Source organism: Billgrantia antri, from assembly GCF_019430905.1.
In the GTDB taxonomy this organism is placed as follows: domain Bacteria; phylum Pseudomonadota; class Gammaproteobacteria; order Pseudomonadales; family Halomonadaceae; genus Halomonas; species Halomonas antri.
Window position 1 is genome coordinate 1 of sequence record NZ_JAHYCA010000009.1, and the last position, 111461, is coordinate 111461.

The window sequence follows — 111461 nt, forward strand, 5'->3', positions numbered from 1 at the left end:
TCTCGCAGAAGGGGTTCATGGCCATCTTGACGTTGGTGAGATCGACGTCGGAGTGATCCGCCTTGACGCGGATCTTGACGTTGTAGTCGATGACGCGTTTGACCGCGACGAGTACTTTCATGGGCTCTCTCCCGATTCACGTCCATCGGCCTGGCGGGCAGACCGAGCTGAATTTCCGCATAGCGGAGTCACATAGTAGTGAGGTCAAGCCTCGGGCACCTTACCAAGGCGCAAATAGGAACCAACCGGACAGCAGCGGAATGCAGGCCAACAGGAAACGTGCATTCCAACGGTAGCCGATGCGGGTCGAGGCGACACCGCTGAAGCGCGACAGGATTAGCATCGATGCCGTCATCGGCGAGGACATCAGCGCCAGCGCCCAACCCACCATCAGTGACGCACCGAGCAGCGCCGGCGTCAGGCCCGCGATGTCGAGCTCCGGCAACAGGCCGACCAGCAGGGTGACGGTAATGATGGGATTGACCCCGACCTGGGCCAGGCCCATCACCAGCAGCATCGCCAGCACGGCGCTGGCGGCGCCCAGCGGCGCAAAGAGAGTCGTGAGCGGACCGAGGCTTGTCACCGGCACCAGCGCAACGCATAGATGACCGAGATAGCCCGCGGCACCAAGCACGACGATCTCATTGGCACTCGGCGCCAGCAGCCAGGGCAACTGACGTCGCAGCGTGGCGAGCGCCGCCGGCACCCCCAGTTGGCCCAGGCGGCGGCGCTGCCAGGCGAGCCAGGCAAAGGCTCCCAATGGCGCCCCCAGCAGAGCGGCAATCGGCAAGCGCAAGCCCAAAACCCAAGCGAGCAGGAAGACCAGCGAGACGATGCCCAGCAGCAGCAGGCAGAACTGTCCCAGCGGGGCCAACGAGGGAGCCGGCTGTGCCGATGGCTGCGTAACGGGGTGCGGGCCGGTGACATGGTCGACACCCCAGCCGACCAGGAAGATGACCAGTGAGGCCCCGATCACATAGGGGGCCAGATCGAGCCAGCGCAGCTCGGGCAGATTGGAGAGCACGACCGCCACCCCGATCCCCATGGGCGAGATCAGCGGCGCCAGTGAGAAGCCGCGCAGCAAGGCCAGCAACATCCGCCGCTGGCGTGCCCGACGAACCCAGGCACGGCCCCGGGCCGCGGCAAGGGTATTGCTCTTTTCTATCATGCCGGCGAACAGGTTGAGCACGCCAATGTTCAGGATGATGCCGAACAGCGCCGAGCCGGTGGAGAGGATCGGATAGCGGCGGCCGGGAGGCTGCAATAACATCGCCCCACCGCAGCGACGGACCAGCCGTGAGCGATAGGCCGGCAGGCGCAGCAGGCTCAATGCCACCACGAAGGTGGCAAAGAAGGCAAAGCGCCCCGCCGCCTCGAACAACAACCGGCCCGGCGTCTCGGTGCGCCATAGCACGACCAAAGTCAACAAGCCGGCGACCAGCAGCAGCCCATACGCCATGGAGGAGAAGTTTCCCTTCAGGGTTATCAGGTAGCCCACCAGGGCGAACACGCCAAGCGCTTGCAACGGCGGGCTGCCGATGACGAGATGACACAGCGTGGTCAGCATGACCACCACCAGCAGGCCGGTACGCCACCGCATCCATGTCACTCGACCACTCCCTCCGGCGACTCGCTGCCGCTGCGGCGGCGAAAGGCGCCTTCGCCCATGGTGAGCAGTTCGAGATAGCCCATCGCCGACGGGTGCGGGAGCTCGCTCATGCATTGCCCTCGCGACTGGCCAGGTCGCGCAGACGACCCTTGAGGATCTTGCCGCTGGCCGTGGCCGGCAGTACGTCCATCAGTACCAGCTGTGTCGGGCGCTTGTACGGAGCCAGACGCTCGGCAATGAATTCGCGCAACGCCGCCTCGCTGACAGTCGAAGCGGGCTCGCACTGGATAAATGCCACGACTTCCTCGTTACCCTCTACCTGGCGACCCACCACCGCCGAGAGGGTGACATCGGGATGCTCGTTGATCACCGCCTCGACGTCGGGCGGATAGATATTGAAGCCGGAGCGGATGATCAGCTCCTTGCTACGGCCGACGATGTAGAGCTGATCGTCCTCGTCGAAGCGGGCGATGTCACCGGTATTGAGCCAGCCCTCCTCGGTGAGGCAGGCACGCGTGGCGGCCGGCTGGCGAAAGTAGCCTTTCATCACGTTGGGGCCGCGCACCCAGAGTTCACCGGCCCCCATATGGTTGGGCTCATTTTCACCGCCCTCATCCAGCGCTTCGAGGCGATACTCCAGCAGCGGCAGCACGCGCCCCACGGTATTGTTGTCGAAGCAGTCGTCGATGCGGGTCTGGCTGATGGTCGGGCTCGCCTCGGTGAGCCCGTAACCGTTGTGCAGCGTGAGACCGAACAATGCCTGCACGCGGCGCTTGAGATCGCCGTCGAGCGGCGAGCCGCCAGCGGAGATGTAGCGCAACTCGGGCGCCACGAGCGGGCGCCGTTCGCGTCGCAGAAATTCCAGGGTGCGTGCGAACATGGCCGGCACACCTTGAAGTACGGTGATGCGCTCCTGCTCCAATGCCTCGAGCATGGCGGCGGCTTCGAAGCGTGGCACGGTATAGAGGCAGGCTCCGTTATAGAGCGAGCCCATGCACACCGACGACAGGCCGAACACATGGGACATCGGCAGCACGCCATAGACTCGTTCGCCGGGTCCCAGGTGGCGCATGCCGCCCGAGAGCGATGCAATATAAAGGATGCCGCGGTGGGTCAGCATGACGCCCTTGGGTGTGCCGGTGGTGCCCGAGGTATAAATCATCGCCGCGACTTGATCGGCACCGCTGGCTGCCACCGGTTCAGGCTCCACCTCGACCTGCGCCGACAGCCTCAGCCGACCCAGAGAGGGGTGGTCATATATCTCGGCGCCATGCCGGAGCCCGTGCGCATCGGCGTCCGGTGATGCCTCGCTGGTATAAAACACCCGGCGCGGCTGGCAATTGTCGCGGATGGCATCGATCTCGGGGGCCGAGAGACGCGAGTTGACGATGGCCACCCAGACATTGCTTTCACTGGCCGCGAGCAGCAGTGCGACCAGCGCCCGACTGTTTTCGCTCACGGTCATGATGCGGTCCCCGGGTCGCACTCCCAAGGCGTCGAGCCACTCGGCTGCGGCACGGATCTCGCGACCCAGTTCGGCATAGCTCCAACGCACCTCACCGTCGACCAGCGCCGGCATGCCCGCCAGGCAGTCTGCGTTGTGCAGCACCCGGGAGCTCAGCCGCTCGGGCAGCTCGGCCACCAGCTCGCTTGCCAGGCGGCCGAAGATCGTCTCGTCCGGTGCCCGGCGCGTCAGCGAAAGCGTCATCAGCTCACCTCCCGCACCATGTTGCGGGCGATCACCAGTTGCTGGATCTGAGTGGTGCCCTCGTAAATGCGGAACAACCGTACGTCGCGGTAAAAGCGTTCCACCGCGTATTCCGCGATGTAGCCGGCACCACCGTGCACCTGTACCGCGCGGTCGGCGACGCGCCCCACCATTTCGGCGCAGAACAGCTTGCAGCACGACGCCAGCGTAGAGACGTTCTCGCCGGCATCCTTGCGCCGTGCAGCATCGAGCACCATGCAGCGGCCGGCATAGGCCTCGGTCTTGCTGTCGGCAAGCATGGCCTGGACCAACTGATGGTCGGCCAACGGCATGCCGAACTGCTTGCGTTCGATGGCGTAGTTCAGTGACTCCTCGACCAGGCGCTCGGCCACGCCCACGCAGACCGCCGAAATGTGCAGGCGCCCGCGGTCGAGGACCTTCATCGCAGTCTTGAAGCCCTGCCCTTCACGGCCGCCGATGATGTTTTCGGCTGGCACCCGACAGTCCTCGAAGATGATGTCGCAGGTGTGAGCTCCCTTCTGCCCCATTTTCTTGTCGGCAGGACCGCGCTTGAGACCCGGGGTGTCGCCCTCGACGATGAACGCCGTGATGCCACCGGCTCCCTTGTTGCTCGGGTCGGTTCGCGCCATCACGGTGAAGATGTCGGCCTCGGGGCCGTTGGTGATGAAACGCTTAGTGCCGTTGAGTACGTAGTGGTCGCCGTCGCGTACCGCCGTGGTGCGCAAGCTGGCGGCATCGGAGCCGGAGTCGGGCTCGGTGAGGCAGAAGGAACTGAGCAGCTCACCGGTGGCAAGGCGTGGCACGTACCGCGCTTTCTGTTCAGGCGTACCGTCGATCAGGATCCCCTGGGCACCGATGCCGTTGTTGGTGCCGAACACCGAACGGAAGGCCGGCGAGGTCTTGCCGATTTCCATCGCCACCAGTGCCTCCTCCTCCATTGTCAGCCCCAAGCCACCGAACTCCTCGGGTATCGACAGACCGAACAGGCCCATCTCCTTCATTTCCTCCAGCAGCTCGGGCGGAACGGCGTCCTCCTCCGCAAGGCGGGCCTCGTTGGGTATCAAGCGCTCGCGCACGAAGCGGGAAATGGTGTCGATGAGCTGATCGAGCAGTTCAGGATCGCGAATCATGGCATGTCCTCACGAAATAACCGGCTGATCTGGCCGAGAGGCCTTGAAATGTCAGGCTTCATCTGCCCATATTTCGCATAGCAGAATGAAGGACCACTTTTCATTGTCAGGCACTGTTGCATAGCCTAGGATGGCAGTCAATAAAACGAAATTATGTTTTGCTATGCGAAATTACAAATACCGCCAGAGAGGACCTCATCATGTCGCACGGCACCTCGCCGCCCCGCACTAGCTTCCACATACTCGGTATCGTCGGCACCGGCGCCATGGGGCGTGGCATCGCGCAGATTGCCGCCCAGGCCGGCTTGACCGTCTACCTTCACGATTTGCGCGCAGGTGCCGTCGACGAGGCGCGCGATTTCATCGCCGGCATGTGGCAGCGCGGCGTGCACAAGCAACGACTCAGTGAAGCCGATGCCGAGCGCTATCGGGCCAGCCTGAAGGAGGCTGCCTCGCTCACCGACTTGGCCGAGTGCGACATCGTCGTCGAAGCCATCGTCGAGAAACTCGAAGCCAAACAATCCCTGTTCACCGAACTCGAAAAGATTCTCGGCGACCAGGCTGTGCTGGCCACCAACACCTCGTCACTCTCAGTGACCGCCATCGCATCGGCGTGTCGCCGTCCTGAGCGCGTGATCGGCTTCCACTTCTTCAATCCCGTACCGCTAATGAAGATCGTCGAGGTCATCCCCGGGCTGCGCACCTCCGCTCACGTCGCCGATGATGTAGAGGCACTCGGCCGCGCCATGGGCCATTTCACCGCGCGCACCACCGATACGCCGGGCTTCTTGGTCAACCATGCCGGCCGCGCCTATGGCACCGAGGCGCTGCGTATCCTAGGTGAAAGCGTGGCCGACCCCGCCACCATCGACCGCATCATGGTCGACCAGGGCGGGTTTCGCATGGGGCCGTTCGCGCTGCTCGACCTTACCGGGCTCGACGTGTCCCATGCGGTGATGGAGTCGATCTATCACCAGTACTACGAGGAGCCGCGCTTCCGCCCGTCGCCGATTACCCGTCAGCGACTGACTGCCGGCCTGCTGGGGCGCAAGAGCGGCGAGGGTTTCTACCGTTACGTCGACGGCAAGCCTCAAGTCGACGAGACGCCCCTGCCGCCAGCGTCCGAACCGCGCCCGGTATGGGTCGCGGCGGATGAAGCGGAAGCACACCAGGCGCTCACCTCGCTGGTGAACAATGCCGGCTGGCCATTGGAAAGTGGCGCAGCGCCATCCTCCGAGGCCCTCTGCCTGGTTGCGCCATTGGGTGAGGATGCCAGCGCCTGCGCACTGCGGCTGGGCGTGCCGGCCGAACGCTGCGTTGCCGTGGATCTCCTGGCAGGCCTCGACAAGCGTCGCTCGTTGATGACCACGCCCGCCACCCGTGACGAGTACCGTGATGCCGCCATGACCCTGCTCGGTCACGACGGAACACCGGTCAGTGCCTTGCATGACAGCAATGGTTTCGTGTTGCAGCGGGTGGTGGCCTGCATTGTCAACGTCGGCAGCGAGATCGCCCAGCAGGGTGTGGCCGCCCCCCAAACCATCGACCGCGCCGTAGAACTGGGGCTGGGCTACCCCCATGGGCCATTGGCCATGGGTGACCATTACGGCAGCCGACGAATACTCGCCATTCTCGACAACATGCTGGCCGCCACCGGCGATCCGCGCTATCGCGCCAGTCCGTGGCTGCGTCGACGCGCTACTCTCGGCCTGCCGTTGACCAACGCCTGAGCCTTTCGCTCAACAGGAGATCATCATGCGAGACGCCTATATCTATGACGGACTACGCACGCCCTTCGGCCGCCATGGCGGCAGCCTGGCCGCGGTCCGCCCCGATGACCTGCTCGGTTACGTGCTCAAGGCCCTTGTGGAACGCAACGGCTTCGCGCCCGAGGCTTACGAAGAAGTCCTTGCCGGCTGCACCAACCAGGCGGGTGAAGACTCGCGCAACGTGGCGCGCCACGCGGGGCTGCTGGCTGGGTTGCCGGTCGAGGTGGCGGCGCAGACGGTCAACCGGCTGTGCGGTAGCGGCCTGGCGACTGTAATGGACGCCGCCCGCGCCACGCGCCTGGGCGAAGGCGAACTTTTCCTGGCCGGCGGCGTGGAGTCGATGTCCCGCGCACCCTATGTCCTGGGCAAGGCGGAGTCGCCCTTCGCCCGCAATCAGCCGTTGTTCGACACCGTGATCGGTTCGCGCTTCCCCAACCCCTGGATAGCCCGCGAGTACGGCAGCCACAGCATGCCGGAGACCGCCGACAACGTGGCCCACGACCTCGACATTGGCCGCGAGGCCGGCGACGCTTTCGCCGCCCGCTCCCAGGCGCGATACGCCGAAGCCCAGGCACGCGGGTTCTATGACGATGAACTGCTCGCCATCGAGGTGCCCCAGGGCCGCAAGCAGCCGCCGTTGAAGGTGGAACGCGACGAACACCCGCGTCCGGGTACCGACACCGACAAGCTGGCCCGGCTGGGGCCGCTGTTCGAAGGCGGCGTGGTCACCGCGGGCAACGCATCCGGACTCAACGACGGCGCGGCGGCGTTGATCGTCGGCAGCCGGGCAGCGGGTGAGCGCGCCGGCATCGCCCCGCGGGCGCGTATCGTGGCCAGCGCCGTGGCCGGCATACCGCCCCGGGTGATGGGTCTGGGTCCGGTCCCGGCCAGCCGCAAGGCGCTGGAGCGCGCGGGACTCTCGCTCGACCAGATGGACGTCATCGAAATCAACGAGGCGTTCGCCGTACAGGTACTGGGCTGTATCAAGCAGTTGGGCATCGACGCCGAGGACGAGCGCCTCAACGCCAACGGCGGCGCCATTGCCATCGGCCATCCGCTCGGCGCTTCCGGCGCGCGGCTGGCACTGACGGCGCTGCGCCAGTTGGAGGCCAAGGGCGGCCGCTACGCCCTGGTCACCATGTGCATCGGGGTCGGCCAAGGCATCGCCTGCATCATCGAGCGCCTGGACAGCTAGCCGACCTCGCACCTCGGGCCGTTGTCGCCAGCGGACCTGGCCCGGGGCGATATGCGATACTCCCCCTACGATCTCGCGACAGGGAAACTCATGAACAAACCAGCCCCAGTGGAAGACGAGCAGACCGCGCCGGCCAAGGACCGCAATTTCGTCACCGCCCTGGCCCGTGGCCTCGAGTTGCTGCGCGCCTTCGGCACCGGCGAGGAGTACCTGGGCAACGCCGAGCTGTCCAGCCGTACCGGCATACCGCGTCCAACCGTTTCACGCCTGACCTACACCCTGACCCAGCTAGGCTACCTGCGTCACAACACCCGATTGGAGAAATACCGCCTGGGGCCCGGGATCCTGGCACTGGGCTACCGTTTCCTGGCCAACCAGGGCATTCGCGAGATCGCTCGCCCCTTCATGCAGCAGTTCGCCGAGGCCACGGACTGCAACGTCAGCCTGGGGGCAGCCGACAAGAACGACATGGTCTACATCGAGAGCTGCCATGGCAGCGGCCCGTTGATCGTGCGCCTCGACGTGGGCTCGCGCTTGCCGATGGCGACCACGGCGATCGGCCGCGCCTGGCTCTGCGGCCTGCCGGAGTCGCGCCGCGAGGCAATCCTGGCCGAACTCGCAAGGGAGCACGGCAGCGATTGGCCAACGCTCGAGAAAGGCTTCAGGCGCAGCCAGGAGGAGTACGCCCGCTACGGCTTCTGCCTCTCGGAAGGCGACTGGCAGTCGCAGATCAGCGCCGTCGCCACGCCACTGATTCTCGAGGATGGGGCCGAAGTGATGGCGATCAACTGCGGCGGTGCCGCCCATCGCCTGAGTCATTCGATCATGGTCGACAACCTTGGCCCACGACTCAACGAAGTGGCCAGGCGCATCCTCGGTGAATTGCAGCACGGCAATGGCAGATAGGTCGTCGCTCGCTGTCGCCTACCGGTGTATGACGATATAGTGATGGCGAGATACCCTCATTTTCAGGGATAGACCACCCGCCATGCCCGACAACGTTTCCCGTCCCGGCAGGCTGGAGCAGGATGCTCATCGCCTGAGCGCCATCGGCGACTGGACGCTGCCGCACTATGCCAGTCTGCGTGACGCCGTGGCCAGGGTGCACGAGGCCGAATCGATCGACCTGGAGCGCCTCGGCGAGCTCGACACCTCCGGCGCCGCCCTGCTGGTCGACCTGCTGGGCCCCGACACCGTACGCGACGTCGACCGGTGGGCACCGAACCTGCCGGCCGAACGCCAGGCCTTGCTGAGGGCAGTGGCCGACGCCTCCCGCTCGCCCCTGTTCGCACCGCCCTCCCCGGGTGGCGGTCCATTGGCGGCCTTGGCCGCGCTGGGGCAAACCGTAGAGCGACTCGCCCGCCAACAGCGACAGCTCATTGCCTTCATCGGCCTCACGCTCAGCACGCTACTGGTCACGCTGCTCACACCCTGGCGCTGGCGAATCACTTCGCTGGTGGCCCATGTCGAGCAGACCGGACTCAACGCCATTCCCATCGTCGCCCTGCTGACCTTTCTCGTCGGTGCGGTGGTGGCGTTCCTGGGGGCCACGGTACTGCGCGACTTCGGCGCCACCATCTATACGGTCAACCTGGTGACCTACTCTTTCCTGCGCGAATTCGGCGTGCTGCTCGCCGCCATCCTGCTGGCAGGCCGTACCGCCAGTGCCTTTACCGCCCAGATCGGCTCGATGAAAGCCAACGAGGAGATCGACGCGTTGCGTGCCCAGGGGCTCGACCCCATCGAACTGCTGGTACTACCGCGGGTACTGGCGATGACGATCAGCCTGCCTATCCTGACCCTGGTCGGCATGCTCAGCGGCATGCTGGGCGGCGCCCTGGTCTGTGCCCTGGCGCTGGATATATCACCCACCCAGTTCCTCAACATCCTGCAGCGCGACATCCCGCTGCGGCATTTCCTGGTGGGCATGGTCAAGGCCCCGCTGTTCGCCTTCCTGGTCGCCGTGATCGGCTGCCTGGAGGGCTTCAAGGCCAAGGCCAGCGCCCAGTCGGTGGGTGAACACACCACCTCCAGCGTGGTGCAGTCGATCTTCATGGTGATCCTGCTCGATGCACTGGCCGCGCTGTACTTCATGGAGATGGGCTGGTGAGCGAGAGGGGCGAGGCTATCGTCGAGATCCGCGGGCTGGTCAATCGCTTTGGCCAGCATGTGGTGCATCACGGCCTGGACCTTGACATTCGCCGCGGCGAGATACTCGGCGTGGTCGGCGGCTCCGGTACCGGCAAGTCGGTACTACTGCGCAGTATCGTCGGCCTCAAGCGGCCCGACGGCGGCACCGTTCGCGTCTTCGGCGAGGAGCTCGAGCGCCTGTCTTCCGCCCGCCGGGCCCGGGTCGAACGCCGCTTCGGCGTGCTGTTCCAGCGCGGCGCCCTGTTCTCTTCGCTCAATCTGCAGGAGAATGTCGCCTTGCCGCTGATCGAACACGCCGGCCTGTCGCGGGCCGACGCCGAGCGCCTCGCCCGGGTCAAGCTGGCACTGGCCGGGCTGCCGCCAGACGCCGCACGGCTCAACCCGGCGGAGCTCTCCGGCGGCATGATCAAGCGCGCCGCGCTCGCCCGCGCCCTGGCCCTCGATCCCGAAGTGCTGTTTCTCGACGAGCCCACCGCCGGCCTCGACCCGATCGGTGCCGCCGCCTTCGACCGCCTGCTCCTGACGTTGCGCGACGCCCTGGGCTTCAGCGTCTTTCTGGTCACGCACGATCTCGATACGCTGTACTCGAGCTGCGACCGGGTGGCGGTCATCGCCGACAAGCGCATTCTCGTCGCCGCCCCCCTGGCTGAGGTGGAGGGCACCGACGACCCCTGGATTCGCGACTATTTCCACGGCCCCAGGGGCCGCGCCGCCAGCCAGGCGGCACGACACCATTCGTCACCCAACGGGGAGGAACGCTGATGGAGACCCGCGCGCACCATGTCGTGATCGGCCTGTTCGTCGTGCTGGCGGCCGTCGGCGGCCTGCTGTTCGCGCTTTGGCTCAACCAGAGCACGCGCGACCAGGCCTATACCCAATATGAAGTTCTCTTCAACCACGGAGTCAGCGGCCTGTCGGAAGGCAACGCCGTTGAGTACAGCGGCGTGCGGGTCGGTGATGTGGTCAACCTGCGCCTCGATTCCGCCGACCCTCGCAACGTACTGGCCCTGATCCGCGTGCAGAGCCAGGTCCCCATTCGCCAGGACACGCGCGCAAGGCTCGCCCTGGCCAATATCACCGGCAGCATGTCCATCCAGTTGCAGGGAGGAACGCCCGAGAGCCCGCTGCTGATCACCCGTGGAGACACGCCGCCGCGCATCACCGCCGACCAATCGCCACTCAGCGCCATGTTCAGCGACAGTGAGGAACTACTGGGCAACGTCAATCGCGTGCTGACGCGACTGGAAGACGTGCTGTCGGAGGAGAACGTGGCCAGCATCGAACGGACGCTGGCCAACCTGGAGCGCACCACGGCGCAGTTCGCGGCCCTCGGTGACGCTCCGGGCCGGCTGGCCGAGCGCATGCTCGAGGTTTCCGAGCAAGCCGCGCGCGCACTCGCCGAGTTACGTGCCCTGGCCGGTCGCACGGGGGGACTCGTCCAGGGGCAAGCGGAAGAAGTGCTGGGCAATGCCCGCCAGATCACCGGCAGCCTGGCCCGTGCGGCTCAAAGTCTCGAGTCACTGCTGGAGGACAACCAGGGCGCACTGGAAAGCGGCCTGCGTGGCGTGCAGGGTCTGGGGCCGGCCACGCTCGAATTGCGCAACACCCTCTCCTCGCTCAATCGTCTGGTGCGCCGCCTGGAGGAGAACCCACGCGACTTCCTGCTGGGACGCGATCGCATCGAGGAGTTCACACCATGACCCAGCGAGCCCTGTCGCTGCTGCTCCTGACGATGGCGTTTGCACTGCCCGGCTGCAACCTGGTCACGGAGCGCACGCCCGTCACGCTGTACGAGCTGCCCGCCCAGGCGCTCGACCCCGCTCCCGTGCAGAGCACGCAGAGTCGCGCGACCCTGCGCCTCGCCATGCCGCATGCCAGCGGCCTGCTCGACGGCTCGCGCATACTCGTCGTACCAGAGCCCAATCAGCCACGGGCCTACGAAGGCGCTCGCTGGGCCGATGACATGCCGCACCTGATTCGGAATCGCCTTCTCGATGCTTTTCTGGACGACGGTCGTATCACAAACCTGGTCCACGCGGAGAGCATGGTGTCGGCTGACCTGGAACTGCTCAGCGACCTGCGCTCCTTTCACAGCGAGTACCGCAACGACCTGCCCGAAGCCACCCTGCGCCTCGACGCCAGGCTGATCGATACCCGCTCACAGCGACTCGTGGCCACTCAGCGCTTCGTTCAGCGGCAGAATGCGAAAAGCGAAGCCATCCCCGACGTGGTCGATGCCTTCGGTATGGCCGCGGACAGGCTGGCTCGCGAACTGGTCGACTGGACCGCTACACAAATGGCGCACCGTTGAGCGACGCCCAGCGACTGCATCGAATATAGATACTTGGTATAAATGTCGCGCGGTTACCGGCAACGGTAGCGTTTGGTTATCATGCTCGGCAAATGCAAGGGAACAACGCCAATGACGATGGATACGCCACGCCAGAACCTGGGTATCAGCGCCTACAGCTGGCTCAAGCACGACATCATTCGCGGTGTGTTCCTACCCGGTGAGAAGCTGTTGATGAGCCGGCTCAAGGAGCGCTATGGGTTGGGTATCGGACCGCTGCGCGAAGCCCTCTCCCAACTGGTCGCCGAACGCCTGGTCGTGGCCATCAGCCAGCGTGGCTACCGGGTCGCCCCCATGTCGCTGGCCGAGCTCAACGACCTCTACGACGCCCGCGCCCAGCTCGAGGGACTGATGCTCAAGCTGGCCATCGAGCGCGGGGATGACGGCTGGGAAGCCGACATCCTGGCCAAGGCACACACCCTGTCGAAGGTGATGGAAGTAAACTCCCCCGACGAGCTGCTGGATGTCTGGGACACCCGCCACAAGGCCTTCCATACGGCGATCGTGAGCGGCTGCCGCTCGCCGCACCTGCTGCAGGTACGCGACAGCCTGTTCGATCAGGTCGAGCGCTACCGCCACCTGTGGCTGCGCGAAACGGTATTCTCCGAGGAAGCGCTGGAGCGCAAACGCCAGGAACACGCAGCGCTGGTCGAAGTGATACTCGAACGCCAGGCCGCACGCGCCGCCGACATGATGCGCGAACACCTGATGACGCCGGTGCCGATCATCACCGAGGTGATGACCCGTCGGGGTCTGGCCTGAAATTCGGCCATCGCGCCCTGCGTCACCAAGCTGTCATGCCTCTGCCCCAGAATGGGAGATGACACGCCGAACGCATCGGCTATGTTGAGAGTAAATCCAGCGCAACGGCCAGCTCGCACAGGGCCAGGGGGAGGTAAGCATGCCACATCTGCTGCGGTTTTCCCGCGACATCGAATCGCGCCTCGAGAGGCTCGCCCAGCGTACCGGGAAGAGCAAGGGAGAGCTGATCGAGCGCTGCCTTGCCGTGGGCATGCATGACCTGGAATCCCAGCTGTTGCTGGAGGAGGCCGTCAGCGCCCCGCTAACCATTGACGGTCCCGCGCTCGACCAATTGTTGCGTGAGAGCGGCCTGGGCGCCTGAGCGTCCCGCTTGAGCTGTATCAGTACAGTGACAACGGCTCAGCGGAACGCCTCCAGGCAACGGCGGTAGCAAGCCAACGCCCATTCACGGGAGGTTGCCATCAAGCGGACCTCCTTTCCAGGCAGGCACTGCGCCAGACGTGCTGCAGCCAACGGTGTCAGCGCCCCCAGGCGTGGGTAGCCACCAATGGTTTGACGATCGTTGAGCAATACGATGGGCTGACCGTCCGGCGGTACCTGTACGGCTCCCATGGGAATACCTTCGGATACCATACTCCCCTGCCGGCAGTTCAGCTCCGGCCCCAGCAGGCGCACCCCCATGCGGTCGGCACGGGTGTCGATGCGCCATGTCGCATTGAATGCACGGTAAAGGCTCGCCCCGGAGAATAGGCCGATCTGCGCACCGGGCACCAGCGCCAGTCGATTGCCGCGTAGCGTTATCCCCTGGGTCGGGTCGAACGGCAGACGACGTGCCCTCACCTGGCGCGGTGACCACTCCAGACTGTCGCCGCTGACCAGCGGACTGCCATCCCCGCGCTGTCCTCCCAACTGCTCTCGCGGCGTGGCACTGCGGCTGCCCAGCACGACCGGCGTGGCCAGCCCGCCGGGAATGGCCAGGTAGGCGCGCAGCCCGTCGCGGGGCTGGTGAAAGCTCAACCGCTGGCCGGCCACCACGGCAAAGGCCGCGCCCGGAGCGAGCGGTCGGTCGTCGAGCCGGGCATCGAGGTCCGCCCCCGTCAGCGCCAAGGTGGCATCCTGTTCCACCTCCAGCGTCAGGCCGCCGCCGAGCACGACCTCCAGCGCTGCGGCATCGAGGGCGTTGCCGAGCATCCAATTGGCCCAGCGAAAGGAGATCCAGTCGGCGGCGCCCCCCTGGGTAACGCCCAGATGACGCACACCGAACCGCCCACCATCCACCACCAGCGCCAGCGGACCCGCCTTCTCGACGCGCAGAAGCGTATGCGTTGCGTCACTCACGGGGCTGCCTCCAGTGGCGTGGCATCGCCACCCTGTCGTTCGAATTCCGAGCGCGAAATCGGCATGAAACGCACCCGGTCTCCCGGGAGCAGCAACGGGTCACCACGTCGTGCATGTTCGAACAGGGGCACGGCGGTGCGCCCAAGGATGTTCCAGCCGCCTGGGGACAGCAACGGGTATATCGCGGTCTGTCGATCGGCAATCCCAACGCTGCCGGCAGGCACTCGCCGCCGTGGGGTTTTCAGCCGCGGGGTGGCCAGGGCTTCCTCGACCATGCCCATGAAGCCGTATCCCGGAGCGAAGCCGAGGGCGAAGACGTGGTAGTCGCGGCCACAGTGGCACTGCACGACTTCCTCGACCGACAACCCGGCGTGCTCTGCCACTCGCACAAGCTCGGGGCCGACGCTGGGGTCGTACCAGACCGGAATTTCGTGGCGACGTCCCAGCCCGCCATCAGCCGGTTCCAGGTGTAAAAGCACGGCCTCGATTCGCGCCAGTGCCTCGTCGTGCGACAGGCGCAGGCAGTCGTAGTGCAGCATCAGAGTGGTGTATGAAGGCACCAGATCGATCAACAGGTCGCCAAAGGCCTCACGCAGCGCACTGTCGGCTGCCACGATCCACGGCATGTTCGCTTCGTCGATAGCCTCGAACAGGCGCACCATGAGCACGTCCATGGCTGTCAGTTCGATACGCGCCTGGAGCCTCATGCCGTTTCCAGCGCCTGGAAGGCATCCCGGATCGCGCGTACCGCAGCCACCGATTCGGGATTGTCGCCATGCACGCAGAGCGTGTCGCAGGGCAACTGCAGCAGCGTGCCATCGCTGGCCTCGAGTGGCTCGCTGCGCGCCAGGCTGACGGCCTGGGCCACGATGGTCGCCTGGTCGTGATGCACCGCTCCCGGCAGGCGGCGTGAGACGAGATGGCCCTTGGCGTCGTAGGCCCGGTCGGCAAAGGTCTCGAACCAGATTGCCACTCCCATCTCTTCCGCCAGCCGCCGGCTCGGCTCGGGATCGGCAGTCGCCATCAGCATCAGCGGCAGGCTGGGATCATAACTGCGCACCGCTCGCATCACCGCACGCAGCAGCTCGGCATCGCTCGCCATGTCGTTGTAGAGCGCGCCGTGCGGCTTGACGTAGTGAATGCTCGTGCCTTCCGCCTGGCATATTCCCGCGAGCGCACCGACCTGATACAGCACCAGGTCCTCGACCTCCTCGGGGGAGCAAGCCATGGAGCGCCGCCCGAAGCCCATCAGATCGGGATAGGCCGGGTGCGCGCCCACTCGTACGCGATGCTCGACCGCCAGCCGCACCGTACGGCGCATCACATGAGGGTCCGAAGCATGAAAGCCACAGGCGATGTTGGCGCAATCGACATAGGGCATCACTTCGCTGTCGAGCCCCAGCGAATAATTGCCGAAGCTCTCTCCCATGTCGCAATTGAGCAGGGGGACGGCCATGCGCTTCTCCTGAACATTAATGACGGTTGTTGTAGTGGAATTCACTATATGGAGGGGCGGTTTTCATCGCCAATCGTATTTTACGATACTGAATATCGGCAACACCTATCATATTGTTATTCAGTAGAAAAATGGTTGACGAGCCCTCTCTTGAGGATTATCTATGAAATAAAGCGAGACCATATAACGCCAACAAAAGGAGTCCCCCATGGCTGTGCAAGACCCTTTCCATCTAGCCGTTCAGGTACGTGATATCGACGAGGCGCGTCGCTTTTACGGAGAATTCCTCGGCTGCCCCGAAGGCCGCTCGTCGCAAAGCTGGGTCGATTTCGATCTCTACGGGCACCAGTTCGTCTGTCACCTCAACCCTGCCCTCCGGGACAATCCCGTTTCCAGCCACAAGAACCCCGTAGATGGGCATGGCGTCCCGGTGCCGCATTTCGGTGTCGTGCTGGAGATGGAGGCCTGGGAAGCACTGGCACAGAAGCTGCGCGACAATAACGTGGCGTTCGAGATCGAACCCTATATTCGCTTCAAGGGCGAACCCGGCGAGCAAGCCACCATGTTCTTCTACGATCCTTCCGGCAACGCCCTGGAATTCAAGGCATTCAAGAACCGCGAAGAACAACTGTTCAAGAAGGCTTGAGCCGGTATCGTCATGCTCGATTTCAAAGAGCTGGAAGCATTCGTCTGGGCCGTCAGGCTGGGCTCCTTCTGCAAGGCGGCAGACCGCCTGCACCTGACCCAGCCGACGATTTCCGAGCGCATCCTGCGCCTCGAGACGAGCGTCGGCGAAACCCTGCTGGAGCGCTCGGCGAGGCCCATCCAACCCACCATGCGCGGCCGCGAGTTCTTCGTGCATGCCGAAGGCATGCTGCGGCAGCGCGATGAGGCCCTGAGGCTGTTCGACGATAAGGAGACGTTCTCCGCACCGCTGCGACTCGGCGTGATCGAGACTATCGCGCACAGTTGGCTGCCAGATTTCATGCGCTGCCTGACCCAGCGCTATCCACAGCTCACCCTCGAACTAAGCGTCGACTACTCGCCGGCGCTCAATCGGCGCCTGGGGAAGAACGATCTCGACATCCTGCTGGCCATGAACGGCTATCTCGACCCCGAGCATATCGATCAGGTGCCATTGAGCCCCTACGAGATGGGCATGTTCGTCTCGCCGGATCATGTCGAGATGCTGGCCAGCTGCGGAGAAGAGTGGTTGACCCGCCTGCCCTTCATCTCCTTCGGCAAGAAGGCCAGGCCCTATGAGGAACTGCTGGCTTACCTGGCGATGCAGGGAGTGGAAGGGCCCCGCATCCATAGTGTGAGCACCTTGATGACCATCGTGCGCATGACCATGGAAGGGCTCGGCATCGGTGCCCTACCCGTCGCCACCGTGCTGGACGAGTGGCGCTGCGGCAAGCTGTACCGCATCGAGCTGCCGCTGCCGTTGCCGGAGATGCACTACGACGTGATCTGGCGCAGCGCCAATCACCCGCGTTTCTGTCGCAGCGTCGGGCTGCTGGCACAGCAGTGCGCCCAGCGCTACGCCCAGTCGCGTGTCGAAGCCATGACGCACAGCGATTTTTCCGGCCGTTGGGTGCGGCCAAGACGTCCCACCACACACCCACTGGCAACATGAAGGCAATCCGGTAAATCCAACAAGAGAGACAACCATGAACAAGTTCCTGTCCCGCTCCCTGCTGCTGGCGTCCGCCTGCAGCCTTTCCGCCACGGCTGCCGCTGCCGAATGGACCATGGCAACGCCTTATGGCGATGCCAGCTTCCACACCAGCAACGTAAAGCAGTTCGCCGAGGACGTCGCGGAAGCCACGGGAGGCGAGCTGACCATCAACGTCCACAGCGGCGGCTCGCTGGTGGCACATGGCGAAATCAAGCCATCGGTGCGCCGCGGCACCGTCGAGATCGGTGAGATCTTCCTTTCCACCCTGTCCAACGAGGATCCGATCTTCGAAGTCGATACCCTGCCGGGCGTGGCCGGCAGCTACGACGAAGCCTATCAGCTGTGGCAGAGCACCAAGCCGATCATCAGCGAGCTGTTCGCCAACCAGGGCATGATGCCGCTCTACGCCGTCGCTTGGCCGGCCCAAGGGATCTACACCGACTTCGAGCTCAACGACCCGGAGCAATTCAAGGGTCTGCGGGTACGCGCGCCCAACATCAACACTCAGCGCTTCGTCGACAACCTCGGCGGCAGTCCCACTGAAACCGAGGAATCGGACATCCCCACGGCCTTCAGCACCGGTCGAGTGGACGCCATGATCACTTCGAGCTCCACCGGTAACGCGATGACCGCGTGGGATTACGTCTCTCATTACACCGACGCCAACCTGTGGTTGCCCAAGAATATCGTCTTCGTCAATCAACGCGCCTTCGATCGGCTCGACGAGGCGACCCAGGATGCGCTGCTGGAAGCGGCGGCCCGTGCCGAGGAGCGCGGCTGGCAGATGAGCCGTGACGACAACCAGGCCAGCCTCGAGGCGTTGCAGGAGAACGGCATTACGGTCTCCGAGCCGAACGAGGACATAGCAGCCGCACTGCAAGAGGCCGGCGATCAGCTGTTCGCCGACTGGCAGGAGCGCGCCACCGAGCAATCCATGCAGGTTCTCGAGGAGTATCAGCAGCAGCGCGGCAACTGATCGCCGCACCTCCCGGCGTGGCGGGGGGAACTCCCCGCCACGCTAACTGCACTTCTCGAGGTCCAGACATGACGTTCAAATTCAACGCGCTTTACCGCCTGGGGGCCTGGGGTGCCGCTGCCTGCATGGTGGCGATTTGTGCCCTGGTAGCCCTCCAGGTCACTTTTCGCCTGGTCGATGCCTTGCTGGTGCTGGTCGGCATGCGCCGTCTTGGCTTCGGCATCACCGGACTCTCGGAGATCGCGGCCTACCTGCTGGTCGGTGCCACGTTTCTGGGCCTTGCCTACACCTTCGTGCACCACGCCCATATCCGCGTCACGCTGCTGCTGACACGCTTGCCAGCAGCGCCTCGCGCCTGGTTCGAGGTCTTCTGCCTGCTGGTGGCACTCATTCTCAGCGTGCTGCTCGGCTATGGGTTGATACAACTCATCCAGGAGAGCCGCGAGTTCAATGACGTCTCCTCGGGGTTCCTGTCGATTCCACTGTGGGTTCCCCAGACGGTGCTGGCCATCGGCGTCGCCCTGCTCTGCCTGGCGCTGGCCGAAGCCTTGGCCAGCACCTTGCGCATCGCCATTCGCGAGCCGCATCGCTTCCGCGAAACAACCGCCACCGATGACAGCGAAACCCACTGAGGCAGCGCCTCTCGCACACGGAGACACGTCACGTGTTGACACTTAGTCTGGCCACCATCGCGACGCTGGCGATTCTGCTCGGTAGTGGGGTATGGATCGCCTTTGCCCTGATCGGCACCGCCTGGATCGCCTTGAGCTTCTTCAGCCCGTTCGAACCGGGGCCGATACTCGCCTCCGACTTCTGGGGGGCCAGCTACGGCTGGGACCTGACCGCCCTGCCGATGTTCATCTGGATGGGCGAGATCCTGTTTCGCTCAGGACTTGCCGATAACATGTTCCGCGGCCTGTCACCCTGGCTCAACCGGATGCCCGGTCGTCTGCTGCACACCAATATCATCGGCAGCGGCATGTTCGCCGCCGTATGCGGCTCCTCGGCAGCCACCTGTGCCACGGTGGGCAAGATGACGCTGCCCGAGCTGGAACGTCGCGGCTACGATGCCAACATGGCCATCGGCACCCTGGCCAGCGCTTCCACGCTGGGCCTGCTCATTCCCCCCTCGATCGTGCTGATCGTCTACGGCGTCGTGACCGAGCAGTCGATCTCGCGGCTGTTCATGGCCGGCGTGGGACCGGGATTGATGATATTGGCGCTGTTCATGAGCTACCTCGTTCTCTGGTCTCTGCTGCGAGGCAATCGCCGTGGCCTCACCGGCCAGGACGAGTCCGGTTTGCCGTTGGCCAAGAAACTCCACCAGACGCTGGAACTGGTGCCCATCCTGCTGCTGATCGGCGGCATCATTGTATCGATCTACGGCGGGCTCGCCTCCCCCACCGAAGCAGCGGCGGTCGGCGTGGTGCTGTCGATCCTGATCGCCCGCTGGAACGGCAGCTTCGATGCCGCCATCTTCAGGGACTCGCTATTCGCTGCCGTGCGTACCGCCTGCATGATTGCCTTCATCATCGCCGCGGCATCCTTCCTGACCTCGGCCATGGGCTTCACCCAAGTGCCGATGCAACTGGCCAGTGCCATCGGTGAAATGGGCCTGTCCCCCCCCATGCTGCTGGTGGCCCTGACCCTGCTGCTGCTGGTGATGGGCTGTTTCCTTGATGGGATCTCGCTGATCCTGCTGGTCACGGCGATCATAATGCCGCTGGTGGAAGCTGCCGGCTTCGACCTGATCTGGTTCGGCATCTATCTCGTCATCGTAGTGGAAATGTCGCAGATCACCCCGCCGGTGGGCTTCAACCTGTTCGTCATCCAGGGGTTGACGGGCAAGGACATCGTGACCATCACCAAGGCCACGCTGCCCTTCTTCCTGCTCATGCTGGCAGCGATCGCCTTGATGCACGCCTTTCCCGAGATCGCCCTCTACCTGCCCCAGACCATGACCCGCTAGCTGACTGCCGTGCCCGACTAACGGGCGCGGCCATCGCGCAACTCCTCACGGGGATTGCGCGGATAGTAGCGCTCCGGCTGGTGCTCCTGGTGAGCGAAGAAACGCGTATCCTTGTAAGGCATCTTCATGAAGCCCGATACCCCCAGCCCCTCGATCAGCCCGACGGCATCGAGAATGTCGTCGAGCCGGTCGCGGAACTCCGCCTCACGGGAGGGATCGAGGAGGCGGTAGTAGCTGTGGATCTTGAGGTGCTGCGGCAGCGCCTCGAAGATGATCATGCCGGTGTGGTGGATCTCGTTGAGCGCCTCCAGCGAGGTAATGATCGGCTCCGGCAGGACCAGGAACTCCTCGGGATCGGGGCCATCCTCGAAGTAGCTGTGCAGCCGGCTGCGATCCTCCAGCTCCGGCACGGCACTGACCTCGTAGCGCAACCCCATGCCGGGCTCGATCACGAAGGGATGGGCGGGGCTCTCGCGATCCAGGTGCAGGGTGTCGCGGGCATTGAACAGGCAGCTCTTGAAGATGCCCTGGCGATAGATGGCCCGAGCCAGGTTGACCATGTTGTTGACCGCCGCTACGAAAGCCGGTTTAAGCGTGGTGTCGTGCAGGTTGAGCGAGGTGTCGATGTACACGCCTTCGCTTTCCCAGCGCACCGCGAGCCCGCCCACCACTGGGTACTTGCCAAGGCGGCTCACCGCCGCCAGAAAGGCCTTTTCGGTTTCGCCCATGCCCTGCATGAAGTTTTTGTAGTAGCGATCGAGCTGCACGTCGTTGACGTCGCTGAGCGTTTCGCGACCACCCTCCTCGCGCAGGAAGGCCTTGCGCGAGCTGTAGACCACGGTGTCGATCTCCCGCGTAGCGGGCCTGACCCAGGTCGGCACCAGCGGCGGTTCCGGCGTTTCCGGCAGGTCGATCATCACCAGCCGGGCCAGACGCGGCATCTCTCGTATGAAGTGATCCCCGGCCCGCATACGAACCCTTGGGTCCGGATCGAGCATACCGTCGAGCATGCGGGCAAACTCCATGGGCAACCCCAGGGAGGTGGCCGGGATGGCACGATGACCGAAGCGGCACGACTGCGCCGACGCCAGCGCATAGAGCGTGCCGGCGGTCCCCTGCTCGTCGAAGCGCGGCGACGACAGCGCCCCGTTCAACTGCTCCTCGCCGATGAAGTAGACATCGCCGAGGCGGGCATTGGTCTGCTGCAGATTGTCCGACATCAACTCCATGACGTTGGCGGCGACGAACTGCTGGTTGGCGTCGAGCTGGGCGAACACCGACGAGCCCCAATCGATCAGCGCAATCGCCTCGCGGCGGGCATCGAAGACCAGGTTGGAGGGCTTGATATCGCCATGCACGATGGGACGCCCCGCCGGCCCCGACTCCTGGCGCAAGCTGCGCAGGATGTCGGCGAGCTGATCGGCGATATGCACCACCAGACGCGGGGGAAGGCGTCCCTCATGCAGCGAGACCTCCTCCAGGTTGAGCCCCGGCGCCCGCTGCATCACCAGGATCGACTGATTGCGCACGCGCTGGTAGGCGATCAGGCGTGGCACACGGGGGTGGTCGACCTGCTCCAGCATGAACGCCTCCTCCTCGAGGCGGTCCTGCAGCTGCTGGGGCAGGTTGACCCGGGTGAACTTGAAGACGTACTCCTCGCCATGGGCGGTAATGCCGGCGAAGACGAAGCCGTAGGCGCCCTTGCCGATCAGCTCGATATCACGGTAACCCAATTGCTCGAGCTGGGCACGGCACAGCGCCACCCACTCCTTTAGCTTACGCGCGTCGTCGTGGCTGAGCAGATAGATCGACTGCTCTTCCGGGATGTAGAACTGCTGAAGCGGCGCCTGGGACATGTGGGATTGCCCATCGAAAGGGAGCCGTCCCGGGAAGGTCGCCCGGACGGCTCTACGGACTAGCCGAGATGCAGGAGCATGGTCTCGGGACTCTCGAGGTAGCCCTTCCAGGCATTGCAGAAGCGCGCAATGGTGCCGCCATCAATGACCCGGTGATCTCCCGCCCAGGTGACCGTCATGATCGCCCGCCGAACCACTTCGCCTTGATCGTCGAAGCGCGGTAGCCACTGGCTCTTGCCGATGGCGACGATGGCCAGCTCCGGCGCGTTGATGATCGGCGCCGCGTAGGTACCGCCAAAGGCACCGATATTTGAGATGCTGATGGTGCCACCCTTGAGGTCCTCCTGGGACACCCGGCCTTCGCGTGCGTCGGCGGTCAGGCGCTGGATCTCGCGTGCCACCTCGAGCACGCTGCGCCGCTCTACCTGCTTGACGTTGGGCACGATCAAGCCAGAGCGGCTGTCCACGGCCATGCCGACATTGACCGAAGGCAGGTAGTGGATCTCGGTGACCTCTGCGTTGAGACGGGCGTTGAGGATCGGCTCCTCGCGTACTGCCAGCGCCAGCGCCTTCATGAAGAACGGCATCAGTGTCAGGCGTACCTGCTGCCCCTCGGCCACCGGCTTGAGCCGCTCGCGCAACGCCAGCAGCTCGGTGACGTCGATCTCCTCGCCGTACTGGAAATGCGGGATGGTACTGGCCGACTCCACCATGCGTCGCGCCATCACCGCACGCACGCCGCGAATCGGCTCGACCCGCACCTCGCCCTCCTCCTGCCTGGGCTGCTCCATTGCCTGAAGGGATGCTTCGCTGCGGGCGGGTCGTGCCTGGTCCTGCTCGACCTGGCCGTGCTGCAGCGGTGCACCTTCCAGATAGCGCAGCACGTCTTCCTTGAGCACGCGGCCGTCCTTGCCCGAGCCTTCGATCGACTCGAGCGGCAGGCCATGCTCGCGCACCAGTCGTCGCACCGCAGGGCTCGCGGGGATGCGTCCATAGGGCCCACGGCCACCGCTGGCCGCAGGCGCGACGCTCTCCCTGCGCTCAGGCGTTTGAGCCACGCCGGTTTCGGTACCAGACGCCTGCGTAACAGTGCTCTCCTCGCCCCCTTCGGCAAGAGTCGGCACATAGGCGAATAGCGGGGCGTGCACTTTGGCGATGTCACCCTTGGGCACGTAGAGCTTACTTACCGTGCCCGCCTCGGGGGCGGTAATCTCCACCAACGCCTTGTCGGTCATCACGTCGACCAGCGGCTGGTCCTCCTCGATCGCCTCGCCTTCGGCCACGCGCCATTCGACCACCTCGCACTCGACGATGCCTTCGCCGATATCGGGCAGAATAAAATCCTTGGGCTTGGGGTCGGCCGCAGGGGTGGCAGCCGGCGACGAGGATGACGCCGCGGGCGGCGGCGCCTCCGCTGCGGGGCTGGCCAGTTCATCCTGCTCCCGTGCGGCAGGGCGCGGCGGCTCAACCTCATCGGCAGTGCCGCCCTCCTCGCCATGTGCCTGGTAGGCGAACAGCGGGGCGTGCACCTTGGCGACCTCGCCCTTGGCCACATATAGCCGGGTGACGCGCCCCGCCTCGGGGGCGGTGATCTCGACCAGCGCCTTGTCGGTCATGACCTCGACCACCGGCTGATCCTCGGCGATCTCATCGCCCTCACTCACACGCCATTCGACCACTTCGCACTCCACGATACCTTCGCCGATATCGGGCAGCATGAAATCGCTCATCGTTCTCTCCTGTCCTGATATCGGGCGTCAGTACGCCACGGATGTCTTGATCGCTTCGAAGATCTTGAGATGATCAGGCAGGTACTCCTTTTCCAGCGTCAGCGGGAAAGGCGTGTCCAGCCCGGTCACTCGCTCGATGGGCGACTCCAGGTACAGGAAGCAGCGCTCCTGGATGGTGGCGGCGATCTCGCTGGCGAATCCCCCGGTGCGTGGTGCCTCATGGGTGATCACCAGGCGGCCGGTCTTGAGCACCGACTCGGCCACGGTGTCCTCGTCCCACGGCAGGATGCTGCGCAGGTCGATCACCTCGCAGGAGATGCCCTCCTTCTCGGCCAGCTCCACGGCGCGGTCGATCACCTCCATCTGCGCGCCCCAACCGAGCACCGTGATGTCGCTGCCCTCCTTGGTCACTTCGGCCTCGCCGATGGGCAGCTGGTAGTCCTCCTCGGGCACTTCGCCTACCGATGCCCGATAAAGCCGCTTGGGCTCGAAGAAGATCACCGGATCGGGATCGCGAATCGCCGACAGCAGCAGTCCCTTGGCCTGATAGGGGTTGCGCGGCACCGCGATCTTGAGGCCAGGGGTGTGGGCGAAGTAGGCTTCCGGCGATTGGGAGTGATACAGCCCGCCCGAGATGCCACCGCCGTAAGGCGTGCGAATGGTAAGGCCGCCGACGTTGAACAGATCGCCGGAGCGGTAGCGGAACTTGGCCGTCTCGTTGACGATCTGGTCGAAGGCCGGAAAGATGTAGTCGGCGAACTGGATCTCGGCCACCGGCACCGAACCCTGGGCTGCCAGGCCATTGGCGAAGCCGATGATCCCTTGCTCCACCAGCGGCGTGTTGAAGCAGCGCTCACGGCCGTACTTTTCCTGCAGATGGCTGGTGGCACGGAAGACCCCACCGAAAACGCCTACGTCCTCACCAAAGCAGAGCACCTTGTCGTCCTCGGCCATGGCAATGTCCAGCGCATTGTTGATCGCCTGCAGCATGTTCATCTTGGGCATGTCAGGCTCCCCCCTGCTCGTCGCTGGCCTTGGTGTCTGCCCCCGCCGCCTTGACGTCGGGATCGAGCGATCGCGCCCCTCTGGGATAGGCATCGGGGTGCTTGCGGATGTGTGTCTTGAGGGTGTCGAGCTGACGCTGGAGCTGGGGTGTCACATCGGCATAAACGTCCGTGACCAGGCTCTCCAACGGCGGCGGCGGTCGCTTTTCGGCGCGCTTCATGGTTTCCAGCACCTCGCGGCGCAGGCTGTCCTGGAGTGCCTTTTCCTCTTCCTCGTTCCACCAGCCGCGGTCGATCAACCAGCGCTGCATGCGCAGAATCGGGTCTTTCTCGCGCCAGGCTTCCTCCTCCTTGCGCGAGCGGTAACCGGAGGGATCGTCCGACGACGAGTGTGCCGCCAGGCGATAGGTCATCGCCTCTATCAGCACTGGCTGGTTCATTTCCACAGCGATCTTGCGCGCATCCTGAGTGGCGCGATAGACCGCCAGCACGTCGTTACCGTCGACGCGAATCACGTGCATGCGATAGCCGAAGGCGCGCGGGGCGATGCCGTCAGCAGCGAACTGCTCACTGGCCGGCGTGGAGATCGCATAGCCGTTGTTGCGGCAGAAGAAGATCACCGGCACCTTGTGCACCGAAGCCATGTTCAGGGCGGCATGGAAATCCCCTTCCGATGCCGCTCCCTCGCCGAAGAAGGTAATCGTGCAGTGGCCTTCGCCGGCCAGCTTCTGGCCGTAGGCATAACCGGTAGCCTGGGGAATCTGGGTGGCCAGCGGCGAGGAGATGGTCATGTAGTGCAGCTTGCGCGACCCGTAGTGGATCGGCATCTGCCGCCCTTTGCCGTAGTCGAGTTCGTTGCCGAACAGCTGGTTCATGAACTCGTCGTAGCTGAAGCCACGATAGACCAGCGCCCCCTGTTCGCGGTACTGGGCCATGATCATATCGGCATCGTCCAGTGCTGCGGTGGCGCCAATGACCGCCGCCTCCTCGCCGGTGCACTGCATGTAGAAGGAGAGCCTACCCTGGCGCTGCGCCGCCATCATGCGCTCGTCGAGTACCCGCGTGACGAGCATGGCGCGGTAGATCCTGAGCGCCTTCTCCTCGTCGAGCTCTGGCGCTTCGGCGCCCTCGAACAAGGTGCCATCCTGCTGCAACAGGCGAAAGGTAGGTATGTGGAACTCGTCGCCGGTCATGAAGCCTGGCGAGTGGACGTCGTGTGTTGTTGTCATCTTCCTGGTCCTTGGGTAATGGCAGGAGGAAAACCGCCCCTCGTGAGGGCAGTGTTGTCTCTAATGTAGTCATCTGCCAGAGGGTCGCTCCAGCAAATCGCCAACGCTGGATAGGTTGACGTTAACGTAAGATGAAATTAAACGCACCTATTTTGCTGGTCAACTGCCGTTTTTACGACGAATGTCCTGTCTGCTGGAATACTAACGGAAAAACTCGCGCCCCTAGGCCTGGCTCGCAGGCTGGAGCCGCTCGAAAACGCTGTCCACGGTGATCGCCAGCAACCCGATCAGCAAGGCCCCCTGAACAATGTAGGCGGTATTGCCGTTGACGATGCCGGCGATGATCGGGTCGCCCAGATTGCTGGCACCCACGGTCGCTCCCAGCGCTGCGGTGGCAATGTTGACGGTTACCGAGGTACGAATCCCGGCGATGATCACGGGGGCAGCCAGCGGCAGCTCGACCTGGCGCAGCACCTCACCCGCGGTCATGCCCATGCCTCGAGCCGCCTCGTGAACGTCGGGATCGATGCCGTCGATGCCGGCCAGGGTATTGCGCACGATCGGTAGCAGGCCATAGAGCAGCAGCGCGACGACGATCGGCAGGGTACCGAAGCCCAGCGCCGGCACTGCCAGCGCCAGCACGGCAACGGGAGGGAAGGTCTGGCCGATGGAGGCGAGCTGCGAGACCAGCGGCAGGAAGTCTCTGCCGGCCGGGCGGGTAACGGCAATGGCGCCCCCTACGCCCAGCAATACCGCCAGCAGCGAGGCAACGCCCACCACCATGACGTGCTGGCCCAGCAACGCGAAGAATCCCGCCCGACGGTAAATCACTTCCCGCACGTCCGGCTCGACCAACCGAAACAGCCACTCCAGCTGCCCCATGCCGGCCGACAGCATCAGCAGCAGGATGAACCATGCCATCGGTACCAGCCAGCGGCGACTGGTGGGCACTGGGGCGACATGCCTGGCAAGGAGGGACCCCGGCTTCATGACGCCTTCGCCCCGAGCAGACGACGCAGCGACAGCTCGCCGATGGGAATATCCTCTTCGTCGACCACCGTCAGACGGTCCACCTGGTGCCATAGCATGACCGAGAGCGCCTGGCTCAACGACGCACCGTAGGCAATCCGCTCGCTGGCCAGAAGACGCGGCCCTAGCGGCAGCATGCGTTCGCCGACCTGAATCAGTGCGGCCTCCTTGAGTCCCCTGTCCATGCCGCCCAGCAGCGATTCGACGAAGGGGTTCACCGGATCGTGCAGCAGCGCGATGGGTTTGCCCTGCTGAACGATCCGGCCCTGATGCATCACCACCAGCCGATCGGCCAGTGCCAGCGCCTCGTCCATGTCATGGGTAACGAATACGATGGTCTTGTGCAGCCGCGCCTGGAGCTCGCGCAGCTCATGCTGCAACGTCTCACGCGTGATGGGATCCAGCGCGCCGAAGGGCTCGTCCATCAGCAGGATGTCCGGGTCGGCGGCCAGCGCCCGGGCCACGCCTACGCGCTGGGCCTGGCCTCCGGACAGCTGGCGTGGGTACTTGTCGGCGAACTCCGCCACCGGCAGCCCCAGCAACTGCATCAGTTCCTCGACCCGCTCGCGCACTCTGCCCTTGGGCCACTTGAGCAGGCGCGGCACCAGGCCGATGTTGCGCGCCACCGTCCAGTGGGGAAACAGCCCAGTACTCTGGATGACATAACCGATGCGACGCCGCAGCGCCACCTCATCGAAGCTGCGTACCGGCTGGCCGTCCAGGTGGATTTCGCCGCCATCATGCTCGATCAGTCGATTGATCATGCTCAGCGTGGTGGACTTGCCACAGCCCGAGGTTCCGACCAAGGCGCAGAGCTCACCCGTTTCCACCCGTAGCGAGATACCGTCGACGGCGACCTCGCTGCCGAACCGCTTGGTCACGTCGAAGAGTTCGATCATGCCGTTCCTCCCTGGCGCAGGCGTTCACTAAGAGATCCAAACAGCGCATCGGCGAACAACGCCATGACGATGATCGGCAGGGCACCGAGCAGCACCATATCCATCGCCGCCTGCCCCAGGCCCTGGAAGATGAAGGTACCGAGGCCACCGGCACCGATCAGAGCCGCCACTGCCGTTAATCCGATGGCCTGTACGGTGGTGATGCGAATGCCCTCTATCACGATCGGCAGCGCCAACGGCAGGCGTACTTGCAGGAATACCTGGCGACGACTCATGCCCATGCCTCGTGCCGATTCGATCACCGCAGGATCGACCTCCTCCAGCGCCACGTGGATGTTGCGCACCATGGGAAGCAGGCTGTAACCGAGAAGGGCGAGGAACGCCGGTGCCCAGCCAATGCCGCTGACGCCGATCGCCGCCAGCCAGTCGACATGCGTACCGAGCCAGGCGAGCGGTGCCAGCAGCAGACCGAACAATGCCAGACTGGGAATGGTCTGCAGGAAGTTGAGCACACCGAACCCCGCTCGCCGGATTCCGGCATGCCGGCGCATGGCCAAGGCCAATAGCGCGGCCAATACCAGACTGGCAGCCACCGCAGCACCCACCAGTACCAAATGCATGGTCAACGCACTCGTGAACTGGGCACTGCGCGCCTGGTATTCGCGCTGCAACGCCAATGGCTCCAACCACAATGCCAGCGACAACCACCAGCTCACGATCATCGGCAGCAACAGGCACCAACCCATGGAGCGCGACAGCGCAAGACGTGTACGCAGCTCGATCAGCACCAGCAGCAGCAGAAACAGCAGTAACCACAGGGAGGGTCCGATGCCGACACGCGCCTGAGGCATGGAGGGCTCCACCAAGACTGCCGTCGCTGCCGAGAGCCACAGCGGCAGCAGGGCCAGCAGCAGCACGGTGGTAGCCAGCGCCAGCTTCAGCCTCTGCTGATCCGGACGCCAGGCCAGCACCACCACGGCAAGCATCGGAGCCGTCAGCAGAAGAGCCGGCCAACCGCTCATGATCTCTAGCGCTGCGTAGGCTGAGCCAGGCACGATGCGGTTGGGCGCCACGCTCACCGCATCGAGGATCAGCCATGCTGCCAAGCAGGCCAGCATCAGACTCAACACGACCCAGTTGGGAGAGACCCTGCCCTCACCCACGCGTCAGTCCTGCAGCCCGGCCAAATATTCCTCGGCGACCTGGCTCGGGTCGAGCCCCTCCACCGCAACCCGGCCGTTGAGTTCCTGCAGCGTCTCGAGATCGAGTGACTGGAACAGCGGCTCGAGCAGCTCGGCGATCTGCGGGTAGCTATCGAGCACGTCCTGGCGCACCACCGGAGCCGGCTGATAGACCGGCTGTACCCCGAGTGTGTCCTCCAGCACCACCAGGTCGAGTGCCTTGAGGCCACCATCGGTGCCATAGGTCATGGCGGCGTTTACGCCGCTGGTCTGCTGAGCGGCGGCACGCATGGTCGCTGCGGTATTGCCACCGGACAGCACCAGCAGCTGATCGGCGCTAAGCTCGAAGCCATAGGCTTGCTGGAAGGCCGGCAGTGCCAATTCCGATTCGACGAATTCCGCGCTGGCGGCGAACTTGAATTCCCCTCCGTCATCGAGATATTCAGCGAGATCCTCGAGGGTCTCGAGGTCATGCTCACGGGCCAGGTCGCCGCGCACGCTCATGGCCCAGGTGTTGTTGGCCTGCGCCGGGGTCAGCCAGACCAGACCATTCTCGGCATCGCGCTCACGCACCGTCTCATAGGCCCGCTCGGCGTCGTGCCAGACATCGCTGTCGGTCATGTCGAAGAAGAAGGCACCGTTACCGGTGTATTCGGGATAGAGGTCGATTTCACCGCTCGTCAGCGCCTGGCGCACGATGTTCGTGGCGCCGAGCTGGAGTCGATTCTCGGTCTCGATGCCGCCCTGCTGCAGACGCTGAATGATCAACTGGCCAAGAACCGAGCCCTCGGTATCGATCTTCGAAGCGACCGTCACCGGTTCATTGGCCTGCGCGCCTGCGGCGAACAACAGGGAGCCGGCAGCCAGCGCCGCCAGACTGGACAAGGAGCGTTTCATATCACCACCATCCGTTGTGAATGTCAGTAGAGTATAAGGCGTGTACAGTTTGACTGTCAGACCCCGATCTCAACGCGGAGCCACACGCCCATCATGTCCGAGGACGATGCCGCCCTGCTCGCCCGCTGCCACCATCCGCTGGTACGCGATCTGGCCTGGATCGTGCTGGCGCCCGACCTGATCGCCACCCCCTGGCCGGGACGCCCCAGCCGGGCGGACCTGGGCCTGGAAGACAATGACCACCTGGGCACCTGGCTCGACGAACTCGAGTCCACTCCCCAGGGGCTGGAACGTCGCGTCGGCGATACCGTCGATGGCCGCATGGGGCATTACCACGAACGCCTGTGGCAGTTCCTGCTCGATACCGCTCCGGGAACCCGCCTGCTCGCCAGCAACCTGCGCATTCACCAGGGAAAGCGTACCTTGGGCGAGCTCGACCTGCTCTATCGCCGCCGCAACGATCCCACGCCGGTACATCTCGAAGTGGCAATCAAGTTCTACCTTGGCCTCCCCGAAGGTCCTGGCCCTGTGCGCGACCAGGCGCGCTGGATCGGCCCCGGCGGGGCGGACAGTCTGGCGACCAAGCGCAGCCACCTCGATCGACATCAGTTGCGCCTGACCGATCGCGCCGAAACCCGTCTAACGATCCGTCAGCATACCCAGCCACGCGACATCGGCCCGACTCAAGACGCTACCATTCGGCGCCAGCTGGCGATACCGGGTGTGCTGTTTTACCCTTGGCCGCTTTTCATGCCGGCCCCATACGAAGCGGCACCCGATCACCTGCGCGGCCACTGGCTGCACTGGCGCGACTGGCGACGCCTGCGCGACAGCCTGCATCGGGACACACGGGCGGCCTGGCTGACCAAACCCCACTGGTTGGCGTTACCGCGGGACGAAGCCTTTCTGCCCCTGCGACAAGTCGAGGCGCGCCTCGCCCAGCATTTTTCCCACCCGGCCGCACCGCTTCAAATTGCACTGCTCGACTCGTCAGCCGGCCGCCGCCTGAGGCGTCTCTTCGTCGTGGACGATGCCTGGCCGTTGCGGATTCCGCTGCCGCCTAGCGCACCTGCCTGAGGCCCAAGACGACTGCGCCCGGCCGAAGCCGGGCGCAGAGACCTTGAAAGCCCCGTTATGGCCTGGGCGACTCGAAGACCCAGCTCGTACCCTCGCGAGAGTCCTTGAGCACGATGCCCAGCGCCGCGAGTTCGTCGCGAATCGCATCGGCAGCGGCGAAGTCCTTGGCTTTCTTGGCCTCGGCCCGCTGAACGATGCGCGCCTCGATCTCCTGCTCGGTAAGCGGTAGTGCCGCCTGGCCGCCCTTGAGGAAACGGCTCGGTTCCTGACCGAACAGCCCCAGCACCCCGCCCAGACGCCGCAGTTCGGCGGCCAGCGACAGTGCCTCGTCGGGTGCTTCCGCCTTGGCACGGTTCAGCTCGCGAGCCAGCTCGAACAGCACCGAAAGTGCTTCCGCGGTGTTGAAATCGTCATCCATGGCGGCGGTAAAGCGCTCGGCGAAACGGCCGACGGTCTCACCCACCGCAACGCTCTGCGGGTCGAGCCCTTCGAGAGCGGTGTAGAAACGCTCCAGCGACTTGCGCGCTTCGGCCAGCGACTCGGGGGCATAGTTGATCGGGCTACGGTAGTGGCTGGCCACCAGCAGGTAGCGCACCACTTCCGGGTCGTGAACCTCGAGCACCTCGCGGATGGTGAAGAAATTGCCCAGTGACTTGGACATCTTCTCCTGGTTCACCCGCACGGCCCCGGCATGCATCCAAGTGTTGACGTAGGGCTTGCCGGTGGCCGCTTCGGACTGAGCGATCTCGTTCTCGTGATGCGGGAAGGTCAGGTCCGGTCCGCCACCGTGGATGTCGAAGGTATCGCCCAGGCAGCAGGTCGACATGGCCGAGCACTCGATGTGCCAGCCGGGGCGGCCCTCACCCCAAGGCGAGGACCAGCTCGCCTCGCCCGGCTTGGCGGCCTTCCACAGCACGAAGTCGAGCGGATCCTCCTTGTGCTCGTCGACCTCGACCCGGGCACCGGCGCGCATCTCGTCCGGGTTGCGGTTGTTGAGCTTGCCGTAGCCCTCGAACTTGCGCACACGATAATAGACGTCGCCGTTTTCAGCCGGATAGGCGTAGCCCTTGTCGATCAGGGTCTCGACCATGGCGATGATCTCGCCCACATGGCCCGTGGCACGCGGCTCATGGTCGGGACGCAGCACGCCCAGGCGCTTCTCGTCCTCGTGCATTGCATCGATCATGCGCTCGGTCAGCGCGGTGATGCTCTCGCCGTTCTCGTCGGCCCGCTTGAGAATCTTGTCGTCGATGTCGGTGATGTTGCGCACATAGGTGACGTCATAACCGCGCCAACGCAGGTAGCGGGTGATGACGTCGAAGGCCACCATCACCCGGGCATGGCCCAGGTGGCAGTAGTCGTAGACGGTCATGCCGCACACGTACATGTTCACCTTGCCCGGCTCGATCGGCGTGAACGTCTCCTTGCGCCGCGTCAGCGTATTGTAGATCTGCATGTCAGCCCTTCTTCTGTATCTTTGCCCAACTGTCCTTCAGCCCGACAGTGCGGTTGAACACCAGCTTGCCGTCGCGACAGGCGTGACGGTCGGCACAGAAGTAGCCCACGCGCTCGAACTGAAAGCGCGACTCGGGGGTGGCATCGGCCAGGCTCGGCTCGCCCATGGCCTGACAGACCTTGAGCGACTCGGGATTGAGGTGCTCGAGGAAGTCGGCGTCCTTGTCCTTGTCAGGCTGCTCGACAAGGAACAGGTTGTCATAGAGACGCACTTCCATAGGCACCGCATGGGTCGCGCTGACCCAGTGGATCACGCCCTTGACCTTGCGCCCTTCGGGGTTCTTGCCCAGGGTGTCGAAATCCACCGAGCAACGTAGCTCCTCGATACCACCGGCGGCGTCCTTGACCACTTCGTCGCAGCGAATCACGTAGGAATTGCGCAGGCGAACCTCCTTCCCCGGCGCCAGGCGGAAGAATTTCTTCGGCGGCTCCTCCATGAAATCGTCCTGGTCGATGTAGAGCTCGCGGGTGAACGGTACGCGGCGCACGGGCATGTCGTCACGGGCGGGGTGGCCCGGCACCTCGTACACCTCCTCGTGCTCTTCCGCCACGTTGGTCAACACCACCTTGACCGGGTTGAGCACGCTCATCGCGCGCGGCGCGTTGTCCTCTAGGTCCGAACGAATGGCATGGTAGAGCATGGCGATATCGACCAGGCCGCCGTCGGCCCGGGTCACGCCGATCATCTCGCAGAACTTGCGGATCGACGCCGGGGTATAGCCACGGCGGCGCATGCCCGAGATGGTCGGCATTCGCGGATCGTCCCAGCCGTCTACGATGCCCTCGTCCACCAGTAGCTTGAGCTTGCGCTTGGAGGTCAGGGTGTAATTCATGTTGAGCCGGGCGAACTCGATCTGGCGCGGTTTGGCCGGTACCGGCAGGTTGTCGAGGAACCACTCGTAGAGCGGCCGGTGATCCTCGAACTCCAGCGTGCAGATCGAGTGGGTCACCCCCTCGATGGCATCGGACTGGCCGTGGGCGAAATCATACGAAGGGTAGATCTTCCACTTGTCGCCGGTCTGATGATGGTGGGCATGACGAATGCGGTAGAGGATCGGGTCGCGCAGGTTGATGTTGGGCGAGGCCATGTCGATCTTGGCGCGCAGCACCTTCTCGCCTTCGTTGAACTCGCCGGCGCGCATGCGCTCGAGCAGGTCGAGGTTCTCCTCTACGCTGCGCTCGCGCCATGGGCTCGGGCGCCCCGGCTCGGTCAGGGTACCGCGGTACTCGCGCATTTCGTCGGGGGAGAGATCGTCGACGTAGGCCTTGCCCTCACGAACCAGATGCTGCGCCCAGGCATAGAGCTGTTCGAAGTAATCGGAGGCGTAGCGCACGGAACCGGCCCACTCGAAGCCGAGCCAGCTGACGTCCTCCTTGATGGCATCGATGTAGGCCTGCTCCTCCTTGGCCGGGTTGGTATCGTCGAAGCGCAGATGACAATCCCCACCGAACTGCTCGGCCAGACCGAAATTCAGGCAGATCGACTTGGCATGCCCCACGTGCAGGAAACCGTTCGGCTCCGGTGGAAAGCGGGTCACGACCTTGCCGGCACGGCCGGCATCGATCTCGTCACGGATCTGGTTGCGAATGAAATTCGGCGCACTGGCGTTTTCGCTGCTCATGTCGTTGCGGCAAACCTCTGGTTGGGTCGCGAATTCGGGAGGGGTCTCGGTTATCGATGGACCCGACGCGCTTCGCGCATCGATGCAAAACCGCTATTATAACGCCACGCCCATGCACGGCGCCAAGGCGCGCTCCTTCAGACAGGAAAACTTCGATGATCATTCTCGAGACCAGCTTCGGCGATATCACCATCGCCCTGAATCACGACCAGGCGCCCAAGACCGCGGCCAACTTCGAGCAATACGTTCGCGACGGGCACTACGACGGCACGCTTTTCCACCGAGTCATTCCCGGCTTCATGATCCAGGGCGGCGGCTTCGACCAGGACTTCAACCAGAAGCCCACCCGAGACCCCATCGAGAACGAAGCCGACAACGGTCTGAAAAACCTGACCGGCACCCTGGCCATGGCCCGCACCCAGGATCCGCACTCCGCCACCGCACAGTTCTTCATCAACGTGGCTGACAACGATTTCCTCAACCACAGCGGCAAGTCCATCCAGGGATGGGGCTACTGCGTGTTCGGTGAAGTGGTCGAGGGCATGGACGTGGTCGAGCGCATCACCGCCGTAGATACCACACGTCGCGGCATGCACGCCGACGTGCCCGCCGAGGATGTGCTGATCCAGCGCGCCTACGTCAAGGAAGAAGCCAGCGACAGCTGATTTCGCAGCCCCGCACGCCCGCATGCAGCGGGCGTTCGGCAGCTCGCTTCACCAAGCCTGGGACACGCCATGACCACCACCCTGCTGATCTCCGACCTGCACCTGCACCCCGGCGCTCCTGAGGTCACTGAAGGCTTTCTCGACTGGCTCGAGCGGCGCGCCCACGGCGTCGATGCACTCTATATCCTGGGTGACTTCTTCGAGGCCTGGATAGGCGACGATCTGCTCGACCATGCCGACCAGGACCCCACCGGCAATGCTGCACTGGCCATTCGCGTCGCCGGCGCACTTAGACAACTGGCCGACAAAGGCACGGCCATCTACCTGATGCACGGCAACCGCGACTTCCTGCTCGGCCATCGCTTTGCCGCGGCAGCCGGCGCCAAGCTGGTCACCGACCCGGCCGTACTGCGCTTCGCCGACCAGCCGGTCCTGCTCATGCACGGTGACAGCCTGTGCACACGCGATGAGGCCTACATGGCCTTTCGCGAACAGGCCCGCAATCCCGCCTGGCAAGAGCAGATACTCTCCATGCCGCTGGCCGATCGCCTCCAGTTGGCCGCTCAATTGCGCCAGCAGTCGGGCGAGGCCAATTCCAGCAAGGCCGAGGACATCATGGATGTCACCCCCACCGAGGTCGAGCGCGTCATGCGCGATCATGGCGTCACCACACTGATCCACGGCCACACTCACCGCCCCGCCGTACATGAGATGGAAGTCGAAGAGCAGCCCGCGCGACGCATCGTGTTGGGCGATTGGCAGCCCGGCAAGGGCTGGGAAGTCGAGATCGGTGCAGACGGTGATCCGGTACTGCGCGAAATCGCACTGTAACCCCACCATTTCAGCGCCATGCCGCATCCTTACGGCCCTGCCGGCGACACGCCTGCAGGGCCGTAAGAGTATCCTCCACGGACGGCATGAATTCCGACTCGGCGATCAGCTCCAGTCTCGAGTCCTTGCGCCAAGCGCTGGCGGCCAGACTTGCCGCGCCATCCCCACGATTGTAGAGCTTCCACCCCGCATCGGTATGCAACACCCCTTTCACCCTCAGCTGAGATGGCAGGCGATCCAGCACCTGCGTCAAACGGTCGAGATCGAACACGTCCTCACAGTGCCAGCGCCAGCTCAGGGTAAGGTAGCCTAGCGCCATGCCGCTCTCCTGCAGCGGCTGTCCGGGCTGTGGCGCGGCCGCATCGAAGCCATCCAGGACCACCACCTGCCGAGCCGAGTCGCGAAGGGCGTCATGGCCGCCGCTCACCCTGGGCCCCGCCTCCTTCCGATGTTGACCACTTTCCAGCAGCAGTGAAACCGGCAGCTCGCCATGGGCAATCTCGGCCACCCATTTCTTGGGTGGCCACATCGCATCCACGTGATGCCGAGCGCCAGCCAACTGTCCAGAAGTCGCCCGGTCGCTCATGGTCAATGCCACGGCATCGGCCATGGCCAACTGATCGCTGAACGTCTCGTGTTCTCGTGCACGGGAATCCTCGAGCCGCGCAGGATCGAGCAATGCCACGACATCGCGCAGCTCCAGAACGCCGATGAAAGCTTCTCCCTGCAGCACATCGAGCAAGCCTGCCGGGTGTCCCAGCCCGGACGGCTCGATAATCAGACGATCAGGCCGATGACGGTGCAGCAGGTTGACCAGAGTGGCCTGCAGAACGAAAGCCAGTTGGCAGCAGAGACACCCCCCCGGCAGCCCTTTGACCACCACGTCGTCCCGCACTTCGAACATGGCTTGATCGATACCGATCTGACCAAACTCGTTGATCACAACCACCCAGCGCTCATCTGCGGGCTTCTGCTCGATCAAGCGGTGAATCAGCGTACTCTTGCCACTGCCGAGGAAACCGGTAAACAAGTGGACGGGAATGGCTGCGAGAGGCGCTGTGCTCATGAGACATCCTGAAGGCTGAAATCGTGTCAAACCATTGTTATAGAGTAACAGAACCAGCGGCGGCCAACAGCATTTTCATGCTAGATAACGGTATAATAATAGACAGTAAAAGAGGGGGCTACGCCCCCTCCTTGTCACACTCCACCATTCCGAATCAGTAGCGCTCCACCTCGGCGGTCTCGCGCAAATGGCTGCGCAGCCCCTGGATGGCGGCTTGGGCGCGCAGCTGCTGCGCCATGCGTGCCACGAAGGCCTCGGTCTCCTCGTCGGGCTCACCGGCCGCCACGCTATCCAGCGCGATCAGCGTGACACGCTCACTATCGGCGGTATAACCGTAGACGGGCTCATCCCCGTCTGGACGAGGCAGGCGGAAAGCCGCCTGCAGCACGGCCCGCGGCACATTGCCCTGCTGACGAGTCGCCTTCTCGACCCGCTGCCAGTCGAGCTCGAGCGCCTCCCCGTCCTGCAGTCGCTCGGCCTGCTGCCTGGCCACCTCCAGCAGCGCGTCGCGCTGCTTGCGCCGCTCGACGGCAGCCATAACCTGGTCCCGCACTTCCGCGAGGGGCAGCACCGTCGCCTCGCGATGCTCGGCCACGCGCAGCACCATCCGCCGATCCTCGTCCAGCTCGATGACCTCGCTATTGAAGCCTTCGATCAGCACTTCCTCACCGAAAGCCGCACTCATTACGCCAGGCTCGGAAAGCACACCCTCGCCACCTTCACGTGATACCCAGTCGCTTTCGTGCAGCTCGAGTTCCTGGCTAGCAGCGACACTGGCAAGATCGTCGGCCGCGAAACTCTCATCGATCAACGCCTGGACCCGGCGATTGTATTCGTCACTCACCTGCTCCAGCGCTAGCTCGCGCTCGATCTCATCGCGCACCTCCTCGAGCGGAGCCTGATTCAACTCCGTCACTTTAATCAGGTGCAAGCCATTGTCGGTCTCCACTATGCCGGACACCTGGCCAGGCGAGAGCGCGAAAGCCGCTTCGTCGAAGGCATCGCCGAAGAAACCGCGGCTGACGACTCCCAGATCGCCCCCCTGTTCGGCCGTCGTGGGATCATCGGAATACTCGAGGGCGAGCTCGTCGAAAGACTCCCCCTCGGACAGTCGCTGGCGCACTTCCTCGAGGCGCGCCACGGCTTCGTCGCGGCTTCGCTCGTCGCCGAACGTCGCCATGATATGCGATACGCGACGATCAGCATCCCGCCCACGTTCTTCCCACGCCTGGCGAACCGCCTCCTCGTCGACCTCGACCTGCTCGGCCATCTCCTGCCGGTCGATGATCACGTACTCAAGGCGCACCTGCTCAGGACGCTGGAAGCTTTCGCGATTCTCCTCGTAATAAGCCTCGAGCTCCGCCTCGCTGACTTGCACGGGCTCGGCGAGATCCCCTGGGCCAAGGCTGTGATAGCGGAACGTCCGGACCTGGCGCTGCAGTGACGCCAGTCGCTCACGCTCGCTTTCGAGCGAGAAGTCGCTGATCACGAGCCCCTGCTGCAGTTGCTGGCGCTTGAGGTCGACACGCAGCGCAGAACGAAACGAGGTCGGCGTGAAGCCGGCACTCGCCAGACGGTTACGGAACAGATCGGTATCGAAGCGGCCACTCTGGTCCTGGAACTCAGGCAACGTCACGATCACTTGGTCGAGCTGCTCGTCGGAGAGATACAGCCCTCCATCCTCGGCAAAAGCGAGTAACAGGCGCTCACCTATCATTTCGTCGAGTACCTGGCCACGCAGGGCCCGCTCCTGCTCCGGCGGAACCTGGCCGGAACGGATCGCACGCTGCACTTCCATTTCCAGCTCCTGGCGGGTAATGCTCTGTCCATTGACCTTGGCGACCTCATCGCCTCCTCCACCGAACAGCCCCACGAGGGACTCGATGCCGAACAGTGCCATGGTGACCACCACGGCACCCACGATGATCTTGGCACCCCAGCTTCTGGAGCGATCACGAATACTTTGCAGCATGCAGGCCTCGGTTGCAGATTATTGGCTAGCTGTGGCGCCACATTATACGGTGACGGGCTGTTGCGGGCCATCACGACAGCCCTGCTCGCCCAATGCGGGAGCTACCATCGCGTGAAAAAAGAAGGCGCACCGCCGAAGCGATGCGCCTGATCGTTTGCTGCCGAGTTGCTTCGCCCGTACTCGGACCTTCGGCGCAAATAATCCGTTGACTCAGTTAACGGAGTCCTTGAGTGCCTTGCCAGCCTTGAACGTCGGCACCTTGGCTGCGCTGATCTGGATCGGCTGGCCTGTCTGCGGGTTGCGGCCGGTGCGGGCGGCACGCTCCTTCACCGAGAAAGTACCAAATCCGACGAGAGACACCGTATCACCTTTCTTGAGACTTTCGGAGACGGTGTCCACCATGGCATCCAGTGCACGAGACGCAGCGGCCTTAGGAATATCGGCAGACGCGGCGATGGCTTCGATCAGCTCGGATTTGTTCACACTTCACCCCTTGACTGTTTCGGAAAATGGCTCTAATCGGCGTGCCTTTCGCCCGGCAACTCGATCACAGCATGGCTGCCAGTTTATAGCAATGCTGCAAAAGAGGTGTCAAGCAACTGCGGCGCCAAACCGCGTCATACCCGGCTTCTGACCTCGGGCATGACGCGACAATTATGGTTAATGCGTACTGATCATGCTGGAGGAAGAAGCCGAATCTTCCGTTCGTGATTCTTCCCCACCATTGACGGTCCTTTCAGCAAGGGCCGATTCCAGCACTTCGTCGATCCAACGAACGGGCCGGACATCCAGCGCGTCCTTGATATTATCCGGTACCTCCTTGAGGTCCCGACGGTTCTCTTCCGGAATGAGCACAATCTTTATACCACCGCGCCGTGCCGCCAGCAATTTCTCCTTTAGACCACCGATCGGCATCACTTCACCGCGCAGATTCACTTCACCGGTCATCGCCAGGTCGCAACGTATCGGTCGGCCGGTATATGCCGACACCATGGCAGTGACCATGGCGATGCCTGCGCTGGGGCCATCCTTGGGTGTGGCGCCCTCCGGCACGTGGATATGCAGGTCTTCCTTCTCGAAACGCTCCGGGTCGATGCCAAGCGCCTCTGCTCGCGCACGCACTACGGTATGAGCCGCACTGACGGACTCCTTCATCACGTCGCCCAACGACCCCGTCTTGTTGATACGACCTTTGCCCGGCGTGACCACCGATTCGATATTGAGCAGCTCTCCACCCACCGATGTCCAGGCCAGGCCGGTGACGCGACCCACCTGGTCCTCCTTGTCGGCCAGCCCATAGCTGTAGCGACGCACGCCGGCATAGGCCTCAACTTCCGCAGCGGAAAGCAGCGCCGGCGCCTGCGCCCCCTTACCCGCGTACTCCAGCCGCTCGCGCAGAACCTTTCGGCACACCTTGGCGATCTGCCGCTCGAGTTCGCGCACCCCCGCCTCGCGCGTGTAGTAGCGAATCAGTTCGAGCAGCGACTCGTCGGAAAACGCCAGCTCCTCCTCCTTGAAACCGTTGGCGCTGAGCTGCTTCGGCACCAGGTAGCGCCGGGCGATGGCTAGCTTCTCGTCCTCGGTGTAGCCGGGTAGACGAATGACCTCCATGCGATCGAGCAAGGGCCCCGGAATGTTCATCGAGTTGGCGGTACAGATGAACATCACTTCCGAGAGATCGTAATCGAGCTCGAGATAGTGGTCGTTGAACTTGTCGTTCTGCTCCGGGTCGAGCACCTCCAGCAGCGCTGAGGCAGGGTCGCCTCGGTGATCCATGCCGATCTTGTCGACCTCATCGAGCAAAAACAGCGGGTTCTTGACCTCGGCCTTGCTCATACGTTGGATCAGCTTGCCCGGCAGCGAGCCGATGTAGGTTCGACGGTGCCCGCGGATCTCCGACTCGTCGCGCACGCCACCCAATGCCAGGCGCACGTACTTGCGATTTGTGGCACGGGCGATCGACTGGCCGAGCGAGGTCTTGCCCACCCCCGGGGGGCCCACCAGGCACAGCACGGGCCCCTTTAGCTTCTTGACCCGTTTCTGCACGGCGAGGTACTCGAGGATTCGCTCCTTCACCTCGTCGAGCCCGTAGTGATCCTCATCCAGCACCTTGTGCGCATGCACAAGATCGTGCCTGACCCGGGTGCGCTTCTTCCACGGCACCGAGACCAGCCAGTCCAGGTAAGAACGCACCACCGTGGCCTCGGCGGAACTTGGCGACATCATCTTGAGTTTGCCCAGCTCCTGCACGGCCTTGTCGCGCGCCTCCTTGGGCATGCCCGACGCTTCGATCGCTTTCTCGTACTTCTCGGCCTCGTTGGGCACGTTCTCGAGCTCGCCCATCTCCTTTTGGATGGCTTTCATCTGCTCGTTAAGGTAGTACTCGCGCTGCGACTTCTCCATCTGGTCCTTGACCCGGGAGCGGATGCGCTTCTCCACCTGCAGCAGGTCGATCTCCGACTCGATCAGCGCCATCAGGTGTTCGATACGTTCACGTACGCGATCCATCTCCAGGAGTTGCTGCTTGTCCTGGATCTTGAGCGAGAGGTGGGCGCAGATGGTATCGACCAGACGGCTCGGATCCTCGATGCCCGTCAACGAATTGAGAACTTCGTTGGGCACCTTCTTGGAGAGCTTGACGTACTGTTCGAACTGGTTGAGCAGTACGCGTACCAGCGCCTCCTGCTCGCGCTCGCTCAACGGCTCGCTGTCGCGCAGCACGGCCTCGGCCACGCTATGGCCATCGGTGTGATGGACTACACGCAGGTCAGCACGCGACATGCCTTCGATCAGTACCTTCACGGTGCCATCGGGCAGCTTGAGAAGCTGCATGATCTCGGCAACGGTACCAATGGTGAACAGATCGTCGGTACCGGGATCGTCCTGCCCGGCCTCGCGCTGAGCGACAAGCAATACGCGCTTGTCGGCGGCCATCGCCGCGTCGAGGGCCTGGATCGACTTCTCACGGCCGACGAACAGCGGGATCACCATCTGCGGATAAACGACAACGTCACGCAGTGGCAGTAGGGGCAGACTCAAGGTCTGAACGGCGTTCTGCTGCATCGCAGACGTTCCTCAAACAGAAAATCGGTGTGTACAGGGGGGATGGGGGCACGTCGCCACCATTGCAAGGGCCAGCGCTAGCAAACGTGAAAAGGGGCCGCCCGAGCGACCCCTCTTCCGTCTGGGCTTGGCAGCGAGGCCGCCAGGCCTCAGCCGTCAGTCCCGTCGACCCGCTGCTCCTGTTGCGAATAGATCAGCAACGGATCGCTTTCCCCGGCGATGACCGAGGCGTCGATGACCACCTTGGAAACCCCCTCCATGGAGGGAATTTCATACATGGTATCTAGCAGTACCGACTCGAGGATGGAGCGCAGCCCACGGGCACCGGTCTTGCGCGCCATCGCCTTGGCCGCCACCGCCCGCAGGGCGTCCTCGCGGAACTCGAGTTCCACGCCCTCCATGTCGAACAGGCGGGCGTACTGCTTGACCAACGAGTTCTTGGGCTCGGTGAGAATCTGGATCAACGCGTCCTCACTGAGCTCGGTCAGGGTAGCGATGACCGGCAGACGGCCAACGAACTCGGGGATCAGGCCGAACTTGACCAGATCCTCCGGCTCGACGTCAGCAAGCAGGTCGCCCACGCCCTTGGTCTCGTCCTTGCTCTTGACCACGGCACTGAAGCCGATACCACCCTTCTCGGCGCGATCGCGAATGACCTTGTCAAGGCCGGCAAAGGCGCCGCCAACGATGAACAGGATGTTACCGGTGTCCACCTGCAGGAACTCCTGCTGCGGATGCTTGCGACCACCCTGTGGCGGCACGGACGCCGTGGTGCCCTCGATGAGCTTGAGCAGAGCCTGCTGCACCCCCTCGCCCGACACGTCGCGAGTGATCGAAGGGTTGTCCGACTTGCGCGAGATCTTGTCGATCTCGTCGATATAGACGATGCCGCGCTGTGCCTTCTCTACATCGTAGTCACACTTCTGCAGCAGCTTCTGGATGATGTTCTCGACATCCTCGCCGACATAGCCCGCCTCGGTAAGGGTGGTGGCGTCGGCGATGGTGAACGGCACGTTGAGCAGGCGCGCCATGGTCTCGGCCAGCAGCGTCTTGCCGCTACCGGTGGGCCCGATCAGCAAGATATTCGACTTGCCGAGCTCCACGTCGTCGCCCTTGATGCCGGCACGAAGACGCTTGTAGTGGTTGTAGACCGCCACGGACAGCACCGTTTTGGCACGGTCCTGACCGATTACGTACTCATCCAGAGTGCGACGAATCTCGCGGGGAACGGGCAGACGCTCCTCATCGCTCTCGGCATCGGCATCGAGAACTTCCTCGCGAATGATGTCGTTGCACAGGTCGACACACTCGTCGCAGATATATACGGACGGGCCAGCAATCAGCTTGCGTACTTCATTCTGGTTCTTGCCGCAGAACGAGCAGTAAAGCAGCTTGCCGCCTTCATCCTTGCCTTTGCCGTCGGCCATTCGCGTACCTCTGTCACTTCGGCGGCCAGGTCGGCCGCCGCTAATCACGTAATTGAAGCGTGCCTGATTTCACGCTATCAGGATGTGGGCCGCTTATCCAGTACGGCATCGATCAGGCCGTACTCCACCGCCTGGGAACCGCTCATGAAGTTGTCACGATCGGTGTCCCGGGCGATCGTCTCGATATCCTGCCCGGTATGGTGGGCGAGGATGCGATTGAGCTTGTCACGAATCCCGAGAATCTCCCGGGTGTGGATCTCGATGTCCGACGCCTGGCCCTGGTAGCCGCCCAACGGCTGATGGATCATCATCCGCGAGTGGGGCAGCGAGTAGCGCTTGCCTGCAGCGCCGCCAGCCAGCAGCAGCGCCCCCATGCTGGCGGCCTGGCCGATGCAGACGGTGGAAACATCGGGCTTGATGAATTGCATGGTGTCGTAAATCGACATCCCGGCAGTCACGGCACCGCCCGGGGAATTGATGTAGAGGTGGATATCCTTGTCCGGGTTTTCGGACTCGAGGAAGAGCAGCTGCGCCACGATCAGGTTGGCCATATGATCCTCCACCGGCCCAACCAGGAAGATCACACGCTCCTTCAGCAGCCGGGAGTAGATATCGTAGGCCCGCTCGCCACGCGCGCTTTGCTCTACGACCATTGGCACAAGGCCGCCGGCATTACGGGTCTCGAACTCGTTGCTCATCAGTGTGATGTCCTTGCATCCGATGAATGGAAGCGCTTCCCCACCTGCCGATTCCACCTCGGAGACCGGCAGGTGAAGCTTCACGTCGCCGAATCAGCCGTTGGCTGCTTCCTCGGCTTCGCCCTGCTCGCCTTGCTGGGCAGCAGCCAGCGCCTGCTGGTAGCTCATCTCAACGTCCTTGACGCTGGCCTGTTCCAGCAGCTTGTCGACGGCCTTCTCTTCGAGGATAGCCGACTTGACCTGGGTCTTGAGCTGATCGTTGCCCATATAATAGTCAACGACCTGCTGGGGCTCCTGATACTGCTCGGCGAGTTCTTCGACCTTGGCGCGAATCTCGTCATCGCTGGCGTCGAGCTCATTGGCCTTGATCACCTCGGCCAGCAGCAGCCCTACCTGCACACGCCCCTTGGCCTGTTCGGCGAACAGCTCGTTCGGCAGCTGGGAGACATCGAAGTCCTCGCCCAGACCGAACTGCTGCGCCGCCTGGCGCTTGAGCGCATCGGTCTCCTGTTGCACCAGCGCCTGGGGCACGGGGATGTCGTTGGCCTTCTTCAACGCCTCGAGAACCTGCTGCTTGACGCGGTTATCGACGGCCTGCTTGGCCTCGCGCGTCATGTTCTTCTTGACTTCGGCGCGGAACTTCTCGAGATCACCGTCCTCGACGCCGAAGCGCTTGATGAACTCCTCGTCGACTTCGGGCAGGGCGCGTCCCTTGACTGCGTGGACCTTGACCTTGAAGGTGGCCTCCTGGCCCGCCAGATGCTCGGCCTGGTAGTCCTCAGGGAAAGTAACCCTGATCTCCTTCTCCTCGCCGGCTTTGGCACCGACCAACTGGTCTTCGAAGCCGGGAATGAAGTTACCGGACCCCAGCACCAGCTCGTGACCTTCGGCACTCCCCCCCTCGAACGGCTCGTCGCCGAGGAAGCCCTGGAAATCGATCTTGACCTGATCGCCCTCTTCGGCGGCGCGGTCGACCTCTTCCCAGGAAGCGTTCTGCTTGCGCAGGGTCTCGATCATCTCTTCGAGATCGGCATCGCTCACCTGCACCACTGGGCGCTCGACCTCGGTACCCTCGACCGAAGCCAGCTCGATCTCGGGGTAGACCTCGAGAGAAGCCACGAACTCCAGATCCTTACCCGCCTGATCGACCTTTGGCTCGATACTCGGAAAGCCTGCCGGATTGAGGTTCTGCTCCGTGATAGCGCGCACGTAGCGCTCACGCATCAGCTCGCCCACGACCTCGTCACGCACGCCGCGGCCATAACGCTGACGCACCACGGACATGGGTACCCGACCCTTGCGAAAACCATTGAGGCGAATGTTCTTCGCCGTGTCCTTGAGGCGGGCTTCGACGGCCTCGTCGACCTCGGCGGCCGGCACTTGGAACGTGACACGGCGCTCGATCTGGGAGGTCGTTTCGACGGAAACTTGCATGAATGGTCCTCTACCGACTGGGGGCGTTCTTGAAAAAGCGTGGAATGTAAAAGAGAGATTCTAAGAATCCCGCCCTACGCTGGCAAGCGTTACGCCCACAAGATGGGGGCTATTGGGCATTATTCAAGGCTGAGCGTGAGGGTGACGACAGCAAGACGCTGTCACATCGGGCATGCCTTTCCACCTCACGACGGCACCGACCGCGAGAAAAGGCACATCAGAGACGAGAGACACAAAGCCAAGGAGGCCGAATGCACGAAGCGCACACAGCATGGACAGGAAAACGCTAGAAAGTAATACAGGTGCAATGGGGTGGATGATGGGGATCGAACCCACGACCACCGGAGCCACAATCCGGGGCTCTACCACTGAGCTACATCCACCATTGCAGAGATGAACCATGCAGAAGTCGATTGGGGTGGATGATGGGGATCGAACCCACGACCACCGGAGCCACAATCCGGGGCTCTACCACTGAGCTACATCCACCATATCGACACTGCCGGCGAACAACGTGCTTCGAACTCAACTCACTAGCCGGAGGTCGCCATCCGCCAGGACTTACGCCAGACTGGCACGCCCAGCAGGACTCGAACCTGCAACCTACGGCTTAGAAGGCCGTTGCTCTATCCGGTTGAGCTATGGGCGCATTCTACGTTCCATGGCGTCTGACCGCAACCCCGTTTCGCCAATATCTCAGCATAAACAATAGGTTGTGGTCGGGGTGGAGGGATTCGAACCCCCGACATCCTGCTCCCAAAGCAGGCGCGCTACCAGACTGCGCTACACCCCGCCGGCCTTCGCACGGCCCACGATGCCCAAACGGGCCTCGCCGAGCGCTGCGTATTCTACGCGAGAATCGACCGCGGTCAATAGCTTCCTGACGGAGCGAGGCTTTTGCGCTTTGCCTCGCGGGCACGTCATGCGAAAATCGGCACCCTTCGCATTCCGTAGCCGGCCGCACGAGCGCCGCTCACTGTACACACCACGGGGGAGAGACGATGACCGCCCAACTCATCGATGGCAAGGCCATTGCCGCGCAGGTCCGCGAACAGGTTGCACGCCAGGTGGAGGCGCGTCGCACCGAGGGCAAGCGCATCCCTGGCCTCGCCGTCGTCCTGGTGGGCGAAGATCCGGCCTCTCACGTCTATGTCAGCAACAAGCACCGCGCCTGTGAGCAGGCAGGAATTCTATCCTTTCGGCACGCACTACCCAGCGATACCAGCCAACAGGCTCTCGAACAGCTGATCGACGAGCTCAATGCCGATTCCCGTATCGATGGCATCCTGCTCCAGCTCCCCTTGCCGGCCCACCTGGATTCTCGCCCCCTCCTCGAACGCATCCTGCCGCACAAGGACGTGGATGGCTTCCATCCGTACAATCTGGGCCGTCTGGCGCAGCGCCTCCCGGTGCTGCGTCCATGCACGCCCAAAGGTGTCATGACGCTGTTGCAGGCCCAGGGACTGAAGGTTCGGGGGCTGGATGCCACCGTGGTCGGCGCCTCCAATATCGTTGGCCGTCCCATGGCGCTGGAACTGATGCTGGCTGGCTGCACCACTACCGTGTGCCACCGCTTCACCCACGATCTGGAGGCACATGTTCGCCGCGCCGAACTGCTGGTGGTGGCAGTGGGCAACCCCGGACTGGTCAAGGGCGAGTGGGTACGCGAGGGCGCCATCGTCATCGACGTGGGAATCAACCGTGAGGAGGACGGACGGCTGGTGGGCGACGTGGAGTTCGGCCCGGCCGCGGAGCGCGCCTCCTGGATCACCCCGGTGCCGGGCGGAGTGGGACCGATGACCGTCGCTTCACTGCTGGAGAACACCCTCTATGCCGCCGAGCGGCATGACGCCATGGAAAAGGATGTAGCCACGCTCTGAACCGCACAGCCTGACAACGGGCTGTCGCTTCGCTAGAATGCGCCCTTCTTTTTTGCCACTGCCGCCAGGCCGCTCATGAGCGACATGGTGACCCGCAGCTCGACGGCGCCCGTCGCCACGTGACCGGAGACCGCAAGACAAGATGAAACGTATCGGCATCATTGGCGCCATGGCGCAAGAGGTGGCTTACCTCGCCTCCCTGCTGGAAGATCGCCGCACCCGCACACATGTCGGCTGCACCTTCCACCACGGCAAGCTGCATGGCGTCGACGTGGTAATCCTGCAGTCGGGCATAGGCAAGGTGAACGCCGCCATCGGCACCACCCTGCTGCTCGATGTCTACCAACCCGAGGCCATCATCAATACCGGCTCGGCCGGCGGCTTCGGCGAAGGTCTCGACATTGGCGACGTGGTGGTTTCCAGCGAGGTGCGCCATCATGACGTCGATGCCGTGGTGTTCGGCTACGAACACGGCCAGGTGCCGCAAATGCCGGCGGCCTACATGCCCGACAAACGCCTCGTCGCCCTGGCCCGTGAGTGTGTCGAAGCCCTCGGCGAAGTCCGAGTGGTCGAGGGGCTGATCGCCACCGGCGACGTCTTCATGGCATGCCCGGAGCTGGTCAGCAAGACACGCTCGCGATTCCCCACCATGCTCGCGGCCGAGATGGAGGCCGCCGCCATCGCCCAGACCTGCCACCTTTACGGCTGCCCTTTCGTGGTCATCCGCGCGCTCTCCGACATCGCCGGTGGCGGCGACAACCATCTCTCGTTCGAGCAGTTCCTGGAAAAGGCCGCTGCCCATTCGGCGCGCATGGTCGAGCGCATGATTGTACAACTCGCCCCGCAGGTGGAGCCCGAGCCCGCCATCGGCTGACTCCTGACAGGGTAGCGCCCCAGGGAACGCGTCAGGCAGCAATCTTCACTATTGTCCCCACACATTGCCGTGCCGCCATCCAAATTCCGAGAAAGGAAAGGCGGCAGCCAGCTGTAGTGGATCGCCCTGGTACTGGGCGACACCGGATCGCTCAGGCAGACTCACAATACAGGCATCGGCCGCAGCCCGATCCGCCACGGGCATGACGCTTTTGTTCGGTACGTCCGTGGTGCTGTAATAGTCGTGGAACTTGAATTGACCGCCAGTGATGCCGTCGGAGAAGCGCACCCAAAGGTTCGGGATTCGGTAGCAATCAGAAAGGATGAGCCCGTGCAGCGACGACGAGATGATCGAATCGCATTGATTGAGTTCGTCGATGAACGGCTCGGGCTGCTGCCTCACGTCGATCAGCTTGATGCCGGGTAGTTTGGCCATATAGCGGACGACCGGGTTGTCCTGGTCGACGTAATGGGGTACCAACCCGATTCGGAACTTTCGACCACTGCGAGAAGGCTGGTAGAGCAGGGGCACGATGAGCGCGGGGTCTCCGAGTACCGATGCGGATACGTCCGCCCCTCTCTCGGCCAGCAGCTCCTGGGTAAGCCGGCCTCTCAGTGCCACGAATCTGGCTTGCTCCAGGGCGTCGCGCCTCGGCAGCCACGCCGGATCGATGAGCCCGCTGCCCCACACCAGGCTGCGACTTCTCGCCTGGTGGATGATGCTTCCGACACCCAGCAGATGAACGACCGAGTTCGAGTGGACTCGGTAAGCTTCCTTCCCGGTGAGCCGGCGAACCAGAAAGGGGGTGATCGCATCCCCGACATTGAGCAACTTGTCGAAATACACGACCGGGATCTTTCCCTTGGCGACGGTCAGCAAGAGCGCAAGCTCGACAAAGCGCCGAGATACCCTACGTGCGCGCCTGGGAGTCCATTTTTTCATCCTGTATCGGTTCTCTGCGCAAGACTGACCACGGATGCCCGACGGCCGAACCGCCAGGCACCTTGATGGCAACTTTGGTGTACGAAGAGCGAGCGCATCCTACGCTCATTAACCATAGCTCACCCGGCAATGCTTGACTGGAATTTTAATGATGGAGCAGTCGTGGCACCGCGGAGCCAGCGTCACGAATCGAGCAGCCTCCACGACAGCGTCTCTCCTGCCTTCAGCGGCACGATGCGTTGGCCGTCGGCATAGGGCAGCGATGCCGGCAGCGTCCACTCCTCACGTACCAGGGTAATGGCGTCTGTGTTGCGTGGCAGGCCGTAGAAGTCCGGCCCGAAGTGGCTGGCGAACCCCTCGAGGCGATCCAGCGCCCCGGCTTGCTCAAACGCCATGGCATAGAGCTCGATCGCCGCTGGGGCGGTATAGGCCCCGGCGCATCCGCAGGCCGACTCCTTGTCACCCTGGGCATGTGGGGCGCTGTCGGTACCAAGGAAGAACTTGCCGCTGCCCGAGGTGGCGGCCGCCAGCAGCGCCTCACGATGCCTTTCTCGCTTGAGGATCGGCAAGCAGTAGTAGTGCGGGCGGATGCCGCCGACCAGCATGTGGTTGCGGTTGAACAGCAGGTGGTGGGCGGTGATCGTTGCCGCCACGTTGGCGGGTGCCCGGGCGACGAACTCAGCTGCATCGGCGGTCGTGATGTGCTCGAACACGACCTTGAGGGACGGGTGACGCTCGAGCAGCGGCTTCATCACGCGCTCGATGAAGACGGCTTCGCGATCGAAGATGTCGATCTCAGCATCAGTGACCTCGCCGTGGACCAGCAGCGGCAATCCCAGTCGCGCCATCGCGGCGATCGCGTCATCGCAGCGGGCCAGGTCGGTGACGCCCGAATCGGAGTTGGTGGTCGCACCGGCCGGATAGAGCTTGACCGCGTGGACCCGGCCACTGGCGACGGCACGCTCGATTTCGTCGGCCGGCGTCTTGTCCGTCAGGTAGAGCGTCATCAAGGGCTCGAAGGCCGAGCCTTCGGGGCGCGCCGCCAGGATCCGTTCACGGTAGCGCATCGCCTGCTCGGTGGTGGTAACCGGAGGCTTGAGGTTGGGCATGATGATCGCCCGCCCCATCTGCCTGGCAGTGGCGGGCACCACGGTCTCGAGCGCTTCTCCGTCACGCAGATGAAGATGCCAATCGTCGGGGCGAGTCAGGGTGATAGCGGTCACGGCATATCCTGTCGGTCAGCATGAATGTCGAGTCCCGATTATACCGATGAGAGTCGGACCAGCGTCGAGAAAGTTACCTCGACGGCAGCAACAGTCGCCGATTTGCCGTATCATCGACGCCGATTTTGCCGTGAGAGATACCAATGCCTCGGGTTCGCCACTACGCCGATATCGTCGCCATCCTGGCCGGATTGATGTGGATCGTCTTTTTCTGGTCGATCAGCATCTCGGCCAGGATGGATAGCGTAGAACCCACCCTGGCCGCCATGCTTGCCCTCGGCGCCATGATCCTGGTCAGCTTCATGCATCGCCCCTTTCGCATCCATCTGAGCCGCTACCACGTTCGCAAACGGCGCACCGAGATGTGGATGCACATCCTTGCCCTGCCCATGGCACTAGCACTGCTGTTCGGCGTACTCATCGAGACCCTGCTCGCCCCCATGAGCGGACAGCAGAAAATGCTGCTGTTCAACGTGCTCGCCAGCGCCGGCTGGGTGGTCTACGTGATGACCCTTGTGATCAAGTTCGTCCATCATCAGTGGCGCCGTCGGCGCCGACGCCGGCTCAGCAAGTGACGCCAGCCGACGCTGAAGCTATCGGAAGCGATCCGCGCGAAACGGCGACATGTCCACGGACGCTGGCTCTCCATCCATCATTTCCCCTATCAGTCGTCCCGTCACCGGCCCCAAGGTGAAGCCTTGATGACCGTGGCCGAACGCTAGCCACAGCCCCTTGTGCCGTGGTGCAGGCCCGATCACCGGCTTCATGTCGGCGAGACAGGGACGAGCCCCTTTCCAAGGCTCCGCCTCCAGACGCTCACCGAGCGCCGGGTAGAGTTCTCGCGCCCGGCCCTCGGCGGCATCCAGTTGACCACCGGAGGGGGGCGCATCGAGCCGAGCCAGCTCGGCCCCGGTCGTCAAGCGAATGCCGGCACGCATCGGCGCCAGGATGTAACCGATATCGGCATCGGCGATCCAGTGCCGCAGGCGCTGTCCCTGCGGCACTCCATAGTGCATGTGGTAGCCGCGCTTGACGAAGGTCGGCAGCCGGTAACCCAGTGCCCTGAGCCACTCCCCGGCCCAGGGCCCCAGCGCCACGACGACGTCATCAGCGTAGTGGTTGCCGTCATCCGTCTCGACACGCCAGCCTTGACCGTCCTGGCTCACTCGCCGGAGGGTCGCCTGCAGGAACTCGCCTCCCTGCTGCTGAAAGTTCGCGGCGTAGGCCGCTACCAGAGCACCGGGATCGGCCACACTCCATGAGTTGGTCCAGTGAATCGCCCCGGCCAGGCCCGTGCCCAACTGGGGCTCACTGCGAGCCAGGCTCCTGTCATCGAGAACGGCGTGAGTCACACCGAAACGGGAGGCGGCATCTTCCGCCTCGAACCGGCGGCGCTCGAGCTCGGCCTGACTGCGATGCACCTCCAGCCACCCCTCCTTGCCGATCAGGTCAGCCGCACCGGCCGCCTCGATCATGGGTGCGTGCTCCTCGGTGGCAAGCACGATCAGCGAAGCGTATTCGTCAGCGATGCGCTCATAATGGCGTGGCGAAGAGTACCGCCAGTAGTCGAACAACGGGCCAGCATAGGTCAACATGCCGCTCGCGCGATAACGGATGTCCACCCGACGGTTGGGCAGTGTGCTCAGCAACTTGCCGAATTCACGTGGAAACGGATACGGGCGCACTGCCTCGCGCTGGATCAGTCCGCCGTTGCCGTAGGAGGTCTCCCGCCCTGGCTGACGCCGGTCCACCAGCAGTACCGAACGGCCGCGACGGGCCAGATGCCAGGCGATGGAAACACCGACCATGCCGGCACCCAGAACAACGGTTTGACGAGACATGCCCCCCCTCCAATTGGCCAGACGCTCCCGGACGCGTGCCGGAACGAGCGCCTAGTCTAGCAGTGTGGCCAGGCCGCAGCCGTCTTGTTCCCTCATTTGATGCCACGGATCAAGACGACCTATTCGACACTGCCCTGGACTTGCAACTTGGCACGGATAAAGTCGGAGTGGCTGACGTGCAGCAGCTCGGCCAGACGCCGGATACGGTGCTCCTCCAGGTGATGAGACTCCCCGTCGGCATAGGCCAGCGACCACATCATGCGCACCAGCTCGCAGCGCTGCGCGTAGTCGTAATGCTGTTTGATGAGACTGACGAACTGGTAGTGATCGACTGAGGTCTCGATCTCCTCACGCGCCATGGCCATCAGCTCCTCGACTTCGCCATCGGCGAGGCCGAAATGCCGCTTGAGCATCTGACGCAGCGACGTGAGTTCCGCTTCGTCGGTGTGATAGTCGGCGCGCACCACCTCGCACAGCAGGGCGGCGGTGGCGCGCTCGAGTGTCGGGGCACTCCTTCCTCCCTCGGGTTCCGAGAGGGCCTGCTGGAAGAAGCGCTGAATGGTTGCAAGCATGTTCATCCCTTGGCCGTTTTACGCATCTGACCCGCCCGGACCGCAGGCGTTCCATGGCGACATGGCACCGCAGACAAGGCGTGCCGCGGCGCATCAGGCTTCTCCGATCCCCTTCACCACATAGTGCTGCGCCACGCCGATATGGTAATCGATCGCCTCGCGACAGCGCTCGGCGTCGCCGCTGGCCAGCGCATCGAGCAGCAGCCAGTGGCTGGTCGCGATGCTGTCGGGATCGGCATGGGTCTTGCCGATCAACGCGATGCAAAGACGCAGCTCATGAGTAATGTCGTCGAATGCCTTGAGCAGGCGTCGATTGCCGGTAAAAGCGATCAGCATGCGATGGAAGACGAGATCTTCCTCAATCTTGCGGCTCTCGCTGTCCTGCAATGCCACCTCGCACATGAGGTCGACCTGACGGCGCAGGGCCTGCGCCTTGTCAGTGTCATAGGTCTCGACCAGCCGAGCCAAGGCATGGCGCTCGAGGCACAGGCGCAGGTCGAATACATCATTGAGTTCGCTGGCGTCCAGCGCGCGTACGAAGAAGCCACGGCGGGGTTGCGACACCAGCAGTCCTCTGCTTTCGAGAAGCCGGGCCGCCTCGCGCACCGGCGCACGGCTGACGCCCAGATCCCGGGCCAGTTGCACTTCCGAAAGCCGCTCACCGGGCGCGAATTGCTGACTGATGATGGCCTGGGTGAGGAAATCGGCGACCTGCTCCACCAGATTGCGCTGCTGGATGACCATACCGCTACCGAACGCTTTCGAGGCTGTCATTCATCGGGCTCTTGCGGGTTGACTTCGTTAGAGTATGACGCAACGGTCGATTATGTCGACCGTCGATTGGCGACTGTCGACAGTTTGGAATCGCACTGCTATGGTCAAAGAGCTGATAGACGGCACCTATCCATCCAAGAACAAGTCGCCGAGACAACAAGAAGGAACCCGACAATGAGCAAGACGCCCTTTACCTTGGCCGTCGCGACTCTGGCCTTCACCTCCGCTATCGCTACCGCCGACGAGCCCAAGCGCGGCGGCGTCATCGACACCATCATCCAACCCGAGCCGCCCGGCCTGGTTCTGGGCATGGTGCAGAACGACCCCACCCGCAAGGTGGCCGGTAGCATCTACGAGGGCTTGCTGCGCTACTCTACCGACCTGGAGCCGATCCCCCAGCTGGCCGAGTCTTGGGAGGTCAGCGAGGATGGCTTGACGTATACCTTCCATCTTCGTGAGAACGTCAAGTGGCATGATGGCGAACCCTTCACAGCGGAAGACGTGGTTTTTTCGGCCGATGTCTTTCATCGTGAACTCAACCCCAGTGCCCGCGCCGTGCTGCAGCACGTCGAGAGCATCGAGGCCACCGACGACCACACCGTGGTCTTCACCCTGGCCGAGCCGTTCGGACCTTTCCTGATCTCGTTCGAGGCCGGCACCTTCACCATGGTGCCGAAGCACATCTACGAAGGCACCGACTTCCGCGACAACGAAGCCAATAACCACCCCATCGGGACCGGCCCGTTCGAGTTCGACAGCTGGGACCGTGGCACCGTGATCAAGCTGGTACGCAATGACGACTATTACGAGGAAGGCCTGCCCTACCTCGACGGCGTCAACTGGCACATCATCCCCGACGGGGCCTCCCGTGCGGTGGCCTTCGAGAACGGCACCGTCGACGTCCTGCCCAATGGCACGGTAGAGAACTTCGACATTCCGCGCCTCTCAGCGATGGAGAATGCCTGCATCACCGACGAGGGCAACGAGTACTTCAGCCCCTTCGCCATGCTGTGGATGAACAACCGCGAAGGCCCAACCGCCGATAAGCGCTTCCGTCAGGCGGTCATGTACGCCATGAACCGCGAGTTCGCTCGCGATGTGCTGTGGAACGGCATGGGCAAGGTCCCGCTTTCCGCATTCGGCTCCAACGCCAAGTTCCAGCACGAAGGGCTGGAACCCTACGACTACGACCCCGATCGCGCCCGCGAGCTGCTCGATGAAATGGGCTACGACGGCGAGGAAGTACGCCTATTGCCACTGCCCTACGGCGAGACCTGGACGCGCTGGGCCGAGGCCGTGCAGCAGAACCTGCGCGAAGTGGGCGTGAACGTCACCACGGTGGCGACCGACGTGGGCGGCTGGAACCAGCGCCTGGGCGATTGGGATTATGACCTGGCCTTCACCTATCTCTACCAGTACGGCGATCCGGCGCTGGGCATCACCCGCTCCTATCGCTCGGACAATATCGAGAAGGGCTCACCGTGGAACAACGTCGAGGGCTATGAGAACGAGCGCATCGACGAACTTTTCGACCAGGCGGCCACTGCCTACCCGGAATCCGCCCGCGAAGAGTACTACCACGAAGCCCAGGAGATCCTTCACGAGGACGTTCCCGTTGGCTGGCTGCTGGAACTCGGCTTCCCGACCATCTATCGCTGCGACGTGAAGAACCTGGTCACCTCCGGCGTCGGAATCAACGATGCCTTCCGGGACGCCTGGCTCGATCGCTGATCTTCCTGCGTGACAGGGGCGGCCTCCTGGCCGCCCTTCCCTTTCGACCCCAGAGGCTTGCTGCATGCTCTACGCCCGCTTGTTCGTGATGCGGCTGCTCAAGGCCGTCGTCGTCCTCTTCCTCATCGTCATCTTCAACTTCATCTTGATCCAGTTGGCGCCGGGGGATCCCGCCGCGATCATGGCCGGCGAAGCCGGCGCCACCGATGAAGAGTTCCTGCGCCAGTTGCGCGAGCGCTTCGGCCTCGACCAACCGATGTACGTTCAACTGTGGCGCTACGTATCGGGCATCGCCACGCTCGACTTCGGCTGGTCCTACCGCCAGGGGATGCCGGTGCTCGACCTGATTCTGGAGCGGCTGCCCGCCACTCTGCTGTTGACCGGTACCGCCTTCGTGCTATCGCTGGCTTTGGGCATCGTACTTGGCTCCATGGCCGCAGCCCGGGTCAAGAAGCCCTCGGGATCGCTGATCATGGCCCTGGCGCTGATCTTCTACGCCACCCCGCTGTTCTGGGTTGCCCTTATGGCCGTGGTACTGTTCTCGGTCTTTCTCGGCTGGCTGCCGGCTTACGGCATGTACACGGTGGGCGCCGGCCACACCGGCTTTGCCCTGGCTCTCGATGTAGCCAAGCATCTCATCCTACCGGCCACCACGCTGGCGTTGTTCTTCATGGCCATCTACACCCGCATGACGCGCGCCTCGATGCTCGAAGCAAGCCAGCAGGACTACGTCAAGACGGCCCGTGCCAAGGGACTTGCTCCCCGGGTGATCCAGCGTCGTCACGTGCTCAGGAACGCCCTCTTGCCAATCATTACCCTGGCCGGCCTACAAGCAGGCCAGATGGTGGGCGGCGCCATCCTCACCGAGACGGTGTTTGCCTGGCCCGGCATCGGCCGGCTGATGTTCGAGGCGCTGCAACAGCGCGACTACAACCTGCTGTTGGGAATCTTCTTCTTCTCCGCCGCCCTGGTGATCGTGTTCAACATCATCACCGATCTCGTCTATCGCCTGGCAGACCCTCGCATCAAGGAGGCGTCATGAGCTTCTTCGCCCGTTTTGCCCAGAACCGCGGCGCCCTGGTCGGCCTCGTCATTCTGCTCGCCATCGTGCTGATGGCGATTCTCGCGCCGCTGCTCTATCCCGAGTCGCCCTGGCGCATGGTACAGCGTCCCTTCCTCGCACCACTGGAGGCCGAGGGCTTCTGGCTGGGTACCGACACCATGGGACGCGACGTCGCCGCCGGGTTGATGCACGGCGCCTGGGTCTCGCTGCTGATCGGCCTGATCTCGACCTCGGTAGCCCTGCTGATCGGCGTGCCGCTGGGCGCCGTCGCCGGCTACTACGGCGGGCTGATCGACGACGCCCTGATGCGCTTCACCGAGTTCTTCCAGACCATCCCCAACTTCGCCCTGGCCATCGTGTTGGTGGCGATCATGCAACCGAGCGTGGCGTCCATCGTGCTGGCCATCGCCATCGTCAGTTGGCCGCCGGTCGCGCGCCTGGTGCGCGCCGAATTCATGTCGCTGCGCCATCGCGAGTACGTCGAGGCCGCACGCCTGGTCGGCCAGACCAACCGCACCATCATTCTCAAGCAGATCCTGCCCAATACGCTGTCGCCGATCATCGTGCTCGCCTCGCTGATGGTGGCCACGGCGATCCTGCTGGAATCAGCACTCTCGTTTCTGGGTCTTGGCGATCCCAACGTGATGTCGTGGGGCTACATGATCGGCGCCGCCCGCACGGTGATCCGGCAGGCCTGGTGGCTGAGTTTCTTCCCGGGGGTGGCAATCCTGCTCACGGTATTGGCGCTCAACCTGGTCGGCGAGGGGCTCGACGACGCCCTGAATCCCAAGCTCGCCCGCGAACGCTCATAGGAGAGGGACCATGAACGACAACACCCCGGTACTGAGCATTCGTGGCCTGACCCTGGCCCTGCCCCAGGGAGCCGACCGTGACTACGCGGTGGAAGACGTCAGCTATGACGTGGCGCGCGGTGAGATCATGTGCGTGGTGGGCGAATCCGGCTCCGGCAAGTCGATGGCGGCCAATGCCGTGATGGGCCTGCTGCCCAAGGGCGTACGCCCCACCGCCGGTGAAGTACTGTTCGACGGCCAGGACCTGCTCACGCTCTCCGAGAAGCAGCACCGCCAGCTGCGAGGCCTGCGCATCGGCATGATCTTTCAAGAGCCGATGACCGCGCTCAATCCGCTGATGCGGGTCGGCGCCCAAATTGCCGAAGTCTTCGAGGCCCACGGCAAGTACAGTGGCAGCGAACGCCAGGAGAAGGCACTGGCGCTGCTGGAAGAAGTCGGCATTCCGCAACCCGAGCGGGCCATTCGCGCTTACCCTTTCCAGCTCTCCGGCGGCCAGCGACAGCGGGTAATGATCGCCATGGCGCTGGCACTGGAGCCGGAGCTGCTGATCGCCGACGAGCCCACCACGGCTCTCGACGTCACCACTCAGGCACAGATCCTCGAGCTGATCCGCGACTTGCAGAAGCGCCGCGGCATGGCGGTGATGTTCATCACCCACGACTTCGGTGTCGTGGCCGAAGTCGCCACCCGCGTCTGTGTGATGCGTTTTGGCCAGATCGTCGAACTTGGCATGGCTGATGAGGTTCTCGATAATCCGCGCCACGACTATACCCGGGCCCTGCTCGAGGCGATACCGAGCAACCGGGTTCCCGAAGCGAGAGGCGGCGAGCGCCCCGCACCGTTGCTCGAAGTGCGCAACCTCAACAAGGTCTTCCGCTCACGCGGAGGCCTGTTCAAGCCGGCACGCGAAGTGCGAGCGCTGGACGACGTTTCCTTCACCCTCGCCCCCGGCGAGACGGTGGGCATCGTCGGCGAGTCCGGCTCGGGCAAGTCGACGCTCGGTCGCTGCGTGGTGCGACTCGAGCGGCCCGACAGCGGCACGCTCGCGCTGGCCGGCACCGACTTCTCCGCGCTGCGCGGCGACGTGCTACGCCGTGAACGACACCGTGTGCAGATGATCTTCCAGGACCCCTACGCCTCGCTCAATCCTCGCCATCGCGTCGGCTATGCCATCGCCCAGGGTCCCATGGCCAACGGCGTGCCAAAAGACAAGGCGATGCGTCAGGCCGAGGAACTGCTGGAGCTGGTGGGGCTCGGCGCCGTGGCCGTGGATCGCTTTCCCCACGAATTCTCCGGCGGCCAGCGCCAGCGTATCGGCATCGCCCGCGCCCTGGCGCTGAACCCGGAACTGATCGTCGCCGATGAGGCGGTGTCGGCGCTCGACGTGTCGATCCAGGCCCAGGTGCTGGAGCTACTCGAGGAGCTCAAGCAGAAACTCTCGCTCTCACTGTTGTTCATTACCCACGACCTGCGAGTCGCGGCCCAGATCTGCGACACCATCATCGTCATGCAGCAGGGGCGCATCGTCGAGCAGGGCACGGCACAGGAAGTCTTCCTCAACCCACGAGAGGCCTATACCAGGCAGCTTCTCGATGCCATTCCCGGCCGTGCGCACGAAGCGGCCATGGCCTGAAGACGCTCCTGGAGGACAAGCCTGACGCCCAGGAAAAGCACAAGGATATTTCATGCAAGCTCTACTAACGGACATCGCCGCCGTCGTCGGCTCAGGCAACGTACTCACCGGCGATGACGTGACCCAGCGCCGGGTCGACTGGATGAGCGGCGCGAGCTGTCACGCCGGGGCCATCGTGCGTCCCGGCAATACCGATGAGCTCGCCGCAGTGATGCGTTTGTGCCACGCCGCCCGCCAACCGGTGGTCACCCATGGCGGTCTCACCGGCCTGGTCCATGGTGGCGAGGCTGCCCCCGACGAGCTGGTCATCTCGCTCGAGCGAATGAACGCGATCGAATCGGTCGACCCGATCGGCAGCACCTTGACCGTGCAGGCCGGCACGCCCTTGCAGAAGGTGCAGGAAATCGCCGCCGAGCACGACCTGCTGTTCGCACTCGACCTCGGCGCGCGTGGCTCCTGTACCATCGGCGGCAACATTGCCACCAACGCTGGCGGCGTGAGAGTGATTCGCTACGGAATGATGCGCCAGCAGGTACTCGGTCTCGAGGCCGTGCTCGCCGACGGCAGCGTGGTCAGCTCGTTGAATCGCATGCTCAAGAACAACGCCGGCTACGACCTCAAGCAGCTATTCATCGGCAGCGAAGGCACGCTGGGCATCGTCACTCGTGCCGTTCTTCGCCTGCATCCCAGGATGAGCAGCGAGCGTACCGCCCTGGTGGCCTGCCCCGACTTCGCGGGGGTTTCAGGCCTACTGGCCCATCTGGGGCGGGAACTCGGCGGCAGCCTCGGCACCTTCGAGGTAATGTGGCGCAACCACTATGCGCTGCTCACCGAGGAGAGCGGCCGCAATACACCTCCCTTGCCACCTCACTGGCCCTATTACGCCATCGTGGAGTCGCTGGGCAACGACGACGCGGCCAATACGGCGCAGCTCAGCGCCGCCCTGGAGTCGGCCCTCGAGGCCGGCTTGATCGAGGATGCGGTGCTGGCCCAGTCCGATACCCAACGCCAGGGCATCTGGAACATCCGCGAGGATATCGAGGGGCTGATCCAGCACCTGGCCCCTCTCTTCACCTTCGACGTCAGCCTGCCCATTCCCGACATGCCCGGCTATGCCGCGGAACTCGAGCGGGCCGTGCAGCAGCGCTGGCCGCAAGGACGCATCGTGGTGTTCGGCCACTTGGGGGATGGCAACCTGCACGTCTCGGTCAGCGTCGGCGACGACGAGCCGGCAACCCGCCGCACCGTAGAGCGTATCGTCTACGAGCCGCTGGCCGAACTGGGCGGCTCGGTCTCTGCCGAGCATGGCATCGGCCTGGAGAAGCGCGATTACCTGACGCTGTCGCGCACGCCGGAGGAGCTCGCCCTGATGCGTACCCTCAAACGTGCACTGGATCCGTTGAACCTGCTCAACCGCGACAAGGTCCTGGCCCTGGAGGAGTGAACCCCGCATGCCGACCCAGGCGCCCTCCTCCGCCTCGACGCTTGCGCGTCGCGATCTCACCACGCTGCTGCTGATTGCGGCGATCGGGCTGTTCTGGGGCGGTAACTGGCCGGCGGTGCGCTTCAGCCTGATGGACATTCCGCCATTCAGCCTGCGCGCCATCGGCTTCAGCGCCGGTGCGCTGATGCTGCTGGGATGGGCGTGGCTGAAGCGCTGGCCGCTTGCCATCGTACCGGGAGAACGCCTCTGGCTGGTCGTGAGCGGGTTGTTCACCATCCTTGGCTTCAACCTGGGCACGGCGTTCGGCCAGCTGCACATGCCGACGTCCCAGGCCGCCATCGTCGCCTTCACCATGCCCTGCTGGGCGCTGCTGCTGGCCATCGGGCTGCTCGGTGAGCGGGTGACTCGACGCCAGTGGCTCGGCCTGGGGCTGGGCCAGGCAGGCCTGCTGGTACTGCTCGGCCCGGCTGCCTGGCAGGCCGGTTTCGAGGGTCTCGCCGGTCCCGCGTTCGTGCTCGCTGCCGCGCTCTCCTGGGCGTTGGGTACCGTGCTGATCAAGCGTCGCGGTGGCTGGCAGGGTCATCCCGTGGTCATCACGGGCTGGCAGTTCGCGCTCTGCGCCCTGCCCATGATCGTGCTGGCCGCCCTGCTCGAATCGCCGAGCAACCCCGCCAACTGGAGAACATCGACCTGGCTCGGCCTGGGATATCATCTGGTCTTTGCCATCTGCCTGGCGCAAATGCTGTGGTTTCGCAACGTCAACCGTCTCACCATCGGCCAGTCCACCATCAGCACCTTGATCATTCCGGTAGTCGGCGTTTCCAGTGCCGTGGTGCTGCTCGACGAGCCGCTCACGTTCAGGTTGCTGCTGGCTCTCGCACTGATCCTCTCGGCCGTCGCCATCGTCATGACCCAGCGCAAGCCACCGCCTTGAGCCAATAAGCAGCCTTGAGCCAATAAGCAGCCTTGAGCGAATGACAGCCTGCTGCGACGATCCCTTACACTGCTTCTCGAGTACTGGAGTCTTCCATGCCCCGTTTTCCCGACCACTTGACCGGCCCCGGCCCCAGCAACCCTTTTCCCGGCATCAAGGTGCTGGAACGGCGTATCGGCCGGGAGATTCCCCATCGCCTGGGCTCCAACGAGGGCCTCGACATGCCCCACCGGGCATTGCGCGAGCGCTTCGGCGACGCCATGGTGGAGCACGTCTACTGCTACGGCGACTCGGAAGCGCTCGGGGTACGCCAGCGGCTTGCCTCCCTTTATGGCTTGCCACTGGAAACCACCCTGGTGGATGCCGGCGCCGACAGCCTGATCGCCCTCGCGCTGCGCACAGTGGCCACGCCCGGTTGTACGGTGGTGAGCGCCAGCGGTACCTATCCCACCTTCGGCTACTTCGCTCAAGGCCAGGGCTGCCACCTCGTCGAACGCTCCTATCAAGAGGCTCCGGGCCTGCTCTCGCCCGACCTCGAGGCGCTGCTGGCCAGCGCCCACGAGCACAGGGCCCGGCTGGTCTACGTCGCCAACCCTGACAATCCCAGCGGACATCTTCACAGCGACGAGGAGATCCGCCGGCTGCGAGCAGAACTGCCCGACGACTGCTGGCTGCTGCTCGACGAGGCCTACCATGACTTTCGCGACGATGCCGATTCGCCGTTCAGTCGCGAAGTGCTGCCCGGGGTGATCCGGCTGCGCACGCTTTCCAAGGCCCATGGGCTGGCCGGCATGCGCATCGGCTATGCCATTGCCGAGCCGGAAACCTTGGCCATGATGATGAAGGTGCGCATTCACTACGCCGTATCCGCCCTGACGCTGGCCGTCGCCGAGACCGTGCTCGATCACCATAGCGAGGTGGAAGCACACATTCGTGACGTCAAGCAGCGCCGCCAACGCCTTGCCCGGCATTTTCACGACCTGGGTGCCGAGGTTCTGCCCAGTGCGACCAACTTCATCGCCATCCGCCTGCCCAGCGCGGAGCTGGCGGGACGACTCAACCAGGAGCTGCTCGAAGCCGGCCGTCTCATCGCCCGCCCCGCGCATCCGGATCTCGGCCACGTGCTGCGTATCACCGCCGTGGAGGACGCCCTGGTGCCCGGTCGCTTCGAGATACTCGAGCGGGCCATCATGAAGAACTCGGCTCAGCGCTGAATCTTGAGCCCGTGCTTTTTTAGCTTGCGCACCACGCTGGGCTGGCTGATCCCCAGCCGCTCGGCGATGGCATAGGTGCTCGCTAGCGTACGGCACATCTCCTCCAGCACGCTGCGTTCGGCACGGGCCAGATAGTCGTTCAGACCTTCGCCCTGCGTCAGTGTCGGAACGGCCGCCGAGGCCCAATCGGCCGGCGAAACAGCCACTGGGTCCGCCGTTTCGGCGCGGTTCGGCGAGTGAATCAGATCGCCCGGACTCGATAGCCAGGCACGTTCCAGCCAGTTTTCGAGCTCGCGCACGTTGCCCGGCCAGTCGCCGCCCATCAGCTCCGACCAGGTGCTGCCATGCAGCAGCTTGCGCTGGCCATAGCGCTGGTTGAGCCGCTCCAGGCACGCCTCGACCAGAGCCGGAATGTCCTCGCGACGCTCGCGCAGAGGCGGCAGGGTCACCGGAATGACGTTCAGTCGATAGTAGAGGTCTAGACGGAAGGCGCCGCGCTCCACGCGCCTGGCCAGGTCCTGGTTGGTGGCCACCACCAGGCGGAAGTCGACCCGCCGCGGGCGGGTGTCGCCCAGCCGGGTGACGCTGCCATCCTGGATCACCTTGAGCAGCTTGGTCTGCATCGGCAGCGGCAGCTCGCCAATCTCGTCGAGAAACAGCGTGCCGCCCTGCGCCTGCTCCAGCAGCCCGGCCTTGCCCTGTCGTGCCGCCCCGCTGAAGGCGCCCGGCTGATAGCCGAACATCTCCGACTCGAACAGGTTCTCCGGTATCGCTCCGCAGTTGACCTCGAGGAACGGCCCAGCGTGACGCCGGCTCCAGCGATGCAGCTGGCGGGCGAAGGCGGTCTTGCCCACGCCCGACTCGCCGAGCATCAATACCGTGGCATCCGACGGCGCCACGCGCTTGAGCAGCAGGGCCAGCTCCCGCATCACGTCGCTGCGCACCTGAAGTTCATCCAGCGCCGCTTCGAGTTGGCCATCCTCGGCATCGGCGCCGCCCTGGCTGCGCTTGAGATGCTCGCTAAAGCGCTTCTGCAGCAGGGCGTATTCGTCCTGCAGCAGCTGCAGGTCGGTGAGATCGCGGGAGCGGCTGACGATACGCACGAGCCTACCCTTGAGATACACCGGATGGGCCTCGGCGATGACACGCCTACCGGTACCGGTCACCTGCATCAGTTGCGCCGGCTTGCCGCTGCGGATCACCTCCAAGCTGATGGAGGGCTTGAGCACCCCCTCCGCCTCCAACCGCTGCACGGTACTGCCTATCAGGCGCTCCCGCGCCATGCCGTAGACCGCAGCCGCCCCTGGGCTGACGTCCAATACCAGGCCTTCACCGTTGACGATGAAGAAATGGTCGTTGGCCGTTTCGACGATGGTCCTGATCACTTCCTGGTCGATGTCGCTCATGCCTTGCCACCGATGCAAATATGAATCTTGATTCAATCATGCATCGCATGAGCGGCGCATGCGATTCAATCTTGCATCGCAGGCGGGAAAAAATCCCTTGATGGCGGGCCGCACGGGGTTGGCATGAAAGCTGCTACATGCAGCGGAGAGACGTGCAAAGACCCACCGTCACGCAAGGAGCCGACCATGCCCGACTTCAACCAGCCGCTCGGCGGCAACGAGATGCCGCGCTTCGGCGGCCCCGCCACCATGATGCGCCTGCCCACCCAACCTACCGCCGCAGGGCTCGACGTGGCCTTTATCGGCGTGCCGCTGGACATCGCCACCTCCAACCGCCCCGGCACGCGCCTGGGCCCGCGTCAGATCCGCGACGAGTCGCGCATGCTGCGCCCCTACAACATGGCCACCCGCGCCGCCCCCTTCGACAGCCTGCAGGTGGCCGACATCGGCGACGTGCCGATCAATACCTTCCATCTGCCCAAGACAGTGGACATCATCAGTGCCTTTTACGACGAAGTGCTCCGCCATGACTGCACGCCGCTGACGCTGGGCGGCGATCACCTGATCACGCTGCCGATCCTGCGCGCCATCGCCAAGAAGCATGGCCCGGTGGGGCTGATCCATATCGACGCCCATGCCGACGTCAACGAGCACATGTTCGGCGAACCCATCGCCCACGGCACGCCATTCCGCCGCGCCCAGGAGGAAGGGCTGCTGGCCCACGGCAAGGTAGTGCAAATCGGCCTGCGGGGGACCGGCTACGCCGCCGAGGACTTCGACTGGTGCCGCCAGCAGGGCTTCCGCGTGGTCACCGCCGAGGCGTGCTGGTATCGCTCGCTCGAGCCGCTGATGGCTGAAGTGCGCGAGCAGATAGGCAACACCCCGGTCTACGTCTCCTTCGATATCGACGGGCTCGACCCCTCCGTGGCCCCCGGTACCGGCACCGTCGAGATGGGCGGACTGACCTCGGCCCAGGGGCTTGAGATCGTGCGTGGGAGCGCCGGGCTCAACATCGTCGGCGGCGATCTGGTCGAGGTCTCGCCGCCCTACGACCCGAGCGGCAACACGGCGATGATGGGCGCCACCCTGCTCTACGAGATGCTTTGCGCCTTACCCGGCGTGAAGCGTCGCGACTGACAGAAGATAGCCGCGACTGACGCAAGGGTCGCGACTGTCATGACACCGCCTGACCTACAACGACAACCCAAAGGGAAATCCCATGTCTTCCACTGACACCACCCACCGTGACGTTGCCGCCCAGGCGCCTTTCGAACGCGGCAGCCTGCTGAAATTCCTGCTTCCCTCCGCGCTCGGTGTCGGCCTGTTCCTGATCCCGTTCCAGGTCGGCGACACCATCAACATCGGCATGGGCGTGATGGCTGACGGGCTCAAGGCGCTGCTCGACGGCGCCCTGCCGGCTATCGCCGTGGTCGTGCTGGTGCTCTCGGTCCTGGCCACCAGTTGGGTCAAGCTGGCCCGCCCGGGCTGGGCCGAGAGGGGCGTGCTGCACGACATGTTCCACGTCGGCCCGATGTGGTTCGGCATGCGCATTCTGGGCGCCGCCTTTGCCCTGATGACCTTCTTCCAGTTCGGCCCCGAGTTCGTCACCGCCTCGTTCACCGGCGGCGTGATGCTCAACGACCTGGCCCCGGTACTGTTGACCTTTTTCTTCTTCGCCGCCCTGCTGCTGCCGTTCCTGATCGAATTCGGCTTCATGGAGTTCATCGGCAGCCTGGTGCGAAAGCCCTTCCGAGCCATCTTCAACCTGCCCGGGCGCAGCGCCATCGACGCCACCGCTTCCTGGATGGGCTCCGGTACCGTCGGTGTGCTGATCACCACCCAGCAGTACGAGAAGGGCTATTACAACCGTCGCGAGGCGGCGGTGATCGCTACCAACTTCTCCATCGTCTCGATCGCCTTCAGCCTGCTGATCACCAGCTTCGTCGACCTCAATCACATGTTCGTGCCGTTCTACTTCACCGTGGTGGTAGCCGGACTGATCGCCGCGGTGATCGTGCCGCGCCTGCCGCCTCTGTCGCGCAAGCCGAATACCTACTATGAGCCGGTGGGCTGCCAGCTGGCCGAGAAGCGCACCGAGGAGATTGGCCTGCTGCGCTACAGCCTGACCCAGGCCGTACGCCGCGCCGAGCACGCACCCGGCCCCAGGGAGCTGGCGCGCAACGCGCTGTTCAACGTCGCCGACATTTTCCTGGCTCTGCTGCCGCTGGTGTTCGCCATCGGCACCGTGGCGCTGATCCTGGCCGAATTCACGCCGCTGTTCACCTGGCTCTCCTACCCCATGGTGCCGGTGCTCGAGCTGCTGCGCATTCCCGAGGCAGAAGCCGCCGCTCCGGCCACCCTGGTCGGCTTCGCCGACATGTTCCTGCCGGCGGTACTGGCGACCAACATCGAGAGCGAGCTGACCCGTTTCGTCATCGCCTGCCTGTCGCTGACCCAGTTGATCTACATGTCGGAGATCGGCGCGCTGCTGCTCAAGTCGAAGATCCCGCTCAAGCTGTGGGAGCTGGTGGCGATCTTCCTGCTGCGCACCGCCATCACGCTGCCGATCATCGCCTTCTTGGCCCACACACTCTTCTTCTAAGGTTCGCGAACACGCTGCTCATACCCAAGACAAAAGCAATAAACGAGGATCAAGCCATGAGCCAACAACCAGCCCTTTTCGGCCACGACACCCTATCCGCCTCGCAAGTTGAACGCAGCCTGGGCTTGCCCGGCACCTTCGCACTGTGGCTGGGTGCAAACGTGGTAGTCACCACCATCCTTACCGGCATGTTGCTGGTACCGGATCTGAGCTTCATGCACGCCATGTGGCTGGTGCTGCTGGGCTCAGCCATCGGCATCGTCCCGCTGGTACTGATCGGTGCGATGGGGCAGCGCACCGGCATGACGACCATGGTGCTGGCACGCGGCACCTTCGGGCGAGTCGGGGCAGGGTTTCCCGCCTGGGTCAACTTGCTGGCGCTGATCGCATGGAGCTGGATCCAAGCGCTGCTGGCCGGCATGAGCCTCGACTATGCCGTCTCGACGCTTACGGGCTACTCCAACGTGGCGCTGTTCACCGTACTATGCGAGCTTCTCGTCGTCGCCATCGCCCTGCGAGGCCACTTGGGTATCGAAAAGGCGGAAAAGGCAGCGGCGGTCCTGATGCTGGCGTTATCTGGCGTCGTACTCTTCGCCCTCAACCGGCATTATGACCTTCCCAGCATCACCGAGCTCGAGGCCACTGGCCTCATGGGAGCAGGGGTCGCCTTCGACATCGTAGTCGCCACCGCTTTCTCCTGGATACCTCTAGCCGCTGACTACAACCGCCATTGCCGTACGTTGAAAGCCGCCGTGATCGGCACCTGGGGTGGCTATGTGACCGCAACCCTGGTGGCCATGGGCCTGGGCGCCACCGTGTCTGCCTTGTCCGTCTCCATCGGTTTCCCGCAGACCTACGATCCCACCGCCCTACTAAGTGGCTTTGGCTTCGGCCTGCCGGCGGCCCTGGTGATCTTCTTCTCGGTCCTGACGACCAACGTCATGTGTGTCTACAGTGCCACGCTCTCTTTCATGAGCGTTCGGCCAGCCACGCCCTTCTGGAAGCCAGCCGCCATTATCGGCGCGGTTTCCGTCGTAGGGTCGCTTATTCCTGGCATACTCGACCAGTTCCAGACGTTTCTCCTGGTCATCGGCAGTGTATTCATCCCGGCTTTCTCACTGGTGATCGTCGACTACTATCTCATCGACCGTAGCCGCTACACGCCGGAATTGCTCATCGACTCCTGCCGTACCCTGCCGGCAGTGAACGTTATCGCCTTGTGCAGCTACGCTGCTGGGGCACTGCTGGCCTACTACTGGAACTGGGTAGAACCGCTGGAATATGGCGCGTCCCTACCCGTCTTCGCAATTACCGGTTCTCTTTATTACACCGCCAGCAAGGCGCTACCCCATCCCGCTGCGGCCTGACTTGATACCAAGGAGCACGCAATGCAATGTCTCGATTCCCAATTCATCGACAACCGCTGGGTATCATCGCGCGGTGAGCGCTACCTGTCGGTGATGAATCCTTACCGGGAGGAGACGATCGCCGAGGTCACCGCCGGCCATCCGGACGATGTCGACGATGCCGTAGCCGCGGCACGCCGTGCCCTGCCGGCCTGGCGGGCGCTATCCGGTGCCCATCGCGCCGTCTACCTGGAGGGTTTAGCCGAGGGCCTGAGCCGGCGCCGGGAGGAGCTGGCCAGGCTCTCCTCGACCAACAACGGCAAGGTGCTGGCCGAGGCCGGCATCGATCTCGATGATGCCATCGCCTGCTACCGCTACTACGCCGGCCAGGCCCAGGCCCTGGATGAACGCCAGGGCCGGCTCGTCGAGCTGGAGATGGATGGCGTCGAGGCGCGCTGCTATCACGATCCGGTGGGCGTGGTCGGGCTGATCACGCCGTGGAACTTCCCGCTGGTGACCAGCGCCTGGAAGCTTGCCCCGGCGTTGGCCGCGGGCTGCACGGTGGTGCTCAAGCCTTCCGAGGTGACCCCGCTGCCCGAGCGGGTCCTGGCCGAGATCGCTCAGGAGATAGATCTGCCCGCCGGCGTTTTCAACCTGCTGCTCGGTGACGGCGAGGGCATCGGCGCACCGCTGGCCGCCCACCCCGGCATCGACAAGGTCTCGTTCACCGGCAGCAACCGGGTCGGAGAAGCGGTGATGCACGCCGCCGCCGAGCGCAGCGCCGATATCTCACTGGAACTCGGCGGCAAGTCGCCGATCCTGGTGATGGAGGATGCCGACCCCGAACAGGCAGCCGACTGGGTCATGGCGGGCATCTACTTCAATGCCGGCCAGATCTGCTCTGCCACCTCGCGGCTGCTCGTCCATCAAGCCGTTGCCGACAGGCTGTACGACGCACTGGCCGAGCGAATCGACACTCTGGTGCTGGGCGATCCCCTGAATGAAGGAACCGACATGGGACCGCTGACCAGCGCCCGCCAGCGCGAGAACGTCCAGGCCTATCTCGCCGTCGCCGAGCAGGAGGGGCTCCGGGCGGTGCGCGACGCCAGCCATCGCACCTTGCCGCCGCAGGGCTATTTCGTCGCCCCCATCCTTTACCGCGACGTGCCGACTCAGAGTCGGCTATGGCGCGAGGAAATCTTCGGCCCGGTGCTCTGCGCACGTAGCATCGCCAACGAAGAGGAGGCGATCAAGCTGGCCAACGACAGCGACTACGGCCTGGCCGCCACGGTGGTAAGCGCCGACCGGGAGCGGGCTGCACGCATCGGCCGCGCTCTGCAGGCCGGCAGCGTCTGGCTCAACGGCGAGCAGTTGGTGCTGCCCGAAACCGGTTGGGGCGGCTTCAAGCGCAGCGGCATTGGTCGTGAGCTTGGGCCCTGGGGACTTTCCGCCTACCTGGCGGTCAAGCATCTCGTTGGCCCGGCCTGACATGGGAGAGTGCCCTTTCCACGCTGACATGCCGTAGAATCGGGCCGATGCCAGGTATCAAGGAGGACACCGATGATCCGCATCCGCCCCTACCAGTCGGGTGACTGGCCCGCCATGTGGGATTTCATTGCCCCGGTGCTGCACGCCGGTGACAGCTATGCCGTGCCGCGCGACATCGGTGAATCCGACGCCTACCGCATGTGGGTCGAGCTGCCGCGTGCCGTACGCGTGGCCGAAGACGCCCGCGGGCGCGTTCTCGGCACTTATTTCCTCAAGCCCAACCAGCCGGGCCCTGGCGACCACGTTTGCAACTGTGGCTATCTGGTGGCCGAGCAGGCCCGTGGCCAAGGCATCGCCAACAAGCTATGCGAGGACTCGCTGCGTGTGGCGCGTGAATTGGGTTTCACCGCCATGCAGTTCAACATGGTGGTCTCGACCAATGAAGTGGCGATCCGCCAGTGGCAGAAGCATGGCTTCGAGATCGTCGGTACCCTGCCCTGCGCTTTTCGCCATCCGCAGTGGGGATTGGTAGACGCCCACGTGATGTACCGCCTGCTGTGACATTTTCGATTCTGGCGCATGGGACTGATGCCCGGCCGGCTAGATCGTTAGTCTATTACTTGATAACGGTCTAACGATTGACCCTGTCGGGCTGCCTGGGGCATCCTCCCAACGGTTTGACCCGACAAAGGAAAATTAAAAATGAAGATGTTCGCACGCAGCACGCTGGCACTCGGTATCTCTGTCGCCCTGGTTTCCGCTGCCCAGGCCTCCGATTTCGAGGACATGGATCCCGTCACCCTGCGCCTGGCCCATGTGGTCAACGAGCAGGACGGTTTCCACATCGCCGCGGTCAAGTTCCAGGAACTGGTCGCCGAGCGCACCGACGGCGCCATTTCCATCGACATCTACCCCAATGCCTCGCTGGGCGATGAGCGCACCCTGCTCGAAGGCATGCAGATCGGTACCGTCGACATGGGCGTGATCACCAACGGCCCGGTGGCCAACTTCGTCGAGGAGATGGCGGTGTTCGAACTGCCGTTCCTGTTCCCCTCGCCGGAAGCCGCCTATGAAGTCCTCGACGGAGAGATCGGCCAGGAGCTGCTCGACAAGCTCTCCGACGTCAACCTCAAGGGCCTGGCCTACGCCGAGCGCGGTTTCCGCAACCTGACCAACAGCGAACGGGCGGTGCACAACCCCGACGACCTCGACGGCCTGCGCATCCGCGTGATGGAAAACCCCGTCTACACCGACACCTTCCGCGAGCTCGGCGCCAATGCCATCCCCATGGCCTGGACCGAGGCCCTGACAGCCATGCAGCAGGGCACCATCGATGGTCAGGAAAACCCGGTCAACGTCATTCATTCGTTCAAGCTCTACGAAACCCAGGACCACATGACGCTGTCGCGCCACACTTATGCGCCGGCCATCTTCGTCATGGGTATGCCGGCCTGGAACCAGCTGCCTGAAGCCGCCCAGGACGTGCTGGTCGAAGCGGCACAAGAGGCCGCCGAGCACGAGCGCCGCATGAACGCCGAGATGGAGGCCGACCAGCTCGACGAACTGCGTGCCGCCGGCATGGAGATCGTCGAGGACCCTGACCTCGAAGCCTTCCAGACCGCCGTGGATCCGGTCTACGAGAAGTACGGCGAGCAGTTCGGCGATTACCTCACCCGCATTCGCGAGGCCCTGCAATAAGTGAACGCTCCGCTGCACGCTCTCACGAGCCTGCTGCAGCGTAGTGAACGCGCCCTCGACGCCGTCATCCAGCCCATCGTATTCCTGGGCATGGCGGCGTTGATCGGCGTGATCACGCTGCAGATCGTCTCCCGCGTCTTCTTCACCGCGGTGGGCTGGACCGAGGAGGTGGCGCGCTTCCTGCTGATCTGGATCACCTTCCTCGGCGCCACTCTGGCATTCCAGCGCGGTCGCCACATTGCCGTGACCTTCGTCGTCGACGCCCTGCCCCCGCGCCTGGCCCAGTTGGCACGTATCGTCGCGGTACTGGTGGCACTGGGCTTCATGATCGCGCTGGTCGTGATCGGCTATCGCTACATGCAGGTGCAGAGCTTCCAGCGTTCAGCCTCGCTGCGGCTGTCGATGACCTACGTCTACGCCGTGATCCCCCTCGCCGCCGCCATCATGGCATGGTACGCCCTGGTCGACGTGATCGGGCTAATCGCCAAGGGCCCCTGGGCGGCCAGTACCGATAACGACGACACCGGGGACCCACCGCGATGACGGGGCTACTATTCCTCCTGTTTTTTATCTTCATGCTGGCAGGCGTGCCGATCGCGCTCGCCATCGGCGCCAGTACATTGCTAGCCCTAAACGCCCAGGGTGTGCCGCTGATGGTGGTGACCCAGCAGATGTTCCAGGGCATCAACTCCTTCGCCCTGGTGGCCGTACCGATGTTCATCCTGGCCGGCGACCTCATGGCCCAGGGTAAGGTGAGCGAGAAGCTGGTCGATTTCGCCGACTCGCTGTTCGGCTTTCTCAAGGGTGGCCTGTCCATCGTCTCGGTGGGTGCCGGCATGTTCTTTGCCGCCATTTCCGGCTCCGGTGCCGCCACTACCGCCGCCGTTGGCTCCAGCCTGGTGCCGGAACTCAGGCGCAAGGGCTACGATCCGGCCTCGGCAGCGAGCCTGATCGCCGCCAGCGGTACCATCGGCGTGGTGATACCCCCTTCGGTACCGATGATCATCTACGCCGTCATCGCCCAGCAGTCGGTATCGACGTTGTTCCTCAACGGCATTGTGCCGGGGGTCCTGATGGGGGTCGGGCTTGCCGTCATCGCCATCGTCCAGGCCTATCGGCGCAACTACCCGCGTGGCACCGCGCTGTCACCGGCGACGATCTGGCGCACCTTCAAGGCGGCGAGCTGGGGGCTGATGACCCCGGTGATCATCCTCGGCGGCATCTTTTCCGGCATTTTCACGCCAAGCGAGGCAGCCGTGGTGGCCGTCAACTACGCGCTGCTCGTCTCGCTGTTCGTCTACCGCGATCTTTCCTTGGCCGATGTCTATCGCATCCTGATCCGCTCGGCGATCACTACCGCGGTGATCATGCTGGTCATCGCCACTTCGGCGGTGCTGAGCTGGACGCTCTCCAGCTGGCAGGTCCCCGGCGCCATTGCCCAGGCGGTGCTGTCGCTATCGACCGATCCCTACGTGATCATGCTGTTGGTGGTGGCGGTGATCCTGCTCACCGGCGTGTTCATCGAAACCGCCAGCGCCCTGATCATCCTCACGCCGGTGCTGCTGCCGCTGGTAGGCCAGCTCGGCATAGACCCGATCCACTTCGGCATCATCATCGTGATGGGGCTGGCGATCGGTATGATCACGCCGCCGGTGGCCATCAATCTCTACGTCGCCTCATCGGTAACCCAGCTACCGCTGGAGCGGATCACTCGCGCCATCCTGCCTTACCTGCTGGGCCTGATCGCCGTGCTGCTGCTGGTGGTCTACGTGCCGATCCTGCTTGGCTGGTCGGGATGATGCCACTGCAATCACTTGACGACCCTGCGGTATGGCCTCACGCTGGCCGCTGAACCACCCATACGAAGGGATTCCACGTGACACTCATGCCGCGCCTCGCACCACCTCTTTGCCTAGCCCTTGGCCTCGCCGTGCTTGCTGGCTGCACCACCTACACCTATGAAGACGGCAACCGCGAGACCCTATGGGGCGTTCCCGCCGAGGAGGAAACCCGGCGCTACGAGGACGATCGCCAGGCCGAAGGCGTACGCTATCGCGTACCGGGCCAGGTCGACGAGACCCGCAGCGAAGCGGAGCAGTGACACCGCTCAGGCATGCAGGCGCAGCACCACGCTGAGGTTGTTGGCCGGCATTTCGATGGTCTGCTCGAGCATGAAGCCATGCGCCTGGGCCTCGGCCACGACGCTCTCCAGATCACGCACTCCCCAGCGCGGATCGCGCGACTTGAGGTCGGCATCGAAGGCGGCGTTGCTTGCTGCGGTATGGCGGCCGTCACGGCGGTACGGTCCGTATAGATAGAGCACCCCGCCCTCTCGCAGCCGCTGCGCCGAACGCGCCATCAGCGCTTCGGTCACTTCCCACGGCGAGATGTGCACGAGGTTGATGGCCACCACCGCGTCGAAGGGGCCGGCCGGCCAGATCCCGGCGACATCCAACGGCAAGGGCTCGAGCAGGTTGGCGAGGCCGGCATGTTCGCACCAGGCGGAAATCGAGTCGCGTGCCTCGGAATTCGGATCGCTGGGCTGCCACTCCCAGCCAGGCCTTGCCGCGGCAAAGTGCACCCCGTGTTCGCCGCTGCCGCTGGCCACTTCCAGAATCCGGGCCCGCTCGGGCAGGATCACGCTCAGGACATCGAGTATCGGCTGGCGATTGCGAGCCGCGGCTGGGCTCTTCATGCGGCGGCTCATGATGTCGGTCGGCCTCGCTGTTAATGGTCGGTTAATGAATACTAAGACGGCCCCGGTGGCGACCGGGGCCGGCATTTCATGCGTGATGACTCACGGGCGGCGAGTCATGGCTGGCGGCGACGCTGATGCTCTGCCGTCGAGCGAGCCTGACGACCACGAAAGCCGTCAATCATCTGCTTGCCCTTGCGCTTCAGCCTTGCGCGATTTTCCGGTTTGCGCAACCACCAAGCCGCTGCGGTACCGAGCAATTTTTTCATCCTGACCTCCTGTTGTCGGGCTGCTGACTCTCCCTGTATGGACCGCAGCACGGATCAGGTCAAGCGAAGCGGCACCCTGGCAGCCCGTTCAGGGGCCAGATCGTCATTCGCCAACCCCAGTATCCTTTGCCATGGTTAAGGAGTCTAACCGACCAAGGAGGAAATCATGACGCGAACGGCACGAGTCGAGCCGGTCAAGGAAGAGAATCGCGAAGCGTTTCTGGTAAGCGGTTGGCGAGTGCTCGACGTCACCGATCCCGACCTGCCACGCGAAGTCTCACGTCACGATAGCGAGCCGGAGGCCATCGAGGCCGCCCGGCAGTACGAGCACGAGACCTCGCTCGAGCCCGGGTCCCCGCCCGACGATACCCAGGACTACGATGCCGCAGATCCCCAAGGCGGCAAGGACCTTCCTTGAAGCCTTACCCAGCCTGAGACAGGCCCGGCAATGCCCAGTCGTGGCTGCCGGGCCGCTCTCAACGCTTGAACGGTTGGGCGCGTTGGTAGGTCAGACTGCGCCACAGCCACTCCAGCGGTCCGTACTGGAAATGGCGCATCCACAGCGGTGCCAGCCACAGCTGCAGCAGCCAGAGCGCCAGTACGATGACCAACTGTTCGCTGCGCTCTACCCGGCCGAACCAGCCCAGGCCATACCCCTGGAAGATCAGGCTGCACAGTACGCTCTGCAGGATGTACTGACTGAAAGCCGTCCGCCCTACCGCAGCCAGCTTGCGAGCGAGCCCGGGAAACCACGCCGCCTTGAGCGCCAGCATGACGCATGCCACCCAACCCAGACTGACCGGGACGCTGCCCCAGTGGTTGTACTGTGCGCCAAAAAACAGCGAATGCGGCCCCCAGTCGTTGGCGAAATTCCAGAAGATGCCATAGACGACCACGGGCAACCCCAGGATCAAGGCGGCAGCGAGCATGGCCATGTAGACACGCCTGTTGGCCTGGCCAGTCAGCACTCCAAGCCGGTACAGCGCCATGCCGATCAGCATCAGGCCCGCCGCCCGCCACAGCCCCCACACCAGCAGCGTGAAGGTCTGCATCTCGAAGGCCATCTCAGCGCGATAGGGGAGCTGCTCTAGCCAACCGCTGCGATGGCGCTCGATCTCGGCCTGCAGTTGTTCAGCGGGGGGATGCCATTCCACCTGAAGTGCGAGCCGCTCCGCCTCCGGCCACGCCGTCATCGTGCCGCCGAGCAAGAGGAATATCGCCGAGGCAACCGCCAGCAACGCCAGCCCCAGCATCAATTGAACGGCGGGCGATAGTCGACGACAGGGATACAGCAGCATGCCGCAGACGGCATAGGTAAAGAGGACGTCACCGTACCAGATCAGGTATGCATGAACGACACCGAAGAGCAGCAGCCAGCTCTGGCGGCGAAAATGCAAGGCCACTGCCGGGCGGCCCGCCGCCTCCGCACGCTCGGTGAACAGAACGATGCCGGCGCCAAACAGCATTGAGAACAACGCCATCATCTTCTGGTCGGCAAACAGGTGCGAGACCAGCCAGGCAACCAGATCGATTCCCTCCAGGCGCCCCCAGGCGGTCGGGTTCATGTAGGCGGCCTGGGGCATGGCGAACGCCTGCACGTTCATGATCAGGATCCCCAGCAGCGCCATGCCGCGCAGCATGTCGAGCGCCTCGATACGATCTCTCATCTTCGCGCTTGCTTCGAACCTCCGATTACGGCAGGCGCCACCTGAAGCCGTCGGACCGCGACCGGCTCTCGATCGTTTAGGCCGCAGTCCGCCATGCTCATGGTGTAGTGGGTTACCTATCGCCCGCCCCTGCCTGGCTGGCCATGGCTTCGTTGATGTAGGCCTCGCAACGTAAGTTGGCCGGACGATCCTTCAAGCCGGCCCAATACGCCTCGAATTCAGGGCGCTTCTCCAATGTACCGAACTGCATACCCCAACCGATATGCGAACCGACATACACGTCAGCGGCGGTAAAACTATTGCCTGCGATGTATTTGCGCCCCGCTATCGCCCTAGCGAGGGTATCGATGACAGCCTCATAGGAGCCGCAACCGAACTGCATCTCCTGCTCCGCGGTAAGCAAGAAACCGGCATGCTTGAGCGATAGGGCCATTTCCACCGGTCCGGCGGCGAAGAAAAGCCAGCGGTAGTAGTCGCCGCGCGCCTCGGGCGATGGCAGCAGCCCGGCCTCGGGGAAAGTCTCGGCGAGGTAGGCGCAGATCGCAGCGGCCTCGGTCACCACGGTATCGCCATGGCGGATCGCCGGCACCTTGCCCATTGGATTGACGGCCAGGTAAGCCGGCGATTTCATCGGCGGCCCGAACTCGAGCACCTCCATGCGATAGGGCCGGCCGATCTCCTCCAGCATCCAGTGCACGATGCCGGCCCGCGACATGGGATTGGTATAGAAAACGATATCTTGCTCCATGGGGTGCTGCTCCCTTCGGTTTGAGGTAGCGACAGCCTACCGCTCGACACTGACACATTCTGGCAGTAGCGTATCCAGCCACTCCTTCTCCAATACCGCTCGCGGCCTTGGGTAGCGTTCTTCCAACGAATCTCCCGCTTCGATTCGATCGGCACGAAAGCTGCGAAAGGCCCCTCTCAGCTCACACCAGGCTACGACGAGGCGAGTCGACTCGAAAAAAGCAATGGCGATGGGCCAGATCACGCGCGTAGAGCGCTCCCCTTTCTGGTCGCGATACTCGATGCGCAGCTTGCGCTCGCTGCGAATGGCATGACGCAGCACCTCGAGATCGACCACCTGGGGCTTGTCCCATCCTGGACCCACCAATAGCGCCGAGTCCTGCATCCTGTGTCGTAGTCCGCCCGGCAGCAGGGCGGCCACCTTGGCCAGGGCATCACCAGCCGCACGCGACAGGCCATCGTCCGCACGGCGCTCCACCCACCTGAGCCCCAAGGTCAAAGCCTCGAGCTCCTCTTCCGTGAACATCAGCGGTGGCAGCATCAAGCCGGGCCGGAGCAGGTAGCCCATGCCCGCCTCACCGTCGATTTCGGCGCCGATGGCGCGCAGCGAGGCGATGTCGCGATAGAGGGTACGCAGCGAGACCCCAAGCTCGCGGGCCAGCGCATTGCCGCTGACCGGGCGCCGATGGCGCCGCAGCACCTGCATTAGTTCAAGCAGCCGCGTGGTACGTGACATGCCGGACCTTCCCTGTTGAATCCATCGACACCGACGCCGCGCTACCGATCATGTCGCGCTCTCCATTGGCTGTCTCCTCACGCCAGGCCAGGTAGACTATGTATATACAAGCCGAAACAGGAAACCTATCCATGAGCAGCAACGCTCCGCTCTATTTGCAGATTCAGCAACACCTGCTGGAGAAGATCCAGAGCGGCGAGTGGTCGGCGCATCATCAGATTCCTCCCGAAGAGCAGTTGGCGCGAAACTTCGGCGTCAGCCGTATGACAGCCAACAAGGCAATTCGCGACCTCGTCCAACAGGGCTACCTGACACGCCAGCCAGGACTCGGCACCTTCGTCACGGACCGCAAGGTGGAATCGTCCCTGGTCGATGTCCACAACATTGCCGAGGAGGTGCGTGGGCGCGGCCATCTTTACAGCAATGACGTGCTGCTCGCCGAAGCCATTGCCGCCGACGACGAAGTGGCGCTGCGCCTGGGTGTCCGTCTCGGGACACGGGTCTACCATACCCGTATCGTGCATCGCGAGAACGGCGTGCCGATCCAGCTCGAAGAGCGCTTCGTCAACCCGCGCTGGGTACCCGACTACCTGGAAAATGACTTCCGCCAGCAAACTCCCAACGAGGTACTCGTAGCGGCATGCCCGATCACCGACATCGAGCACGTAGTCGAAGCCGTACTGGTCGACGACCTGACGGCCAAGCGACTCGAGACCGAAGCCACCCGCCCATGCCTCAGCATGACACGCCGCACCTGGTCCGGCGATCACCTGATCAGTTACGCCCGGCTGATTCACCCCGGCGAGCGCTATAAGCTCCGCTCGTCGTTGCGGCGCAGCTGAAGTCCCAGGTACTCACTTCATCGGTGTTCCGGGGGCCAGCCCTCGAGTCGTGGGCTGCCTCCAAGAGGCACGACGTGCGAATCGCGTTGAAACACCCGTTGCCATCCTATTTTTTTCATCCTACCGTCGCCTCGCAGCTGCAAGATATACTCACGACATAGTTCAGTGCTGGCCAGATATCGCCACGAACAATTAAGTATAGTGAGAAATCATGTGCCATGTTACGCCGACAAGTCGAATACGGGATACCTTCCCCGAAAACAACGACGAGACAAAGTAGGTCAACATGCCTGAAATGTCTCCTCTCCCAGCAGGGCAAGGTACTTCGATCGACGTCTACATACGTTCCATGGGCCGATACTATATCGGCATCGCCATCGTCATGACCCTGCTCATTGGCGCCACATACTTGACGGTCAAGATTGCCTTGGATCGCCATGCGGCCCAGCAGGAGATCAGCTCTCTGACCAGCCAGAAATTCATCCGCTTCCAGCAGCTTACACAGCAGACGCGGGCGCTAATGAGCGCATCCGCCGATCCAAGGCTACCAGAGCATATCGTGCAGCCGATGCTCCTCGACATACAGAGGGCGATAAACGACATTCGGCACCTGATGACACGACTACGGACGAAGCGCGGTCAGCTTGACAGCAATCTTCTGGAAAATATCAGCCGACAGAATCCGGCCTCAGAAGCCCTGTATATGGACCTTGATCGGCGACTAGAAGATTTTCTCTCCCGGGCCGAGCGAATCGTGACCGCCAGTCACGAAGAACGACAGCGTCGTTATACGTTCTGGGGACCGATTGATTTTGCCATATCGGCCGACAGTCTCCTGATGCGCCAGTTCAACAGCATCATTGAGCACGCCAACGATCGCAGTGAAGTCAGTATCGCTAATGCCGTTTCGATCAGTACAGCGCTCTTGCTCATGCTGGCCGTACTCTTCATTCTGGCCAGCGTGCTCCTGTTCTATCCGCTATTGATGAAGCTGCGCAACGAGCATAACCGCAAGATGGAGTTCGAGAAAAAGCTCACCCACCTTGCCCAAACGGATCCCCTCACCAGGCTCAAGAATCGCTCATATTTCAACAATGCACTAGGCAGACTACTTAATCGCTATCAGAAAAATGGAACTGGCTTCTCGATGCTGCTGGTCGACCTCGACAACTTCAAGTCGATCAACGATGGCTTCGGCCACCAGGCTGGAGATGCCACGCTCCTGCATGTCGCCAATGCCTTTCAGAGCGTCTTCGACGACAATGACATCATCGCCCGCATTGGGGGCGACGAGTTTGCCATCCTCCTCCCCGGCATCGACGATGAACTGCGCCTCAACGACCTGGCCGATCGGGCCATCAAGACGCTCTCGATGGATTTCCACTACGAGAACAACATCCTACGTACGTCGGCAAGCGCCGGAGGTGCGATCGTCCCCATCCATGCAACCGAGGACGCCGGACTCGTACGTGTCGCCGACCTGGCGCTATACGCTGCCAAAACCGGTAGTCAGCATGCTTATATCTTCGATGAAGAAACACTCGCCTACCGCCTCGAACAGAACGAACTCGCCGTCGCCCTCGTGAGCGCCGCCGACCGCGGCGAGTTTATCGTGCACTATCAACCCAAGGTTGACCTCGCTTCAGGCGAACACCTTGGCTTCGAAGCTCTCGTCCGTTGGGACCACCCCCTGCTCGGCCTGCTGGCGCCCGGCGCCTTCCTTCCTCTGATAGACGATCCACGCCAGATCGTCGCCATGAGCCAAGCCGTCATCCACGTGGTCTGTCACGACCTGAGAACGTGGAAGAACATGGCGTTTTCTCCCGGGCCGGTTGCCATCAACATGCCGGAGACACTTCTCATCAATGAAAGCGGATTCAATATGCTCGCTTCAGCCATGCGCCAGTACGGACTTGAGTGGCACGATCTGACAATCGAAGTGACGGAGGACGTCTTCATCAACCGCCATGCGGAGAAGATGCGAGCTGCCATGATGCGTTTTCGCGAACATGGCGTACTCGTTTCCCTCGACGACTTCGGCACAGGCTTCGCGTCGCTGCTGCACCTCCGCAACTTTCCCTGTGACGAACTCAAGATCGACCGCAGCTTCGTCGCTGATATCGGCCTCGACAAGCGCTCGGAGCAGATTATCCATGCCATCATCGATCTGTCCCGCAACCTGGGCAAGCGCTGTGTGGCGGAAGGCATCGAGACCCAGGCGCAGCGTGAATTCCTGCGAGAGGCAGGCTGCTCGATCGGTCAGGGATATTTCTTTGCCAGACCCATGTCATCGCTAGACGTCAAGGAGTCCTGGTTCAGGCAACCCAGGGCAGCAGCCAAGTGAGCGGGCGTAGCGAGGTAAAAGCATTGATGAAAGCGCTGTGCTCAAGTCTTTGTCTCGCAGCGGTGATGGCCACCGGCGCTCAAGGCAACGCCACCTCCACGGGCCTTCAGGTCGATGTCGTGCATTACTGGATATCGAATAGCGAATCAGCAGCGATAGACGTCTACCGGAATGCCTGGACCAGCGCCGGCAATCAATGGACGGACTTGCCCGTGGACGGTGAAGCCGCCCTGAAGCGTGTCGTCAGCGAACGCATCGCCAACGGTTATCCTCCTGCAGTGACGCAGTGGAATCTCGACGCCAGAGCCGTCGAGCTGCCGAGTTTCGGAGTCACTCAGGATATCGAGGCACTCGCTCAAAGAGATCACTGGCGCAAATTGCTGCCTGCTTTCGTGATCGATGTGATCAGCTACGGCGACAGAATATATTTTGCGCCATCGAACATTCATCTGGAAAATTGGCTCTGGACCAGTCAGACCATCTTCAATGAACTCGGGCTCGCTCCCCCCGAGACCTGGGACGAACTCTTTGCCACGGCCGAGCGAATCGAGGCTGCAGGCTACCCGGCCATCGCCATGGGATCGGCACCCTGGGAAGCCGCCTTGATCTTCCACAGTATCATGTATGACACCATGGGGGCTGAGGGGTATGCAGCCGTTTTCCATGGCGACAGGGATGCCGTACTCGCGCCGAGCATGCGAGAGGCACTCGACCGGTTGCGCCGCGTTTCTCGCTTCACCGAACCTGCAACTGCCCGAGCGGGCAGAACCTGGGCTGACGCCACCAGAATGATCGGGCGCGGCGAGGCCGGCATGCAGCTCATGGGCGACTGGGCCAAGGGAGAACTTGTTTCCCTTGGCTACACGGCAGGCCAGGACTTCGGCTGCAGCTTCATCCCCGGCACCTCTGCCACCCATTTCATGGCAATCGACGGCTTTGCCTTTCCGCTAACCGCTCGCGATGGGGCCGCCCATGCGCAACACACCTTTGCCCGCATGGTACTCGAACCGGACAACCAGCTCGCCTTCAGTCGACTGAAGGGATCACTGCCGGTAAGAACCGACATCGACCCTGCTGAGCTGGATCATTGCGGCCAGCTGGGCCTGCAGCGAATCCGGGACGAAGCACACCACGATGGCGTGCACTCGAGGGCAATGCCCTCCCATACCATGGCTGCCTGGATCAGCACGCTCAGCGAATTCTTCGATGATGCCACCATTTCCAGCCAAGTCGCCCAGCAGCGTCTGAGCAAGATCGTTACCGAAGGCTGACCCCGCCTCTGCACCTCGGGAACGACCCTTGCCTTCCTTGCAATCCACCACGATGGCGCCATCGTCTACCCCAGGCTCAGCGCCTGCACCAGATAACCCGCCGGTACTGCCAACATCAGGCTCAGCGCCACGCGGATGAACCACACCGCCACGATACGCCCCACCGTCAACGGAATGCTGGTGGCAAGGATGCAGGGAATGGAGGCGGAGAAGAACAGCACTGCAGAAACCGATACTACGCCGGCGGCGAAGCGAGCGACGAACTCGGCCTCACCCATCAGCAGCGCGGGCAGGAACATTTCCGCCAGCCCCGCCGCGGATGCCTGTGCCAATGCCATGCCATCCTCGAGTCCCCAGATCGCCACGAAGGGATAGAACAGCATACCCAGCCACTCGAACAGCGGCGTGTACTTGGCGACGAGTAATCCCAGCAGCCCTACCGACATGATCGACGGCAGGATGCCGATGGCCATCAGCAGCCCCTCGCGCACATTGAGTGCCACGCTGCGATGCAGCGACGGAGCCTGACTGGCAACATCCAACCCGGTACGCCAGGCGGTCTCCAGGCGCTTGCCCACGGGGGCTTCGGGCTCTCCATCGGCCTTGCTATCGTCCAGCCGCGAAAGCGGTGGCAGGCGCACGGTAATGGCGGTCACCAGGAAGGTGATGGCAAGTGTCAACCAGAAGTACAGGTTCCAGACGCTCATCAGGTCGAGCGTACGCGCCACGATGATCATGAAGGTCGCCGACACCGTGGAGAAACCGGTAGCGATGATGGCGGCCTCGCGCGCTGAGTACTGCCCCGCCTGGTAGACCCGATTGGTGATCAGCAGACCGATCGAGTAACTGCCGACGAACGATGCCACCGCATCGATGGCCGAGCGGCCCGGTGTACGCCAGATCGGGCGCATCACAGGCTGCAGCAATACACCGACGAGTTCCAGCAAGCCGTAGCCGATCAGCAGCGCGAGGAACACGGCGCCGATCGGCACGATCAGCCCGACGGGGATGACCAGCTTGTCGAACAGGAACGGCAGCATGTCCGGCTCGTGCAGCAGCGCAGGCCCCCATCCCGACAGAGCCATTAACGCCACGGCCACGCCAGCCAGCTTCAGCGCAGTGAAGATGCGCTCCGTCAAGCTGCGCCGCCAAGTGCCCTTCCACAGCGGATACGCCGCACCGGCCACGATCAGCGCCAGTGCATACCAGCCGGCAGCCTCGCCCAGCAGGCCTCGCGCTGCGGTGACCATGTGATCGAGCAGAATGGTCTGTCTGCCGCCCAGCGTGATGGGAACGAAGAAGATCAGAATACCCAGCAGGCTGGGCACGAAAAGCTTGGCCGCCGTAAGCCAGGTGCCATTGCCCGCATTGCGCGTGGCCGGTTCCGGTATCGCCATGGTGCTTACCTCTCGTTGTGATTGTCAGTGGCTCCGATTTCGAAGCCATCCCGGGGATGCCTATTTGTATATACATTACGATATCCCAGGTGTCACCGGTGGGCCACGAAGCATTGCTAATACCTTAGTCTAACGCGCCACTCGAGATAGAATGAGCCTCTTGGAGAGACACAAGAAAAAAACCTTTTTGAACAATGAACTGTTAATGATAAGAGCGATGCAGACCGAATGCGGATATCGGATCTCTCCGCACTCCCCTTGACGCTGGCGCAGCAACCGATTAAATGTATATACAATAGTCAGCATCTGCGACAGGAGGCACAATGCCCGCCAAGCTCCAACCACGACGCCTATGGCGTGACGTCACCCTCTTCGACGGACACGACACCCTGCCGGAACCGATGGCAGTAGTGGTCACGGGCGAATCGATCGAGCGCGTCATCCCCATGCGCCAACTGGACCGCGCCGACGCGGAGGCTTGTGAACTTTTCGGCCAGGGCGGCGTGCTGACACCGGGCCTGGTGGACTGCCATACCCACCTGGTGTTCGGCGGTTCGCGTGCCGAGGAGTTCGAGAGTCGTCTGGAAGGTGTCAGCTACGAGGCGATTGCCCGACAGGGTGGCGGAATCCTCAGCACCGTTCGTGCCACTCGGACCGCCAGTGAAGAAGCACTCTTCGACATGGCCCGCCCGCGCCTGGAGGCGCTGGTGCGTGACGGCATTACCACCGTCGAGATCAAGTCCGGCTACGGCCTCAGCATCGCCGACGAGTTGAAGATGTTGCGCGTGGCGCGCCGCCTCGGCGAAGAGCTGCCGGTGCGGGTGGTCACCACGCTGCTGGGCGCCCACGCCCTGCCGCCGGAGTTCAAGGACGACAGCGACGCCTACATCGACCTAGTGTGCCGCGAGATGATCCCCGCCGCCGCCGAGCAGGGCCTGGCCGATGCGGTGGACGTGTTCTGCGAGAAGATCGCCTTCTCCGTCGCCCAGTGCGAGCGCGTCTTCGAAGCCGCCGAAGCCCATGGCCTACCGATCAAGGCCCATGCCGAGCAGCTCTCCAACCTGGGCGGCAGCGCCATGGCGGCCCGCCACGGTGCGCTTTCCGCCGACCATATCGAGTACCTCGACGAGGCCGGCGTCGCCGCCCTGCGTGAGGCCGGCAGTGTCGCGGTGCTGCTGCCTGGCGCCTTCCATACCCTGCGCGAGACGCGGCTGCCGCCCATCGCCGCGCTGCGCGAAGCCGGCGTGCCCATGGCCATCGCCACCGATGCCAACCCAGGTAGCTCGCCGCTGTTCATGCCGACGCTGATGCTTAACTTCGCCTGTACCCTGTTCCGCCTGACGCCACGCGAGGCCCTGGCCGGCATGACCGCCAACGGCGCGCGTGCCCTCGGCCTGCATGGGCAATCGCTCGGGCGCATCGTCGAGGGTGCGCCGGCGGATCTGTGCCTGTGGGACGTAGAAACACCTGCCGAGCTGGCCTATGCCGTGCAGCCCGGCCGGCTGCGTCAGCGCATTTATCGGGGGGAACCTAGCCATGGCTGACACCGGCACCGACATGCATCTGGCCGACCCGGCCACCGACATGGCGCCCTGGGCCGGGCGCGAGGACCCGGAGCCCGACAGCCTTCGCTGGCATCAGGTCGTCACACCGCTCAAGCGCGGGACTGCCCCCGGCGTCGCCATGCTCGGCTTTGCCTGCGATGCCGGAGTGGCACGCAACCAAGGGCGTATCGGTGCCGCTGAAGGGCCGCGTGCCATTCGTCGCGCACTGGCGCCTATGGCCTGGCATCGACTCGCCCCCGCATACGACGCCGGGGATGTCAGCTGTCACGGTAACGAGGATCTGGAAGCGGCCCAGCAGCGCCTGGCCGAGCGGGTCGCCGCCCTGCTGTCGGAATCTCACCTGCCGCTGATTCTCGGCGGCGGTCATGAAGTTGCCTTCGGCAGTTGGTCGGGTCTGGCACGCCATCTCGACACTCGGGGCGAGGCCCGCCCGCGGGTCGGCATCATCAACCTCGATTCCCATTTTGACCTGCGCAGCCCCCTTCTCACTCCAGGCCAGCGCGGCTCCTCGGGCACGCCCTTCGCCCAGATCGCCGCCGAGTGCGACCGTCGTGGCTGGACTTTCCGCTACGCCTGCCTGGGCGTCAGTCGGGCCAGCAATACCCGCGCCCTGTTCGCCCGCGCGCGCGAACTCGGCGTGCTGGTACGCGAAGACCGCGAGTTCACGGCGCAGCACCTGGACGCCATCGTTCGCGACCTGCAGCGCTTCATGGCGCACTGCGACCACCTTTATCTGACGGTCGACCTCGACGTGCTGCCGGCTGCCGAGGCACCTGGCGTCAGCGCGCCCGCTGCCCGTGGCGTATCGCTGGCACTGCTCGAACCGCTGATCGAGGCGGTGCGCGACAGTGGCAAGCTGCGCCTGGCCGATATCGCCGAGCTCAACCCCGGTTTCGACATCGATGCCCGCACCGCCCGCGCGGCGGCGCGCCTGATCCACCAGCTCACGCTGGATTGCTGAAAACGACATGTAACGAGAGAAGACACGCTATGAACAGCCACTCCCCGATCGCCACTGATCCGCGCCACGATCCCAAGCGCCGCATCGCCGCCCCCACCGGCAGCGAACTCAGCTGCAAGAGCTGGCTCACCGAAGCCCCGCTGCGCATGCTGATGAACAACCTCCACCCCGACGTGGCCGAGCGCCCCGAGGAGCTGGTGGTCTACGGCGGTATCGGTCGCGCCGCCCGCGACTGGCAGTGCTACGACACCATCGTCGCGACGCTCAGGCGCCTCGAGGACAACCAGACCCTGCTGATCCAGTCGGGCAAGCCGGTGGGCGTGTTCGAGACCCACAAGGACGCCCCCCGGGTACTCATCGCCAACTCCAACCTGGTGCCGGCCTGGGCCACCTGGGAGCACTTCAACGAGCTGGATAAGAAAGGCCTGATGATGTACGGCCAGATGACCGCCGGCTCGTGGATCTACATCGGCTCCCAGGGCATCGTCCAGGGCACCTATGAAACCTTCGTCGAGGCCGGGCGCCAGCACTACGGTGGCGACCTCACCGGCCGCTGGATTCTCACCGCCGGCCTCGGCGGCATGGGCGGCGCCCAGCCGCTGGCGGCGAGCCTGGCCGGCGCCTGCTCGCTGAACATCGAGTGCCAGCAGTCGCGCCTCGACTTCCGCCTGCGCACCCGCTACCTGGACGAACAGGCCGACGACCTCGACGACGCCCTGGCGCGCCTCGAGCGCTACACCGCCGAGGGCAAGGCGGTCTCCATCGGCCTGTGCGGCAACGCCGCCGAGGTGCTGCCGGAGCTGGTCAGGCGCGGCGTCAAGCCGGACATGGTCACCGACCAGACCAGCGCCCACGACCCGCTGCACGGCTACCTGCCCGCCGGCTGGGGCTGGGACGAGTACGTCGAGCGCGGCAAGGCCGAGCCGGAAGCGGTGGTCAAGGCTGCCAAGCGCTCCATGGCGGTGCACGTGCAGGCCATGCTCGAGTTCCAGAAGATGGGCGTGCCCACCTTCGACTACGGCAACAACATTCGCCAGATGGCCAAGGAAGAGGGCGTGGCCAACGCCTTCGACTTCCCCGGCTTCGTGCCGGCCTACATCCGCCCGCTGTTCTGCCAGGGCATCGGCCCGTTCCGTTGGGCAGCGCTGTCCGGCGACCCCGAGGACATCTACAAGACCGATGCCAAGGTCAAGGAGCTGATTCCCGACGACCCGCATCTGCACCGCTGGCTCGACATGGCCCAGGAACGCATCGCCTTCCAGGGGCTGCCGGCGCGCATCTGCTGGGTCGGCCTCAAGGACCGCGCCCGCCTCGGCCAGGCCTTCAACGAGATGGTCGCCAACGGCGAGCTCAAGGCCCCCGTGGTCATCGGGCGCGACCACCTCGACTCCGGCTCGGTCGCGAGTCCCAACCGCGAGACCGAGGCGATGATGGACGGCTCCGACGCCGTCTCCGACTGGCCGCTGCTCAATGCCCTGCTCAACACCGCCGGTGGCGCCACCTGGGTATCGCTGCACCACGGCGGCGGCGTGGGCATGGGCTACTCCCAGCACGCCGGGGTGGTGATCGTCGCCGACGGCACCGACGACGCCCACGCCCGCCTCGGCCGGGTGCTGCGCAACGACCCGGGCACCGGGGTGATGCGCCACGCCGATGCCGGGTACGACATCGCCAAGCAGTGCGCCCGGGAGAATGGGTTGGATCTGCCGATGCTCGATAAGTAAAGGAGCCATTCATGACCCAACTCGACATTCAACCCGGCAAGATGACCCTGGCCCAGGCGCGCCAGGTGTTCGAGGCGCCGCTGCGCGTGACGCTGCCCGACAGCGCCGACGCCGCCATCGACCGCGCCGTCGATTGCGTCAATCGCGTAGTCGCCGAGGATCGCACCGTCTACGGCATCAACACCGGCTTCGGCCTGCTGGCCCAGACCCGCATCGACCACGACCACCTGGAGGATCTCCAGCGCTCGCTGGTGCTGTCCCACGCCACCGGGGTCGGCGAGCCCATGGAAGACGCCCTGGTGCGCCTGATCATGGTGCTCAAGGTCAACAGCCTGGCGCGGGGCTTCTCCGGCATCCGCCGCAAGGTGCTCGACGCCCTGCTAGCCCTGGTCAACAACGAGGTCTACCCGCACATTCCGCTCAAGGGCTCCGTCGGCGCTTCCGGGGACCTGGCGCCGCTGGCCCACATGAGCGTGGTACTGCTCGGAGAAGGCAAGGCACGCCATCGCGGCGAATGGATCACCGCCCGCCAAGCGCTCGAGATCGCCGGGCTCGAGCCGCTGAGTCTCGCACCCAAGGAGGGGCTGGCGTTGCTCAATGGCACCCAGGTCTCCACCGCCTACGCCCTCAAGGGGCTGTTTGAGGCCGAGGATCTGTACGCCGCTGCCACGGTATGCGGCGCGCTGACGGTGGAAGCCACGCTCAGCTCACGTGCGCCCTTCGACCCGCGCATTCACGCTGCCCGCGGTCAGCGCGGCCAGATCGACGCCGCCGCGGCCTATCGCCACCTGCTGGGTGAGCGCAGCGAGATCAGCGACTCCCACGCCCACTGCGACAAGGTGCAGGACCCCTACTCGCTGCGCTGCCAGCCCCAGGTGATGGGTGCGGTGCTGACCCAGATCCGCCAAGCCGCCGAGGTGCTGGCCGTCGAGGTGAATGCGGTATCGGACAACCCGCTGGTGTTCAGCGACGAAGGCGACATCCTCTCCGGCGGCAACTTCCACGCCGAGCCGGTGGCCATGGCCGCCGACAACCTGGCACTGGCGCTGGCCGAAATCGGCTCGCTCACCGAGCGCCGCGTCTCGCTGATGATGGACACCCACATGTCGCAGCTGCCGCCATTCCTGGTGGAGAACGGCGGCGTCAACTCGGGCTTCATGATCGCCCAGGTCACCGCCGCGGCATTGGCCAGCGAGAACAAGGCCCTGGCCCACCCGCACAGCGTCGACAGCCTGCCCACCTCGGCCAACCAGGAGGATCACGTCTCCATGGCGCCGGCGGCCGGCAAGCGGCTGTGGGAGATGGCCGACAACGTGCGCGGCATTCTCGCCATCGAATGGCTGGCCGGTTGTCAGGGGCTCGACTTCCGCCAAGGGCTTTCGACCACCGCAAGACTGGAACAGGCGCGTCGCGCCCTGCGCGAACAGGTGCCCTATTATGACCGTGATCGCTTCTTCGCCCCCGACATCGAGGCGGCCACCGCCCTACTCGCTTCTCGCGTGCTGAACCGCCTGGTGCCTATGCAGCTGCTGCCGAGCCACTGACCCGACGATTCACCTGAGGTAACATACGCTGCCCCGAAGCCATGCTTCGGGGCTTTCCGTCTGCCCTTGCGCGTCATTTCAATTTATCCGAATCCAAAGAGCCACGCATGAATGCCATCGTTCTGGCCATCCTGGTCATGGTCATCCTGAGCCTTGCCCGCGTCTCCGTCGTCTTTGCCCTGATCGCCGCCAGCCTGATCGGCGGCCTCGTCGCCGGGCTGCCACTGACCGAGATCCTCGATGCCTTCAATGAAGGCCTGGGCGGCGGCGCCACCATCGCCCTCTCCTATGCCGTACTGGGCGCCTTCGCCGTGGCCCTGTCACGCTCGGGCATCACCGAGCTGCTCGCCAATCGGGCCATTCGCGGCCTGCACCTGGACGACCAGCCCTCGAGCCGTCGCTGGGTTGCCTTCACCCTGCTCGGCGCCCTGCTGGCCGCCGCGGTCAGCTCGCAAAACCTGATCCCGGTGCATATCGCCTTCATCCCGGTGCTGGTGCCACCGCTGCTCAAGCTGATGAACCACTTGCAACTGGACCGTCGGGCCGCCGCCTGCGTGATCACCTTCGGCATCACCGCGCCCTACATGCTGCTGCCGGTGGGCTTCGGCTCGATCTTCCTCAATGACATTCTGCTCGCCAACCTCAACGAGAGCGGTGCCGAACTGGGCCTCGAGGTCACCCGTGGCATGGTGCCCATGGCCATGTTGATTCCCATCGGCGGCATGGCGCTGGGCCTCGTCGCGGCACTGCTGTGGAGCTATCGCCGCCCGCGTCAATATGAGGACCGCGACCTGGCCCATGGCGACGAGACCCCGGCCCAGGCCGCCCGACACCTGGCGCCTTGGCAGATGGCGGTGCTCGCCGCGGCACTGGTGGGCACCGTGGCGACCCAGTTGCTCTCCGGCTCCATGGTGCTCGGCGGGCTGTTCGGCTTCGCCCTGCTCTCGGTCAGCGGTGTATTCCGCTGGCACGAGCAGGACGGCATCTTCACCGAAGGCATGCGCATGATGGCGCAGGTGGGCTTCATCATGATCAGCGCGGCCGGCTTCGCCGGGGTGATGCAGGCAACCGGGGAAGTGGCCACGCTGGTGGAGGGCTCGGCGGAGCTGATCGGCGACAACAAGGGCCTGGCGGCACTGATCATGCTGCTCGTCGGCCTGTTCATCACCATGGGCATCGGTTCGTCGTTCTCCACCGTGCCGATCATCGCCTCGCTCTACGTGCCACTGGCACTCAGCTTCGGCTTCTCGCCCATGGCCACCATCGCCCTTGTGGGTACCGCCGCGGCGCTGGGCGACGCCGGCTCACCGGCGTCGGACTCGACCCTCGGCCCCACCGCCGGGCTCAACGCCGACGGCCAGCACGACCACATCTGGGACACCGTGGTGCCCACCTTCCTGCATTACAACGTGCCGCTGATCGTCTTCGGCTGGCTGGCGGCGATGGTGCTTTGATGGGGCTGTTGATAGAAGTCAGCCCAGGCCGCAGCAACTCTTGAACTTGCGCCCGCTGCCGCAGGGGCAAGGGTCGTTGCGGCCGGGCTTGAGGCGGGTGACGCCGGGTGTGCCATCCAGGTAGTACCAGCGCCCTGCCTCGCGCACGAAGCGCGAGTTCTCTTCCAGTACGCTCCAGCGCCGGCCTTCATGGAAGGTCGCGCGAAAGTGCACGCGGCCCCGCTCGCCATCCTGCCCATGATCCAGCACTTCCAAGCGCACCCAGCGCGTTCCGTCATCCAGATCCAGCGTCGCGGGACGAGTGCTCTCGTGCCAGGTACCGCGCAGATAGTCATGCAGACCCAGAGCGAAAGCGCTGTAGCGGGAGCGCATCAGCGCTTCCGGCGTGGGCGCCGGCTCACCGGCATGAAAGCGGCCGCAGCAGGCGGCCAGCGGCAATAGGCTACCACAAGGGCAGCGAGTCTCTCGAAGCGAGGTCATTGGTTCTCTCGTACAGAACGAGCCACCATCATAGCGCAGGCCGTCATCTCCTTGCTGCCACCTCGGCCCATTCGCAGCGCCACGTCCATATCCCGGCCCCGTACAGACTTGGCTCACGTTCCTTGCCCTGGATCACTGCAGCGCAGCATGGGAGTGTGATACATCTGGCGCTGTCCCTCTCACGTTCTCGGAGGTAAGGGAATGCCCGAACGTCCTGTCGCTGCCCGCACCGCCTGGCATGCGCTCAGCGAAGAAGAAGCCCTGCAGCGACTCGAATGCGACCGCAATGGTATCGATGAACAGCAGGCGGCATCACGCCTGGAGCGCTATGGCCCCAACCGGCTGCAACAGGCCAAGGGGCGCCCCTGGTGGCAGCGCATGCTGGCCCAGTTGAACAATTTGCTGATCGTGATTCTCATTGCCGCTGGTGTCGCCAGCCTGGCGCTGGGCCATCGTCTCGATGCGCTGGCTATCGCTGGCGTAGTGGCAATCATCGCACTGATCGGCTTCATCCAGGAAGGCAAGGCCGAGCGGGCCTTGGAGAGCATTCGCGAGCTGCTCTCGCCGCAGGCCCACGTATGGCGCGCCGGGCGACGCCAGACCATCCCCGCCGAGGCGTTGGTTCCCGGTGACATCGTACTGCTCGAGAGCGGCGACCGGGTCCCCGCCGATCTCCGCCTGCTGCAGGCCAATCGACTGCGTACCGAGGAGGCCGCCCTGACGGGAGAATCGGTTGCCGTCGACAAGCAGACCACGCCCGTCACCGCAGAGACCGACCTGGCCGAACGCAGTTGCATGGCCTACGCCAGCACCATCGTTGCCCAAGGCACTGCCCGGGGGGTGGTCGTGGCCACCGGCGTCGATACCGAAATCGGGCGTATTTCCGAGCTGCTGCGCAACGTGGAGAAACTCAAGACACCGCTCTTGCGTCAGCTCGACCGCGCCGGCCGCGTACTGGCCATCTTCATCATGGGGGCTGCCCTCGTCACGGCGGCCATCGGTGCGCTCGTCCATGGCCAGCCTGCCAGCCAGATGTTCATGGCGGCCGTCGGCCTCGCCGTGGCGGCCATTCCTGAAGGCCTGCCGGCCATCGTCACCATCGGTCTCTCCCTGGGCGTGCAGGCCATGGCCCGGCGCAACGCCATCATTCGGCGCCTGCCTGCCGTCGAGACGCTGGGATCGATCTCCACCATCTTTACCGACAAGACCGGCACCCTGACACGCAACGAGATGACCGCCCAGGCCATCTGGCTGCCCGAAGGCGAGATCGCCGTCACGGGCATCGGCTTCGCGCCGGAGGGAGATTTTCTGCCCGTACGCGATAACGCAGCCGCCGGCGACCCGCTGAACCTGGACAATCACCATGCCCTGCGCCATTTCCTCAAGGTCAGCGCCTTGTGCAACGACGCCGAGCTGTCCCGGGATGAGTCGGGACATTGGCACATCCTTGGCGATTCCACCGAAGGAGCGCTGGTCGTCGTCGCGGCCAAGGCCGGACTGGATGCCAGGGCGCTGCGTGATTGCCACGACCGGCACGATGCCATCCCCTTCGAGTCCGAGCGCAAATACATGGCCACCCTTCACGAGGTGGACGGCCAGCCCACGCTATTGGTGAAAGGGGCGCCCGACCGGCTGCTCGAGATGTGCCAGCGGGTGCGTACCGAAGCCGGCGATACGCCACTTGCACCCGACCTATGGGAGGCGCGGATCGAGGCCCTCTCGGCACGCGGACTGCGCGTGCTCGCGCTGGCCGAAAAGCCGATCCATGACGTCGCAGAACTTGACGAGCGCCATGCCGAGGAGGGCCTGGTTCTCCTGGGGCTGATCGGTTTGCTCGATCCCCCCAGGGAAGAGGCGATTCGTGCGGTCGAAAGGTGCCTGTCAGCCGGCATCCGCCCGATCATGGTCACGGGCGATCACGCCGTCACGGCGCTGGCCATCGCCCGGCAGCTAGGTTTTGCCAACACCGAGCGGGCCCTGACTGGCCGCGAGATCGAGGTTATGAGCGACACCGAGCTGGAAGCATGCATCGACGATGTCGACGTGTACGCCCGCGCCGCCCCCGAACACAAGCTACGACTGGTCAAGGCGATGCAGGCCCGCGGCGGCATCTGCGCGATGACCGGCGACGGCGTCAACGACGGCCCGGCCCTCAAGCGCGCCGATGTCGGCGTGGCCATGGGCATCCAGGGCACGGAGGCAGCCAAGGAAGCCGCCGAAATGGTACTGGCCGACGACAACTTCGCCACCATCGTCGGCGCCATCGAGGAGGGACGCAAGGTCTACGACAACATCCGCAAGACCGTCACCTTCCTGCTGCCCACCAACGGCGCCCAGGGCCTGGCGATCATGCTGGCCGTGCTGGCCGGCACCCTGCTGCCCATCACCCCGCTGCAGGCCCTGTGGGTCAACATGGTGGTCGCCGTGACCCTCGGCCTCGCACTGGCCTTCGAGCAAGGAGAGGAAAACCTGATGCGGAGGCGTCCTCGCGATCCCGCGGCCGCCCTGCTCGACCTGTTCCTGCTCTGGCGCGTGATCTTCGTCTCCCTGCTGCTGCTGATCGCCGTGTTCGGCATGTTCAGCTGGCTGCTTCAGCACGAAGGCGACGAGGCTGTCGCCCGCTCCGGTGCCGTCAACGTGCTGGTCATGGGAAGCGCGGCCTACCTGATCAATAGCCGCTTCTTGCTGCGTAGCAATCTCTCCCTGCAAGGGCTGTTCGGCAGTCGTCCTGTGTGGCTCGCCATCGGCCTGGTGCTGTCGTTGCAGGTCGCCTGGACCTACCTGCCCTTCATGCAGGCCCTGTTCGACAGCGCAGCTCTCGCCCCATGGCATTGGCTGCTGGTGTTCGGCTGCAGTATCGCGCTCTTTCTGGTCGTCGAGCTGGAAAAGCTTCTGCTGCGCAGGAGAAGGAACAACAGGCCACCGAAGCGCAACTCCGACAGCCCGCTCTCGCGAGATACCCTGCCCGGCGCACGCTGACACTACGCTACGTATCCTGTCTGCAGGTCCGTCCGGAGTATGCCTCCGCTGGATGATCAGGGGCGTGGCTTGGTTCGCGCGGTGGCTACGGCGGTCAACGGGTCCTCGGGCCAGGGGTGCTTGGGATAGCGGCCGCGCATCTCGCGGCGCACCTCGGGGTAGCCGTTGGCCCAGAAGCTGGCCAGATCCGCCGTGACCTGCAGCGGACGCCGCGCCGGCGACAGCAGGTGCAGCAGCACTGCCACACGGCCGTCGGCGATTCGCGGCGATTCCCGCCAGCCGAACACTTCCTGCAACTTGACCGCCAGCACCGGCGCCCGGCCCTCCAGGCACGGCATGTAGTCGAGGCGTATACGCGAACCGCTGGGCACTTCGAGACGCTCCGGGGCCAACGCATCGAGCCGGCTGCGTAGCGACCAGTCGAGGCTGTCGAGCAGGTAGCGCTCCAACGGCAGGCGCGACAGCGCATCGAGGCTTTTGATACCGTCGAGATGCGGTCCCAGCCAGGCTTCCAGCTCCTCCATCAGCGCTGGCAGCGACCAGTCGGGCCAGTCCTCCCGATCACGACCAGAGCCCAGCTCCCGGCGCAGCAGCGCCACCCGGCCTCGCAGCTGCTCGGCGCTGTCGTCGAATGGCAGCTCGCCACGGCGGCGCAGGGCCTCGAGCAGCGCCTCTCGCACCGCCTCCGGCGGCAGCGACGCAAGCGGCCGGCGTTCGAGCACCACCGCGCCCAGACCGCGCACTTGCTCGCCGATAAGGCGCCCCTGCTCCTCCGACCACTCCAGGCTCGCCCGCCACTCACCGGTTTCCGGAAACAGCGCCTCGAGCCGCGCCCGCTCGATGGCCACGCCGCGAAAGATTCGCGCACCGCTTGCCTGGCCGTCGAGATCGGCGGCCACCAGCAGCTCGGCATGGGCCAACGGATGTCGTTCCGGTAGCGTCGCCAGCCCGCCGGACGCCAGGCGGAAGCGTCCCGGCCCGGCATCGTGATGGATACGTTGCGCTACGCGGTCCGGATAAGCCAGGGCCAGCAGCTCCCCCAGCGGCGCCAAAGTCTCGACCTCCAGCCGCACGCCGCCAATTCGGGCCAGGCGCTGAGCCTCCCGCTGCCACTGACGGCGGGCGGCGGGCTGCGCCAGGCAGGCCTGGAGCGTGCGCTCCAGATCCTGCTCGTCGACGAGGTCGCGCCCTTCCAACGTTGCCACCAGGGCACAGGCCAGCGGCTCAGCGTCGAGCTCGCCGGCACGCGTCAGCATCGCCGCCAGACGAGGGTGGGTAGGCCAGCGCACGCAGGCCCGGCCCAGCTCGGTGAGCAGGAAGCCCTCGTCCATCAGGCCGAGTCGCTGCAACAGGCGACGCCCCGCGGCCAGCGCCCCGGCCGGTGGCGGGGTGATCCAGGCCAGCCCGGCCGGCTCGACGATGCCCCAGCGGGCCAGCTCGAAGGCCAGCGGAGCAAGATCGGCCTGCAGCATTTCGGGCTCGCCGTGGGCAGGTAGCGGCTGCTCCTCGGCCCACAGCCGCAGGCACAGCCCCGGCCCCTGGCGCCCGGCCCGGCCGCGGCGCTGGTCGGCGCTGGCACGATTGACGCGGCGGGTCTCAAGCCGGCTGAGCCCGCTGCGCGGCTGGAACACCGGCACCCGCTCCTGGCCGGCATCGATCACGATGCGTACGCCATCCACGGTGACACTGGACTCGGCGATGGCGGTAGCGAGCACCACGCGCCGGCGACCGTCGGGCTCGGGCTTCAACGCGCGGCGCTGCTCCTCCAGCGGCAGCCGCCCGTGCAGCTCGCGTATCGCCAGTTCGGGCTGGCGGCTCGCCAACTCGCGCGCCAGACGGCGGATCTCGGCCACACCGGGCAGAAACACCAGGGCATCGCCTTCGCTCATAGAGAGCGCTTCCACTACCGCCCCGGCCTGCTGGACTGCTGCGTCGTCGCGGGAACCCAAGCGAGAATTAGAACGAGAGCCGAGCGGACGATAGTGGGTCTGCACCGGAAAGCTGCGCCCCTGGCTCTCGATCAGCGGCGTCTCGCTGCCCAGCACGCCAAGCAGCGCCTCCACATCGAGGGTGGCCGACATCACCAGCAGGCGCAGGTCGTCACGCACCGACTGGGCATCCAGCGCCAGGGCCAGACCCAGGTCGGCCTCCAGGCTGCGCTCGTGAAACTCGTCGAAGACGATGCCGCTCACCCCTTCGAGCAGCGGGTCGTCCTGCAGCATCCGCGTGAGCACCCCCTGAGTCACCACTTCGAGCCGCGTGTCGGGCCCTACCCGGCTCTCGCCGCGCATGCGGTAGCCCACGGTCTGCCCTACCGGTTCGCCCAGGCTCTCCGCCATGAAGCCGGCAGCGAGGCGAGCGGCCACCCGCCGCGGTTCCAGCAGCAGCAGGCGGCCTTCACCATGCTCGCCCCGGCACCAGGCCTCGTTCAGCAATGCCAGCGGCACCCGAGTGGTCTTGCCCGCCCCGGGTTCTGCGACAAGCAGTGCGCGGTTATGGTCGACCAGCGCCTGGCGAATCGCCGGAAGCTGGGCGTCGATGGGCAGTTCGTCGCTTGGCGTCATCGAATTGTCATCTCGCTTCATATACGATTTGCCATATATTTCTGCCAAGTCACAGGACACCACATGACTCTTCGCATCGGCATCAACGGCTTCGGCCGCATCGGCCGCCTGGCGCTGCGCGCCGGCTGGACGAACCCGGATCTCGAGTTCGTGCGCATCAACGATCCGGGCGGCGATGCCGCCACCTTCGCCCACCTGCTGCAATTCGACTCGGTGCATGGCCAGTGGAACGGCGGCGGCGATGATATCACGTCGACCGAGGGAGCCATCGTGGTGGCCGGCAAGCGTATCGCCTTCAGCGCCAACCGCGAAATCGCCGATACCGACTGGTCCGACTGCGACGTGGTGATCGAGTGCTCGGGCAAGATGAAGACGAGCGCCAAGCTCCAGGGTTACCTGGACCAGGGCGTGAAGCGCGTGGTGGTCAGTGCCCCGGTGAAGGAGGAAGGCGTACTCAACGTAGTGATGGGGGTCAACGACCACCGCTTCGACCCGGCCAGCCACCGTATCGTCACCGCGGCGAGCTGCACCACCAACTGCCTGGCGCCGGTGGTCAAGGTGATTCATGAAAAGCTCGGCATCCGCCACGGCTCGATGACCACCATTCACGACATCACCAACACCCAGGTGATCCTGGATGCCCCCAGCTCTCCACAAAAGCCTGACCTACGCCGCTCCCGGGCATGCGGCATGAGCCTGATCCCGACCACCACCGGCTCGGCCAAGGCCATCACTGCCATCTTCCCTGAACTCGAGGGCAAGCTGAACGGCCACGCCGTGCGCGTACCGCTGGCCAACGCCTCACTCACAGACATGGTGTTCGAGGTGCAGCGCGAGACTACGGTCGAGGAGGTCAATGCACTGCTCAAGCAGGCCGCCGAGGGCGAGCTTGCCGGCATTCTGGGCTATGAAGAGCGCCCGCTGGTCTCCATCGACTATCGCTCCGATCCGCGCAGCTCCATCGTCGATGCCCTCTCCACCATGGTGGTGGCCGGTACCCAGGTGAAGCTCTATGCCTGGTATGACAACGAATACGGCTACGCCTGCCGCACCGTGGAGCTGGCCGCCAAGGTGGGGAAAGCCACCGGGGTCGAGAGCGCCACGGAATGATCGCCCGCGTTGCCGCCCTGCCCCGCGAGGTGCGCCAGTATCTGCTGGTCACCGGCAACTACTGGGGCTTCACGCTCACCGACGGCGCCCTGCGCATGCTGGTGGTGCTCTACTTCCACCAGCTCGGCTATTCGGCGCTGGAAGTGGCGCTGCTGTTCCTGTTCTACGAGTTCTTCGGCGTAGTGACCAACCTGGTGGGCGGCTGGCTGGGCGCGCGGCTGGGGCTCAACCGCACCATGAACCTGGGGCTGGGCCTGCAGATCGTCGCCCTGGCCATGCTGCTCCTTCCCACGACCTGGCTCACGGTGCCCTGGGTGATGGCGGCCCAGGCGCTCTCAGGCATCGCCAAGGACCTCAACAAGATGAGCGCCAAGAGCGCGATCAAGAGCCTGGTGCCGGCGGGCGATGAGGGACACACCTCGCTTTACCGCTGGGTGGCGCTGCTTACCGGTTCGAAGAATGCGCTCAAGGGGGTGGGCTTCTTTCTCGGCGGACTGCTGCTCACGCTGATCGGCTTCCAGGGGGCGATAATATCCATGGCGCTGATGCTCGTCGGCGTGCTCGGCCTCTCGCTTGCCCGCCTCGACGCCGACCTGGGCCGCGCCAAGGTCAAGCCGAAGTTTCGCGAGATTCTCTCCAAGAGCCGCGCGATCAACATCCTCTCCGCGGCGCGCATGTTCCTGTTCGGCGCCCGCGACGTGTGGTTCGTGGTGGCGCTGCCGGTGTTCCTCGCCACCCACTTCGGCTGGGACCATTGGCGAGTCGGCGGCTTCCTGGCGCTGTGGGTGATCGGCTACGGGGCGGTGCAGGCGGTGGCGCCACACATCACCGGGCGCACCGCGGGCCGCGGCGCCGCCATCGCCTGGGCCGCGGCGTTGGCGGCCCTGCCGGCATTGATCGCGCTTGGTCTCCAGTGGGAGTGGCAGCCACAAGCGGTGTTGCTGGGCGGGTTGTTGCTGTTCGGCGCGGTGTTCGCGGTGAACTCCAGCCTGCACAGCTTCCTGATCGTGCGCATGGCGCGCTCGGACGGAGTCTCGCTGGACGTGGGCTTCTACTACATGGCCAATGCCATGGGCCGGCTGATCGGCACCCTGCTCTCCGGTTGGCTCTACATGACCGGTGGCCTCAGCGCCACGCTGTGGGTGTCGAGCGCCATGCTGGTGGTGACAGTCGCAATCAGCCTGGCATTGCCGAGGCAGGCTTGACCCCGCACCCCTTGAGGATCACCCGGGTCAGGAACTGGGTGATGCGCTCGACGTCGTCATCGCTGATTTCGTCCTTGCCGGTGATGCCCAGCACCTGGGTCTCGAAGTCGGCGTAGTGCTGGGTCGCCGACCAGATCAGGAAGATCAGCCACACCGGATCGACCGGATCCATCAGGCCGCGCTCCTCCCACTGCTCGAAAACCCTGGCGCGGGTCTGAACCCACTCGCGCAGCTCGCCGCGCAGATAGTCCTGCAGAAAAGGCGCCCCACCGAGGATCTCGGCGGCGAACAGCCGCGAGCCCTCCGGATGGCGACGCGAGAGCTGCATCTTGCTGCGGATAAACGCCTCGAGCACCTCGGCGGGGTCGTCCTCCACGCTAATGTCGTCGAGCAGCGCGTTCCAGCGCGCCATCATGCGCTCCAGCAGGCGCACGTAGAGGCCGCGCTTGTTGCCCATGTAGTAGAGCACGTTGGACTTGGGCAGGCCCGCCGCCTCGGCGATGGCCTGCACGCTGGCGCCGCGATAGCCGTACTGGGCGAAGACCCGCTCGGCGGCCTCGAGGATCTCGCGCTCGTTGCGCTCGCGGGTGGCGCCATTGCTCTCGCCGCCCTGCCGCGCGGGCTGCAAGGTCTCGGATTCGGTCACGTCTGTCATCGACAGGCCCCTGCCCTGTGTAATGGGGAAAGCCATGAGAGTGCCCCAGCGCAGCGGTTCCTGCAAATGGACCATCGTGGGGGCCGGAACGCCGCGGCCGGCAGGCTGCCATATTGCCCCTTGCAAAGTGCGACAATCTGGCCCATGCTGAAGTCATCCTGACCATTTGGTCAACTCGTGGCGATACGGCCTAACACCGACATTCGCTGCGTGGCGACGGGTCAGCTATCACAACGTCAACAAGAGACAAGGCGATGATCGACTTCATGCTCAACGGGCAGCCGTACCGGAGCGAGGCCTCACCCGAGACCAGCGTGCTCGAGCTGCTGCGCGAGACGCTTGGCGTCACGGGAACCAAGGAGGGCTGCGCCTCGGGCGACTGCGGTGCGTGCACGGTCGCCATTGGCGAGCCCGGCCCCGACGGCGAGTTGCGCTACCACAGCGCCAACGCCTGCATCACCCCCGCCCACCAGCTCAATGGCCGCTATCTGGTCACCGTGGATGGCCTCGCCCAGGGCGACGCTCTGCATCCCGCCCAGGCGGCCATGGTGGCTTGCCATGGCAGCCAGTGCGGCTTCTGTACCCCGGGCATCGTCATGTCATTGTTTACCCTGCACGAGCAGCAACGCCAGGCACCGGCCCCGCTGACACCCCAGCGCCTGGAGGCCGCACTGGGCGGCAACCTGTGCCGCTGCACCGGTTATCGTCCGATCCGCGATGCCGCCATGAGCATGGAGTCTCATCCCGAGCATCGCCCGCTGTGGCTCGATGCTGCCGCACCTCGCGTGAGCGAGTCAGACAAGCCCAGCCTCGATCTCGACGCGGCCTTCCTGCAGCCGGCTACCCTCGCCGAGCTGAACGAGTGTCTCGAGCAGCACCCCAAGGCCCGCCTGGTGGCCGGTGGAACCGATCTGTGGTTGGAGTCGACCCAGCGCCTGGCGCGCTTCGAGCGCGTGATCGACGTGACCCGGGTCGCCGAGCTCAACGACATCGACGAGACCACGCTCGAAGACGGCCGTAGCGGCTGGTGGGTTGGCGCTGCCGTCAGCTATTCGCGTCTCGAGCCGCTGCTGGAAACGCACTACGACGCCTTCGCCCACCTGCTGCATCGCCTCGGCTCCCAGCAGGTACGCAACCGCGGCACCCTGGGTGGCAACGTCGCCAACGCCTCGCCCATCGGCGACACCCCGCCGGTGCTGCTGGCATTGGGTTCGCGCCTGCGCCTGGTCGGCCCCGAGGGTGAGCGTGAGCTGCCGCTGGACGAGTTCTTCCTCGACTACAAGCGCACCGCGCTGCGCGAGGGCGAAGCCATCCGCGCCATCTTCCTGCCGCGTCCTGCCGAGGGGCAAACTCTCAAGGTGTGGAAGCTGTCCAAGCGACGTGAGGATGACATTTCCGCCGTGCTGGGTGCTTTTGCCTGGCGGTTGGAGAATGGTGTGATGCGCGACGTGCGCCTCGCCTTCGGCGGCATGGCGGCGATCCCCAAGCGCGCGGCCAATGCCGAAGCCGCGCTCGAGGGACAGGCCCCTGATGCGGTCGCTTTCCGCGCCGCCCGCGAGGCCTTGGCCGAGGACTTCCAGCCCATGTCCGACGTGCGCGGCAGCGCCGAATACCGCCGGCTCTCCGCCGCCAACCTGCTCGAGCGCCTGCGCCTTGTGATCGCGCAGGCCGAGACCGACAGCCCCCGGGAGGTGATGCTCCATGCGTACGCTCACTAAGCTTTCTCTTTCCAAGGCGCCCAAAGCTGCGCCAGCGAGCATAGACGCCGACGACATGAGCACGGACTCCGCCGTGGCGCGCGAGGAACTCAGGGGCGAGATCAAGGGCTCCAGCCCGCTGGCACGCGACACCGTCACGCCGGGCACGCATCCGCACTCCCGCGCACACGAGAGCGCGGTCAAGCACGTTACCGGCCGCGCCGCCTACATCGACGACCTCAAGGCGCCGGCCGACACCCTGCATGTGGCGCTGGGCCTCTCCCCCGTCGCCCACGGCCGCCTGACGCGGCTCGACCTGGACAAGGTGCGCAGCATGCCGGGCGTGGTCGATGTCATCGGTTTCCATGACGTACCGGGCCATACCGACATCGGCCCCGTGTTCCCCGGCGACCCGATCTTCGTCGAGGAAGAGATCAGCTACGTCGGCCAGGTAATGTTCGCCGTAGCCGCCGAGAGTTATCGCGCCGCCCGCGAGGCGGTCAAGGCTGCAGTGGTCGAGATCGACGAGCAGCCGGCTTGCCTCGACCCGGTGGCCGCCGCCGAGCGCGGCGAATTCGTGCGCCCCACCCACGTGCAGCAGAGCGGCGACTGGGAGCAGGCACTGGCCAAGGCCGCCCACGTGGTCGAGGCCGAGCAGTTCGTCGGTGGCCAGGAGCACTTCTACCTGGAAGGCCAGGCGTGCCTGGTGCAGCCCACCGAAGACGAAGGCGTCATCGTCCACACCTCCAACCAGCACCCCAGCGAAACCCAGAAGCTGGTCGCCGAAGTGCTGGACATCCCCTTCCATGCCGTGACCGTGGAAGTGCGGCGCATGGGCGGCGGCTTCGGCGGCAAGGAAACCCAGGCCTCGCCCTGGGCCTGCATCGCCGCGCTGATTGCCCGGCGCACCGGTCGCAGCGCCCGCGTGCGCCTGCCGCGCGCCGATGACATGCGCGTCACCGGCAAGCGCCACCCGTTCCACAACCGCTACCGGCTGGGGGTGGATGAGCAGGGCGTGATCCAGGGCGGCGAGATCACCGTGATCGGCGACTGCGGCTACTCCCCCGACCTGTCGGATGCCATCGTCGACCGCGCCATGTTCCACAGCGACAACGCCTACTCACTGGGCGAAGCCCGCGTAACGGGCCATCGCGCGCGCACCCACACCGCCTCGAATACCGCCTTCCGCGGCTTCGGCGGCCCCCAGGGCATGATGGTGATCGAAGCGGCGATGGACGACATCGCCCGGCGCATCGGCGAGGATCCGCTCACGGTACGCAAGCGCAACTTCTATCGCCCCGGCCGCCAGATGACCCACTACGGCCAGCAGGTGGACCAGATCGGCCTGCTCAAGGAGCTGGTCGAGCAGCTCGAGACCAGCAGCGAGTACTGGGCACGGCGCCGCGCCATCACCGAGTTCAACGCCGAAAGCCCGATCGTCAAGCGCGGCCTGGCGCTGACGCCAGTGAAGTTCGGCATCTCCTTCACCGCCAAGCATCTCAACCAGGCCGGCGCGCTGCTGCACGTCTATACCGACGGCAGCGTGATGATCAACCATGGCGGCACCGAGATGGGCCAGGGCCTGCACACCAAGATCTGCCAGGTGGTGGCCCGCGAGCTGGGGCTCGATACCGACGAGGTGCGCATCACCGCCACGCGTACCGACAAGGTACCCAACACCTCGCCCACCGCGGCCTCGAGCGGCGCCGACCTCAACGGCCAGGCCGCCCGCGACGCCTGCGTGAGGCTCAAGCAACGCCTGTTCGACTTCGCCCACGAGCACCTCTACAAGGATCAGGGGCTCGATCGCGAGGACATGCGCCTGGAGGCCGGCCATCTGGTCGCCGGCTACGGCGAGAGCGAGCGCCGCATCCCCTGGGGCGAGCTGGTACAGTCCGCCTACCTGAACCGCATCTCGCTCTCCGAGAAGGGCTTCTACGCCACGCCGCTGATCCACTACGACCGCAACGTCGGCCAGGGCCGCCCCTTCTACTACTACGCCTTCGGCGCCGCCGTGGCGGAAGTCAGCGTCGACACCCTGACCGGCGAGTATCAGGTCGATCGGGTCGATATCCTGCACGACGTGGGCGACTCGCTGAACCCGGCCATCGACCTCGGCCAGGTGGAAGGCGGTTTCATCCAGGGCATGGGCTGGATGACCAGCGAAGAACTCAAGTGGAACGAGGCGGGACGGCTCATCTCCGACGGCCCCGCCACCTACAAGATCCCGACCTACGGCGATCTGCCGCCGGTGTTCAACGTCAAGCTGATAGAGGGCCACCCCAACTCCATGGCCAGCATCTACCGCTCCAAGGCGGTGGGCGAACCGCCCTTCATGCTCGGCATGGCGGTGTGGTCGGCGCTGCGCGATGCCCTGGCGAGCATGACTGACTACGCCGAGGCCCCGCGACTCGACACCCCGGCCACGCCGGAGCGGGTGCTGATGGCCGCCGAGGCCCTGCGTAGCCGCTATGATGCCGCGCAGGGAGCGGTGTGATGAACGCGCCGCGCCCGCAGGCCTGGCACGAGGCGCTGCACCGGCTGCAGAGCGAGGGGCTGCCCCATGCGCTGGCCACCGTGGTGACCAGCGCGGGCTCCACTCCACGCGAGCCCGGTGCGCGCATGGTGATCACCGAGGATGCCGTCTGCGACACCCTTGGCGGCGGCACCTTCGAATTCCAGGTGATCGATGCGGCCCGGGAAAAGCTTGCGCGCGGCGAGAGCGGCATGAGCCTCGAGGCCTTCGCCCTGGGCGGGCGCAGCGGCCAGTGCTGCGGCGGCTTCGTCAACGTGCTGCTGGAGGTGTTCCCCGGCAGCGCGGCGACGCTGGCCATCTTCGGCGCCGGCCATGTCGGCAACGAACTGGTGCGCCTGGCCGCCCCACTGCCCTGGCGGGTGCTGTGGCACGACAGCCGCGACGGCGCCTTTCCCGCCTGGGCTGAGGACCAGCCACGCCTGGCCTGCCGCCACGCCCCCGATCCGCAGGCCGCGGTGGCGGCCCTGCCTGCCGGCAGCCACGCGCTGGTGCTGACCCACGACCACGCCGAGGACCGCCAGCTCGTCGACGCCCTGCTCAAGCGCGGCGACATGGCCTCGATCGGCCTGATCGGCTCGAAAAGCAAGTGGGCCAGCTTCCGTTCGCGGCTCACCGATGCCGGCCACGACGCGGCGGCACTGGCTACGGTGCGCTGCCCCATCGGCACGGCTTGCGGCGGCACCGGTGGCGACAAGACGCCCTATGCCATCGCGCTGGCCGCCATGGCCGAGCTGCTGCCACTGGTGGGCACTGCCGAGCGTGCCGACCAGCGCGGGTTAGATCCGGCCAAGCTGCGCACCATGTTTGGCTAACCAAATACCGAAGGCGAGCCCCACTGATTCGCCTGAGGAGCGCCGATGGCAGGCTTGCCGCCGGAACAGCTCCGACAACCGCTGACACGAAAGAGCTCCTGACATCATGACGAACAACGAATCGCGCTTGATACGCGCCGAACTGCTTAGCTTCGATGCCGACCCCGGCGAGGGCGACAAACCCGCCGAGGGCAGCGTGCGTCACTATGCCGACGGCGCGCTGTGGCTGGAGAACGGCCGCATCAAGGCCATCGACGACTACGCGGCGTTGGCGCCACGCCTGCCCGAAGGCATCGAGGTGGTCGATCATCGCGGCAAGCTGGTGATGCCCGGCTTCATCGACAGCCACGTGCACTACGTGCAGCTGGAGATCATGGCCTCCTACGGTCGCCAGTTGCTCGACTGGCTGAACGAGTACACCTTCCCCGAGGAGTGCAGCTTCGCCCAGCGCGAGCGTGCCGACATCATCTCGAACGCCTTTCTCGACGAGATCCTACGGGTCGGCACCACCACCGCCCAGGTGTTCTGCTCGAGCCATCCCACCTCGGTAGAGGCTTTCTTCGGCGCCTGCCGCGAGCGCGACCTGCGCATGCTGGCCGGCAAGGTGCTGATGGATCGCAACGCCCCCGAGGCGCTTTGCGACGATACCCACGGCGGCATTCGCGACACCGAACGCCTGATCGGCGATTGGCACGGTACCGCGCGACTCGGCTATAGCCTGACCCCGCGCTTCGCCCCGACCTCCACCCGCGAGCAGCTCGACGCCACCGGCGGCCTGCTGCGCAACGACCCGAGCCTGTGGCTGCAGACCCACCTCTCCGAGAACCCCGGCGAACTCGACTGGGTGGCCGAGCTGTTCCCCGAGAGCCGTGACTATCTCGAGGTCTACGAGCAGTCCGGGCTGGTCGGCCCGCGCAGCACCTTCGCCCACGGCATCCACCTCGACCAGGAGATGCGTTGCAGGCTCGCCGAGCGCGGCGCCAACATCGCCTTCTGCCCCAGCTCCAATATGTTCCTCGGTAGCGGCCTGTTTGACCGCCTGGCGGCTCGCGAAGTCGGCCTCAACATCACCTACGCCAGCGACATCGGCGGCGGCACCGACCTCTCCGGCCTCGCCACGCTCAAAGCTGGCTACCAGGTAGGCCAACTGCGCGGCCAGCCGCTCACCGCCTGGCAGGGCCTCTACGGCCTCACCTTGGGCAACGCCAAGGCGCTCTCGCTGGACGACAAAATCGGCCGCCTCGCGACCGGCATGGAGGCCGACTTCGTCGTCATCGACCCCGACGGCACACCGCTGCTGGCACGTCGCCACGCCCGCTGCAAAACCCTCGGCGAGCGCCTCTTCGCGCTGATGATGCTCGGCGACGACCGCAGCATACTGGAGACCTGGGCCGGCGGACGCTGCCAGCACCAGCGCGACCAAGCCTGAAACAAAAATGGCGAGTGGCTCTCAGAATTCCTGAGAACCACTCGCCATGGGTGAAATACTCATTCTTCTGCGCACCCTTCCAAAACGGCTCCGCTGTCGAATCGAGCGACCAGCGAATCAACAGCAGAAGCGGTTAACGCGTCGGATTAGCCGCGGGGCAAGGCATCACGTTTTCTAGCAGTCCGTTTACGAAAGGGCTTCACCGAGACCAGCTCGAGCCGTCGACTGTTTGGCAGCCCGTTTTCGTACAGGATCGGGACGTGGCTGGCGATCCTGGGATGGACGAGATGCTGATATTCATCAACTAGTTCCAGCCGTTCCAGTTCGGACGCGAGCTTGCTGCTGTCGCGGAGCACGACGGGCCGCTCGCCGTCCGGTTCCAAGCCACAAGCCGCCCAAGTCGCGTGCCACTTACTCTGTGTCGCCTGACGCCAAGTTTTTGAGCGGCTGAAGCGAAGCGTAAGCCGTACCAGAGGCGATAACGGCGACAACAGCGCCTTGTAATATGAACGCGCCACCATCTACAACCCTAGCCTTGCCCTCTCTATTGCGGACTTGACCGCCGATAAAGCCTGAGGGCTATTCTTCCAGCAGGTAGTGCTGAGCATAGACGCCACTCTTTCAGCTATTTCCGTTGGCTCACAGCTTGCCAACGCCTCAAAAGAATCAATACCAATATCCTCAAAGCGTTTAATTACTGTAGACCCAACGCCTTTTACTTCAAGCAAAGCTGCTTTTTCTTGTACGTTAAATACCATATTTACATTCCTTGCACTACATAACGCCGAGATTATGGACAGCCTGCCCTATTCTTTTTTGCACAACAATGGAAATGAAGTGACCGCACATAAAATTGCTTATAGTAGGTTACCACTGCATCGACTGGTCAAACGCCGGACGCCCCTATTGCTGCGACGCCCAAGTATAATCCTAAAAAACCCAAAAGCCTTGCCCACCAAAGCACCAACCTTTTACAGGCCAAGTTTACGAGAAGCAAAAGCGAACTTATCATTCCAACAATTATGAAAATACTCACCCAAAAAGCTAAAAGCTCGCCACCGTAAAACGGCTCCTGATAGCCATCTGAAAAAAAAGACCAGAAATTTATATTGAGAAACTGAACCACAACTCCACCCAACCCTAAAAATAAGCCCGTCACTTCAATTTTTTGCCACATGGTTATTTTCATTTAAAGTTGCCGCCATTAGCGTCAGAAATGAAGTGCCAGCGACGCTTATGGCTTCCGGTGAATATATTGGTTAGAGGACATGGCACGATTAAGAAAGCCTACTGTATTTATTTTCCCTACAGAAACGAGGCTTAGACCACAGTTGTCGTGAGGAAATCGTGTTTTTACTGGCAAAGCCAAAAAAATGTTTAGCAACTCGCGAATCATGTGCCCGTGAGTCACTACGAGAATCTTAGATACAGGTTGAGCGAATATTAACTCTTTCGCTTCCAAGGCACGCCTCAGAAATGCACCGGCCTGTTCATTCTCCTTTGGGTGAAGATGACCGGAACTGTGTGGCATATAAATGGGATCTTCGTAGGAGATTGCGTTGTCAAGAACCAGTTGACCTTCCGCTAGACAGGGATGGGCCACAACGGGGAGCGACGCGGCTTGCGCGAAAGGCTCAACCGTGTCCAAAGCCCTAGCATAGGGAGAGCAAAGAATAGCCTCTATCTCCAATTCCATTAGGCCGTCGACAATCGCTTGGGCTTGCCTATGACCGTACTCTGTCAAAGCATCCTCACTCCCCGAAGCAAGTGAGCCAGCCCGGTTTGATTCTGTTTCAGCATGTCTCAACAGAAATATGTCCATATGTCTCATGCTCTAACGCCGCGCTCTGCGGCAAATTTGGAGCGCAGCAGAAAATTTGTCCGACAGCAGCGCCTTGTTAGCATTTGGCGTATCAGAAATCATCAAAATCATCATCTTCATCTGAAGAGTCGAAGTATTCTTCATCCATATCATCAAAATCGAAATGGTCTTCAATTCTATCATTTCTGTCAAAGAAGGCCTCTAAATCTATTCCTTCTTGCTCCCCTTCTTTGAATTCAAAAATAGGATGACACTTTAATGATTCATCGTAGAAAGACACATTCTCTTTCAGTAACTCACCAAAGAATTCGTCATTCACAATATAGTCATGATTTGCATTTTTTAGCCACCCTCTACGGCCTGCTTCATAGGAGAGCAGCCAGTCCGAACTATACAAGGCATCTTTATTTGAAAATTGCTTTAAATAGTCAACTCTTAAGTTAGTTTTTATGACCCCTGAGTGAAAAAGATCCAAAGATATGAGAGCACAAACTGAGCTGCTCATCCCCTCAATTTCTCTTACCACATCTCTTTTAAGGTTTAGACCAAGCTCTTTGCATATCCAAAGCAGCCAAGAGACCTCACTATGGTGATCTGAGATCGCGTGAACTTTGATTAGGTTGTTACAGAATCTTTCTATTGCCTTTAGATTTAACTTATAGCCGTGGTAGTGGTATGTAGAAAGAATATTTGCGATTACTTGCAGTGTATTGGGAAAGCTATACCCACATTTTAATAGATATGCTTCAAATACATCCCAGTTAGATATTTTTATGATATGGGAAGAGATCTGTTTTAGGCCATACTTTATTAAACTCTCATCTGAAAACCTACTTTCCAAAGAAAATAGAGCTTCGAAATAATTATGGACATCATCTCTTTGGGCTCGCTTTTCTGATGATATTGAAAGTTTTTTTAGGCTGTATTTCCATGACTCTTCAACCAACCCTTTAACTTCCATTATTCTTGTTTTAGAAGGGTTTATCTGAAGCTCAAAATTACTAATTGCCTTCGTTAGCTCTGCCAAGGCGATTTCGGCTTCTTTTCTTGTGTCAAAGAACAGGTAAAAGTCATCCACATACCTGAATCCACTAGGCCAACCGCCAAGAGCCTCCTTAATTTGGAGGTCAATAGCGACACCAATTATTTCTGCAATAATATGAGATGTATCTGGTCCTATTGGCAACCCTACTGTCTGTCAATCCTGTACCCCCATAGATCGACTATCTAGGATATTCCCAAAGTAAGTATCGTTTTTAGCCTTATTTTTCTTTGCTGCCGCTTTAGAATGCAGAGCCCATGGAATTGTATGCGTGTATACGCTTGGGAAAAAACCACTAATATCGGTTATTAGAACGTAGCGATATCCTGTAGATCTTGTAACTTTAGCCTCATAGAGTTCACTAAATTTACTTATTTTAATTGCTCGAATCTCTGGCTCAATTTGTGGGTGACTAAGAGAGATTTTACTCTTTTTATAGTGTTTTTGTATTTGAGGCCAAAATTTGTCAATTTCTTTAGACAACAGAAAGAAGCTTACTGGGTTAACTATACTCGTTACCCTACGATAATATGATGACCTAGCAACAGAGAATTTTTCAGCCCTCGTACTGGGCGCCTTCTTTGACTCCCATGCACCCATATATTTTTTGTATTTGAAGGCATAAGATTTAGAAGTAAACCCAGGAGGAAATTGAACAGGTAAAAACCCCTTCTCCAATAGTTCTTTTAGTTTATCCATATAGTCCTATTTTCTTCTAGGAATGCTAACGCCCGCATTTGCGGCTGGTTTGGTGCGCAGCGGAAAGCCAGTCCGACAACATGCGCTTGTTAGGCGAATATCTACCGTGTACAGGCAACGCTACTTCAGGCAACATTTTTTGTACTTAACCCCGCTTCCACATGGGCACATTTCATTGCGACCTATTTTTCTTCCTTTAACCACAGTACCAATGTTTATCTTTCTCTGTGGCTTAGGGGCATCAGCTAGAATCCTGTCAAGTTCATCCGACTGTTCCCATTCATAGAGTAGCTTCAAGCCAAATTTTAGCTTCTTGGTTTCTGGATCTATGCATATACCAAACCATTCCTTAGCTTTTTGGCTATACTTTCTTCTCTCTGCATGGCGCTCCAATTTAGGCCCAGCAACCTCTAAAGGGTCTGAATTACAGTGGACTGTCAGTCCAGTGGAGCCCGCTCCTATGGCAATCGTCAAATCATGACACTCATGGTCATTCAGCGCTAATTTTGCAATGTGGTCAATGCCCGTATTTAGCTGATTCACCGTATCTTCACTAAGAAGTAACAGCATAAACCCGAGGTCGATAGTTCCTGGATCTTCCTGTTTTTCAATTTGTGTTATTAATCTGCCAACAGTTGTATCTCTAAACTTTGTTAGAATTCCTTCGGGCGTTCTTTCTCCAGTGACTTTACAGCGCCTCACTAACATAGCCAGATCTAGATCGGCACAAATGTCGTCACCTAGGTGCATCATCGTATACTCATCATCAACCCAAAGATTTTGTTTTAGGTGATAAGAGAGTATTGTCAGCTCATGGGTAGATAGAACCTTGTCGTTATATTCGGTTCTTCTATTTACGTAACTCAAGAAATGAAGTGGAGTCTCCAACATTTCCGACGCTACGTCCAAAAAGAACACATCCATTACAAAAGGCGGCTTAATTACTTCCGTTTTACTGAAATTTAGAAACTGCCTCGCTTGAAAGGATAAGGCTGGATAGTGATCTGAAACCACACAAAAAGGGTAAATTTCACAAAGATTTCTTGCGATCTCTAGCTCATTCCCACTATCATCAATCAGCTTATAATTTAAGTCCGTTAGCAAAGTTGCACATGAGTAGGCTTGGTCATAAGCATCTTGAACCGCTTTTTTGAAGTCATCCCTTAAGCTAAGGTCGTTACCTTTCCTAGCGGCAATAGTTAATTTCTTCGATTTCGCCTGTAAGATTATCGCTCGATTCGCATAGACTATTAAAACATCAATTTCACCAGCTATGTTTCTTTTTGAATCGACTATCTCTACATTTAGAAAGACATTCCTATCGCCAAAAACACGTGTTAATCTCTGCGCAGAGAATGACTCAGTGAAATCACCTCTGTTTTTCATTGCAGTGCTTCGGTAAGTTTTATCTTCGTAAAACCAAAAGAACGGTGTTTCGTATAGGGCCTCAACAAGACTGTAATTTTGGAAGAGGAGATATTCAGTATCTGAAGTCTTTATTATAGGATAAGCATTCTTAGGGTTAAAATCATCGAGAGAAGAAAAATCACTCATCCCAATAGGAGAAACAAATGATTCTATAACGTTAGTTACCACACCTAAGTCAATGCCAGACTCTGCTGAAATTTCTTCAGCTGTAAACTTGTACGCGTCCAGCGCAGTCCAGCTGTTTGGATTGTTGATATCTAGACTAGAAATAAACTCATTTATTTTCCTGTTCTGCAATTCTTGTATTGCTGTGATAGCTGATATGGCATCTTCAGATGAAAACCCCTTATTATAAATCAACCAATCACTATCTCCCTTATACTTTAGCGACGATAAATCTCGGTACTGGAAATGATAAGCAGATTCGCCGCCATAAAAAATAGCTTCTCTTAGAAAATCGCCATTTTTAAACGGGTTGAAGTTTGGATTGGATGCCTGTTCAGGATCGAATATTTCCGTCATGTTAGGCATCATTGAATGATGTATTTCTGTTAAAAGTATCTCGGTTTCATCTATATATCTTTGAATGGTTTCCGGTGTTTGCATTTCTGCATTTAAGTCAGCTTTACAAGACAGCCCTATAAGGGTTGAAATTTCCGTTCTGACTAGCCGATCCATTCCGAATTGCTCAAGAACGTCTTCCGGCGTCATCACATCGCCGTAACGTATTGTATTGTCCCTAAAACAAAAATAAGCAATGGCATGTAGATAACCGGGAGAAGCGCATAATTCCGACAAGTCTGCAAAAACTTCTGCTTCTGTTCTTATGCTTTGGTCCATATCTATTGATTCCACTAGCCCCTCAGCTACCTTGCGCGCCTAACTGTTCAGCATTTATTCGCTGTGCGCAGCATGGCGAATAAATGCCTGTTGGACTAAGCCGTCCTTCAGGCTGCGATGCCGCTTCTATAGGGTATTGTATCGGCCGGAGTGCGGCCTGGAG

General features: G+C 63.2%; 96 protein-coding genes, 4 tRNA genes and 1 pseudogene. 52 read left to right on the forward strand and 49 right to left on the reverse strand.

Features of this window, described 5'->3' with window-relative positions:
* The 4 genes and pseudogenes from KPL81_RS19600 to KPL81_RS19615 all read right to left on the reverse strand — a co-directional run.
* Window positions 1-121, reverse strand: a pseudogene (locus tag KPL81_RS19600) (electron transfer flavoprotein subunit beta/FixA family protein); the annotation flags it as partial.
* A 99-nt stretch (window positions 122-220) separates the two neighbouring features.
* Entirely contained in the window at window positions 221-1600 is a 1380-nt protein-coding gene (locus tag KPL81_RS19605) for a hypothetical protein (RefSeq protein ID WP_219793638.1), read from the reverse strand.
* Window positions 1601-1715: 115 nt separating this feature from the next.
* On the reverse strand, window positions 1716-3317 hold the full coding sequence (locus tag KPL81_RS19610) for a class I adenylate-forming enzyme family protein (RefSeq protein ID WP_219793569.1): 1602 nt from the start codon (window positions 3315-3317) through the stop codon (window positions 1716-1718).
* Window positions 3317-4468 carry an acyl-CoA dehydrogenase family protein gene (locus tag KPL81_RS19615; protein WP_209478424.1) on the reverse strand — a complete coding sequence of 384 codons (1152 nt, stop codon included), beginning with the start codon at window positions 4466-4468 and terminating at the stop codon, window positions 3317-3319. Before KPL81_RS19615 ends, KPL81_RS19610 begins: the two co-directional genes overlap by 1 nt.
* Before the next feature lie 200 nt (window positions 4469-4668).
* Here KPL81_RS19615 and KPL81_RS19620 point away from each other — a divergent pair, with 200 nt between their 5' ends.
* The 9 genes from KPL81_RS19620 (at window position 4669) to KPL81_RS19660 (ending at window position 13056) form a co-directional block, all read left to right on the forward strand.
* Window positions 4669-6198, forward strand: coding sequence for a 3-hydroxyacyl-CoA dehydrogenase (locus KPL81_RS19620; protein ID WP_219793570.1), 1530 nt, complete (start codon window positions 4669-4671; stop codon window positions 6196-6198).
* A 25-nt stretch (window positions 6199-6223) separates the two neighbouring features.
* Window positions 6224-7432 carry a 3-oxoadipyl-CoA thiolase gene (locus KPL81_RS19625; RefSeq protein WP_219793571.1) on the forward strand — a complete coding sequence of 403 codons (1209 nt, stop codon included), beginning with the start codon at window positions 6224-6226 and terminating at the stop codon, window positions 7430-7432.
* 90 nt (window positions 7433-7522) lie between these two features.
* Window positions 7523-8338, forward strand: a complete 816-nt coding sequence (locus KPL81_RS19630) for an IclR family transcriptional regulator (RefSeq protein WP_219793572.1) — start codon at window positions 7523-7525, stop codon at window positions 8336-8338.
* 82 nt (window positions 8339-8420) lie between these two features.
* Window positions 8421-9542: an MlaE family ABC transporter permease gene (locus KPL81_RS19635; RefSeq protein ID WP_219793573.1), complete on the forward strand. Its 1122-nt coding sequence runs from the start codon at window positions 8421-8423 to the stop codon at window positions 9540-9542.
* Window positions 9539-10345 (forward strand): ABC transporter ATP-binding protein, encoded by an 807-nt coding sequence (locus KPL81_RS19640; RefSeq protein ID WP_338035646.1) that lies wholly within the window; start codon window positions 9539-9541, stop codon window positions 10343-10345. The genes KPL81_RS19635 and KPL81_RS19640 overlap by 4 nt, the downstream gene beginning before the upstream one ends.
* Window positions 10345-11283 carry an MlaD family protein gene (locus KPL81_RS19645; protein ID WP_219793574.1) on the forward strand — a complete coding sequence of 313 codons (939 nt, stop codon included), beginning with the start codon at window positions 10345-10347 and terminating at the stop codon, window positions 11281-11283. Before KPL81_RS19640 ends, KPL81_RS19645 begins: the two co-directional genes overlap by 1 nt.
* Complete coding sequence (locus tag KPL81_RS19650) at window positions 11280-11894, forward strand: ABC-type transport auxiliary lipoprotein family protein (RefSeq protein ID WP_219793575.1); 615 nt, start codon at window positions 11280-11282, stop codon at window positions 11892-11894. The genes KPL81_RS19645 and KPL81_RS19650 overlap by 4 nt, the downstream gene beginning before the upstream one ends.
* A 111-nt stretch (window positions 11895-12005) precedes the next feature.
* Window positions 12006-12695 carry a DNA-binding transcriptional regulator CsiR gene (csiR, locus tag KPL81_RS19655; protein ID WP_209478437.1) on the forward strand — a complete coding sequence of 230 codons (690 nt, stop codon included), beginning with the start codon at window positions 12006-12008 and terminating at the stop codon, window positions 12693-12695.
* Between the two features lie 139 nt (window positions 12696-12834).
* The gene (locus KPL81_RS19660; RefSeq protein ID WP_209478439.1) at window positions 12835-13056 is read left to right on the forward strand and encodes a hypothetical protein; all 222 of its coding nucleotides are present in this window, start codon (window positions 12835-12837) and stop codon (window positions 13054-13056) included.
* Window positions 13057-13094: 38 nt separating this feature from the next.
* Here the strand turns inward: KPL81_RS19660 and KPL81_RS19665 are convergent, their stop codons facing one another.
* The 3 genes from KPL81_RS19665 to KPL81_RS19675 are packed head-to-tail and all read right to left on the reverse strand — an operon-like array spanning window position 13095 to window position 15489.
* The gene (locus KPL81_RS19665) at window positions 13095-14033 is read right to left on the reverse strand and encodes a 5-oxoprolinase subunit C family protein (protein ID WP_209478441.1); all 939 of its coding nucleotides are present in this window, start codon (window positions 14031-14033) and stop codon (window positions 13095-13097) included.
* On the reverse strand, window positions 14030-14740 hold the full coding sequence (gene pxpB, locus KPL81_RS19670; protein WP_219793576.1) for a 5-oxoprolinase subunit PxpB: 711 nt from the start codon (window positions 14738-14740) through the stop codon (window positions 14030-14032). Before pxpB ends, KPL81_RS19665 begins: the two co-directional genes overlap by 4 nt.
* Complete coding sequence (locus KPL81_RS19675) at window positions 14737-15489, reverse strand: 5-oxoprolinase subunit PxpA (RefSeq protein ID WP_209478446.1); 753 nt, start codon at window positions 15487-15489, stop codon at window positions 14737-14739. Before KPL81_RS19675 ends, pxpB begins: the two co-directional genes overlap by 4 nt.
* Before the next feature lie 208 nt (window positions 15490-15697).
* On the opposite strand from KPL81_RS19675, the gene KPL81_RS19680 reads away from it, so the two are divergent.
* The 5 genes from KPL81_RS19680 (at window position 15698) to KPL81_RS19700 (ending at window position 20112) form a co-directional block, all read left to right on the forward strand.
* Window positions 15698-16135: a VOC family protein gene (locus tag KPL81_RS19680; RefSeq protein WP_209478448.1), complete on the forward strand. Its 438-nt coding sequence runs from the start codon at window positions 15698-15700 to the stop codon at window positions 16133-16135.
* Between the two features lie 12 nt (window positions 16136-16147).
* A complete protein-coding gene (locus KPL81_RS19685) occupies window positions 16148-17125 on the forward strand; it encodes a LysR family transcriptional regulator (protein WP_219793577.1) in 978 nt (325 codons plus the stop codon).
* Window positions 17126-17159: 34 nt separating this feature from the next.
* Complete coding sequence (locus KPL81_RS19690) at window positions 17160-18143, forward strand: TRAP transporter substrate-binding protein (protein WP_209478452.1); 984 nt, start codon at window positions 17160-17162, stop codon at window positions 18141-18143.
* 68 nt (window positions 18144-18211) lie between these two features.
* A complete protein-coding gene (locus KPL81_RS19695) occupies window positions 18212-18775 on the forward strand; it encodes a TRAP transporter small permease (protein ID WP_219793578.1) in 564 nt (187 codons plus the stop codon).
* 32 nt (window positions 18776-18807) lie between these two features.
* Window positions 18808-20112 carry a TRAP transporter large permease gene (locus tag KPL81_RS19700; RefSeq protein ID WP_209478456.1) on the forward strand — a complete coding sequence of 435 codons (1305 nt, stop codon included), beginning with the start codon at window positions 18808-18810 and terminating at the stop codon, window positions 20110-20112.
* Window positions 20113-20129: 17 nt separating this feature from the next.
* Here KPL81_RS19700 and KPL81_RS19705 read toward each other — a convergent pair whose 3' ends face one another.
* The 8 genes from KPL81_RS19705 to osmF all read right to left on the reverse strand — a co-directional run bounded on the left by KPL81_RS19705 (window position 20130) and on the right by osmF (window position 29937).
* Window positions 20130-21968 (reverse strand): protein kinase domain-containing protein, encoded by a 1839-nt coding sequence (locus tag KPL81_RS19705; protein ID WP_219793579.1) that lies wholly within the window; start codon window positions 21966-21968, stop codon window positions 20130-20132.
* A 59-nt stretch (window positions 21969-22027) separates the two neighbouring features.
* Window positions 22028-23698 (reverse strand): dihydrolipoyllysine-residue acetyltransferase, encoded by a 1671-nt coding sequence (locus tag KPL81_RS19710; protein WP_219793580.1) that lies wholly within the window; start codon window positions 23696-23698, stop codon window positions 22028-22030.
* 27 nt (window positions 23699-23725) lie between these two features.
* Complete coding sequence (locus KPL81_RS19715) at window positions 23726-24703, reverse strand: alpha-ketoacid dehydrogenase subunit beta (protein WP_209478462.1); 978 nt, start codon at window positions 24701-24703, stop codon at window positions 23726-23728.
* A 1-nt stretch (window position 24704) separates the two neighbouring features.
* Complete coding sequence (locus KPL81_RS19720) at window positions 24705-25931, reverse strand: thiamine pyrophosphate-dependent dehydrogenase E1 component subunit alpha (RefSeq protein WP_209478463.1); 1227 nt, start codon at window positions 25929-25931, stop codon at window positions 24705-24707.
* Window positions 25932-26153: 222 nt separating this feature from the next.
* Window positions 26154-26921: an ABC transporter permease gene (locus tag KPL81_RS19725; RefSeq protein WP_219793581.1), complete on the reverse strand. Its 768-nt coding sequence runs from the start codon at window positions 26919-26921 to the stop codon at window positions 26154-26156.
* Window positions 26918-27859 (reverse strand): ABC transporter ATP-binding protein, encoded by a 942-nt coding sequence (locus tag KPL81_RS19730; protein ID WP_219793582.1) that lies wholly within the window; start codon window positions 27857-27859, stop codon window positions 26918-26920. The genes KPL81_RS19725 and KPL81_RS19730 overlap by 4 nt, the downstream gene beginning before the upstream one ends.
* On the reverse strand, window positions 27856-29022 hold the full coding sequence (locus tag KPL81_RS19735) for an ABC transporter permease (protein ID WP_242597396.1): 1167 nt from the start codon (window positions 29020-29022) through the stop codon (window positions 27856-27858). Before KPL81_RS19735 ends, KPL81_RS19730 begins: the two co-directional genes overlap by 4 nt.
* A gap of 3 nt (window positions 29023-29025) precedes the next feature.
* The gene (gene osmF / locus KPL81_RS19740) at window positions 29026-29937 is read right to left on the reverse strand and encodes a glycine betaine ABC transporter substrate-binding protein OsmF (protein ID WP_209472113.1); all 912 of its coding nucleotides are present in this window, start codon (window positions 29935-29937) and stop codon (window positions 29026-29028) included.
* Window positions 29938-30030: 93 nt separating this feature from the next.
* Between osmF and KPL81_RS19745 the strand changes: the two genes are divergently transcribed.
* Window positions 30031-31014 carry a DUF1853 family protein gene (locus tag KPL81_RS19745; protein ID WP_219793583.1) on the forward strand — a complete coding sequence of 328 codons (984 nt, stop codon included), beginning with the start codon at window positions 30031-30033 and terminating at the stop codon, window positions 31012-31014.
* A gap of 55 nt (window positions 31015-31069) precedes the next feature.
* On the opposite strand, the gene cysS is transcribed toward KPL81_RS19745, so the two are convergent.
* Together cysS and KPL81_RS19755 are read right to left on the reverse strand one after the other, a co-directional pair.
* A complete protein-coding gene (gene cysS, locus KPL81_RS19750; protein ID WP_219793584.1) occupies window positions 31070-32470 on the reverse strand; it encodes a cysteine--tRNA ligase in 1401 nt (466 codons plus the stop codon).
* Window position 32471: 1 nt separating this feature from the next.
* Window positions 32472-34151: a glutamine--tRNA ligase/YqeY domain fusion protein gene (locus KPL81_RS19755; protein ID WP_219793585.1), complete on the reverse strand. Its 1680-nt coding sequence runs from the start codon at window positions 34149-34151 to the stop codon at window positions 32472-32474.
* Between the two features lie 155 nt (window positions 34152-34306).
* Between KPL81_RS19755 and KPL81_RS19760 the strand changes: the two genes are divergently transcribed.
* The gene (locus tag KPL81_RS19760) at window positions 34307-34816 is read left to right on the forward strand and encodes a peptidylprolyl isomerase (RefSeq protein WP_209472117.1); all 510 of its coding nucleotides are present in this window, start codon (window positions 34307-34309) and stop codon (window positions 34814-34816) included.
* Between the two features lie 69 nt (window positions 34817-34885).
* A complete protein-coding gene (locus KPL81_RS19765) occupies window positions 34886-35647 on the forward strand; it encodes a UDP-2,3-diacylglucosamine diphosphatase (protein ID WP_219793586.1) in 762 nt (253 codons plus the stop codon).
* A gap of 10 nt (window positions 35648-35657) precedes the next feature.
* On the opposite strand, the gene KPL81_RS19770 is transcribed toward KPL81_RS19765, so the two are convergent.
* From KPL81_RS19770 to KPL81_RS19820, 11 genes are all read right to left on the reverse strand, one after another.
* Window positions 35658-36713 carry a CobW family GTP-binding protein gene (locus KPL81_RS19770; RefSeq protein ID WP_219793587.1) on the reverse strand — a complete coding sequence of 352 codons (1056 nt, stop codon included), beginning with the start codon at window positions 36711-36713 and terminating at the stop codon, window positions 35658-35660.
* Window positions 36714-36867: 154 nt separating this feature from the next.
* The gene (locus KPL81_RS19775; RefSeq protein WP_219793588.1) at window positions 36868-38685 is read right to left on the reverse strand and encodes a SurA N-terminal domain-containing protein; all 1818 of its coding nucleotides are present in this window, start codon (window positions 38683-38685) and stop codon (window positions 36868-36870) included.
* A gap of 210 nt (window positions 38686-38895) precedes the next feature.
* A complete protein-coding gene (locus KPL81_RS19780) occupies window positions 38896-39168 on the reverse strand; it encodes an HU family DNA-binding protein (RefSeq protein WP_197447248.1) in 273 nt (90 codons plus the stop codon).
* 177 nt (window positions 39169-39345) lie between these two features.
* Window positions 39346-41748: an endopeptidase La gene (lon, locus tag KPL81_RS19785; protein ID WP_219793589.1), complete on the reverse strand. Its 2403-nt coding sequence runs from the start codon at window positions 41746-41748 to the stop codon at window positions 39346-39348.
* A gap of 149 nt (window positions 41749-41897) precedes the next feature.
* Window positions 41898-43175, reverse strand: coding sequence for an ATP-dependent Clp protease ATP-binding subunit ClpX (gene clpX / locus KPL81_RS19790; RefSeq protein ID WP_209472122.1), 1278 nt, complete (start codon window positions 43173-43175; stop codon window positions 41898-41900).
* 77 nt (window positions 43176-43252) lie between these two features.
* A complete protein-coding gene (gene clpP / locus KPL81_RS19795) occupies window positions 43253-43873 on the reverse strand; it encodes an ATP-dependent Clp endopeptidase proteolytic subunit ClpP (protein ID WP_209472123.1) in 621 nt (206 codons plus the stop codon).
* 93 nt (window positions 43874-43966) lie between these two features.
* Entirely contained in the window at window positions 43967-45307 is a 1341-nt protein-coding gene (tig, locus tag KPL81_RS19800) for a trigger factor (RefSeq protein ID WP_219793590.1), read from the reverse strand.
* A 308-nt stretch (window positions 45308-45615) separates the two neighbouring features.
* A tRNA-His gene (locus KPL81_RS19805) sits at window positions 45616-45690 on the reverse strand.
* A gap of 31 nt (window positions 45691-45721) precedes the next feature.
* A tRNA-His gene (locus tag KPL81_RS19810) sits at window positions 45722-45796 on the reverse strand.
* An 83-nt stretch (window positions 45797-45879) separates the two neighbouring features.
* A tRNA-Arg gene (locus tag KPL81_RS19815) sits at window positions 45880-45956 on the reverse strand.
* 67 nt (window positions 45957-46023) lie between these two features.
* Window positions 46024-46100, reverse strand: a tRNA-Pro gene (locus KPL81_RS19820).
* A gap of 208 nt (window positions 46101-46308) precedes the next feature.
* Between KPL81_RS19820 and folD the strand changes: the two genes are divergently transcribed.
* Together folD and mtnN are read left to right on the forward strand one after the other, a co-directional pair.
* Complete coding sequence (gene folD / locus KPL81_RS19825) at window positions 46309-47187, forward strand: bifunctional methylenetetrahydrofolate dehydrogenase/methenyltetrahydrofolate cyclohydrolase FolD (protein WP_219793591.1); 879 nt, start codon at window positions 46309-46311, stop codon at window positions 47185-47187.
* Window positions 47188-47329: 142 nt separating this feature from the next.
* Window positions 47330-48061, forward strand: a complete 732-nt coding sequence (gene mtnN, locus KPL81_RS19830; RefSeq protein WP_219793592.1) for a 5'-methylthioadenosine/S-adenosylhomocysteine nucleosidase — start codon at window positions 47330-47332, stop codon at window positions 48059-48061.
* Window positions 48062-48109: 48 nt separating this feature from the next.
* Here mtnN and KPL81_RS19835 read toward each other — a convergent pair whose 3' ends face one another.
* A complete protein-coding gene (locus tag KPL81_RS19835) occupies window positions 48110-48940 on the reverse strand; it encodes a polysaccharide pyruvyl transferase family protein (RefSeq protein WP_219793593.1) in 831 nt (276 codons plus the stop codon).
* A gap of 245 nt (window positions 48941-49185) precedes the next feature.
* Window positions 49186-50226 carry a dihydroorotase gene (gene pyrC, locus KPL81_RS19840; RefSeq protein WP_219793594.1) on the reverse strand — a complete coding sequence of 347 codons (1041 nt, stop codon included), beginning with the start codon at window positions 50224-50226 and terminating at the stop codon, window positions 49186-49188.
* A gap of 143 nt (window positions 50227-50369) precedes the next feature.
* On the opposite strand from pyrC, the gene KPL81_RS19845 reads away from it, so the two are divergent.
* Window positions 50370-50801 (forward strand): hypothetical protein, encoded by a 432-nt coding sequence (locus tag KPL81_RS19845; protein WP_219793595.1) that lies wholly within the window; start codon window positions 50370-50372, stop codon window positions 50799-50801.
* Window positions 50802-50819: 18 nt separating this feature from the next.
* Here KPL81_RS19845 and KPL81_RS19850 read toward each other — a convergent pair whose 3' ends face one another.
* The 3 genes from KPL81_RS19850 to KPL81_RS19860 form a co-directional block, all read right to left on the reverse strand.
* Complete coding sequence (locus KPL81_RS19850) at window positions 50820-52067, reverse strand: NAD(P)/FAD-dependent oxidoreductase (RefSeq protein ID WP_219793596.1); 1248 nt, start codon at window positions 52065-52067, stop codon at window positions 50820-50822.
* Between the two features lie 119 nt (window positions 52068-52186).
* Complete coding sequence (locus KPL81_RS19855; protein ID WP_209472131.1) at window positions 52187-52639, reverse strand: tellurite resistance TerB family protein; 453 nt, start codon at window positions 52637-52639, stop codon at window positions 52187-52189.
* Window positions 52640-52732: 93 nt separating this feature from the next.
* Window positions 52733-53413 (reverse strand): GntR family transcriptional regulator, encoded by a 681-nt coding sequence (locus KPL81_RS19860; RefSeq protein ID WP_219793597.1) that lies wholly within the window; start codon window positions 53411-53413, stop codon window positions 52733-52735.
* Window positions 53414-53587: 174 nt separating this feature from the next.
* On the opposite strand from KPL81_RS19860, the gene KPL81_RS19865 reads away from it, so the two are divergent.
* The 7 genes from KPL81_RS19865 (at window position 53588) to KPL81_RS19895 (ending at window position 62244) form a co-directional block, all read left to right on the forward strand.
* On the forward strand, window positions 53588-55144 hold the full coding sequence (locus tag KPL81_RS19865) for an ABC transporter substrate-binding protein (protein WP_219793598.1): 1557 nt from the start codon (window positions 53588-53590) through the stop codon (window positions 55142-55144).
* A 64-nt stretch (window positions 55145-55208) separates the two neighbouring features.
* Window positions 55209-56186 carry an ABC transporter permease gene (locus tag KPL81_RS19870; protein ID WP_209472134.1) on the forward strand — a complete coding sequence of 326 codons (978 nt, stop codon included), beginning with the start codon at window positions 55209-55211 and terminating at the stop codon, window positions 56184-56186.
* On the forward strand, window positions 56183-57019 hold the full coding sequence (locus KPL81_RS19875) for an ABC transporter permease (RefSeq protein ID WP_209472135.1): 837 nt from the start codon (window positions 56183-56185) through the stop codon (window positions 57017-57019). The genes KPL81_RS19870 and KPL81_RS19875 overlap by 4 nt, the downstream gene beginning before the upstream one ends.
* A gap of 10 nt (window positions 57020-57029) precedes the next feature.
* On the forward strand, window positions 57030-58652 hold the full coding sequence (locus KPL81_RS19880; protein ID WP_219793599.1) for an ABC transporter ATP-binding protein: 1623 nt from the start codon (window positions 57030-57032) through the stop codon (window positions 58650-58652).
* 52 nt (window positions 58653-58704) lie between these two features.
* The gene (locus tag KPL81_RS19885) at window positions 58705-60096 is read left to right on the forward strand and encodes an FAD-binding oxidoreductase (protein WP_219793600.1); all 1392 of its coding nucleotides are present in this window, start codon (window positions 58705-58707) and stop codon (window positions 60094-60096) included.
* Window positions 60097-60103: 7 nt separating this feature from the next.
* Window positions 60104-61030 (forward strand): DMT family transporter, encoded by a 927-nt coding sequence (locus tag KPL81_RS19890; protein ID WP_209472138.1) that lies wholly within the window; start codon window positions 60104-60106, stop codon window positions 61028-61030.
* 95 nt (window positions 61031-61125) lie between these two features.
* A complete protein-coding gene (locus KPL81_RS19895) occupies window positions 61126-62244 on the forward strand; it encodes a pyridoxal phosphate-dependent aminotransferase (protein ID WP_219793601.1) in 1119 nt (372 codons plus the stop codon).
* Here the strand turns inward: KPL81_RS19895 and KPL81_RS19900 are convergent.
* A complete protein-coding gene (locus KPL81_RS19900) occupies window positions 62235-63650 on the reverse strand; it encodes a sigma-54 interaction domain-containing protein (protein WP_219793602.1) in 1416 nt (471 codons plus the stop codon). The genes KPL81_RS19895 and KPL81_RS19900 overlap by 10 nt on opposite strands.
* 186 nt (window positions 63651-63836) lie before the next feature.
* On the opposite strand from KPL81_RS19900, the gene speB reads away from it, so the two are divergent.
* The 9 genes from speB (at window position 63837) to KPL81_RS19945 (ending at window position 72885) form a co-directional block, all read left to right on the forward strand.
* Window positions 63837-64787 carry an agmatinase gene (speB, locus tag KPL81_RS19905; RefSeq protein ID WP_219793603.1) on the forward strand — a complete coding sequence of 317 codons (951 nt, stop codon included), beginning with the start codon at window positions 63837-63839 and terminating at the stop codon, window positions 64785-64787.
* An 82-nt stretch (window positions 64788-64869) separates the two neighbouring features.
* A complete protein-coding gene (locus KPL81_RS19910; protein WP_219793604.1) occupies window positions 64870-66252 on the forward strand; it encodes a YjiH family protein in 1383 nt (460 codons plus the stop codon).
* 56 nt (window positions 66253-66308) lie between these two features.
* Window positions 66309-67619 carry a purine-cytosine permease family protein gene (locus KPL81_RS19915; RefSeq protein WP_219793605.1) on the forward strand — a complete coding sequence of 437 codons (1311 nt, stop codon included), beginning with the start codon at window positions 66309-66311 and terminating at the stop codon, window positions 67617-67619.
* Between the two features lie 21 nt (window positions 67620-67640).
* Window positions 67641-69086 carry an aldehyde dehydrogenase family protein gene (locus tag KPL81_RS19920; protein ID WP_219793606.1) on the forward strand — a complete coding sequence of 482 codons (1446 nt, stop codon included), beginning with the start codon at window positions 67641-67643 and terminating at the stop codon, window positions 69084-69086.
* Between the two features lie 72 nt (window positions 69087-69158).
* A complete protein-coding gene (locus KPL81_RS19925) occupies window positions 69159-69647 on the forward strand; it encodes a GNAT family N-acetyltransferase (RefSeq protein WP_209472143.1) in 489 nt (162 codons plus the stop codon).
* A gap of 141 nt (window positions 69648-69788) precedes the next feature.
* The gene (locus KPL81_RS19930; protein WP_219793607.1) at window positions 69789-70784 is read left to right on the forward strand and encodes a TRAP transporter substrate-binding protein; all 996 of its coding nucleotides are present in this window, start codon (window positions 69789-69791) and stop codon (window positions 70782-70784) included.
* Entirely contained in the window at window positions 70785-71327 is a 543-nt protein-coding gene (locus KPL81_RS19935) for a TRAP transporter small permease (protein ID WP_338035647.1), read from the forward strand.
* Window positions 71324-72583: a TRAP transporter large permease gene (locus KPL81_RS19940; RefSeq protein ID WP_219793608.1), complete on the forward strand. Its 1260-nt coding sequence runs from the start codon at window positions 71324-71326 to the stop codon at window positions 72581-72583. The genes KPL81_RS19935 and KPL81_RS19940 overlap by 4 nt, the downstream gene beginning before the upstream one ends.
* An 86-nt stretch (window positions 72584-72669) precedes the next feature.
* The gene (locus KPL81_RS19945) at window positions 72670-72885 is read left to right on the forward strand and encodes a hypothetical protein (protein WP_219793609.1); all 216 of its coding nucleotides are present in this window, start codon (window positions 72670-72672) and stop codon (window positions 72883-72885) included.
* Window positions 72886-72891: 6 nt separating this feature from the next.
* Here KPL81_RS19945 and KPL81_RS19950 read toward each other — a convergent pair whose 3' ends face one another.
* Both KPL81_RS19950 and KPL81_RS19955 read right to left on the reverse strand, forming a co-directional pair.
* On the reverse strand, window positions 72892-73479 hold the full coding sequence (locus tag KPL81_RS19950) for a DUF938 domain-containing protein (protein ID WP_240549408.1): 588 nt from the start codon (window positions 73477-73479) through the stop codon (window positions 72892-72894).
* Window positions 73480-73595: 116 nt separating this feature from the next.
* The gene (locus tag KPL81_RS19955) at window positions 73596-73748 is read right to left on the reverse strand and encodes a hypothetical protein (protein WP_209472148.1); all 153 of its coding nucleotides are present in this window, start codon (window positions 73746-73748) and stop codon (window positions 73596-73598) included.
* 166 nt (window positions 73749-73914) lie between these two features.
* Here KPL81_RS19955 and KPL81_RS19960 point away from each other — a divergent pair, with 166 nt between their 5' ends.
* On the forward strand, window positions 73915-74166 hold the full coding sequence (locus KPL81_RS19960) for a hypothetical protein (RefSeq protein WP_219793611.1): 252 nt from the start codon (window positions 73915-73917) through the stop codon (window positions 74164-74166).
* Between the two features lie 58 nt (window positions 74167-74224).
* On the opposite strand, the gene KPL81_RS19965 is transcribed toward KPL81_RS19960, so the two are convergent.
* The 3 genes from KPL81_RS19965 to KPL81_RS19975 form a co-directional block, all read right to left on the reverse strand.
* Window positions 74225-75415, reverse strand: coding sequence for a DUF418 domain-containing protein (locus KPL81_RS19965; protein WP_219793612.1), 1191 nt, complete (start codon window positions 75413-75415; stop codon window positions 74225-74227).
* Window positions 75416-75527: 112 nt separating this feature from the next.
* Window positions 75528-76163 (reverse strand): glutathione S-transferase family protein, encoded by a 636-nt coding sequence (locus tag KPL81_RS19970; RefSeq protein WP_219793613.1) that lies wholly within the window; start codon window positions 76161-76163, stop codon window positions 75528-75530.
* Window positions 76164-76199: 36 nt separating this feature from the next.
* Window positions 76200-76898, reverse strand: coding sequence for a helix-turn-helix transcriptional regulator (locus tag KPL81_RS19975; protein ID WP_219793614.1), 699 nt, complete (start codon window positions 76896-76898; stop codon window positions 76200-76202).
* A 131-nt stretch (window positions 76899-77029) separates the two neighbouring features.
* Between KPL81_RS19975 and hutC the strand changes: the two genes are divergently transcribed.
* From hutC to KPL81_RS19990, 3 genes are all read left to right on the forward strand, one after another.
* The gene (gene hutC / locus KPL81_RS19980; protein ID WP_219793615.1) at window positions 77030-77740 is read left to right on the forward strand and encodes a histidine utilization repressor; all 711 of its coding nucleotides are present in this window, start codon (window positions 77030-77032) and stop codon (window positions 77738-77740) included.
* Window positions 77741-78026: 286 nt separating this feature from the next.
* Window positions 78027-80084: a putative bifunctional diguanylate cyclase/phosphodiesterase gene (locus KPL81_RS19985; RefSeq protein ID WP_219793616.1), complete on the forward strand. Its 2058-nt coding sequence runs from the start codon at window positions 78027-78029 to the stop codon at window positions 80082-80084.
* Window positions 80085-80110: 26 nt separating this feature from the next.
* The gene (locus KPL81_RS19990; protein ID WP_219793617.1) at window positions 80111-81355 is read left to right on the forward strand and encodes an ABC transporter substrate-binding protein; all 1245 of its coding nucleotides are present in this window, start codon (window positions 80111-80113) and stop codon (window positions 81353-81355) included.
* A 65-nt stretch (window positions 81356-81420) separates the two neighbouring features.
* Here KPL81_RS19990 and KPL81_RS19995 read toward each other — a convergent pair whose 3' ends face one another.
* Window positions 81421-82752 (reverse strand): YjiH family protein, encoded by a 1332-nt coding sequence (locus KPL81_RS19995; protein WP_219793618.1) that lies wholly within the window; start codon window positions 82750-82752, stop codon window positions 81421-81423.
* Window positions 82753-83075: 323 nt separating this feature from the next.
* Here KPL81_RS19995 and hutI point away from each other — a divergent pair, with 323 nt between their 5' ends.
* The 5 genes from hutI to KPL81_RS20020 all read left to right on the forward strand — a co-directional run bounded on the left by hutI (window position 83076) and on the right by KPL81_RS20020 (window position 90000).
* Window positions 83076-84296: an imidazolonepropionase gene (gene hutI / locus KPL81_RS20000; RefSeq protein ID WP_219793619.1), complete on the forward strand. Its 1221-nt coding sequence runs from the start codon at window positions 83076-83078 to the stop codon at window positions 84294-84296.
* The gene (gene hutG / locus KPL81_RS20005) at window positions 84289-85278 is read left to right on the forward strand and encodes a formimidoylglutamase (protein WP_240549409.1); all 990 of its coding nucleotides are present in this window, start codon (window positions 84289-84291) and stop codon (window positions 85276-85278) included. The genes hutI and hutG overlap by 8 nt, the downstream gene beginning before the upstream one ends.
* A 29-nt stretch (window positions 85279-85307) precedes the next feature.
* Window positions 85308-87002: a urocanate hydratase gene (gene hutU / locus KPL81_RS20010; protein WP_219793620.1), complete on the forward strand. Its 1695-nt coding sequence runs from the start codon at window positions 85308-85310 to the stop codon at window positions 87000-87002.
* An 11-nt stretch (window positions 87003-87013) separates the two neighbouring features.
* The gene (gene hutH, locus KPL81_RS20015; protein WP_219793621.1) at window positions 87014-88546 is read left to right on the forward strand and encodes a histidine ammonia-lyase; all 1533 of its coding nucleotides are present in this window, start codon (window positions 87014-87016) and stop codon (window positions 88544-88546) included.
* A gap of 107 nt (window positions 88547-88653) precedes the next feature.
* On the forward strand, window positions 88654-90000 hold the full coding sequence (locus KPL81_RS20020) for a Na+/H+ antiporter family protein (RefSeq protein ID WP_219793622.1): 1347 nt from the start codon (window positions 88654-88656) through the stop codon (window positions 89998-90000).
* Window positions 90001-90018: 18 nt separating this feature from the next.
* Here the strand turns inward: KPL81_RS20020 and KPL81_RS20025 are convergent, their stop codons facing one another.
* Complete coding sequence (locus tag KPL81_RS20025) at window positions 90019-90480, reverse strand: YchJ family protein (RefSeq protein WP_209472161.1); 462 nt, start codon at window positions 90478-90480, stop codon at window positions 90019-90021.
* 201 nt (window positions 90481-90681) lie between these two features.
* On the opposite strand from KPL81_RS20025, the gene KPL81_RS20030 reads away from it, so the two are divergent.
* Window positions 90682-93459 carry a cation-translocating P-type ATPase gene (locus KPL81_RS20030; protein ID WP_219793623.1) on the forward strand — a complete coding sequence of 926 codons (2778 nt, stop codon included), beginning with the start codon at window positions 90682-90684 and terminating at the stop codon, window positions 93457-93459.
* A 56-nt stretch (window positions 93460-93515) separates the two neighbouring features.
* Here KPL81_RS20030 and hrpB read toward each other — a convergent pair whose 3' ends face one another.
* Complete coding sequence (gene hrpB, locus KPL81_RS20035) at window positions 93516-96023, reverse strand: ATP-dependent helicase HrpB (protein WP_219793624.1); 2508 nt, start codon at window positions 96021-96023, stop codon at window positions 93516-93518.
* Window positions 96024-96086: 63 nt separating this feature from the next.
* Here hrpB and KPL81_RS20040 point away from each other — a divergent pair, with 63 nt between their 5' ends.
* Window positions 96087-97133, forward strand: coding sequence for an ArsJ-associated glyceraldehyde-3-phosphate dehydrogenase (locus KPL81_RS20040; RefSeq protein ID WP_219793625.1), 1047 nt, complete (start codon window positions 96087-96089; stop codon window positions 97131-97133).
* Window positions 97130-98338 carry an organoarsenical effux MFS transporter ArsJ gene (arsJ, locus tag KPL81_RS20045; protein WP_219793626.1) on the forward strand — a complete coding sequence of 403 codons (1209 nt, stop codon included), beginning with the start codon at window positions 97130-97132 and terminating at the stop codon, window positions 98336-98338. Before KPL81_RS20040 ends, arsJ begins: the two co-directional genes overlap by 4 nt.
* Here arsJ and KPL81_RS20050 read toward each other — a convergent pair.
* Window positions 98310-98993 (reverse strand): TetR/AcrR family transcriptional regulator, encoded by a 684-nt coding sequence (locus KPL81_RS20050; RefSeq protein WP_219793627.1) that lies wholly within the window; start codon window positions 98991-98993, stop codon window positions 98310-98312. The two genes, arsJ and KPL81_RS20050, sit on opposite strands and share 29 nt — an antisense overlap.
* A 254-nt stretch (window positions 98994-99247) precedes the next feature.
* Here KPL81_RS20050 and xdhA point away from each other — a divergent pair, with 254 nt between their 5' ends.
* The 4 genes from xdhA to guaD all read left to right on the forward strand — a co-directional run bounded on the left by xdhA (window position 99248) and on the right by guaD (window position 105467).
* Window positions 99248-100711, forward strand: coding sequence for a xanthine dehydrogenase small subunit (xdhA, locus tag KPL81_RS20055; protein ID WP_219793628.1), 1464 nt, complete (start codon window positions 99248-99250; stop codon window positions 100709-100711).
* Complete coding sequence (gene xdhB, locus KPL81_RS20060; RefSeq protein WP_422674154.1) at window positions 100695-103187, forward strand: xanthine dehydrogenase molybdopterin binding subunit; 2493 nt, start codon at window positions 100695-100697, stop codon at window positions 103185-103187. Before xdhA ends, xdhB begins: the two co-directional genes overlap by 17 nt.
* On the forward strand, window positions 103187-104038 hold the full coding sequence (xdhC, locus tag KPL81_RS20065; RefSeq protein ID WP_219793630.1) for a xanthine dehydrogenase accessory protein XdhC: 852 nt from the start codon (window positions 103187-103189) through the stop codon (window positions 104036-104038). Before xdhB ends, xdhC begins: the two co-directional genes overlap by 1 nt.
* 106 nt (window positions 104039-104144) lie before the next feature.
* Window positions 104145-105467 (forward strand): guanine deaminase, encoded by a 1323-nt coding sequence (gene guaD / locus KPL81_RS20070; RefSeq protein ID WP_219793631.1) that lies wholly within the window; start codon window positions 104145-104147, stop codon window positions 105465-105467.
* Between the two features lie 521 nt (window positions 105468-105988).
* On the opposite strand, the gene KPL81_RS20075 is transcribed toward guaD, so the two are convergent.
* From KPL81_RS20075 to KPL81_RS20100, 6 genes are all read right to left on the reverse strand, one after another.
* The gene (locus KPL81_RS20075) at window positions 105989-106225 is read right to left on the reverse strand and encodes a helix-hairpin-helix domain-containing protein (RefSeq protein WP_219793632.1); all 237 of its coding nucleotides are present in this window, start codon (window positions 106223-106225) and stop codon (window positions 105989-105991) included.
* Between the two features lie 128 nt (window positions 106226-106353).
* On the reverse strand, window positions 106354-106656 hold the full coding sequence (locus KPL81_RS20080; RefSeq protein WP_219793633.1) for a hypothetical protein: 303 nt from the start codon (window positions 106654-106656) through the stop codon (window positions 106354-106356).
* 45 nt (window positions 106657-106701) lie between these two features.
* On the reverse strand, window positions 106702-107298 hold the full coding sequence (locus tag KPL81_RS20895) for a histidine phosphatase family protein (RefSeq protein ID WP_422674155.1): 597 nt from the start codon (window positions 107296-107298) through the stop codon (window positions 106702-106704).
* Between the two features lie 82 nt (window positions 107299-107380).
* Window positions 107381-108475, reverse strand: a complete 1095-nt coding sequence (locus KPL81_RS20090; protein WP_219793635.1) for an RNA-directed DNA polymerase — start codon at window positions 108473-108475, stop codon at window positions 107381-107383.
* Window positions 108476-108487: 12 nt separating this feature from the next.
* On the reverse strand, window positions 108488-109030 hold the full coding sequence (locus KPL81_RS20095; RefSeq protein WP_219793636.1) for a P-loop NTPase family protein: 543 nt from the start codon (window positions 109028-109030) through the stop codon (window positions 108488-108490).
* Window positions 109031-109150: 120 nt separating this feature from the next.
* Complete coding sequence (locus KPL81_RS20100) at window positions 109151-111298, reverse strand: nuclease-related domain-containing protein (RefSeq protein WP_219793637.1); 2148 nt, start codon at window positions 111296-111298, stop codon at window positions 109151-109153.
* Window positions 111299-111461 lie beyond the last annotated feature (163 nt).

Coding starts and splice junctions, on each gene's coding strand:
- KPL81_RS19605 (WP_219793638.1), bottom strand. CDS start 1,600: ATGCGGTGGCGTACCGGCCTGCTGGTGGTGGTCATGCTGACCACGCTG.
- KPL81_RS19610 (WP_219793569.1), bottom strand. CDS start 3,317: ATGACGCTTTCGCTGACGCGCCGGGCACCGGACGAGACGATCTTCGGC.
- KPL81_RS19615 (WP_209478424.1), bottom strand. CDS start 4,468: ATGATTCGCGATCCTGAACTGCTCGATCAGCTCATCGACACCATTTCC.
- KPL81_RS19620 (WP_219793570.1), top strand. CDS start 4,669: ATGTCGCACGGCACCTCGCCGCCCCGCACTAGCTTCCACATACTCGGT.
- KPL81_RS19625 (WP_219793571.1), top strand. CDS start 6,224: ATGCGAGACGCCTATATCTATGACGGACTACGCACGCCCTTCGGCCGC.
- KPL81_RS19630 (WP_219793572.1), top strand. CDS start 7,523: ATGAACAAACCAGCCCCAGTGGAAGACGAGCAGACCGCGCCGGCCAAG.
- KPL81_RS19635 (WP_219793573.1), top strand. CDS start 8,421: ATGCCCGACAACGTTTCCCGTCCCGGCAGGCTGGAGCAGGATGCTCAT.
- KPL81_RS19645 (WP_219793574.1), top strand. CDS start 10,345: ATGGAGACCCGCGCGCACCATGTCGTGATCGGCCTGTTCGTCGTGCTG.
- KPL81_RS19650 (WP_219793575.1), top strand. CDS start 11,280: ATGACCCAGCGAGCCCTGTCGCTGCTGCTCCTGACGATGGCGTTTGCA.
- csiR (WP_209478437.1), top strand. CDS start 12,006: ATGACGATGGATACGCCACGCCAGAACCTGGGTATCAGCGCCTACAGC.
- KPL81_RS19660 (WP_209478439.1), top strand. CDS start 12,835: ATGCCACATCTGCTGCGGTTTTCCCGCGACATCGAATCGCGCCTCGAG.
- pxpB (WP_219793576.1), bottom strand. CDS start 14,740: ATGAGGCTCCAGGCGCGTATCGAACTGACAGCCATGGACGTGCTCATG.
- KPL81_RS19675 (WP_209478446.1), bottom strand. CDS start 15,489: ATGGCCGTCCCCCTGCTCAATTGCGACATGGGAGAGAGCTTCGGCAAT.
- KPL81_RS19680 (WP_209478448.1), top strand. CDS start 15,698: ATGGCTGTGCAAGACCCTTTCCATCTAGCCGTTCAGGTACGTGATATC.
- KPL81_RS19685 (WP_219793577.1), top strand. CDS start 16,148: ATGCTCGATTTCAAAGAGCTGGAAGCATTCGTCTGGGCCGTCAGGCTG.
- KPL81_RS19690 (WP_209478452.1), top strand. CDS start 17,160: ATGAACAAGTTCCTGTCCCGCTCCCTGCTGCTGGCGTCCGCCTGCAGC.
- KPL81_RS19695 (WP_219793578.1), top strand. CDS start 18,212: ATGACGTTCAAATTCAACGCGCTTTACCGCCTGGGGGCCTGGGGTGCC.
- KPL81_RS19705 (WP_219793579.1), bottom strand. CDS start 21,968: ATGTCCCAGGCGCCGCTTCAGCAGTTCTACATCCCGGAAGAGCAGTCG.
- KPL81_RS19710 (WP_219793580.1), bottom strand. CDS start 23,698: ATGAGCGATTTCATGCTGCCCGATATCGGCGAAGGTATCGTGGAGTGC.
- KPL81_RS19715 (WP_209478462.1), bottom strand. CDS start 24,703: ATGCCCAAGATGAACATGCTGCAGGCGATCAACAATGCGCTGGACATT.
- KPL81_RS19720 (WP_209478463.1), bottom strand. CDS start 25,931: ATGACAACAACACACGACGTCCACTCGCCAGGCTTCATGACCGGCGAC.
- KPL81_RS19725 (WP_219793581.1), bottom strand. CDS start 26,921: ATGAAGCCGGGGTCCCTCCTTGCCAGGCATGTCGCCCCAGTGCCCACC.
- KPL81_RS19730 (WP_219793582.1), bottom strand. CDS start 27,859: ATGATCGAACTCTTCGACGTGACCAAGCGGTTCGGCAGCGAGGTCGCC.
- osmF (WP_209472113.1), bottom strand. CDS start 29,937: ATGAAACGCTCCTTGTCCAGTCTGGCGGCGCTGGCTGCCGGCTCCCTG.
- KPL81_RS19745 (WP_219793583.1), top strand. CDS start 30,031: ATGTCCGAGGACGATGCCGCCCTGCTCGCCCGCTGCCACCATCCGCTG.
- cysS (WP_219793584.1), bottom strand. CDS start 32,470: ATGCAGATCTACAATACGCTGACGCGGCGCAAGGAGACGTTCACGCCG.
- KPL81_RS19755 (WP_219793585.1), bottom strand. CDS start 34,151: ATGAGCAGCGAAAACGCCAGTGCGCCGAATTTCATTCGCAACCAGATC.
- KPL81_RS19760 (WP_209472117.1), top strand. CDS start 34,307: ATGATCATTCTCGAGACCAGCTTCGGCGATATCACCATCGCCCTGAAT.
- KPL81_RS19765 (WP_219793586.1), top strand. CDS start 34,886: ATGACCACCACCCTGCTGATCTCCGACCTGCACCTGCACCCCGGCGCT.
- KPL81_RS19770 (WP_219793587.1), bottom strand. CDS start 36,713: ATGAGCACAGCGCCTCTCGCAGCCATTCCCGTCCACTTGTTTACCGGT.
- KPL81_RS19775 (WP_219793588.1), bottom strand. CDS start 38,685: ATGCTGCAAAGTATTCGTGATCGCTCCAGAAGCTGGGGTGCCAAGATC.
- lon (WP_219793589.1), bottom strand. CDS start 41,748: ATGCAGCAGAACGCCGTTCAGACCTTGAGTCTGCCCCTACTGCCACTG.
- clpX (WP_209472122.1), bottom strand. CDS start 43,175: ATGGCCGACGGCAAAGGCAAGGATGAAGGCGGCAAGCTGCTTTACTGC.
- clpP (WP_209472123.1), bottom strand. CDS start 43,873: ATGAGCAACGAGTTCGAGACCCGTAATGCCGGCGGCCTTGTGCCAATG.
- tig (WP_219793590.1), bottom strand. CDS start 45,307: ATGCAAGTTTCCGTCGAAACGACCTCCCAGATCGAGCGCCGTGTCACG.
- folD (WP_219793591.1), top strand. CDS start 46,309: ATGACCGCCCAACTCATCGATGGCAAGGCCATTGCCGCGCAGGTCCGC.
- mtnN (WP_219793592.1), top strand. CDS start 47,330: ATGAAACGTATCGGCATCATTGGCGCCATGGCGCAAGAGGTGGCTTAC.
- KPL81_RS19845 (WP_219793595.1), top strand. CDS start 50,370: ATGCCTCGGGTTCGCCACTACGCCGATATCGTCGCCATCCTGGCCGGA.
- KPL81_RS19850 (WP_219793596.1), bottom strand. CDS start 52,067: ATGTCTCGTCAAACCGTTGTTCTGGGTGCCGGCATGGTCGGTGTTTCC.
- KPL81_RS19855 (WP_209472131.1), bottom strand. CDS start 52,639: ATGCTTGCAACCATTCAGCGCTTCTTCCAGCAGGCCCTCTCGGAACCC.
- KPL81_RS19860 (WP_219793597.1), bottom strand. CDS start 53,413: ATGACAGCCTCGAAAGCGTTCGGTAGCGGTATGGTCATCCAGCAGCGC.
- KPL81_RS19865 (WP_219793598.1), top strand. CDS start 53,588: ATGAGCAAGACGCCCTTTACCTTGGCCGTCGCGACTCTGGCCTTCACC.
- KPL81_RS19870 (WP_209472134.1), top strand. CDS start 55,209: ATGCTCTACGCCCGCTTGTTCGTGATGCGGCTGCTCAAGGCCGTCGTC.
- KPL81_RS19875 (WP_209472135.1), top strand. CDS start 56,183: ATGAGCTTCTTCGCCCGTTTTGCCCAGAACCGCGGCGCCCTGGTCGGC.
- KPL81_RS19880 (WP_219793599.1), top strand. CDS start 57,030: ATGAACGACAACACCCCGGTACTGAGCATTCGTGGCCTGACCCTGGCC.
- KPL81_RS19885 (WP_219793600.1), top strand. CDS start 58,705: ATGCAAGCTCTACTAACGGACATCGCCGCCGTCGTCGGCTCAGGCAAC.
- KPL81_RS19890 (WP_209472138.1), top strand. CDS start 60,104: ATGCCGACCCAGGCGCCCTCCTCCGCCTCGACGCTTGCGCGTCGCGAT.
- KPL81_RS19895 (WP_219793601.1), top strand. CDS start 61,126: ATGCCCCGTTTTCCCGACCACTTGACCGGCCCCGGCCCCAGCAACCCT.
- KPL81_RS19900 (WP_219793602.1), bottom strand. CDS start 63,650: ATGAGCGACATCGACCAGGAAGTGATCAGGACCATCGTCGAAACGGCC.
- speB (WP_219793603.1), top strand. CDS start 63,837: ATGCCCGACTTCAACCAGCCGCTCGGCGGCAACGAGATGCCGCGCTTC.
- KPL81_RS19910 (WP_219793604.1), top strand. CDS start 64,870: ATGTCTTCCACTGACACCACCCACCGTGACGTTGCCGCCCAGGCGCCT.
- KPL81_RS19915 (WP_219793605.1), top strand. CDS start 66,309: ATGAGCCAACAACCAGCCCTTTTCGGCCACGACACCCTATCCGCCTCG.
- KPL81_RS19920 (WP_219793606.1), top strand. CDS start 67,641: ATGCAATGTCTCGATTCCCAATTCATCGACAACCGCTGGGTATCATCG.
- KPL81_RS19925 (WP_209472143.1), top strand. CDS start 69,159: ATGATCCGCATCCGCCCCTACCAGTCGGGTGACTGGCCCGCCATGTGG.
- KPL81_RS19930 (WP_219793607.1), top strand. CDS start 69,789: ATGAAGATGTTCGCACGCAGCACGCTGGCACTCGGTATCTCTGTCGCC.
- KPL81_RS19940 (WP_219793608.1), top strand. CDS start 71,324: ATGACGGGGCTACTATTCCTCCTGTTTTTTATCTTCATGCTGGCAGGC.
- KPL81_RS19945 (WP_219793609.1), top strand. CDS start 72,670: ATGCCGCGCCTCGCACCACCTCTTTGCCTAGCCCTTGGCCTCGCCGTG.
- KPL81_RS19950 (WP_240549408.1), bottom strand. CDS start 73,479: ATGAAGAGCCCAGCCGCGGCTCGCAATCGCCAGCCGATACTCGATGTC.
- KPL81_RS19955 (WP_209472148.1), bottom strand. CDS start 73,748: ATGAAAAAATTGCTCGGTACCGCAGCGGCTTGGTGGTTGCGCAAACCG.
- KPL81_RS19960 (WP_219793611.1), top strand. CDS start 73,915: ATGACGCGAACGGCACGAGTCGAGCCGGTCAAGGAAGAGAATCGCGAA.
- KPL81_RS19965 (WP_219793612.1), bottom strand. CDS start 75,415: ATGAGAGATCGTATCGAGGCGCTCGACATGCTGCGCGGCATGGCGCTG.
- KPL81_RS19970 (WP_219793613.1), bottom strand. CDS start 76,163: ATGGAGCAAGATATCGTTTTCTATACCAATCCCATGTCGCGGGCCGGC.
- KPL81_RS19975 (WP_219793614.1), bottom strand. CDS start 76,898: ATGTCACGTACCACGCGGCTGCTTGAACTAATGCAGGTGCTGCGGCGC.
- hutC (WP_219793615.1), top strand. CDS start 77,030: ATGAGCAGCAACGCTCCGCTCTATTTGCAGATTCAGCAACACCTGCTG.
- KPL81_RS19985 (WP_219793616.1), top strand. CDS start 78,027: ATGCCTGAAATGTCTCCTCTCCCAGCAGGGCAAGGTACTTCGATCGAC.
- KPL81_RS19990 (WP_219793617.1), top strand. CDS start 80,111: ATGAAAGCGCTGTGCTCAAGTCTTTGTCTCGCAGCGGTGATGGCCACC.
- KPL81_RS19995 (WP_219793618.1), bottom strand. CDS start 82,752: ATGGCGATACCGGAACCGGCCACGCGCAATGCGGGCAATGGCACCTGG.
- hutI (WP_219793619.1), top strand. CDS start 83,076: ATGCCCGCCAAGCTCCAACCACGACGCCTATGGCGTGACGTCACCCTC.
- hutG (WP_240549409.1), top strand. CDS start 84,289: ATGGCTGACACCGGCACCGACATGCATCTGGCCGACCCGGCCACCGAC.
- hutU (WP_219793620.1), top strand. CDS start 85,308: ATGAACAGCCACTCCCCGATCGCCACTGATCCGCGCCACGATCCCAAG.
- hutH (WP_219793621.1), top strand. CDS start 87,014: ATGACCCAACTCGACATTCAACCCGGCAAGATGACCCTGGCCCAGGCG.
- KPL81_RS20020 (WP_219793622.1), top strand. CDS start 88,654: ATGAATGCCATCGTTCTGGCCATCCTGGTCATGGTCATCCTGAGCCTT.
- KPL81_RS20025 (WP_209472161.1), bottom strand. CDS start 90,480: ATGACCTCGCTTCGAGAGACTCGCTGCCCTTGTGGTAGCCTATTGCCG.
- KPL81_RS20030 (WP_219793623.1), top strand. CDS start 90,682: ATGCCCGAACGTCCTGTCGCTGCCCGCACCGCCTGGCATGCGCTCAGC.
- hrpB (WP_219793624.1), bottom strand. CDS start 96,023: ATGACGCCAAGCGACGAACTGCCCATCGACGCCCAGCTTCCGGCGATT.
- KPL81_RS20040 (WP_219793625.1), top strand. CDS start 96,087: ATGACTCTTCGCATCGGCATCAACGGCTTCGGCCGCATCGGCCGCCTG.
- arsJ (WP_219793626.1), top strand. CDS start 97,130: ATGATCGCCCGCGTTGCCGCCCTGCCCCGCGAGGTGCGCCAGTATCTG.
- KPL81_RS20050 (WP_219793627.1), bottom strand. CDS start 98,993: ATGACAGACGTGACCGAATCCGAGACCTTGCAGCCCGCGCGGCAGGGC.
- xdhA (WP_219793628.1), top strand. CDS start 99,248: ATGATCGACTTCATGCTCAACGGGCAGCCGTACCGGAGCGAGGCCTCA.
- xdhB (WP_422674154.1), top strand. CDS start 100,695: ATGCGTACGCTCACTAAGCTTTCTCTTTCCAAGGCGCCCAAAGCTGCG.
- xdhC (WP_219793630.1), top strand. CDS start 103,187: ATGAACGCGCCGCGCCCGCAGGCCTGGCACGAGGCGCTGCACCGGCTG.
- guaD (WP_219793631.1), top strand. CDS start 104,145: ATGACGAACAACGAATCGCGCTTGATACGCGCCGAACTGCTTAGCTTC.
- KPL81_RS20075 (WP_219793632.1), bottom strand. CDS start 106,225: ATGGTATTTAACGTACAAGAAAAAGCAGCTTTGCTTGAAGTAAAAGGC.
- KPL81_RS20080 (WP_219793633.1), bottom strand. CDS start 106,656: ATGAAAATAACCATGTGGCAAAAAATTGAAGTGACGGGCTTATTTTTA.
- KPL81_RS20895 (WP_422674155.1), bottom strand. CDS start 107,298: ATGAGACATATGGACATATTTCTGTTGAGACATGCTGAAACAGAATCA.
- KPL81_RS20095 (WP_219793636.1), bottom strand. CDS start 109,030: ATGGATAAACTAAAAGAACTATTGGAGAAGGGGTTTTTACCTGTTCAA.
- KPL81_RS20100 (WP_219793637.1), bottom strand. CDS start 111,298: ATGGACCAAAGCATAAGAACAGAAGCAGAAGTTTTTGCAGACTTGTCG.